Annotated in this window: 103 protein-coding genes (2 of these 103 only partly in view); 54 read left to right on the top strand and 49 right to left on the bottom strand. The window is 63.9% G+C overall.

Annotated elements, in window-relative coordinates:
* From IT549_RS00215 to IT549_RS00225, 3 genes are all read right to left on the bottom strand, one after another.
* A protein-coding gene (locus tag IT549_RS00215; protein WP_292969024.1) for an aldehyde dehydrogenase family protein crosses the window boundary here: on the bottom strand, positions 1-738 show its 5' portion. It extends 756 nt beyond the left edge of the window; only the first 738 of its 1,494 coding nucleotides appear in the window; its start codon is at positions 736-738; its stop codon lies off the left edge, out of view.
* Positions 735-1,688: an NAD(P)-dependent oxidoreductase gene (locus IT549_RS00220; protein WP_292969025.1), complete on the bottom strand. Its 954-nt coding sequence runs from the start codon at positions 1,686-1,688 to the stop codon at positions 735-737. Before IT549_RS00220 ends, IT549_RS00215 begins: the two co-directional genes overlap by 4 nt.
* 97 nt (positions 1,689-1,785) lie before the next feature.
* Positions 1,786-2,541 carry an SDR family oxidoreductase gene (locus IT549_RS00225; RefSeq protein ID WP_292969026.1) on the bottom strand — a complete coding sequence of 252 codons (756 nt, stop codon included), beginning with the start codon at positions 2,539-2,541 and terminating at the stop codon, positions 1,786-1,788.
* Between the two features lie 158 nt (positions 2,542-2,699).
* Here IT549_RS00225 and IT549_RS00230 point away from each other — a divergent pair, with 158 nt between their 5' ends.
* The 9 genes from IT549_RS00230 (at position 2,700) to IT549_RS00270 (ending at position 16,515) form a co-directional block, all read left to right on the top strand.
* Positions 2,700-5,117, top strand: coding sequence for an FAD-dependent oxidoreductase (locus IT549_RS00230; RefSeq protein WP_292969027.1), 2,418 nt, complete (start codon positions 2,700-2,702; stop codon positions 5,115-5,117).
* Between the two features lie 4 nt (positions 5,118-5,121).
* Entirely contained in the window at positions 5,122-7,569 is a 2,448-nt protein-coding gene (locus IT549_RS00235; RefSeq protein WP_292969029.1) for an FAD-dependent oxidoreductase, read from the top strand.
* Positions 7,569-8,648, top strand: a complete 1,080-nt coding sequence (locus tag IT549_RS00240) for an alcohol dehydrogenase family protein (protein ID WP_292969030.1) — start codon at positions 7,569-7,571, stop codon at positions 8,646-8,648. Before IT549_RS00235 ends, IT549_RS00240 begins: the two co-directional genes overlap by 1 nt.
* A 99-nt stretch (positions 8,649-8,747) precedes the next feature.
* Positions 8,748-11,255 carry an FAD-dependent oxidoreductase gene (locus tag IT549_RS00245; protein WP_292969031.1) on the top strand — a complete coding sequence of 836 codons (2,508 nt, stop codon included), beginning with the start codon at positions 8,748-8,750 and terminating at the stop codon, positions 11,253-11,255.
* 4 nt (positions 11,256-11,259) lie between these two features.
* Positions 11,260-11,625, top strand: a complete 366-nt coding sequence (locus IT549_RS00250; RefSeq protein WP_292969032.1) for a cupin domain-containing protein — start codon at positions 11,260-11,262, stop codon at positions 11,623-11,625.
* Positions 11,622-12,875 (top strand): sarcosine oxidase subunit beta family protein, encoded by a 1,254-nt coding sequence (locus IT549_RS00255; RefSeq protein ID WP_292969033.1) that lies wholly within the window; start codon positions 11,622-11,624, stop codon positions 12,873-12,875. The genes IT549_RS00250 and IT549_RS00255 overlap by 4 nt, the downstream gene beginning before the upstream one ends.
* Before the next feature lies 1 nt (position 12,876).
* Entirely contained in the window at positions 12,877-13,149 is a 273-nt protein-coding gene (locus tag IT549_RS00260) for a sarcosine oxidase subunit delta (protein WP_292969034.1), read from the top strand.
* Positions 13,146-16,010: a 2Fe-2S iron-sulfur cluster-binding protein gene (locus IT549_RS00265; RefSeq protein ID WP_292969035.1), complete on the top strand. Its 2,865-nt coding sequence runs from the start codon at positions 13,146-13,148 to the stop codon at positions 16,008-16,010. The genes IT549_RS00260 and IT549_RS00265 overlap by 4 nt, the downstream gene beginning before the upstream one ends.
* Complete coding sequence (locus tag IT549_RS00270) at positions 16,003-16,515, top strand: sarcosine oxidase subunit gamma family protein (RefSeq protein ID WP_292969036.1); 513 nt, start codon at positions 16,003-16,005, stop codon at positions 16,513-16,515. Before IT549_RS00265 ends, IT549_RS00270 begins: the two co-directional genes overlap by 8 nt.
* Here the strand turns inward: IT549_RS00270 and IT549_RS00275 are convergent.
* The 7 genes from IT549_RS00275 to IT549_RS00305 are packed head-to-tail and all read right to left on the bottom strand — an operon-like array spanning position 16,490 to position 25,078.
* Positions 16,490-16,969: a hypothetical protein gene (locus IT549_RS00275; protein ID WP_292969037.1), complete on the bottom strand. Its 480-nt coding sequence runs from the start codon at positions 16,967-16,969 to the stop codon at positions 16,490-16,492. The two genes, IT549_RS00270 and IT549_RS00275, sit on opposite strands and share 26 nt — an antisense overlap.
* Positions 16,962-19,721 (bottom strand): 2Fe-2S iron-sulfur cluster-binding protein, encoded by a 2,760-nt coding sequence (locus IT549_RS00280; protein WP_292969038.1) that lies wholly within the window; start codon positions 19,719-19,721, stop codon positions 16,962-16,964. The genes IT549_RS00275 and IT549_RS00280 overlap by 8 nt, the downstream gene beginning before the upstream one ends.
* Positions 19,718-19,981 (bottom strand): sarcosine oxidase subunit delta, encoded by a 264-nt coding sequence (locus tag IT549_RS00285; protein ID WP_292969040.1) that lies wholly within the window; start codon positions 19,979-19,981, stop codon positions 19,718-19,720. The genes IT549_RS00280 and IT549_RS00285 overlap by 4 nt, the downstream gene beginning before the upstream one ends.
* 15 nt (positions 19,982-19,996) lie before the next feature.
* Positions 19,997-21,253, bottom strand: a complete 1,257-nt coding sequence (locus IT549_RS00290; RefSeq protein WP_292969042.1) for a sarcosine oxidase subunit beta family protein — start codon at positions 21,251-21,253, stop codon at positions 19,997-19,999.
* Positions 21,253-22,377 (bottom strand): FAD-binding oxidoreductase, encoded by a 1,125-nt coding sequence (locus IT549_RS00295; protein ID WP_292969044.1) that lies wholly within the window; start codon positions 22,375-22,377, stop codon positions 21,253-21,255. Before IT549_RS00295 ends, IT549_RS00290 begins: the two co-directional genes overlap by 1 nt.
* Positions 22,374-23,822 (bottom strand): FAD-dependent oxidoreductase, encoded by a 1,449-nt coding sequence (locus IT549_RS00300; protein WP_292969046.1) that lies wholly within the window; start codon positions 23,820-23,822, stop codon positions 22,374-22,376. Before IT549_RS00300 ends, IT549_RS00295 begins: the two co-directional genes overlap by 4 nt.
* On the bottom strand, positions 23,819-25,078 hold the full coding sequence (locus IT549_RS00305) for an aminotransferase class I/II-fold pyridoxal phosphate-dependent enzyme (RefSeq protein ID WP_292969048.1): 1,260 nt from the start codon (positions 25,076-25,078) through the stop codon (positions 23,819-23,821). Before IT549_RS00305 ends, IT549_RS00300 begins: the two co-directional genes overlap by 4 nt.
* Before the next feature lie 173 nt (positions 25,079-25,251).
* Here IT549_RS00305 and IT549_RS00310 point away from each other — a divergent pair, with 173 nt between their 5' ends.
* A complete protein-coding gene (locus IT549_RS00310; RefSeq protein ID WP_292969050.1) occupies positions 25,252-26,139 on the top strand; it encodes a LysR substrate-binding domain-containing protein in 888 nt (295 codons plus the stop codon).
* A gap of 40 nt (positions 26,140-26,179) precedes the next feature.
* Positions 26,180-26,956: a tyrosine-protein phosphatase gene (locus tag IT549_RS00315; protein ID WP_292969051.1), complete on the top strand. Its 777-nt coding sequence runs from the start codon at positions 26,180-26,182 to the stop codon at positions 26,954-26,956.
* Here the strand turns inward: IT549_RS00315 and IT549_RS00320 are convergent.
* Both IT549_RS00320 and IT549_RS00325 read right to left on the bottom strand, forming a co-directional pair.
* Positions 26,953-27,822 (bottom strand): alpha/beta hydrolase, encoded by an 870-nt coding sequence (locus IT549_RS00320; protein WP_292969052.1) that lies wholly within the window; start codon positions 27,820-27,822, stop codon positions 26,953-26,955. The two genes, IT549_RS00315 and IT549_RS00320, sit on opposite strands and share 4 nt — an antisense overlap.
* 19 nt (positions 27,823-27,841) lie before the next feature.
* Complete coding sequence (locus tag IT549_RS00325; RefSeq protein ID WP_292969053.1) at positions 27,842-28,684, bottom strand: hypothetical protein; 843 nt, start codon at positions 28,682-28,684, stop codon at positions 27,842-27,844.
* Here IT549_RS00325 and trxB point away from each other — a divergent pair.
* Entirely contained in the window at positions 28,683-29,636 is a 954-nt protein-coding gene (trxB, locus tag IT549_RS00330) for a thioredoxin-disulfide reductase (protein WP_292969054.1), read from the top strand. The genes IT549_RS00325 and trxB overlap by 2 nt on opposite strands.
* 36 nt (positions 29,637-29,672) lie before the next feature.
* Positions 29,673-31,679, top strand: a complete 2,007-nt coding sequence (locus IT549_RS00335) for an amidohydrolase (RefSeq protein WP_292969055.1) — start codon at positions 29,673-29,675, stop codon at positions 31,677-31,679.
* Here IT549_RS00335 and IT549_RS00340 read toward each other — a convergent pair.
* From IT549_RS00340 to IT549_RS00355, 4 genes are read right to left on the bottom strand one after another with little or no spacing between them, the layout of a single operon-like run.
* Positions 31,676-32,500 carry a hydrolase 1, exosortase A system-associated gene (locus IT549_RS00340; RefSeq protein WP_292969056.1) on the bottom strand — a complete coding sequence of 275 codons (825 nt, stop codon included), beginning with the start codon at positions 32,498-32,500 and terminating at the stop codon, positions 31,676-31,678. The genes IT549_RS00335 and IT549_RS00340 overlap by 4 nt on opposite strands.
* A complete protein-coding gene (locus tag IT549_RS00345; RefSeq protein WP_292969057.1) occupies positions 32,497-33,177 on the bottom strand; it encodes a hypothetical protein in 681 nt (226 codons plus the stop codon). Before IT549_RS00345 ends, IT549_RS00340 begins: the two co-directional genes overlap by 4 nt.
* Complete coding sequence (locus IT549_RS00350; RefSeq protein ID WP_292969058.1) at positions 33,174-33,434, bottom strand: acyl carrier protein; 261 nt, start codon at positions 33,432-33,434, stop codon at positions 33,174-33,176. Before IT549_RS00350 ends, IT549_RS00345 begins: the two co-directional genes overlap by 4 nt.
* Before the next feature lie 13 nt (positions 33,435-33,447).
* Complete coding sequence (locus tag IT549_RS00355) at positions 33,448-34,455, bottom strand: GNAT family N-acetyltransferase (RefSeq protein ID WP_292969059.1); 1,008 nt, start codon at positions 34,453-34,455, stop codon at positions 33,448-33,450.
* A gap of 33 nt (positions 34,456-34,488) precedes the next feature.
* Here IT549_RS00355 and IT549_RS00360 point away from each other — a divergent pair, with 33 nt between their 5' ends.
* The 12 genes from IT549_RS00360 (at position 34,489) to IT549_RS00415 (ending at position 50,313) form a co-directional block, all read left to right on the top strand.
* On the top strand, positions 34,489-36,012 hold the full coding sequence (locus IT549_RS00360) for an acyl-CoA ligase (AMP-forming), exosortase A system-associated (protein ID WP_292969060.1): 1,524 nt from the start codon (positions 34,489-34,491) through the stop codon (positions 36,010-36,012).
* A complete protein-coding gene (locus IT549_RS00365; RefSeq protein ID WP_292969061.1) occupies positions 36,009-37,235 on the top strand; it encodes a pyridoxal-dependent decarboxylase, exosortase A system-associated in 1,227 nt (408 codons plus the stop codon). The genes IT549_RS00360 and IT549_RS00365 overlap by 4 nt, the downstream gene beginning before the upstream one ends.
* Positions 37,236-37,411: 176 nt before the next feature.
* Entirely contained in the window at positions 37,412-38,056 is a 645-nt protein-coding gene (locus IT549_RS00370; RefSeq protein WP_292969063.1) for an XrtA/PEP-CTERM system exopolysaccharide export protein, read from the top strand.
* Between the two features lie 25 nt (positions 38,057-38,081).
* Positions 38,082-39,602, top strand: coding sequence for an XrtA system polysaccharide chain length determinant (locus IT549_RS00375; RefSeq protein WP_292969064.1), 1,521 nt, complete (start codon positions 38,082-38,084; stop codon positions 39,600-39,602).
* A 10-nt stretch (positions 39,603-39,612) separates the two neighbouring features.
* Positions 39,613-40,710 carry a capsular biosynthesis protein gene (locus IT549_RS00380; RefSeq protein ID WP_292969066.1) on the top strand — a complete coding sequence of 366 codons (1,098 nt, stop codon included), beginning with the start codon at positions 39,613-39,615 and terminating at the stop codon, positions 40,708-40,710.
* A gap of 2 nt (positions 40,711-40,712) precedes the next feature.
* A complete protein-coding gene (locus tag IT549_RS00385) occupies positions 40,713-42,461 on the top strand; it encodes a preprotein translocase subunit YajC (RefSeq protein WP_292969067.1) in 1,749 nt (582 codons plus the stop codon).
* 25 nt (positions 42,462-42,486) lie between these two features.
* A complete protein-coding gene (locus IT549_RS00390; RefSeq protein ID WP_292969069.1) occupies positions 42,487-43,662 on the top strand; it encodes an XrtA/PEP-CTERM system-associated ATPase in 1,176 nt (391 codons plus the stop codon).
* Between the two features lie 22 nt (positions 43,663-43,684).
* On the top strand, positions 43,685-44,554 hold the full coding sequence (locus IT549_RS00395) for an XrtA system polysaccharide deacetylase (protein WP_292969071.1): 870 nt from the start codon (positions 43,685-43,687) through the stop codon (positions 44,552-44,554).
* Complete coding sequence (locus IT549_RS00400; RefSeq protein ID WP_292969072.1) at positions 44,551-45,627, top strand: FemAB family XrtA/PEP-CTERM system-associated protein; 1,077 nt, start codon at positions 44,551-44,553, stop codon at positions 45,625-45,627. Before IT549_RS00395 ends, IT549_RS00400 begins: the two co-directional genes overlap by 4 nt.
* Positions 45,627-46,862 (top strand): TIGR03087 family PEP-CTERM/XrtA system glycosyltransferase, encoded by a 1,236-nt coding sequence (locus IT549_RS00405; protein WP_292969073.1) that lies wholly within the window; start codon positions 45,627-45,629, stop codon positions 46,860-46,862. The genes IT549_RS00400 and IT549_RS00405 overlap by 1 nt, the downstream gene beginning before the upstream one ends.
* A 67-nt stretch (positions 46,863-46,929) precedes the next feature.
* Positions 46,930-48,408: an exosortase A gene (xrtA, locus tag IT549_RS00410; RefSeq protein WP_365775902.1), complete on the top strand. Its 1,479-nt coding sequence runs from the start codon at positions 46,930-46,932 to the stop codon at positions 48,406-48,408.
* A 12-nt stretch (positions 48,409-48,420) separates the two neighbouring features.
* Positions 48,421-50,313 carry an XrtA/PEP-CTERM system amidotransferase gene (locus tag IT549_RS00415; protein ID WP_292969075.1) on the top strand — a complete coding sequence of 631 codons (1,893 nt, stop codon included), beginning with the start codon at positions 48,421-48,423 and terminating at the stop codon, positions 50,311-50,313.
* A 377-nt stretch (positions 50,314-50,690) separates the two neighbouring features.
* On the opposite strand, the gene IT549_RS00420 is transcribed toward IT549_RS00415, so the two are convergent.
* Positions 50,691-52,997, bottom strand: a complete 2,307-nt coding sequence (locus tag IT549_RS00420) for an EAL domain-containing protein (RefSeq protein WP_292969077.1) — start codon at positions 52,995-52,997, stop codon at positions 50,691-50,693.
* Positions 52,998-53,332: 335 nt separating this feature from the next.
* On the opposite strand from IT549_RS00420, the gene IT549_RS00425 reads away from it, so the two are divergent.
* Complete coding sequence (locus tag IT549_RS00425) at positions 53,333-55,459, top strand: TonB-dependent receptor (protein ID WP_292969079.1); 2,127 nt, start codon at positions 53,333-53,335, stop codon at positions 55,457-55,459.
* Here the strand turns inward: IT549_RS00425 and zapE are convergent.
* The 7 genes from zapE to IT549_RS00460 form a co-directional block, all read right to left on the bottom strand.
* Positions 55,456-56,577 (bottom strand): cell division protein ZapE, encoded by a 1,122-nt coding sequence (gene zapE, locus IT549_RS00430; RefSeq protein ID WP_292969081.1) that lies wholly within the window; start codon positions 56,575-56,577, stop codon positions 55,456-55,458. The genes IT549_RS00425 and zapE overlap by 4 nt on opposite strands.
* Complete coding sequence (locus IT549_RS00435; RefSeq protein ID WP_292969082.1) at positions 56,574-57,050, bottom strand: PaaI family thioesterase; 477 nt, start codon at positions 57,048-57,050, stop codon at positions 56,574-56,576. The genes zapE and IT549_RS00435 overlap by 4 nt, the downstream gene beginning before the upstream one ends.
* Entirely contained in the window at positions 57,047-57,829 is a 783-nt protein-coding gene (locus IT549_RS00440; protein WP_292969084.1) for a succinate dehydrogenase iron-sulfur subunit, read from the bottom strand. The genes IT549_RS00435 and IT549_RS00440 overlap by 4 nt, the downstream gene beginning before the upstream one ends.
* 90 nt (positions 57,830-57,919) lie before the next feature.
* The gene (locus IT549_RS00445; protein ID WP_292969085.1) at positions 57,920-58,435 is read right to left on the bottom strand and encodes a helix-turn-helix transcriptional regulator; all 516 of its coding nucleotides are present in this window, start codon (positions 58,433-58,435) and stop codon (positions 57,920-57,922) included.
* A gap of 51 nt (positions 58,436-58,486) precedes the next feature.
* Complete coding sequence (locus tag IT549_RS00450; RefSeq protein ID WP_292969087.1) at positions 58,487-58,966, bottom strand: hypothetical protein; 480 nt, start codon at positions 58,964-58,966, stop codon at positions 58,487-58,489.
* A 4-nt stretch (positions 58,967-58,970) separates the two neighbouring features.
* On the bottom strand, positions 58,971-59,489 hold the full coding sequence (locus tag IT549_RS00455; protein ID WP_292969088.1) for a helix-turn-helix transcriptional regulator: 519 nt from the start codon (positions 59,487-59,489) through the stop codon (positions 58,971-58,973).
* 45 nt (positions 59,490-59,534) lie between these two features.
* Positions 59,535-60,419, bottom strand: coding sequence for a haloalkane dehalogenase (locus IT549_RS00460; protein WP_292969090.1), 885 nt, complete (start codon positions 60,417-60,419; stop codon positions 59,535-59,537).
* Between the two features lie 67 nt (positions 60,420-60,486).
* Here IT549_RS00460 and IT549_RS00465 point away from each other — a divergent pair, with 67 nt between their 5' ends.
* The gene (locus IT549_RS00465; RefSeq protein ID WP_292969091.1) at positions 60,487-61,119 is read left to right on the top strand and encodes a class I SAM-dependent methyltransferase; all 633 of its coding nucleotides are present in this window, start codon (positions 60,487-60,489) and stop codon (positions 61,117-61,119) included.
* Here IT549_RS00465 and ubiM read toward each other — a convergent pair.
* From ubiM to tyrS, 6 genes are all read right to left on the bottom strand, one after another.
* Entirely contained in the window at positions 61,116-62,273 is a 1,158-nt protein-coding gene (gene ubiM / locus IT549_RS00470; RefSeq protein ID WP_292969092.1) for a 5-demethoxyubiquinol-8 5-hydroxylase UbiM, read from the bottom strand. The genes IT549_RS00465 and ubiM overlap by 4 nt on opposite strands.
* Positions 62,274-62,328: 55 nt before the next feature.
* On the bottom strand, positions 62,329-63,036 hold the full coding sequence (locus tag IT549_RS00475; protein ID WP_292969093.1) for a dienelactone hydrolase family protein: 708 nt from the start codon (positions 63,034-63,036) through the stop codon (positions 62,329-62,331).
* On the bottom strand, positions 63,033-63,950 hold the full coding sequence (cysK, locus tag IT549_RS00480) for a cysteine synthase A (RefSeq protein WP_292969095.1): 918 nt from the start codon (positions 63,948-63,950) through the stop codon (positions 63,033-63,035). Before cysK ends, IT549_RS00475 begins: the two co-directional genes overlap by 4 nt.
* Positions 63,947-65,212, bottom strand: a complete 1,266-nt coding sequence (locus IT549_RS00485; RefSeq protein ID WP_292969097.1) for an MFS transporter — start codon at positions 65,210-65,212, stop codon at positions 63,947-63,949. Before IT549_RS00485 ends, cysK begins: the two co-directional genes overlap by 4 nt.
* Positions 65,213-65,281: 69 nt before the next feature.
* Positions 65,282-65,620 (bottom strand): PilZ domain-containing protein, encoded by a 339-nt coding sequence (locus IT549_RS00490; protein ID WP_292969099.1) that lies wholly within the window; start codon positions 65,618-65,620, stop codon positions 65,282-65,284.
* A 90-nt stretch (positions 65,621-65,710) separates the two neighbouring features.
* Positions 65,711-66,934, bottom strand: coding sequence for a tyrosine--tRNA ligase (gene tyrS, locus IT549_RS00495; RefSeq protein WP_292969102.1), 1,224 nt, complete (start codon positions 66,932-66,934; stop codon positions 65,711-65,713).
* Between the two features lie 47 nt (positions 66,935-66,981).
* Between tyrS and IT549_RS00500 the strand changes: the two genes are divergently transcribed.
* From IT549_RS00500 to IT549_RS00520, 5 genes are all read left to right on the top strand, one after another.
* Complete coding sequence (locus IT549_RS00500) at positions 66,982-67,536, top strand: DOMON-like domain-containing protein (protein WP_292969104.1); 555 nt, start codon at positions 66,982-66,984, stop codon at positions 67,534-67,536.
* Between the two features lie 2 nt (positions 67,537-67,538).
* Positions 67,539-68,735, top strand: coding sequence for a DUF1343 domain-containing protein (locus IT549_RS00505; RefSeq protein ID WP_292969106.1), 1,197 nt, complete (start codon positions 67,539-67,541; stop codon positions 68,733-68,735).
* A gap of 10 nt (positions 68,736-68,745) precedes the next feature.
* The gene (locus tag IT549_RS00510; RefSeq protein ID WP_292969109.1) at positions 68,746-69,990 is read left to right on the top strand and encodes a Xaa-Pro peptidase family protein; all 1,245 of its coding nucleotides are present in this window, start codon (positions 68,746-68,748) and stop codon (positions 69,988-69,990) included.
* On the top strand, positions 69,991-71,265 hold the full coding sequence (locus IT549_RS00515; protein WP_292969112.1) for an MFS transporter: 1,275 nt from the start codon (positions 69,991-69,993) through the stop codon (positions 71,263-71,265).
* Positions 71,266-71,356: 91 nt separating this feature from the next.
* A complete protein-coding gene (locus tag IT549_RS00520; protein WP_292969261.1) occupies positions 71,357-71,917 on the top strand; it encodes a DUF4189 domain-containing protein in 561 nt (186 codons plus the stop codon).
* Between the two features lie 21 nt (positions 71,918-71,938).
* Here IT549_RS00520 and IT549_RS00525 read toward each other — a convergent pair whose 3' ends face one another.
* From IT549_RS00525 to IT549_RS00540, 4 genes are all read right to left on the bottom strand, one after another.
* Positions 71,939-72,742, bottom strand: a complete 804-nt coding sequence (locus IT549_RS00525; RefSeq protein ID WP_292969115.1) for a lipid II flippase Amj family protein — start codon at positions 72,740-72,742, stop codon at positions 71,939-71,941.
* Between the two features lie 39 nt (positions 72,743-72,781).
* The gene (gene ygiD / locus IT549_RS00530) at positions 72,782-73,585 is read right to left on the bottom strand and encodes a 4,5-DOPA dioxygenase extradiol (protein ID WP_292969118.1); all 804 of its coding nucleotides are present in this window, start codon (positions 73,583-73,585) and stop codon (positions 72,782-72,784) included.
* Between the two features lie 56 nt (positions 73,586-73,641).
* Entirely contained in the window at positions 73,642-74,823 is a 1,182-nt protein-coding gene (locus IT549_RS00535) for a VWA domain-containing protein (RefSeq protein WP_292969120.1), read from the bottom strand.
* 222 nt (positions 74,824-75,045) lie between these two features.
* Positions 75,046-75,891 carry a MoxR family ATPase gene (locus tag IT549_RS00540; RefSeq protein WP_292969122.1) on the bottom strand — a complete coding sequence of 282 codons (846 nt, stop codon included), beginning with the start codon at positions 75,889-75,891 and terminating at the stop codon, positions 75,046-75,048.
* Positions 75,892-76,136: 245 nt separating this feature from the next.
* Between IT549_RS00540 and IT549_RS00545 the strand changes: the two genes are divergently transcribed.
* Positions 76,137-76,811, top strand: coding sequence for a Crp/Fnr family transcriptional regulator (locus IT549_RS00545; RefSeq protein WP_292969124.1), 675 nt, complete (start codon positions 76,137-76,139; stop codon positions 76,809-76,811).
* A 54-nt stretch (positions 76,812-76,865) separates the two neighbouring features.
* Here IT549_RS00545 and IT549_RS00550 read toward each other — a convergent pair whose 3' ends face one another.
* The 4 genes from IT549_RS00550 to IT549_RS00565 form a co-directional block, all read right to left on the bottom strand.
* On the bottom strand, positions 76,866-77,675 hold the full coding sequence (locus tag IT549_RS00550) for a hypothetical protein (protein WP_292969126.1): 810 nt from the start codon (positions 77,673-77,675) through the stop codon (positions 76,866-76,868).
* 139 nt (positions 77,676-77,814) lie between these two features.
* Entirely contained in the window at positions 77,815-79,392 is a 1,578-nt protein-coding gene (locus tag IT549_RS00555; protein ID WP_292969128.1) for a hypothetical protein, read from the bottom strand.
* A 6-nt stretch (positions 79,393-79,398) separates the two neighbouring features.
* Positions 79,399-80,994, bottom strand: coding sequence for a hypothetical protein (locus tag IT549_RS00560; protein ID WP_292969130.1), 1,596 nt, complete (start codon positions 80,992-80,994; stop codon positions 79,399-79,401).
* 10 nt (positions 80,995-81,004) lie between these two features.
* Positions 81,005-82,369, bottom strand: a complete 1,365-nt coding sequence (locus IT549_RS00565) for a DUF4139 domain-containing protein (RefSeq protein ID WP_292969133.1) — start codon at positions 82,367-82,369, stop codon at positions 81,005-81,007.
* Positions 82,370-82,477: 108 nt separating this feature from the next.
* On the opposite strand from IT549_RS00565, the gene IT549_RS00570 reads away from it, so the two are divergent.
* From IT549_RS00570 to IT549_RS00580, 3 genes are read left to right on the top strand one after another with little or no spacing between them, the layout of a single operon-like run.
* Positions 82,478-82,771: a putative quinol monooxygenase gene (locus IT549_RS00570; RefSeq protein ID WP_292969135.1), complete on the top strand. Its 294-nt coding sequence runs from the start codon at positions 82,478-82,480 to the stop codon at positions 82,769-82,771.
* 41 nt (positions 82,772-82,812) lie between these two features.
* Positions 82,813-83,103: a nucleotidyltransferase family protein gene (locus tag IT549_RS00575; protein WP_292969138.1), complete on the top strand. Its 291-nt coding sequence runs from the start codon at positions 82,813-82,815 to the stop codon at positions 83,101-83,103.
* Positions 83,100-83,444, top strand: a complete 345-nt coding sequence (locus IT549_RS00580) for a DUF86 domain-containing protein (protein ID WP_292969140.1) — start codon at positions 83,100-83,102, stop codon at positions 83,442-83,444. The genes IT549_RS00575 and IT549_RS00580 overlap by 4 nt, the downstream gene beginning before the upstream one ends.
* A gap of 18 nt (positions 83,445-83,462) precedes the next feature.
* Here the strand turns inward: IT549_RS00580 and IT549_RS00585 are convergent, their stop codons facing one another.
* The 3 genes from IT549_RS00585 to IT549_RS00595 are packed head-to-tail and all read right to left on the bottom strand — an operon-like array spanning position 83,463 to position 86,918.
* Positions 83,463-83,690 (bottom strand): hypothetical protein, encoded by a 228-nt coding sequence (locus IT549_RS00585; RefSeq protein ID WP_292969142.1) that lies wholly within the window; start codon positions 83,688-83,690, stop codon positions 83,463-83,465.
* A 41-nt stretch (positions 83,691-83,731) separates the two neighbouring features.
* Positions 83,732-85,717 carry a DNA topoisomerase IV subunit B gene (parE, locus tag IT549_RS00590; RefSeq protein ID WP_292969144.1) on the bottom strand — a complete coding sequence of 662 codons (1,986 nt, stop codon included), beginning with the start codon at positions 85,715-85,717 and terminating at the stop codon, positions 83,732-83,734.
* A 49-nt stretch (positions 85,718-85,766) separates the two neighbouring features.
* Positions 85,767-86,918: a penicillin-binding protein activator gene (locus tag IT549_RS00595; protein WP_292969146.1), complete on the bottom strand. Its 1,152-nt coding sequence runs from the start codon at positions 86,916-86,918 to the stop codon at positions 85,767-85,769.
* Positions 86,919-86,957: 39 nt separating this feature from the next.
* Here IT549_RS00595 and rsmI point away from each other — a divergent pair, with 39 nt between their 5' ends.
* Genes rsmI through IT549_RS00615 form a run of 4 tightly spaced genes read left to right on the top strand, consistent with a single transcriptional unit; the run spans position 86,958 to position 89,711 of the window.
* Positions 86,958-87,785, top strand: coding sequence for a 16S rRNA (cytidine(1402)-2'-O)-methyltransferase (gene rsmI, locus IT549_RS00600; RefSeq protein ID WP_292969147.1), 828 nt, complete (start codon positions 86,958-86,960; stop codon positions 87,783-87,785).
* Positions 87,782-88,135, top strand: coding sequence for a YraN family protein (locus IT549_RS00605; protein WP_292969149.1), 354 nt, complete (start codon positions 87,782-87,784; stop codon positions 88,133-88,135). Before rsmI ends, IT549_RS00605 begins: the two co-directional genes overlap by 4 nt.
* Before the next feature lie 19 nt (positions 88,136-88,154).
* On the top strand, positions 88,155-89,111 hold the full coding sequence (gene gshB, locus IT549_RS00610; RefSeq protein ID WP_292969150.1) for a glutathione synthase: 957 nt from the start codon (positions 88,155-88,157) through the stop codon (positions 89,109-89,111).
* Positions 89,112-89,120: 9 nt separating this feature from the next.
* Positions 89,121-89,711: a hypothetical protein gene (locus IT549_RS00615; protein WP_292969152.1), complete on the top strand. Its 591-nt coding sequence runs from the start codon at positions 89,121-89,123 to the stop codon at positions 89,709-89,711.
* Between the two features lie 20 nt (positions 89,712-89,731).
* Here the strand turns inward: IT549_RS00615 and IT549_RS00620 are convergent, their stop codons facing one another.
* Genes IT549_RS00620 through rph form a run of 4 tightly spaced genes read right to left on the bottom strand, consistent with a single transcriptional unit; the run spans position 89,732 to position 93,125 of the window.
* Positions 89,732-90,625, bottom strand: a complete 894-nt coding sequence (locus IT549_RS00620) for a tyrosine recombinase XerC (RefSeq protein ID WP_292969154.1) — start codon at positions 90,623-90,625, stop codon at positions 89,732-89,734.
* Positions 90,622-91,773: a radical SAM family heme chaperone HemW gene (gene hemW / locus IT549_RS00625; protein WP_292969156.1), complete on the bottom strand. Its 1,152-nt coding sequence runs from the start codon at positions 91,771-91,773 to the stop codon at positions 90,622-90,624. Before hemW ends, IT549_RS00620 begins: the two co-directional genes overlap by 4 nt.
* Positions 91,774-91,782: 9 nt before the next feature.
* A complete protein-coding gene (rdgB, locus tag IT549_RS00630) occupies positions 91,783-92,412 on the bottom strand; it encodes an RdgB/HAM1 family non-canonical purine NTP pyrophosphatase (RefSeq protein ID WP_292969158.1) in 630 nt (209 codons plus the stop codon).
* The gene (gene rph, locus IT549_RS00635; protein ID WP_292969161.1) at positions 92,409-93,125 is read right to left on the bottom strand and encodes a ribonuclease PH; all 717 of its coding nucleotides are present in this window, start codon (positions 93,123-93,125) and stop codon (positions 92,409-92,411) included. Before rph ends, rdgB begins: the two co-directional genes overlap by 4 nt.
* A gap of 132 nt (positions 93,126-93,257) precedes the next feature.
* On the opposite strand from rph, the gene hrcA reads away from it, so the two are divergent.
* Positions 93,258-94,301 (top strand): heat-inducible transcriptional repressor HrcA, encoded by a 1,044-nt coding sequence (gene hrcA, locus IT549_RS00640; RefSeq protein WP_292969163.1) that lies wholly within the window; start codon positions 93,258-93,260, stop codon positions 94,299-94,301.
* Positions 94,302-94,319: 18 nt separating this feature from the next.
* Complete coding sequence (grpE, locus tag IT549_RS00645) at positions 94,320-94,892, top strand: nucleotide exchange factor GrpE (protein ID WP_292969165.1); 573 nt, start codon at positions 94,320-94,322, stop codon at positions 94,890-94,892.
* Here the strand turns inward: grpE and IT549_RS00650 are convergent, their stop codons facing one another.
* Both IT549_RS00650 and IT549_RS00655 read right to left on the bottom strand, forming a co-directional pair.
* Positions 94,893-95,321, bottom strand: coding sequence for a vgr related protein (locus IT549_RS00650; RefSeq protein ID WP_292969167.1), 429 nt, complete (start codon positions 95,319-95,321; stop codon positions 94,893-94,895).
* Between the two features lie 56 nt (positions 95,322-95,377).
* Positions 95,378-95,899, bottom strand: coding sequence for a copper chaperone PCu(A)C (locus tag IT549_RS00655; protein WP_292969169.1), 522 nt, complete (start codon positions 95,897-95,899; stop codon positions 95,378-95,380).
* A gap of 175 nt (positions 95,900-96,074) precedes the next feature.
* On the opposite strand from IT549_RS00655, the gene dnaK reads away from it, so the two are divergent.
* Together dnaK and dnaJ are read left to right on the top strand one after the other, a co-directional pair.
* Complete coding sequence (gene dnaK, locus IT549_RS00660) at positions 96,075-97,988, top strand: molecular chaperone DnaK (protein ID WP_292969171.1); 1,914 nt, start codon at positions 96,075-96,077, stop codon at positions 97,986-97,988.
* A gap of 70 nt (positions 97,989-98,058) precedes the next feature.
* Positions 98,059-99,186, top strand: coding sequence for a molecular chaperone DnaJ (dnaJ, locus tag IT549_RS00665; RefSeq protein WP_292969174.1), 1,128 nt, complete (start codon positions 98,059-98,061; stop codon positions 99,184-99,186).
* Between the two features lie 134 nt (positions 99,187-99,320).
* On the opposite strand, the gene IT549_RS00670 is transcribed toward dnaJ, so the two are convergent.
* Positions 99,321-101,651, bottom strand: a complete 2,331-nt coding sequence (locus IT549_RS00670) for a patatin-like protein (RefSeq protein WP_292969177.1) — start codon at positions 101,649-101,651, stop codon at positions 99,321-99,323.
* 107 nt (positions 101,652-101,758) lie between these two features.
* Here IT549_RS00670 and radA point away from each other — a divergent pair, with 107 nt between their 5' ends.
* The 8 genes from radA to IT549_RS00710 all read left to right on the top strand — a co-directional run bounded on the left by radA (position 101,759) and on the right by IT549_RS00710 (position 111,266).
* Positions 101,759-103,126: a DNA repair protein RadA gene (gene radA, locus IT549_RS00675; protein ID WP_292969180.1), complete on the top strand. Its 1,368-nt coding sequence runs from the start codon at positions 101,759-101,761 to the stop codon at positions 103,124-103,126.
* An 11-nt stretch (positions 103,127-103,137) separates the two neighbouring features.
* The gene (locus IT549_RS00680; protein ID WP_292969182.1) at positions 103,138-103,695 is read left to right on the top strand and encodes a CvpA family protein; all 558 of its coding nucleotides are present in this window, start codon (positions 103,138-103,140) and stop codon (positions 103,693-103,695) included.
* A complete protein-coding gene (locus IT549_RS00685) occupies positions 103,692-104,114 on the top strand; it encodes an iron-sulfur cluster assembly scaffold protein (protein ID WP_292969184.1) in 423 nt (140 codons plus the stop codon). Before IT549_RS00680 ends, IT549_RS00685 begins: the two co-directional genes overlap by 4 nt.
* 34 nt (positions 104,115-104,148) lie before the next feature.
* Positions 104,149-105,759 carry an MFS transporter gene (locus IT549_RS00690; protein WP_292969186.1) on the top strand — a complete coding sequence of 537 codons (1,611 nt, stop codon included), beginning with the start codon at positions 104,149-104,151 and terminating at the stop codon, positions 105,757-105,759.
* Positions 105,746-106,786 carry an alanine racemase gene (alr, locus tag IT549_RS00695; protein WP_292969189.1) on the top strand — a complete coding sequence of 347 codons (1,041 nt, stop codon included), beginning with the start codon at positions 105,746-105,748 and terminating at the stop codon, positions 106,784-106,786. The genes IT549_RS00690 and alr overlap by 14 nt, the downstream gene beginning before the upstream one ends.
* A 95-nt stretch (positions 106,787-106,881) precedes the next feature.
* Complete coding sequence (phaR, locus tag IT549_RS00700) at positions 106,882-107,433, top strand: polyhydroxyalkanoate synthesis repressor PhaR (protein ID WP_292969192.1); 552 nt, start codon at positions 106,882-106,884, stop codon at positions 107,431-107,433.
* A gap of 43 nt (positions 107,434-107,476) precedes the next feature.
* Entirely contained in the window at positions 107,477-109,009 is a 1,533-nt protein-coding gene (locus tag IT549_RS00705; RefSeq protein WP_292969195.1) for an aminoacyl--tRNA ligase-related protein, read from the top strand.
* 1 nt (position 109,010) lies between these two features.
* Positions 109,011-111,266 carry a VacB/RNase II family 3'-5' exoribonuclease gene (locus IT549_RS00710; protein ID WP_292969198.1) on the top strand — a complete coding sequence of 752 codons (2,256 nt, stop codon included), beginning with the start codon at positions 109,011-109,013 and terminating at the stop codon, positions 111,264-111,266.
* On the opposite strand, the gene IT549_RS00715 is transcribed toward IT549_RS00710, so the two are convergent.
* Positions 111,267-111,719: a universal stress protein gene (locus IT549_RS00715; RefSeq protein WP_292969201.1), complete on the bottom strand. Its 453-nt coding sequence runs from the start codon at positions 111,717-111,719 to the stop codon at positions 111,267-111,269.
* 126 nt (positions 111,720-111,845) lie between these two features.
* Between IT549_RS00715 and IT549_RS00720 the strand changes: the two genes are divergently transcribed.
* Positions 111,846-113,096, top strand: coding sequence for a pyruvate dehydrogenase complex dihydrolipoamide acetyltransferase (locus IT549_RS00720; RefSeq protein WP_292969205.1), 1,251 nt, complete (start codon positions 111,846-111,848; stop codon positions 113,094-113,096).
* A 1-nt stretch (position 113,097) separates the two neighbouring features.
* Positions 113,098-114,073 carry the 5' portion of a dihydrolipoyl dehydrogenase gene (gene lpdA / locus IT549_RS00725; protein WP_292969208.1) on the top strand. The gene runs 437 nt beyond the window's last position, so the window shows 976 of its 1,413 coding nt (coding positions 1-976); the start codon lies at positions 113,098-113,100; its stop codon lies off the right edge, out of view.

Consider the following 114,073-nt stretch of genomic DNA (forward strand, 5'->3'; position numbering starts at 1 on the left):
CACCGCGGTTGATCCGGTGAAGCTGATCTTGGCGACATCGTTGTGGAGCGCGAGGGCCTTGCCCGCCTCGATCCCGGTGCCGTTCACCACGTTGAACACGCCCGCCGGTCCGCCCGCTTCAAGGAAAAGCTGTGCCGGCCGGATCGAGCTGAGCGGGGCCAGCTCCGATGGCTTGAGCACCACGCAATTGCCCGCTGCCAGCGCCGGGGCGACTTTCCAGGCGGCCATCAGCAGTGGATAGTTCCACGGGCTGATCGCGCCAACCACGCCCAGCGGCTCGCGGCTGATGGTGTGGACAGCATCGTGCGCGCTGATCGTCGAAAGTCCGGCGATTTTGTCGATCGCTTCACCGAAATAGCGGATCGTCACCACCACTTCGGGCAGGTCGATGGTCAGTGCATCGGTGATCGGCTTGCCCATCGACAGGGTTTCGAGCAACGCCAGTTCCTCGGCCTGGGCTTCGACCAGATCGGCCCAGCGGCGCATCACCGCCATCCGTTCGCGCGGGTACATGTGCCGCCAGCGGCCATCTTCCCAGGCAGCCTTCGCGGCCGCTACTGCGCGGTCGATATCCGCAGCCGAGCCGCAGGCCGCTTCAGCAATTGTCGCGCCGGTGGCAGGGTTGATGACCGGATGCGTTGCGCCGTCCAGCGCAGGGACGGCCTTGCCGTCGATGATCAGTCCGGTCTCGACCTGCAGCGCCTTGGCCCGCGCCCGCCAATCGGCCAGCGAAGTCACCGCCGCGGGACCACTTCGTAACCCGGCTCTTCAGGCTCATCATCGACCATCTGGTCGGGGAAGCCGCTGCCCAGCACTTTCAGGCCCAGCGGCTCTTCATAGCGTCGGATGATGTTGGGCGAGAATTCGCGATCACCGTATTGGGTGCGGGCTTCCTTGAACAGCCGCACAATCAGCGGCGACATTTCGACCGGGACGCCGTGCTCCTGCGCGATTTCATCGAACAGGCCGATGTCCTTGCTGACCAGGTCCATGGTGAAGTTGATGTCGCGGCTGCCGTTGAGGATCACCTGGCTTTCGGTTTCGTGGACGAAGCTGTTGCCGCTCGAAATGCGGATCGCCTCATAGGTGGTGTTCATGTCGAGGCCCGCCGCCTTGCAGGTGGTCAGTGCCTCGGCCAGCGCGACCAGGTGCACGGTGCAGAGGTAGTTGGTCATCACCTTGAGCTTTGATGCGGTGCCCAGATCGCCGGTATGAAGGATCCGCCGGCCCATCGATTTCAGCAGCGGGAGGACCTTGTCGAACCCTTCGCGCGGGCCGCCAGCGAAGATCGAGATGTTGCCGGTGTCAGCCCGGTGACAGCCGCCCGAAACCGGGCATTCCATGAACAGCGCGCCCTTTGCGGACACCAGCGCCCCCAGCCGGATCACTTCCTCGTAATCGGTGGTGCTCATTTCCATCCAGACCTGGCCGGGGCGCATGACAGGCAGAAAGCCATCCTCGCCTTCGGCCACGGCGGCGCTGGCTGCCGGGGAGGGCAGGCAGGTGACGATGACGTCGCATTTTTCGCCGATCTCGCGCGGGCTGGCGGCGGAGGAGGCGCCGCGTCCGGTGAATTCGGCCATCAGTGCCGGATCAAGATCGCGCACCGTCACGTCGTGGCCGTTACGGATCAGGCTGCCGGCCAGTTTGCCGCCGACATTGCCAAGCCCGATGAAACCGATCTTCATGCGTGAATTCTCCCCACTTTCGCAGGGTGACTAGGCCGTCTGGCAGACGCCAGAACAACTGAATAATTTGCGCCGAATGGTCGAAATTATTGCCGCTTCAGCGAGTCTTGAGCCGCAGCGCGTCCCAGCTTGAATCGGCGTCCCAGCCGCCATCAACCGGCAGCGCGACACCGTTCACGAACTGCCCGTCGCGGGCCAGGAACAGGATTGCGGCGGCAACATCCTCGGGCCTGGCAAAGCGCGCCATCGGCACCCGGTTCACGATATCGCTATCGGTATAGGCGCCCGATCCCATGTCCTTCACATCCATCTCGGTCTTGATCCAGCCGGGGCAGACTGCATTGACCCGCACCCCGCGTCCGCCCCATTCCGCGGCGAGCGTCCGGGTCAGGCCAATCAGGCCGTGCTTGGAAGTGTTGTAAGCGCTGCGGTGGATCACCCCGCCAAGCCCCGCAACCGAGGCGACGTTGACGATCGCCCCGCTGCCCTTGGCCAGCATCTGCTTGCCCAGTTCGCGGCACAGCAGGAACGGCCCGGCCAGGTTGATCGCCATCATCCGGTTCCACTGCTCCAGCGTGGTTTCCTCGGCAGGCTGGATCATGCTGATCCCGGCATTGTTGACCAGCACGTCAGCCCCGCCGAGAGCGGCGAGATGCGCGGCCAGTTCGCTCACGAACGCTTCGCTGGAAACATCGCCAGACAGCGCGCTGGCGTCCTGCCCGGCGAACTGGTCCAGCACATGATCGAGCGGCTGAACGTCAGTCAGCACCACGCGGTAGCCATTGGCTGCAAACAGCCGCGCGGTGACCAACCCAAGTCCCTGCGCCGCACCCGTGATCACCGCCGTCTGCATGCCAACTTCCCTTTTTGTGTTGCGATTCCCGCATTGCGTAACAGGCCTTGCAGGTCATGGACCCGTAAGTTTTTTGCACCGATCATTCGGAATTGCACATTTGTCGAGCCCGCACCCGGCACCCTAAGCTGGCAGCAATTTTGGGAGAGGCGCATTCGATGCAGGGGCAAGCACGGGTAGTTATCATTGGCGGCGGGATCATGGGGGCAAGCCTGCTCTACCACCTGGCGCAGGAAGGCTGGACCGACATTGTCCTGATCGAGAAGGACGAGCTGACCAGCGGTTCCACCTGGCACGCCGCCGGGCAGTGCCCGAACATCACCGGCAGCTTCAACCTTGCCAAGATGCACGCCTATTCGAACTGGCTCTACCCGCAGCTTGAAGGGCTGACCGGGCAATATGTCAGCTGGCACAAATCCGGCGGAATTCGCTTCGCCAACAACGAGCGCGAGCTGGCCTGGCTGCGCTACATCAAGGGCTTCAGCAAGGTCGTCGGCTTTGACATGGAACTGATCGATCCGGCCGAGATCCGCCGGATCAATCCCTTCGTCACCACAGAAGGCGTGCTGGCCGGTGCTCTTACTACAGATGACGGCCACGCCGACCCTTCGGGCATCTGCAATGCCTTGGCGATCGGCGGCAAGCAGCTGGGCGCGACGATCGTGCGCAAGAACCGGGTCACCGCACTGACCCAGCTGCCCAGCGGCGAATGGGATGTGGAGACCGAGCAAGGCACGATCCGCGCCGGAATGGTGGTCAACGCCGCCGGTTGCTATGCCCGGCAGGTTGCACAGATGGCCGGGATCGACATCCCGGTCACCAATATGGAGCACCATTACCTGGTCACCGATCCGATCCCGGCCTTTCAGGAACGATCGGACGAGATGCCGGTGATGCGCGACAGCTGGATGTCGGGCTATATGCGGCAAGAGCAGAAGAGCGGGCTGATTGGGGTTTACGAGAACGTCAACCTGGCCGAGGCCTGGGCCCCGCGCGGCGGGCATCCCGAATGGCATTCGACCAGCGAACTGTTCCCCGACGATCTGGACCGGATTTCCAAGTGGCTGGAACGCGCGATTGAGCGGATCCCGGTGTTTGGCGAGGTCGGCATCCGCCGCGTGGTCAATGGCGCGATCCCGCATACCCCCGATGGCGGGCCATTGCTGGGCCCCGCGGCCGGCCTCAGCAATTTCTGGCACTGCTGCGGCACCAGCTTCGGGATCGCGCAGGGCGGCGGCGCGGGCAAGTACCTGGCGCAATGGATGGTTCACGGCGATGCCGAGATCAACATGGCCGAATTCGATCCGCGCCGGTACGGCCCCTATGCCGACGAACAGTACAGCCGCGACATGGTGTTCCTTGACTACCGGATGACCTTCACCACCCGCCTGCCGGGCGAGGAAGAGCCCGATGGGCGGCCCAAGAAAGTTAGCCCGCTGTACGACAAGCTCAAGGCCAAAGGCGCGGTCTATGGCGCAACCTATGGCTGGGAACGGCCCAAGTGGTTCAGCCTTGACGGGCGCGAGGAAGAGGGCGGCTATCACCGCACGAACGTGTTTGACGTCGTGGCCGCAGAGTGCCGGGCCGTCGCCGAGGGGGTAGGGGTGCTCGACCTCTCGGGCTTTGCCAAGTACGAGGTGAAAGGCCCTGATGCGGAGAGCTATCTGAACCGGCTGTGCGCCAATCGCATGCCGGTGAAGCAGGGCGGGATCGCGCTGGTCCACATGCTGTCCGAAGGCGGGCGCATCCAGGGCGAAATGACCGTGACGAGGCTGGCCGACGATCACTTCTATTGCCTGTCAGCCGCCGCAGCCGAACAGCGCGACTGGGACTGGCTGGTGCAGCACCGGCTGCCCGGCGAGCAGGTGGAACTGCAAAACACTACGATGGATCGCGGCGTGCTGGTGATGAACGGCCCCAAGAGCCGCGACGTGCTATCGGCCGTGACCGATGCCGATCTTTCGAACGAAGGTTTCCGCTGGCTGAGCGGGCAGGAAATCACGATTGCGGGCCGCCCGGTGCGGGCGCTGCGCGTGTCCTATGCTGGTGAGCTGGGCTGGGAACTGCACCCGGCGATGGACGATCTGGAAGCGGTCTATGACGCGATCTGGGCGGCGGGCGAAGCGCACGGGATTGTCGATTATGGCCTCTACGCATCGAACGCGATGCGAATGGAGAAGGGCTACAAGGCCTGGGGTAGCGAGCTGACCAATGAACTGACCATGATCGAGGCCGACATGCCACGCTTCATCCAGTTCAAGAAGGACGCCTTTACCGGCAGGCAGGCCACGCTCGACGCGCCGGTGCGCTTCAAGATCGTCTACGGCGAAGTCGATGCCGCCAATGTCGATCCGCGCGGGACCGAGCCATGCCTGGTCGGCGATGAGTGCATCGGCCTCGTCACCTCGGGCGGCTATGGCCACCGGGTAGGCAAGAGCCTGTTCTTCGCCTGCGTGCCGGTCGAACATGCCGAGCCCGGTTCGACCTTCGAGATCGAATTGCAGGGCGAGCGCCGCAAGGCCGTTGTGCTGGCCGAGCCGGCCTATGATCCCAGCAATTCCGAGCAGAAGGCCTGAACCGATGAGCGTGGACCTTCCCAAGCGCGCCCGCGTGGTGATCGTTGGCGGCGGGGTGATCGGCACCTCGATTGCCTATCACCTGACCAAGATCGGCTGGCAGGACGTTGTGCTGTGCGAACGCAAGCAGCTGACCTGCGGCACCACCTGGCACGCAGCCGGGCTGGTTGGCCAGCTGCGCACCTCGATCAACATGACCAAGCTCGCCAAGTATACCGGCGAGCTTTACCGCGGGCTGGAGGCCGAGACCGGGCAGGCGACCGGCTATCGCCAATGCGGCTCAATCTCGATGGCGACCAACCACGAGCGGTTCGAAGAACTGAAGCGCAGCGCCTCGATGGCCAAGGTGTTCGACCTGCCAGTCAACGTGGTCACCCCTGATGAGATCAAGGCGATGGCCCCGATCCTTGAGGTAGGCGATCTGGTTGGCGGGATCCATATCCCGTCAGACGGCTATGCCAACGCGGTCGATATCACCCAGGCACTGGCAAAGGGCGCGCGTGCGGGCGGGGCAAGGATCGTCGAGAATTGCAAGGTCACCCGTATTCGCCACGATGGAACACGGATCATCGGGGTCGATACCGAACACGGATCGATCGATGCCGATTATGTGGTACTGGCGGGCGGAATGTGGACCCGAGATCTGGGCGCGAGCATCGGCGTTGCCGTGCCACTGCACGCCTGCGAACATTATTATGTGATGTTCGAAGGCGTGGCCGGGATCGATCCCAGCCTGCCGGTGCTGCGCGATTACGACCACTGCGGATATTACAAGTACGATGCCGGCAAGCTGCTGGTCGGTGCCTTCGAACCCAATGCCCGGCCCTGGGGGATGGAGGGCATCAGCGAGGACTTCTGCTTTGACGAGATCGCCGGCAGCTTCGAACACTTCGAACCGCTGCTGATGGACGCGATGAAGCGCGTGCCCGCGCTGGAGAACGCCGGGATCCAGAAGTTCTTCTGCGGGCCGGAAAGCTTCACTCCCGATGTGCGCTATCACATCGGCGAAGCGCCCGAGCTCAAGGGCTGCTTCGTTGCCGCCGGGCTCAATTCGATCGGGCTGCAATCGGCTGGCGGGGTCGGCAAGGTAATGGCCGAATGGATCCGCGACGGGAAGCCGCCGGCCGACCTGTGGACGGTCGACGTGCGCCGCAACATGCCGTTCCAGATCAACCGCAAGTATCTGGCTGAGCGGGTGAGCGAAAGCCTGGGGCTGCTTTATGCGACCCACTATCCCTTCAAGCAGTACGAAACCGCGCGCGGCGTGCGCAAATCGGTGATCCACGATCGGCTGGCCGCGCAGGGTGCCTGCTTTGGCGAGGCTTTCGGCTGGGAACGCGCCAACTGGTACGGCGAGCCGGGCAGCGCACCGAAGTACGAATACTCCTATGGCCGGCAGAACTGGTTTGAGAACACTGCCGCTGAATGCAAGGCGGTGCGCGAGGCGGTGGGGATCTTCGACCAGTCAAGCTTTGCGAAGTTCCGCCTCGAAGGCCGCGATGCCTGCGCGGTGCTGAACCGGGTCTGCGCCAACGAAGTCGATGTCGAGCCGGGGCGGATGGTCTATACCCAATGGCTCAATGACCACGGCGGGATCGAGGCCGATCTCACCGTCACCCGCTTGGCAAAAGACGCCTACCTGATCGTCGGCGGGGCCGAGACCCAGACCAAGGACTTCGCCTGGCTCAAGAACCATATCCCGGCCGATGCCCATGCGGTGCTGACCGATGTCGGTTCGGGCATGGGTGTGCTTTCGATCATGGGACCCAATTCACGCAGCCTTCTGCAAAGCCTGACGCCCGATGACCTGTCGAACGAACAGTTCCCTTTCGCAACCAGCCGAGAAATCGAGCTGGGCTATGGGATCGTCCGGGCCAGCCGGATCACCTTTGTTGGTGAGCTGGGCTGGGAGCTGTACGTGCCCAGCGAGTTCATGGCCGGGGTCTATGACGCAATTGTCGCGGCGGGCGAGGCGTTCGGGCTAAAGCATTGCGGCTATCATGCACTCAACGCGATGCGGATGGAAAAGGCCTACCGTCACTGGGGCCACGATGTGACCGACGAGGATACCCCGCTGGAGGCCGGCCTGGGCTTTGCGGTCAAGCTCGACAAGCCGGGCGGGTTCATCGGTCAGGAGGCGCTGCTGAGGCAGAAGGCCGAGGGCGTGAGGCAGAAGCTGGTCCAGTTCCTGCTCAGCGATCCCGCGCCGATGCTCTACCACAACGAGCCGATCTGGCAGGGTGACCGGATTGCCGGCTACATCCGCTCGGGCATGTATTGCCACACGCTGGGCGGTGCTGGCGGGCTGGGCTATGTGACCGCGCCTGATGGCGGCGTGGTTGGGCCGATCGGTGAGGACGATTACGAAATCGAAGTTGCGGGGGTACGCTATCCGGCCAGGGCATCGCTCAGGCCGATGTACGATCCCGCCAATGCAAGGATCCGCTGCTGATGACCGATCTGCCCGAAACGATGCGCGCGATGGTGCTCACCGGGTTTGGCGGGTTTGACAGGCTGGAATACCGCGGCGATGTGCCCGTGCCGCAGCCGGGACCGGGCGAGGTACTGGTGCGGGTCGGCGCGGCGGGTGTCAACAACACCGATATCAACACCCGGATCGGGTGGTATTCCAAGACGGTGGAGGGATCGACCAGCGCAGGCGGGGCTGAGGGCTTTGCCGAAGCGCTCGACGACGGCTGGAGCGGCGCGCCGTTCAGCTTTCCGCGGATCCAGGGCGCTGATGCCGCCGGACGGATCGTGGCCGCCGGGCCAGAGGTAGATCCCGCGCGGATCGGCCAGCGGGTGCTGGTGGAACCGGTGTTCCGCGATGCCGCTGGCGGCGTGCGCTATTTCGGTTCGGAATGCGACGGGGCCTTTGCCGAATATGCGCTGGTCCCCGCAGCGCATGCCCATCGAATTGAGACCGCGCTGAGCGATGCCGAACTGGCCGCGTTTCCGTGTTCGTGGTCGGCGGCAGAGAACATGATCAACCGCGCCCGGATTTCACATGGGGAGCGGGTGCTGGTGACCGGCGCGTCGGGTGGGGTGGGATCGGCAGCGGTCCAGCTGGTGCGGCGGCGTGGGGCATTTGTCACCGCGCTGGCCGGCAGTTCCAAGCAGCGCGCGATCTCGGATCTTGGGGCCGACGAGGTGCTCGATCGCCATGCACCGCTCGACAAGGACCAGTTCGACGCGGTGATCGACGTGGTTGGCGGCAGCGGCTTTGGCGGCCTGCTCAATGCGCTGCGACCGGGCGGGCGCTATGCCACCGCCGGGGCGATTGCCGGGCCGATGGTCGAGCTGGATCTGCGAACGCTCTACCTCAAGGACCTGACGCTCTACGGCTGCACCGTACTCGATCCTGAAGTGTTTCCCAACCTGGTCGGCTATATCGAACGCGGTGAGGTAAAACCGCTGGTCTGCGCGACATTCCCGCTTGAACGGATCGAGGCGGCGCAGCGGATTTTCCTGGAAAAGCGCCACGTTGGGAAGATCGTTTTGACTGTCGATTCCGCCGCTTCGGGGGGCTAATCCAAACCATTAGAATGTGCCATAACGCTCGCTAATGTTGTCGCCTGGCCTTGCCGCTGGCATGGGGCGGTTACGGAACACAATGGGCGGAATTCGGCAATGAAATCGACGGCAAGGGTAGTGGTGATCGGCGGCGGCGTGGTGGGGGTAAGCACGCTCTACCACCTCGCGAAGATGGGCTGGAGCGACTGCGTGCTGATCGAGCGCAAGGAGCTGACCAGCGGCAGCACCTGGCACGCGGCGGGTCTGCTGCCGCTGTTCAATCTCAGCTATTCGGTCGGCAAGCTGCACCAGTACTCGGTCGATCTCTATCCCAGCCTTGAGGCTGAGACCGAACTCAACGTCGGCTTCTCCAACGTCACCAACATCCGCCTGGCCCGCACCCAGGACCGGTTCGACGAGTACAAGTACTATGCCGGCGTCGCCAAGACGATCGGGGTTGAAGTCAACTTCCTCACCCCAGAACAGGTCGAGGAAGTCTGGCCGCTGTGCAACGTCGACGGGATCATCGGTGCGATCCAGCATCCCGCCGATGGCTATATCCAGCCCGCCGACCTGACCCAGGCACTCGCCAAGGGCGCGCGTCAGCGTGGCGCGACGATCCAGCGCAACACCACCGTTACCGGGATTACCCAGAAGCCGAACGGCGAATGGGTGGTTCACACCGATCAGGGCGATATCACCTGCGAACACGTGGTTTCGGCCAGCGGCAACTTCGCGCGCCAGACCGGGCGCATGGTCGGGCTCGACATTCCGGTGGTGCCGGTCGAGCACCAGTACATCGTGACCGATCAGCACCCGCTGATCATGGAACGCCGCGCCAAGGGCCTGCCCGAAATGGGCGTGCTGCGTGAAAGCGACAGCTCGTGGTACATGCGCGAGGAAGCCGGCGGCCTGCTGCTGGGTCCCTATGAAATCGGTGCGCCGGCGTGCTACGTCGATGGCCCGGCGGCGAACAGCGAATACGAACTGTTCCCCGACGCGCTTGATCGCTTGATGCCCTATATCGAGACCGCGATCGCCCGCGTTCCGGCCTTTGGCGAAGTGGGCGTCAAGAAGGTTTACAACGGCGCGATTGCCTATACCCCCGATGGCTCGCCGATCGTCGGCCCGGCCTGGGATCGCAAGAACTTCTGGCTCAACGAAGGTCACTCGTTCGGCATCACCGCCGCGGGCGGGGCTGGCTGGCAGCTGGCGCACTGGATTGTCGAGGGCGAACCCAGCATCGACATGATGGGCGTCGATCCGCGCCGCTTCGGTGACTATGCCGGTGAAGGCTACCTGATCGAGAAGAACGAGGAAGCCTACGCCAAGGTCTTCACCGTCCACTATCCGGATGAAGAGCGCGAAGGCGCGCGCCCGCTGCGCCAGACCCCGTGCTATTCGCGGATGAAGGACCTGGGCGCGGTGTTCGGCTCGGTCTTCGGATGGGAACGCCCCAACTGGTTCGCGCCCAAGGGCTATGAACTGAGCGATGCCGACCTCGACCGGCCGGATGTGCTGCTCAACCACAACCATCCCGATGTCGAAGGCCAGCCGATCCGCGAAAAGTGGTCGTTCCGCCGTTCAAACTATTTCGAGCATGTCGGCAACGAATGCCGCCATGTCACCGAAAAGGTCGGCCTGCAGGACATGAGCGCTTTCGCCAAGTGCCGGATCAGCGGCCCGGGCGCCGAAGCCTGGCTTGATGGCCTGCTGACCAATGCCGTGCCCAAGAAGATGGGCCGGGTGACGCTGTCATACCTGCTGACCAAGAACGGCGGGGTGCGGGCCGAATTCACCGTCTACAAGACCGCGCCGCAGGAATACTACCTCGTCTCGGCGGGCGCCTATGAACGCCACGACCAGGACTACCTAAAGAAGGCGCTGCCCACCGACGGTTCGGTCACGTTTGAACGCCTGACCACGTCGATGGGCGTGCTGGTGCTGGCCGGGCCGCGCAGCCGTGATGTGCTGAAGAAGCTGACCCGCGCTGACCTTTCGAACGAGGCATTCCCCTGGCTTACCGGCCAGCGGATCTCCATCGGTGCGGCTCCGGTCGATGCACTGCGGGTCAACTTCATCGGTGAGCTTGGCTGGGAAATCCACCATCCGATCGAGATGCAGAACTACATCTTCGACAAGATCATGGAGGCCGGTGCCGAATTCGACATCAAGCCGTTCGGGATCCGGGCGATGACGCTGATGGCGCTGGAAAAGAGCTACAAGCTGATCCCGCGCGAACTGTCGATCGAATACAATGCCTACGAAAGCGGGCTGGATCGGTTCATCAGCCTGAAGAAGCCGGGCTTCCACGGCAAGGATGCGTTGCTGGCCGGCAAGGACGCCGGTTTGCCGAACCAGCTGGTCACCATGGAAGTGCTGGGTGTGACCGACGCCGATGCGCGCGGCAGCGAGGCGATCTATCAGGGCGACGAACTGGTCGGCCGCGCCACATCGGGCGGCTATGGTTGGCGCGTGGGCAAGAGCCTCGCGCTGGCGATGGTTCGCCCCGATCTGGCCACCCCGGGCACCGAGCTGGAAATCTCGATCCTGGGCAATCGCCACAAGGCGGTGGTGATCCCCGACAGCCCGTTCGATCCTGAAAACAACGCGCTGCGGGCCTGACGCGATGTTCGAGGCCCTTGGCGGGGATGTGCTGAAGGTGCCGGTTACCGGCTCTGCCGTGTTGCGCGGCGGTGGTGACTGGCGCCCCAGCGACACGCCCGGCTTCTGGGTCAAGCCGCTGGTCGAGGACGCCGATGCCGGCGTGCGCACCTGGCTGATGAAGAGCGATCCGGGCGCCAACTCGGCGCTGCACAGCCACGGTGAGATCGAGCAGATCTATGTCCTTGAAGGCCAGTTCAGCGATGCCGAGGCCAGCTATGGCCCCGGCGATTTCATCGTCCGCGCCCCCGGCGCACCGCACCTCACCACCTGCGAAGCGGGTTCGCTTTCGCTGGTGATCTATTCCCCCGATGCAAGGAGCCGGGCATGACCCGCTTTTCCGCGTTCAGCCTGTTCGCCAAGGCGCTGGGCGGACACCAGTCCTGGCCCGAACTGTGGCCCGATGCCCAACCCAAGGCCGAATATGATGCGATCATTGTCGGCGCTGGCGGGCACGGCCTGGGTGCCGCCTATTACCTCGCCAAGAAGTACGGGATCACCAATGTCGCGGTGATCGAAAAGGGCTGGCTGGGCGGCGGCAATACCGGCCGTAACACCACAATCGTGCGCTCGAACTATCTCTACGATGAAAGCGCGCATCTTTATGATCACGCGGTCAAGCTGTGGGACGGTCTCAGCCAGGAGCTGAACTTCAACGTCATGTATTCCAAGCGCGGGGTGATGATGCTCGCGCACAATGTCCACGATGTGCAGAGCTTCCAGCGCCACATCCACGCCAACCGCCTGAACGGTGTCGACAACGAATGGCTGACGCCCGAAGAGGCGAAGGAATACTGTCCGCCGCTCGATCTCAATCCCAATGCGCGCTACCCGATCATGGGCGCTGCGCTGCAACGCCGTGGCGGCACCGCGCGGCACGATAGCGTCGCCTGGGGCTATGCCCGGGCGGCAGCCGCACTGGGTGTCGATATCATCCAGAACTGCGCGGTCACCGGAATCCGCCGCGGGGCCGATGGCGCAATCGAAGGGGTGGAGACCGAACGCGGCTTCATCAAATCGAAGAAGGTCGGCGTTTCGGCGGCCGGCAACACATCGGTTATCATGCAGATGGCAGGCCTTGAATTCCCGCTGGAAAGCTATCCGCTGCAAGCGCTGGTTTCGGAACCGGTCAAGCCGGTGTTCCCCTGCGTGGTGATGTCGAACACCGTCCACGCCTATATCAGCCAGTCCGACAAGGGTGAGCTGGTGATCGGCGCGGGGACCGATCAGTACGTCTCCTATTCGCAGCGCGGCGCGCTCCACATTGTCGAGCATACAGTGGCGGCGATCTGCGAAATCTTTCCGATGTTCCGCCGGATGCGGATGCTGCGCAACTGGGGCGGGATCGTCGATGTCACTCCTGATCGCTCGCCGATCCTGGGCAAGACTCCGGTCAAAGGGCTCTACGTCAATTGCGGGTGGGGCACGGGCGGGTTTAAGGCGACCCCTGGCGCGGGAGACCTCTTGGCCTACACCATGGCCAAGGACGAACCGCACTGGATCAACGCGCCCTACAATCTCGACCGGTTCCGCAACGGCCGGCTGATTGACGAAGCGGCAGCAGCAGCGGTGGCACACTGATATGATCCTGATCCATTGCCCCTATTGCGACGATATCCGGCCCGAGCTGGAATTCGCCTATGCCGGTGAAGCGCATATCGCGCGTCCGGCTGATCCTTCGGCACTGTCCGATGCGGAATGGGAGAAATACCTGTTCATCCGCGCCAATCCGAGGGGCCGTCACAACGAACGCTGGCGCCATGTCCACGGCTGCGGGCGCTTCTTCAACGCGGTGCGCGATACGGTGACCGACAAGTTCGAACTGACCTACAAGGCGGGAGAACCCCGCAAATGAGCGCGCACAGGATTGCCAATGCCTGCCGTCTGAACGGTGCGGCAACGGTCAACTTCACGTTCGATGGCAAGCCTTACCAGGGCAAAGCGGGTGACAGCCTGGCTTCGGCGCTGCTGGCCAACGGCGTGGTGCTGATGGGCCGCAGCTTCAAGTATCACCGCCCGCGCGGGCTGCTGGGGGCCGGGGCGGAAGAGCCCAATGCGCTGGTTTCGGTCGATCGCGGGGGCGGGCGGTTCACGCCGAACCTGCGTGCGACAGCGGTCGAGATCCACGAAGGCCTCGACGCCCGCAGCCAGAACCGCTGGCCTTCGCTTGAGACCGATTTCGGCTCGATCAACGATCGGCTCGGGCGGTTCTTTCCGGCGGGTTTCTACAACAAGACCTTCATGTGGCCGCGCTCGTTCTGGGAAAAGCTCTATGAGCCTTCGATCCGGCGGATGGCGGGGCTGGGCGATGCCCCCAGCGATCCCGATCCCGATGTCTATGATGCGACCTATGCGCACTGCGACGTCCTGATCGTTGGTGCAGGACCGGCCGGGATCGACGCGGCGCTGGCGGCCTCGGCGTCGAAGAAGAAGGTGTTCCTGATCGATGAGCAGGACGAACTGGGCGGCGGCGCGCTGGCCGATCCGGCGCTGTGGGGCTGGCTGGCCGAAAGCCTGAAGGATCTGGCCCGGCTACCCAACGTCACCCTGCTGCCGCGCACCACCGCCTTCGGGTACTATCATGACAATTTCATCGGCGCGGTTGAGCGGCTGACCGATCACTTGCCCGATCCGGGCCATCAGGCGCGCGAAAAGCTGTGGCGGATCCGCGCGGGTGAGGTGGTGCTGGCCCAGGGTGCGATCGAACGCCCGCTGGTATTCGAAGGCAACGATGTGCCCGGCGTGATGCTGGCCGGGGCCGCGCGGACCTATCTCCATCGTTTTGGCGTGGCGGTGGGCAGCAGGGTCGCGCTGATGGCCACGCATGACAGCGGATGGAAAGACCTGTTCGCACTGGCCCGTGCCGGAGTGGGCGTGGCGGTGATCGTCGATCTGCGCGAAAGCGTTGATCCCGCGCTGCTGGCTGAAGCCGCCGAACTGGGCCTGCGGGTTGAACTGGGCAGCGCGGTGATCGGGGTTTCGGGGCGGCTTGCCGTAACCGGGATCGAGATCGCCCGCGCCGATGGTTCCGGGCGGCACAAGCTGGCCTGCGATGCCGTGCTGATGGCCGGGGGCTGGACGCCGTCGGTGCATCTCTGGTCACATTCGCTGGGCAAGCTGGAATGGTCGGAAGAATGGGGCGCCTATCTGCCCGGCAAGGCCAACGAGAACGTCCGCTGCGTCGGCGCCTGCGGCGGTAACTGGAGCTTTGGTTCGGGCGTCCACGTCGGTCAGCTGCCCACGCCGAAGAATCCGGCGCTGCTCAAGGCTTTCGTCGATTTCCAGAACGACGTCACTGCAAAGGATATTGCGCTGGCGATCCGCGAGGGGATGAAGTCGGTCGAGCATATCAAGCGCTATACCACCAACGGGATGGCGACCGATCAGGGCAAGACCAGCAATCTCAACGCGCTGCAATTGGCCTCTTCCGCGCTCGACCGGCCGGTCCAGGCGATCGGGCTGACCACTTTCCGCCCGCCTTATACCCCGCAGACTTTCGGGGCGCTGGCCGGCCATGCCAAGGACGCGCTGTTCCAGCCGACCCGCAAGTCTCCCATCGATTCCTGGGCCGAAGCGCAGGGCGCGGTGTTCGAACCGGTCGCGCAGTGGCGCCGTGCGCGCTACTTCCCCAGGACGGGCGAGGACATGCACGCGGCGGTCAATCGCGAATGCCTGGCGGTGCGTGAAGGCGTGGGGATCTTTGATGCCTCAACCCTGGGCAAGATCGAAGTGGTCGGCCCTGATGCGGCCGAATTCCTCAACCGCATGTACACCAACCCGTGGAAGCAGCTTGAGCCGGGCCGCTGCCGCTATGGACTGCTGCTGCGCGAGGACGGGTTCATCACCGACGATGGCGTTTCGGCTCGGATGGCACCGGACCGGTTCCACCTGACCACCACCACCGGCGGCGCAGCCCGGGTGCTCAACATGATGGAGGATTACCTCCAGACCGAATGGCCCGACCTGAACGTCTGGCTGACCAGCACCACCGAGCAATATGCGGTGATCGCGCTGCAGGGCCCCAAGACCCGCGAAGTGATCGCGCCGCTGGTTGAAGGGATCGATCTTTCGTCTGATGCCTTCCCGCACATGGCGGTGCGCGAAGGCACGATCTGCGGCGTGCCGACCCGACTGTTCCGGGTGAGCTTCACCGGCGAGCTGGGCTTCGAAATCAACGTGCCGGCGGCCTATGGTCTGCACGTCTGGAAGCAGGTGTGGGAAGCGGGGCAGGCGCACGGGATCACGCCTTACGGCACCGAAACCATGCACGTGCTGCGCGCCGAAAAGGGCTTCATCATTGTCGGTCAGGATACCGATGGCACGGTGACGCCTTATGACGCCGGGCTCGATTGGGCGGTGGGCAAGAAGAAGCCCGATTTCGTCGGCAAGCGTTCGCTGGCGCGGCCCGATATCGTGGCCAGCGGGCGCAAGCAGCTGGTCGGTTTGCTCACCGACGATCCGAATGAGGTGCTGATCGAAGGCGCCCAGATCGTTGCCGATCCGAAGCAGGCGATCCCGATGACCATGATCGGCCACGTCACTTCCAGCTACTGGAGCGCGACGCTGGGCCGTTCGATCGCGATGGCGCTGGTTGCGGGCGGGTTTGATCGGATGGGCGAGACGCTCCACATTCCCTCTGCCTCGGGCAAGACCCATACCGCCAAGGTGGTGAAGCCGATGTTCTATGATGCCGAAGGGAGCCGCCTCAATGGCTGACGCCGCTGTCCGCACCGCGCCGGTTCCGGCCGAAGCTGCTGAATTCCCGGGCGTCTCGATTGCACTGGGCGCGCCGCTGGCTCGCTGGTCGCTGCGCGCGCGTGATCCCAAGGCGCTGGCCAAGGCGATCGGGCACAAGGTGCCGGGCACAATCGGCGAAACGCTGGGCGGCATGGCCTGCCTTGGCCCAGACGAATGGCTGCTGCGCCTGCCCGAGGGAGCGAGCATCCCGCTGGGCGAGGGGCTGCCGCTGAGCGTGGTCGATATTTCCGAGCGCGCCGTCACGCTGGTGCTGGACGGCGACCGCGCAATTGATGCGCTGTCGGCCGGCTGCCCGCGCGACCTGTCAAAGTTTCCGGTCGGCTATGCCACCCGCACGATCTTCGAAACGGTCGAGATCGTCCTGATCCGTGAGAGCGAAACGCGCTGGTCGGTCGATGTCTGGCGCAGTTTCGCGCCCTATCTGTGGACGGCGCTGACTACAGCGGCAAGCCACCTGCGCTGATCTGCCAGAAGCGCAGCAGATCATCCGCCAGGCTGGCGGGGACGTAGGCCAGGCAGCTCGCCTCGCTTTCGACCCGCAGCGTGACCGTGACGTGATCGATCAGCACGGTCGCCACGCAGTCGGCAGCGAAGTCCGCACTTTCGGCGTCGAACAGGCTGCCTTCCATCAGCAGGCTGCGCCAGCCGGGGCCTGACAGGCGGATCTGGACCAGACCGCCGCCGACCGGGGTGAGCGAGCCGCCATCGCCCAATGCCTTGGCCAGTGTCGCCATGTCACCGCTTACGAGCCAGCTGGTGGGCGACAGGCGCAGCACATCGCCCTCTGCGCGTCCGGCCGGGGGCAGGGCATGGCCCAGCGCCTTCGCGATCCGCGTGGCCGTGGGTGCGGGATCGCCCCACAGCTCAAGCTGGTGGAGCGCGCCGCGGCCCAGTTCGACAATGCTGACCTCAGTCACGATAGCGCTCTCCGGCGGGATCATAGAAATGCGGCGAGGTGACGCGGACCTTCACCGTCTGGCGGCGGGTGGGGGAGTGGGCATAGATCTCCTCACCGTGGCGGGCCTGCCCGCCCTTGAGATGCGCCAGCGCGATCGACCCACCTTCGAGCACACGCAAGCCCGAGGCCGTTACGTGCCCTTCGGCCTCGGCGCCGACGAAGCGGACCAGCATCGAGCCTTCGGGGATCGCCTTGCCGTCGATCGCTTCCAGCCCGATCAGCTGCTTGCGCTGCTTGTCGGCAAAGTCGGGCCGCGACAGGCATGACTGACCGATCCAGCCGCCGGCCTTGTTGACCATCCTGCCAAGGCCCAGCTCTTCGGCGGTCAGCCGCCCGTCGATATCGGGGCCGACCACCAGGTGGCCCTTTTCGATCCGCAACAGCTCCATCGCCTCGATCCCGTAGAGCGTGCCGCCCGTAGCCAGCACCTCGGCCTCGATCGCCTGCCAGACCGCTTCGGCCTGGCTGGCGTCGAAGTGGACTTCGAAGGCGCGCTCGCCTGAAAAGCTCGCGGCCATCAGCAGCACCGGCGCTCCGGCGATGGTGCTTTCCACCACCGACATATGGCGCGGCGCCTCACTTCGGGTCAGCGCGGCCATGACCTGCGCCGACTTCGGCCCGGCGACCGCGATCGCGGCATAGTGTTCCTGCACGCAGGTGACCGAGACCTTCAGGTCGGCGCAGAGGTGACCCCGCACATAAGACAGCCAGGTCGCCATGCGGCTTGCCCCGCCGGTTGAGCTGGTGAGGAGATAGCGCTGATCACCCAGTCGCCATACGGTGCCATCGTCGAACACCAGCCCGTCCTCACGCGCCATGAAGGTGTAGCGCCCACGCCCCAGCGCCAGCTTGCCCACCGTGGTCTGGCAGACGCGCTCAAGGAATTGCACCGCGTCCGGCCCCTGAACCTCGAACTTGGCGAGCGTCGATACGTCGCACATGCCCACCGCAGTGCGCACTGTCCGTGCTTCGCGCAGCCCCGCCTGGGCGAGCGTTTCGGCGCCCTGCGGATAGGCGCGTGGGCGTTTCCAGTACCCGGCGTTGAGCCAGATCGGGTTCCTGGCGGCGTGCAGGTCATAAAGCGCGGGATGCCGGGTGGGCTGGGCGTGCTCGCCCGTCGCCAGCCCGGCCAGCGCACCCATCGAAACCGGCGTGAAGGGCGGGCGGAAAGTGGTCAGGCCGGCTTCGGGAATGGTGATCCCCTCGCGCCGCGCGATCCGGTCAAGCGCGGCCATGTTGCCGGTCTTGCCCTGATCGGTCGCCATGCCCAGCGTGGTGTAGCGCTTGAGATGCTCGACCGAGCGATAGCCTTCGCGCCAGGCCAGATCGAGATCGGACACGGTCACGTCATTCTGGAAATCGACGAAAGCCGCCTTGGGATTCCCCGCCGCGCCGACCGTCTCTGCCGGCTGCGGCTCGGCGGCGAGGCCCACGGTGCGGACGTTCTGGCGCGTTTCACCCGGAACGAAAGCCTGCGCGGCCTGATCCCAGTCCAGCTTGCCGCCTGCCTGCATGTGGAGGTGCACCACCGGAGTGAACCCGCCAGACATGGCGACCAGATCGCAGGCAAAACTCCGCTCGGCTCCATCGACTGTCGCGACCAGCGCCTTCACCCCGCGCTTGCCGCCCCTGGCCATCACCGGCGCGGCCAGGTTGTGAACCTCGACCCCGCTGCTGTGGCCAGCCGGGGCGGGGCGACTGTCGAGCACCACCACTTCAGCCCCCGCAGCCATGAGCGCCCGTGCGGTCAGGTAACCATCGTCATTGGTGGTTGCGACGACGACGCGCTTGCCCGGCAGCACGCCAAAGCGGGTAACGTAGGTCCGCACCGCCTGGCTCAGCATCACGCCGGGCAGGTCGTTGTTGGCGAAAGTCAGCGGACGCTCGATCGCGCCGGTCGCCAACACTACTTCACCCGCGCGGACATGCCAGTAGCGTTGCGAAAAGCCATTGGCCGGGATCTGGCCTGGTTCGATCAGCTTTTCGGACAGGCAGACGAATTGATCGTCCCACAGCCCGCTGGCGCTGGTGCGGGTCAGCACACGCCCGCCGGACGTTCTGACTGCCGTGGCGATCTCTCCAGCCCAGGTCCGTCCGGGTTTGCCTTCGATCTCGGCCGGATCACGCAGCAGCGATGGGGCCAGTTCGGCGTCCTGTTCAACCAGGAAAACCTTCTTGCCGGCGCGCACCGCATCGCGCGCTGCGATCAGGCCAGCCGGTCCGCTGCCCACCACCAGCACATCGCAGAAGGCGGCGCGCTGGGCGTAATGATCCGGATCGGCCTTGGTCGGAGCAGGGCCAAGCCCGGCGGCGCGGCGGATGAATTGCTCATAGAACAGCCACAGCTTGGGCGGTCCGAAAAAGGTCTTGTAGTAGAAACCAGCGGGCAGCGCCTTCGACACCAGCGAGAGCACGCCGCCCACATCGCTTGACAGGCTGGGCCAGCGGTTCTGGCTGCGCGCGTTCAGCCCTTCATAGACGTAGAGGTCGGTCGCGCGGGTGTTCGGTTCCTCGCGTCCGCCGCTGCCGACGGTTACCAGCGCGTTGGGTTCCTCGATCCCGGCTGACAGGATCCCGCGCGGCCGGTGGTACTTGAAGCTGCGGCCGACCAGCCTGATCCCTTGATCGAGCAGCGCGGCGGCGAGTGTCTGGCCGGGCTTTGCGGTCAGGGCGCGGCCATCGAAGGTGAAATTGATCAGCGGCGCGTTCATGGCAGCGCCTCCGGGCCGATCGGTTTGACCCATTCGATATGATGGCTCACCCGGTCGCGGCGGATCAGCAGCCACATCCCGCAACCATGGGCATGACGCCACAGCTCTTCCTCGGTGCCGCGCAGGTTGGCGCGCGAGAACAGCGCCGCAATTGCAACTGCAGGCTCAGCATCAAGTGGCACGACTGAATCCGCGCTGCGTTCATAAACGAATTCGGCCTGGGCGCGGTTGCCGCAATGGGGGCAGGGGATCTGTTTCATTTTGCTTCCGCCCCCTCAGCGATGGTTCGGGAACGGGCCGGTGCCGTTCTCGTCAACCGGCGTGCCGCGTTCAAACCGGTCAAGGCCGAACGGTTCGACGATCAGGTGGGGGCGCTGGTTCGCCAGCGTGTCGGCGAACAGGTAGCCGGAACCGGGCGTGGCCTTGAACCCGCCATAGCACCAGCCGCCATCGATCCACAGCCCGTCGCGCGGGGTGGGGCCGATGATCGGCGATCCGTCAAAACTCATGTCGGTGACCCCGGCCCAGGTGCGCAGCATCCTGAGGCGCGAGAGCGCCGGGATCAGTGCCAGTCCTTGCTGGATCGCGAGTTCCATCGTCACCGGTTGGCCGCGCTGGGCATAAGAAGGCCAATTGTCCGGATCACCGCCGAACACGATCCCGCCCTTGTCGCTCTGGCTGATGTAGCAGTGCAGGCTCTGGGTCATCACCACGGTGTTGACCATTGGCTTGACGCCTTCGGTGACCATCGCCTGCAACGTCTGGCTTTCGACCGGCAGCTTCAGCCCGGCCATCGCCGCAATGTGGCCCGAGTGCCCGGCCGCGCAGATCGCCACCGTACCGGCATTGATCCGGCCCCGGGTGGTTTCGACCGCGATCACGCGGTTGCCGTCCATCACCATGCCGGTAACTTCGCACTGCTGGATGATGTCCACTCCGTGGCTGTCCGCACCGCGGGCAAAGCCCCAGGCCACAGCATCATGCCGGGCGGTCCCGCCGCGCCACTGGATCATCGCCCCTTCGATCGGGAAGCGCGCCTGGCGCGAAAAATCGAGGCACGGTTCGATCTTCATCACCTGCTCGCGGGTCAGCAGCTCGGCTTCGATCCCCTGTACGGCCATGGCATCGCCCTTTTCAGCGAGGCGGATCATGTCCGCGTCGGAATGGCCCAGGGTCAGCGCGCCGCGCGGGCTGAACATCACGTTGTAGTTGAGATCGTCGGACAGGCCTTCCCACAGCTTGAGGCTGAATTCGTAGAACCGCCCCAGCGGCTCAAGCCGATAGTTGGAACGCACGATCGTGGTGTTGCGGCCAACATTGCCGCTGCCGATGTAGCCCTTTTCCAGCACCGCGACATTGGTGATCCCGTGCACTTTGGCGAGGTAATAGGCGGTGGCCAGGCCATGCCCGCCACCACCGATGATCACCACGTCATAGCTGGGCTTGGGATCGGGATGGCGCCAGGCGGGCTGCCAGTGGCTCTGCCCGTTGAAGGCACCGCGCAGGAGTTGGAGGGCCGAGTACTTGCTCATCAGAGTGGCAACCACCCCTTCTGGGTCTTCCAGCCTTCACCAATCCCGTCGAACCGGCTGAGGGCCAGCTTGTCGATATCGGTAAAGCTGCAGCGGCCTTCCAGTACCAGGTCGCTCACCGCATGGCCGCTGGCGGGGGAAAGGCCGAAACCGACGCCGGACATGGTGCAGAAGGTCACATTGTCCTTGCGGTCGATGACCGGGCGGCCATCGGGGGTCATTTCGATCACTCCGGCCCAGGAGCGAATGACGTTGAGGTGCGCGGCGTTGGGGAACAGTTCGGCCAGCCGCCGGGCAAGGTTGCGGGTGAGGGGGGTAGAGGGCTTCACTTCTGGCCCCAGGTCGCCGAATTCCACCCATTCGTGCGGGCCGCCGCCATAGGCCAGATTGCCGCGCAGGGTTTGGCGGCCATAGAGCCCGTTGCCATCAACGCCGCCTAGCTTCATCATCGGTGCGGGTTCGGTGACGATCATCTCAGCGCGCGCGGCGGCCAGCGGCAGATCGATCCCCAACTGGGCGAGCAGCGTGCCGGTCTGCGGTCCGGCGGCGATCGCCACGGCATCGCATTCATAGGTGGCGGTGGTGCTTTCCACCGCAGTCACCTTGCCGCCTTCGCGGCGGAAGCCAGTGACCGGCGAATGCTGGACAATTCTGCCGCCCAGGTCCTGGATCGCCCAGGCATAGGCCTGCACCGTGCGGTGCGGATTGGCATGCCCACCGAAACGGTAATGGATCCCGCCCAGGCAATTGTCGCCGGCCAGCGGCACCGCCTCGCGAACCTGCTGGGCATCGAGCAGGTCAACCCGGTGGCCCAGCCGGTTGTTCATCTGCGCGATGTAGGTGTACTGCTCAAGCTGGCGCGGGGTTACCGCCATGACGATGCGTTCGGGGCTGAATTCGGTGGGGTAGCCCAGCAGCTCGTCCATCTGCGGCCACAGGCGCTGCTCTTCCTTGAACAGCGGGCTCTGGTAGTGCGAACAGCCCCCGCCATTGCGGCCCGAGGCTTCCCAGCCGACCACACCCTTGTCGAGCACGGTGACCTCGACCCCACTGCGCGCGAGCCACCAGGCGGTGGACAGGCCCGAGGCACCGGCCCCGACCACGACGACTTTTTGCGCGCTCACAGGCTCATGTTCCCGCCCAGCACGCGCCGGTTTTCTTCTTCATAGGGGGTTCCGATATCGGCATAGGGCACCCACTGCGTGGGGATGCCCATCCAGACGTCCCAGCCGGCCCGCATCTCCTCGCTTTCCTCCCAGTCGGCGATCACCTTGAGCGGCAGCGGGCGAACCGGCGCGCGGTGGGTGGCTAGCGGCACTTCGGCAAGCTTGCACTTGGCTTCGGCGGCCAGGATCATCGCCACCTGATCGCGGCAGCGGCGGCCCTGGCACTGGCCCATGCCCGAACGGGTCAGTCGCTTGACCTGGTCCTGATTGGGCGGACCATCGGCCAGCAGGGTGGAGAGCGAGCGCCTTTGCAAGGCTGGCGGACGATCGAGATAGCGTGGCGGCTGCACCCCGGTCAGGTCGGCCAGGGTCATCTCCTCGCACTGGCAGATCACCGTGTCACCGCCGCAGGCTCCGCCCAGTGCTTCCATCCAGGCTTGGCGATAGGCGACATGGTCGAAGCCGGTGTCGGGCAGACCAGCGCAGTTGCCGACTGCGGTGATGTTGCTGTCCGCGACCGGAACCCAGCCGCCACGGTTGGGTGCAAATTGCCGCGCCGCATTGGCGGCATCGTGCAGCTCGAGCATCGGCACCAGTCCGATCGCCATGACAACGCTGTCACAGGCGAGGGTGGTGCCATCCGACAGCACCAGCGCTTCAACCCCACCGAGACCGCCCTTGGCCTCGACCGGCCAGGTGCGGCAGCGGATCGGAATGCCGGCGGCGGTAACCGCCGCGGCATCGGCCTGAGGGGCATCGCGGACCTCAAGGATCGCGGCGACCTCGATCCCCTTGGTTTGCGCGGACAAGGCTGTTTCAAGACCCAACTCGTGCGAACCCACCACAACGATCCGGCGTCCGGCGAAGGCATCGTACAACGACAGCAATTTGCCTAGCGCCGCAGCGCCCATCACCCCGGGCTGGTTCCAACCGGGGAAGGCCATCGGCAGATCGCGCGCACCGGTTGCCAGCACCAGCTGGTCGAACCCGACCAGCCAGGACTTCTCGGCATCGGCCAGTCCCACGACCTGGCTGGGCAGGCTGCCCACCAGTGGCCCGTTGCGATAGACCCCCCAGGCGCAGGTGCCGAGCTGGACTTCCACTCCGGCATCGAACAGCGGCTCAAGATGGTCCATGTTGGCGAAGACGGTTTCGAGCATCCGCTCGCTGTTCTGCATCGCAGCCGTTGCTCGTCCGCCAAAGAACCACGGCACGTCATTGCCCACCTGGTGGCCGGGTACCGGGTTCTCATCGACGAGTAACACCTTGAGGCCTGTCTGGGCACCTTTGAGTGCCGCTTGTGTGCCACTGGTGCCACCGCCGATGACCACCAGATCATAGTGCTGCCCGGGCACCGGGAACTTGCCATCAATGGCGTGGGGATCGGTCCCGCGCGCGCTCATACTGCCTCCAGTGCCTGCGCCAGATCGGCGATTATATCGTCCCGGTGTTCAAGCCCGACTGACAGCCGGATTGTCCCGTCGGTGATCCCCCCGGCCAGCCGCTGCTCGCGCGCCACGGCATAGTGGGTGGTGCTGGCGGAGTGACAGATCAGGGTGTTGGAGCCGCCCAGATTGACCGCCATTTTCAATAGCTTGAGGCTATCGAGCAGGCGAAATGCCTCGGCCTCGCCGCCGTGCAGGTGGAATGAAAAGGTCGATCCGGCGCCCTTGCACTGCCGCTCGAACACGGCGCGCGCCGCAGTGCTTTCGGGTGTGAACCCCAGGTAGGTTACCCCGGCCACCTTGGGATGGGCGCGCAGCCATTCGGCCACCACCTTGGCATTGTCCATCGCCCGCTCGGTCCGCAGGTGTACCGTCTCCAAACTGCGCAGCACCAGCCAGGCGGTGTAGGGATCGAGATGACTGCCCCAGACAAGCCGCTGTAATTTAAGCGGTTCTACCAGATCCCGGCGGCCGCTGATCGCGCCCGCCAGCATGTCCGAATGGCCCGCGCAATACTTGGTCAGCGAAGTGACCACCAGATCCACCCCGTGCTCGATCGGGCGCTGGTGGAACGGACCCAGCAGGGTATTATCGACCATCACGATCGGCCGCCGCCCCTGTGCCGCCTCAACCCGTCCGGCAAGCTTGACCAGCAGGTCAAGGTCAACCAGTGCGGCGGTCGGATTTCCGGGGCTTTCAGCGGCAAGCATCGCCACCGGTCCCCTGGCCATCGCGCGCTCGCAGGCGGCCCACATGTTGGCTTCGTCGCAGCCGTCGGTCCAGGCTTCGGCATGGGCGCCGAAACCGGGCATGATCTCATTGAACAGGCCATCGACGCCCGAATAGAACGGTCGCCCGTGAACCACCCCTTCGCCGGGCTTCAGATAGGCCAGCGCCACTGCGGTATGCGCGGCCATTCCGCTGCAATAGGCCAGCGCCGCTTCGGCCCCGTCGATCGCCGCCAGTCGCGCCTCAAGGATGTCGAGCCCGGGATGGCCAAGCCGCGAATAAATGTGCGCACTGCCGCCGGCTTCGGGACCGTCTCCGTCAAAATAGGCGCGGTGCACATCCTTGGCGACCTGCGCCGAAGGATAGGTAAAAGTCGCGGTCATATAGACCGGCGGCTTTGCTGAACGCGATGCCGTCTCGGGATCGTAGCCCGAGACGATTGCCAATGTTTCGGGGCGAAAACCCGGGCTTGTGTCGTCTGCCATGATGTCGCTTGTTTGCACGCCGCAAACCGGCTGGCCAGCGGCGAAATCGCATAGCGTCATGCCGAAAAGTTGAGCTATTTGACCCGGCAGAGATTTGCGATAATCCGGACTGCAAAGGGAAGGGGACGGGCACCATTTCGGGCAAGAATTCGATCAATCGGCGCTGGCTGCCCTTGAACGCGCTGCGCGCTTTCGAGGCGGTGGGCAAGCATCTTAGCTTCACCGGCGGCGCGGCGGCGCTTTCGGTGTCGCAAAGCGCGATGAGCCGGCATGTCGCAGGGCTTGAGCAGTTGCTGGGCAAGCAGTTGTTCGAGCGGGATTCCGGGCGGCTTTCGCTGACTCCCGCGGGTGAGGAACTGCTAGGCGTGGTCGCCAAGTCGCTCGACCGGATCGAGATCACTCTCAACGCCATCCGCGACGATACCATGCCGGGCCGGGCCCTGCGGCTGCACGTGCCGCCGTCGTTGCTGCAGCAAACCGTGCTGCCGATGCTGGCCGACTTTCACCGCGAATACCCTGACATCCGGATTGATGTATCGAGCTCGCACGTGACCGGATTGCCGCAGGGCGATATCGATATGGCGATAGTCTATGACCGGCCCAATGTCGACGACATGGTCACCGACCTGTTGTGGCAAATTCGGGTTGCACCACTGTGTTCACCCGAGATTGCCCGCAATGCGGAAGGCAAGACGCTTGCCGAGTTCCTGGCCGGTGAGGAACTGCTGCACATGCGCCTGGACAACCAGCCGCGTGAATACCAGTGGGCGGCCTATCTTGCCCCACGCGGGATCAGCCTGCCGCTCAGCCGTGGGCTAACGCTGGACACGGCTATTGCGCTGGCGCGCTATGCGATGTCATCGGGCGGGGTGGTGCTGGGCGATATCGATATGCTTGCCGATGAGATTTCCTCGGGTCAGCTGGTCATGCCATTCGATGACACCAGCGAGGATGGCTATGGCTATTACTTCAAGTTTCACGCCGACGACCTGGCCGATGCCGACATCGCGCTGTTCCGTTCCTGGTTGATCGCCCGCTTCGCCGCAATGCGCCAAAGCTAAATCTTGCGCTTGAGCTGACTTGCTGCCAAGCGCCGGACTGATGGAAAACCGCGTTCTCAAGCTCGATGGCGTTCACAACTTCCGCGATTATGGCGGCTATGCCGGTGCACAGGGCGCGCGGGTGAAGACCGGGCTGCTGTGGCGCTCAGCGCAACACGGCGATGCCAGCGCGTCTGATCTGGAGACTATCCACGCGCTTGGCATAGCGACGGTGATCGACCTGCGCGGACCCAGTGAGTACGAGGCGAAGCCTTGCCTGCGCCATCCTGAATTTTCGGCTCAGGTGTTCCGTTATCCCGAAGAGACCGCGGGGCTGGCGCTGCATACCGAAGCTGCCGACGGGGTGGTGACCGCCGCGGAGGCGCGCGCGGCGATGATGCGGCTCTACGAAGGAATTGCCTTCCGCGAAAACCTGGTGCCGATGCTGCGCTGCTATTTCGAAGTCCTGCGCCGCGCCGAAGGGCCGAGCCTGGTTCATTGTGTCGCTGGCAAGGATCGGACCGGCTTTGCCGTGGCGCTGGCCCAGCATGTCCTGGGTGTCGATCGCGACGCGATCCTGGCCGACTACGTGCTGACCAACCGGGCCGGTAACATCGAGGCCCGGATTGCAGCCGGCGCCGAACAGATTCGCGGCAAATATGGCGCGATCGATGAGGCAACGATCCGTACCCTGATGGGAGTCGAGGAAGACTATCTGGTCACCGCGCTGGCTGCGGTCGAGGCCCGCCATGGCTCGATCGATGCCTACCTGGCCGAGGCCATCGGCCTGGACAACGCTGCGCAGGAAACGCTGCGCAGGCATTACCTGGAAGCCTAGAGGAAGGCCCTCACTTCGGCCATGAACCGGTCGAACTGGTCGTGGTGCAGCCAGTGCCCGGCGTTCTCAAATTCGCTGACCCGCCAGTCCTTGAAGACCATTGCGCGCCCGTCCTTTTCGGGGTTTGAAGCCCACGAATCCGCTCCATAAAGGAACAGGATCGGGCAGGTGATCGCGCTCCACAGCTCTTCCAGACGCTCCTCAGGAGTGTCTTCGAACGGCCAGTTGTTGAGATAGGGATCGAACTTCCAGCTCCAGGTACCGTCTTCGTTGCGACTGGCGCCATGGATCGTGAGGTGGCGGGCCTGCTCGTCGGTCAGGAAGCCGTTTTCCTCTTTCATGCGGGCATAAGCGGCTTCGATCGATTCATAGCGGCGCGGGATCCGACCGGACGATTTGCGGCGCTCGTCGATCCATTTGCGAAAGCGGTTGGCATAGCCTTCGGCTTCCCGCCGGGCGCGAACATCGGGTGATGGGCCAAGCCCTTCGATATTGACCAACTTGCGGACCTTTTCCGGGTACAGACCGGTAAAGCGGGTGGCGATATTGCCGCCCAGCGAATGTGCCACGATCGTCACCTGATCGTGCCCCAGCGTGTGGACCAGCTGGGCAAAGTCATAGACGAAGGCGTTCATTTCATAGTTGCCATCGGGCACCCAGGCGCTGTCGCCGTGGCCGCGCAGATCAGGAGCGATCACGTGCCAGTCCCTGGCCAGTTCCTCGGCCACCCAGTCCCAGCTGCGGCAATGGTCGCGCCCGCCGTGCTGGAGGATCAGCGGCGGTGCCTCCGGATTACCCCAATCGACATAGTGGAGGCGCAGGCGCTGCGAGATGAAGCTGTTGGCGGTCGGTCCGTGCGGTGTCATGCTTGGCGCTTTGCGCGCATCATAAGCCGAATTCAAGGCCGATCCTGAACTGCCCCTTGGTGTCGTCGCGCGCTTTGCCGAGCGTGAAGAGGTAACCTGCGCGCAAGTTGATTGAAGGTTCGATTTCATAGCCAATGATCGGGCCAAGCGCATGGCCGCCGTGCGGCAAAAGGCGATCAAAACTGCCGAACTCGCCAAAGCCTTGCAGCCCTAGCCGCCATTTCGGCAGGACTTGATAATCACCGCTGAACGCATAACCGAGTTCGACACTTTCACCGCTGGCCAGTTCGCGGGTGGCGATCAGGTTGAACCGCAGGTTCATGCGGCCACGGTCATGTTCGAGGATGAAGCGCGCTTCCACAGCGTCGGGCGCGTCAATCCCGATGTCATAGGTGGCATAAAGCGCTGAATCGATTGGGCCCAGTTTGCCCAGCGCGAACAGCACTTCTGCACCGACTGTTTCGACCTTGCGACTTGTTCCGGGTTGGCGTGCAAAGCTGGCCTGTCCGCCGATCCGCACCCGATCGCTCAGTCCATGGGTAATGCCGATCTGCAGCAAGTCCTCGCCCCCTGCCGGCCCGCTGTCCAGACGGTCATAAAACAAGGCGGCATCAATTGATCCGCTTTCAACTGTCGCTCCATCGGCATCGTCGCCGCGCCCGGGCGTTGCGAGGGCTGGACTGGCAGTCAGCACCAGTGAAATGGCAAGGGCAGCAAGGCGCAGCATTGTCTTGCAGCGAATACCGCCTTGCCGATTGCTGGCAATCCCGAGACATCGCCAAACAGGGGAAATTTTGCGGGTCGACTCTGGCCTTGGAGCTCGGTGCTGCCTATCTGCTGCCCGCACTACGGAGGAATTCATGGCAACCCACACCACACGCATGCTGATTATCGGTTCCGGCCCGGCGGGGCTTTCGGCGGCGATCTATGGCGCGCGCGCCGGCATGCAGCCGATCGTGGTGCAGGGCCTGCAGCCCGGTGGGCAGTTAACGATTACGACTGACGTCGAGAACTACCCTGGCTTTCGCGATGTGATCCAGGGGCCCTGGCTGATGCAGGAAATGCAGGCCCAGGCGGAACACGTGGGCACCCGGATGCTGTGGGATACGATCACCGAGGTTGATCTGTCGGGCTCGCCCTTCCGGGCGATCGGGGACAGCGGCGATATCTATGAAGGCGATACGCTGGTGATCGCGACAGGGGCCCAGGCCAAGTGGCTTGGCGTTCCTGGCGAGCAGGAGCTGTCGGGCAAGGGCGTTTCCGCCTGCGCGACCTGCGACGGATTCTTCTATCGCGGCAAGAAGGTAGTGGTGATCGGCGGCGGCAACACTGCGGTCGAGGAAGCACTGTACCTTACCAACCATTCGCAGGATGTGACGCTGATCCACCGCCGGGATTCGCTGCGGGCGGAAAAGATCCTGCAGGATCGGCTGCTGGCGCACCCCAACATCAAGGTGTTGTGGAACAAGGCGGTCGATCACTTCGTGGGGGGCGATACCGGGCTGACCGGTGTGGCGCTGAAAGATACAGTGACCGGCGAAAGCAGTGTCGCGCCGACCGACGGCGCTTTCGTCGCGATTGGCCACGCGCCGTCGACCGAACTGTTCAAGGGCAAGCTTGAAGTTGATGCCGGCGGCTATCTGGTGGTCCAGCCGGGCACGCCCAAGACCGCGATCGCCGGCGTTTTCGCTTGCGGCGACGTGATGGATCACACCTATCGCCAGGCGGTCACCGCTGCCGGGACGGGCTGCATGGCCGCGCTCGACGCAGAGCGGTTCCTGGCCGAAAAGGACTTCCAAGCCGCCAAGGGCTGACCTAGCATCTGGCCTGACCCCGGGGGAGGACAGGCGATGCGAAACTGGCTCAGCAAATTCGGCCTCGCGGGCCTTGCACTGGCGAGCGGGGCGAGTTCTCTGCCTGCTCCAGAGCCGGACCTGGTGATCGTCAATGCCCGGATCTACACATCCGATGCCGGGCATAGCATGGCCTCTGCCATGGCCGTTCGGGGCGGCAAAATTGTCTATGTCGGGTCCAGCGAGCACGCCCGAACCATGGTCGCACCGCGAACCGAACTGCGCGACCTTGGTGGAAAACTGGTGCTGCCGGGGCTGATTGACAGCCACATCCATCCTGAAGGGGTGATCGACTACCCGGCCTGTGACCTGCAGTCCAAGCCGCTTTCGCTGGCGCAGATTTCGCGCGAAGTGAAGGATTGCATCGCGCGCCGCAAGATCGCACCTGGTGAATGGGTGCTGGTCGATCTGTGGAACTTCTCCGAAGGGATGCAAACCGATCCGGCGAACCCCACGATCCGCGCCGCGCTGGATGCGGCCAGCACGCAGCATCCGATCAAACTGTTCGGGCTCGATGGCCATCACTACGGTTTCAACAGCGCGGCGCTGGCCATGGCCGCACCGCGCGGCAAGCCGGTGATCGGCCTCAATGCTGCAACGCTCAAAGGCCCCTTTGCCCGCTATGCGCCTTATGTCGGCGTCGATGGTTCGGGTGAACCTGATGGCTATATCACCGAGTCCGCCGCCAAGCTTTTCCCGGCGCCCAATTCGATCGGCCCCGATCCCGCCAACCTGGGCGATGCCCCGGACCGGATCGGGCAGATGCTGGCTTCGCGCGGGATCACAGCAATCCAGGATGCCGGCGGCGGGCCGACCAATTACCGGATCTTCGATACCTTGCAGGCCAAGGACGCGCTCAACCTGCATGTCCGGTTTGCGCAGCATTTCGATTTCGATGATTTCACTGATGATAGCGGCAAGGTCGATTTCGCGCGCATGGTGGTAACTGCCGCGGCGGTGCGATCGCGCTATGCCGGCAATCCGCTGATCCGGGCCGATGCAGCCAAGCTTTATGCCGATGGGGTCCTGGAAGGAAATCCGCTGGCTTTGCCGCCGACATTGCCGACATCGCCAATGCTCAGGCCATTCCTGCAGCCGATCTTTGCCAAGGATCCACAGGGCAAGCTGGCGGTAAAGGGCTATGTTGATACCGCCAGCGCGCTATGCCGCGATACCCGGGCGCACATGGCGGAACGGATTGTCCAGGCTGGCCCGTTCATTGCCGCCCATGGCTTTCACCCGGCGCAGTGCCGGATATCTTCAGGTACGCTTGAGCACCCGCGAGACCAGTTGCTGGAATTTGCCCGCCAGTTCCATCGTGCCGGTTTCACGCTGCATATCCATGCAATCGGTGACAAGGCGGTGCGGGTGGCGATCGACGCGATCGAGGCGGCGCGGCGATCCGATGGAGTTTCGACCCAGCCCGATGCGATTGCCCATTTGCAGGTCATCGCACCGTCCGATATCGCGCGAATCGGGCGTGACCGGATCTATACGGCCTTCACATTCGCATGGGCCAACGCGCTGAAGGACTACGACCTGACGGTTATGCCGTTCATCGACCGGGTCAACGGCAATTCCGATGCCGCCTTCTACACAGCGCGCAATTACACTTGGCGGCAGAGTTATCCGGCGCAGTCGGTGCTCAGGGCTGGCGGCATATTGGTCGGTGGTTCGGATGCGCCGGTTGAAACCCGCGATCCGCGTCCGTTTTACAACATCCAGTACGCGGTTACCCGTCAGCATCCGGGTCTGCCGCGGTTCAACCCGGCAGAGGCGCTGACGATCTGGCAGGCGCTTGATGCCTATACCATCAACGGAGCAAGGGGGCTGGGGCTGGGCGGACAGATCGGATCGCTGGAAGTAGGCAAGGAGGCGGATTTCATCGTGCTCGACCGTGATGTTCTGGCGCTGGCCGCCGATACGAAGGGTCGGCAGACGATCCGCGACACGCGCGTGCTGGAAACCTGGTTTGCGGGACGAAAAGTCTTCTCCGCCAACTAGCCTTTGGCGCGCAGAGCGCCCAGGATTTGCCCCTGCAACCAGATCCGCGCCTGTGGTTCGGCAAAGCTGTGACCGGCGCCCGGGCATTTGCGCAGCCGAGGATCGGCCTTGTCCCAATGTTCGAGAAAAGCCTGCGCGGTGCGGTCATTTTCGGCGATCAAAATCGTTGCCGGGCCGGTGAAGGCCTTGAGCCCATCGGCCATCGTGGTCGCCAATGAGCTTGGCGGCGGCGCGGGCTTGACCGCATCGGCCAGGCTTTCGGCCATTTGCCGCACCTTGACCTTGCCGGTAAGCAGCCGCAGCAGCGCGCTGGGGCTGGTCAGCCGCTTCAGGTAGTGCCGACGGATTGCCGCCGGGCTCAATTGGGGCTGGGGTTCCGGTTCGGACTGGGCCTCAGGTGCCACCGCTTCCTCGACTTCAGGTTCGAACGTCCACGGGTTGGCCAGGACCAGACCGTCACAGCCCTGACCCTGGGCCAGCATCAGCGCACTGGCGGCGTCGCAGTTGCCGAAAGCAACCACGCGCTGAAGTCTTGGTACCTGTGCACGGAAGGCATCCAACGCCGCGGCGATATCGTCGCCACAATCGGCAAAGCTGGCATTGATCCCCGAGCTGTCGCCTACCCCGCGCCGGTCATAGCGCATGACCGGAAAGCCGGCGGTAGCGATTTTGTCCGCGAGCCCGGCATGGCTGCCGAACGGACCGCTGCGTAATTCGTTGCCGCCAGTCACGATCAGCAACCCGGTGCGTGCCTCGGCCAGATCGACCGTGGCGGCCAGTGTTTCGCCCTGACAAGCGAAGGTGAAATGCCGCCGGTTCATGCGTTCAGTCCTACGGCAACGATGGCCGCAAGTGCGTCGGCCTGGCTGGCATCCTCATCAGGTTCGGCGCGCAGCCACAACGGCCCGCCGCCAACAAGCTCGTGCTCGATCGCGGTGATGCCCGGTTGCTTGCCGGCAACCAGCGTGCCCAGCTGGCGCAGCATCTCGCCCGAAAGTGAAAAGCCCGCCAGTTCGATGCCCAGTTGCAGGCCCTGTTCCATCAGCGCATCGACATTTTCCTCACGGCCAGCCTCGCGGGCGGACAGGATCCGGGCGCGCAGCATGGTCTTGAGCAGACTGGATCCCTTGACCGGGGCATAATGCCAGCCGCCCAGCTTGGCCGGCAGGACCAGGCCGCCGCCGCGGATTGCCAGAACATGGCTAGCCTCAAAGTGCCGGGCTGCTGCCTCCAGCGCCATGCGCCAGTCCTCCGGCTCTATCAGCGCCAGGTCCTGCTCGCTCTCATTGCAGCCGGGCAGATCGGGCAGGAAGCAATCGATTCCCGAACCGTCGAGCCGACGCATCACCTCGACGGTGAAGCGCCGCAGCTTGTGGCCTTCCTCGAACAAAGCCGGGGCGATCAGCACGCGCTTTTCGCGCCCGGCATCGAAAGCCAGCGCGTATTCGCTTGCCGCGGCACCGCCGGGCAGGGGGCAGGGGTAGCTTTCGGCCTTCACGCCTTGTCCCGCTTGCTCCGCGCGAATTTCAGCAGGCTGCCATAGGTTTCGAACAGTTCGCCATCGATCTCGTCCTCGTCGATCACGATATCGAGCCGGTCTTCCATCTCGGTCAGCAATCCGGCGACTGCCATCGAATCGAGTTCGGGCAGTTCGCCGAACAGCCCGGTTTCGGCGGTGAAATCGTCGGCCTGGCCGGGCCTGAGGCCCAGCACGTCGGAAAGGATCGCGCGCAGTTTGCGGTCGGTGGTGTCCATGGTGTCCTTGTCTCTAGCCTTTGCTCCGCGCCCGGCGCAAGGCCGTGCGGATGATCCGCAGCCAGTTGCCGGGCCAGCCGGGGCGATACATTTCAAGTCGATAACGCGGACGGACCTGTTCCATCCAGTCGCGCTTGTAGGCATCATTGCCGGTGCCAAAATCGACCAAGCTGACCTGGTCGCGATCGATCACCTCCTCGAACAGCGCAGCGGAGAGGGTGGTACCCGGCGAAAGCGGCTTCGATGCTTCGGTGTGCGCCAGCTTGTGAATGAAGGCCGTGCCGTGTTCAACAGTCCAGAACTGGGCGGCAACCGCCTGCCCGTCGGCGAAGGCAAGGCCCAGGCGCAGGCGGCCGGCGGCGGCTTCGGCTTCGGCAAAGGCGCGCAGGAAATTCGGGCTGCCTTCCTGGGGCTTCCAGCTTTGCGCATAGATTGCCTCGTAGGCCGCCCAGCTGGCCGGGTTGAACTCGCGCTCGAGCGAGACAGTCACCTTGCCGGCCTTGCGCTTGAGCGTGGTGCGCAGTGGGCCGGGGCGCGAGGTGAGGTAGTCTGCGAAAGATCGATCCTTGACTTCAAGTACATGATTCACATCGCATTGCTCGCGGAACACGACCCACCCAGCTGTGCGAAATGCCTGTTCGAGCAGAGTGGCGTCCCCATGTTCATCAGGCAGCGGAGAAAGCGTGATGCGTGGGGCCTGGCCGGCCAGGTCACGGGCAATGGCCTCAAACAGGCTCGGCCGGTCAGCGTGTTCGCTGGCGAGCGGAGCGACCCGGAATGCGTACCAGTTAGCCAGGGCTTCGATTGCCCGGCCCTTGCGGGTAAGCGGCAGAACTGCGCGGTTTAGGCCGTCGCTGGCTACGGCAATCAGCGGGGTCAGGGCGCAGTGCTGTTCCAGGCCGCGCCACCAGGCGATCCGGTCAAACGGGGCGCGGGCCTGCGGTGCATTAAGCAATGCAGCCAGCGCCGCATCGCCTTGCACTTCGTTAAGATCATCGTGATAGGTAACCACGATTGCCACAGCGAAACCCTTGCCTCCGGAGCGAATAAGTCATTGTCCTGCAACGCCAATCCAGTGGTCCGGCCGATCGATCATCTTGCCGAATGCGGTGCGGACAATGCGCCTGCACTGTTGTTGCGTGGCGGCACCCTTAACCACAAGGACTTAAGGGAACGTGTCGCTCGGTTGGCTGGATGGCTGAAAAGTCAGATTAGTGAACCCGGGGCGCGGGTGGCGAGTTGGGCGGCCAAGGGTGAGCTGACCTGCTTGATGCCGCTAGCCGCAGCGCGTGCAGGGCTGGTTCACGTGCCAATCAACCCGCTGTTAAAGCGCACTCAAGTGGCACACATCGTACACGACAGTGGTACACGGATGTTACTCGGCACCCCATCACGCCTCACCAGCCTTGAGCCTGGCGATTGTCCTGCCGATTGCCTGGTGATGGCTGAGGATGAAGCACTGGCCGCAGCCATGTATAGCCAGCCGCTCGGCCCCTCGGATAGCGATCCCGATGCCTTGGCGGCGATCCTCTATACCAGCGGTTCGACCGGCAAGCCCAAGGGGGTGATGCTGAGCAATGCCAACATGTGGCTGGGCGCTGACAGTGTGGCCGACTACCTTGGCCTGGCTGACGACGACGTGACGCTGGCGGTACTGCCGCTGTCATTTGACTATGGCCAGAACCAGCTGTTCAGCACCTGGTACGCCGGCGGCTGCGTGGTTCCGCTCGATTACCTGACCCCGCGTGACGTGGTGAAGGCGGTCGAACGCCACAGGGTGACTACCCTGGCCGCCGTGCCGCCGCTGTGGGTGCAGTTGACCGAGCTGGACTGGCCGACCGAGGTCGCCGCGAACCTGCGCCGCCTGACCAATTCGGGCGGAGCACTGACGATCGAACTGGTGCGCAAGCTGCGCGGCCTGTTCCCGGCAGCGCGGCTGTTTCCGATGTACGGGCTGACCGAGGCCTTCCGATCGACCTACCTCGATCCCGCGTTGGTTGACAGCCACCCGACATCGATGGGTAAGGCGATCCCCCATGCAGAGATTCTGGTGATCGATGATCACGGTCAGGTTACCGCCGATGATGCCGAGGGCGAGCTGGTCCATTGCGGTCCGCTGGTGGCGCAAGGATATTGGCAGGATCCGGTCCGCACCGCCGAGCGTTTCAAGCCCGCGCCCGCAGCGTCGAGTTACGGCGGCATGGCGGTCTGGTCGGGTGACCGGGTCCGGCGCGACGCCGAAGGTTTGCTATACTTCGTCGGTCGCCGCGATGCGATGATCAAGAGCGCCGGCAACCGGATCAGCCCGCAGGAAATCGAGGAAGCGGCGCTGGCCAGCGGCCTCGTTGCCGAAGCGGTCGCGCTGGGTATCCCTGACGCGCGGCTGGGCCAGGCCGTGCACCTGATCGCCCGGCCGCTTGCCGGAATCTCAGGCTTTGAGGAAGAATTGCCACGTATCCTGTTGCAACAGCTACCCAATTTCATGCAGCCCAAGGTCATTCACTGGCGCGAAGCCATGCCGATTTCGCCCAACGGCAAGATCGACCGGACCGGTCTTTATCAGGAACTGGCGGCATGAAGCCGCTGGGCCCGATCCCGTCCGGTTACGCCATGATCGACGGCGAACTGGCGATTGCGGGGCGTACAGCCAGCGCGCTGGTGGCCGAAGCCGGACGCACGCCGCTGTTCGTCTATTCGGGCGCGCTGATCCGCCGCCGGGTGGGCGAACTCTATGCCGCACTGCCAAACCGCGTGGCACTGCATTACGCCATGAAGGCAAACCCTTACGGGCCGGTTCTTGAGCTGATGTCCGAACTGGTTGACGGGTTCGATGTGGCATCCGCCGGCGAACTTGAACTGGCCCTGTCAGCCGGCGTCGCGGCGGAACGGATTTCGTTCGCCGGCCCGGGCAAGCGAACCGAGGAACTTGAAGCCGCGATCCGCGCCGGAGCAACGCTTAACCTTGAGAGCGAGGGCGAGGCGATCCGTGCGCTCGAGGCCGGCCACCGCCTTGGAATTACTCCGCGTCTGGCGATCCGGGTCAATCCCGATTTCGATCTCAAGGGATCGGGCATGAAGATGGGCGGCGGGGCCAAGCCGTTCGGCGTCGATGCCGAGCGGGTTCCCGCGATGGCGCGCGAAGTGATTGCCAGTGGGGCAGAATGGCGGGGCTTCCACATCTTTGCTGGCAGCCAGGCGCTGAATGCGGAAGCAATCATCGATGCCCAGGTTCAGGCACTGGCACTTGCTGCCGACCTGTCGGAGCAGATCGACGCACCATTGCCGCATTGCAATCTGGGTGGCGGCTTTGGCATTCCCTATTTTCCCGGCGACGAAGCAATGGATCTGGCGGCGGTCGGTGCCGCGCTGGGCGAAGCGCTCGAAGCTGTCCCGCAAGTGCTTAAACACACGCAATTCTGCGTCGAACTGGGGCGTTACCTGGTTGGCGAGGCGGGCGTTTACCTGACCCGGATCGTCGATCGCAAGGTCAGCCATGGCGAGACCTTCCTGGTCGTGGACGGCGGCTTGCATCATCAGTTGGCGGCCACCGGCAATTTCGGCACGGTTGTGCGCCGCAACTATCCCGTTGCGATCGCCAGCCGGTTTGACGAACCCGGCGATGAGGAAGTCAGCGTGGTCGGGTGCCTGTGCACCCCGCTAGATCGTCTGGCTGAAAAAGGCGGTTTCCCGCGTGCGGACGTTGGCGATCTGGTCGCAGTGTTCTGCGCCGGTGCCTATGGCGCCAGCGCCAGCCCGGCGCAGTTCCTTGGACACGGCCCCGCTGCAGAAATGCTGGTTTAACCAGTAACTTGCGCCTCGTCCCAAAACGGGACCGGGTCCGGGTGAACACACAATCTGCACATAGGGCTAACGCAATATTCACCCTTTTTTCCGATAGCGGAGACCGAATAGCCGGGTCTGCGTGTCGGGTAGGGCATGCTCACGCACAGTCGCGGCGCCGTTGAAGGAAATGCCCGATGAAAATCAACCGCTTCTCCTGCCTGCTGGCCAGCAGTGCCGTGATGAGCCTGGCGCTGACTGGATGCGCCGGTTCCGGCAGTGGTCCGCAGCTGCCGCCCGCCTCGTTCGTGGCGATGCAGGAGGGTCCGGGCGAGGATTACATCATCGGCCCGCTTGATGAGCTGACCATCTTCGTCTGGCGCAACCCCGAACTGGGCGCGAAAGTCCAGGTCCGTCCCGATGGACGGATTACTACCCCGCTGATCACCGATATGCCGGCCGTGGGCAAGACGCCCAAGATGCTGGCTGACGACATCACCCTGCAGCTTTCGCAGTTCATTCAGGATCCGCTGGTTTCGGTGATCGTCAACAAGTTCTCTGGCACTTACAGCCAGCAGGTTCGCGTGATCGGTGCCACCGGCAAGCCGGCTTCGCTGCCCTACCGTGCGAACATGACGCTGCTTGACGCGATGATCGCAGTGGGCGGTCTTTCGGAATATGCCGCGGGCAACCGGGCCAAGCTGATCCGCTTTGACAAGGAAAGCGGCAAGCAGAAGGAATTCGCGCTGCGTCTGGGTGATCTGCTGCGCAAGGGCGACAGCAAGGCCAACGTCATGCTGATGCCGGGCGACGTGATCATCATCCCTGAAAGCCAGTTCTGAGGAAAGGACGGGCCGGGGGCACACGATGAGCAACATCTTCGACGAACTGCGCGCAGCGCTATTTTCGGTCTGGCATCGCCGCTGGCTGGCCCTGGGCGTTGCCTGGGGCATCTGCCTGCTGGGCTGGCTGGTCGTGGCCATGGTGCCCAACAGTTATGAATCCAAGGCGCGCATCTTTGTCCAGCTGGACGACATGCTGGCCGACGTGACCGGCGTTCCCAGCAACACCAAGCGTGACATCGAACGGGTCCAGCAAACGCTGACCAGTGCGGTGAACCTTGAAAAGGTGATCCGCGGCACGCCGATGGGCGCCGAAATTTCAAGCCCGAAGGAAATGGAAGCTACGGTGCTTTCGCTGGGCAAGAAGATCAAGGTCGAGAACGACAAGGACAACCTGTTCACGATCACTGCCACCTATGGCAACGGATCGAATTCGGATGCCGCCAATGCCAAGATTGCGCAGGCGATTGTCCAGAAGCTGATCGATCTGTTCCGCGAGGAAAACCTTTCGGGCAACCGGGGGCAGGTCAACCAGTCGCTCGATTTCATGGATCAGCAGCTCGCCGCGCGGCAGAAGGAACTCGACGCGGCCGAGCAGAAGAAGATCGCTTTCGAAGCCCAGAACCCCAGCCTGGCTGGTGGGGCTGGCGCCGGGATCCAGAAGCTTGAATCGATGCGCAGTGAACTGCGCGGGGTGGAAGCCGATCTGGTGGCGGCGCAAAGCGCGCTGGCTGCGATCAATGGCCAGATTGCCGGCACGCCCAGAACGATCGCGGCGGCGGGTCCGGTCGGCGGCGCACGTGGTGCGCTGGCCGATGCCCAGGCCCAGCTCAATTCGCTGCGCGCGCGCGGGCTTACCGAAAACCACCCCGATGTGATTGCCGCCCGCAACCAGGTGAATGGCCTGCGCTCTGCGGCTGCGGCGGAAGGCGGCGGTTCGGTCGGCATGGCCAATCCGGCCTACACCTCGCTCGAATCGATCCGGGCCGAACGCCAGGCCAATGTGCAGTCGCTGCAATCGCGGCAGGCTTCGCTGCGCCAGGAAATCAACACGCTGACCGCGCAGCAGTTCTCGAACCCCGCAGCCGCAGCCGAATATCAGCGCCTGACCCGCGACTATGACGTGCTGAAGGGGCAATACGACAAGCTGGCCCAGGACCGCGAAGAACTGAAGATCCGCGGTTCGGTTGAAACTGAACACAACGCGGTCAAGTTCCAGGTGATCGATCCGCCGACCACGCCGCGTTCGCCGATTGCCCCCAATCGCCCGCTGTTGCTGCTGGGCGTGCTGGTCATGGGGCTGGGTGCAGGGGTGGCAACCGCCTTTGCGGTTAGCCAGCTGCGCTCGACCTTTGCCACGGCCAATGGCCTTGAAAAGGCGCTGGGTCTGCCGGTGCTGGGCGCGGTGAGCCAGGTCCTGACCGATCCGGTGCGTCAGGTCCAGGCCAAGCGCCTGCGGTATTTCTATGGCGCCTGCGCAGCCCTGGGCGGTGTTTTTGCAATCTTGCTGGCGCTTGAAATGGTCCAGCGCGGAATGGTGGCCTGAGGGACAAGTCATGACTGAACAGACGAAGATCCCGGTGCCGCAGGAAGGCGAGGACAAGCCCCAGGGGCCGACCCTGATCGAGCGCGTTGTGCGCAATTACGATCTGGTCAAGCTGGCTCCGGCGCCGATCCCGGCTGATCTGGTGCCGCCGCCGTCAAAGCGCCGCCGCTATCGCCGTGCCGATGAAGTGGTTGAAGAAGCCGAAGTGGCTCCGGTGGTTGAACCGGTGCGCGAGGCTGCTCGGGCTCCCGCTCCGGCGCCTGCCGCTCAGGCCACGGCCCCGGAAGTGGTCGAGCCCGAAGTGATCGCGCCCGTGCCGGCTCCGGTTGTGGCCAAGCCGCCGGTTCCGGCGGTGAAAGCCGTTCAGTTCAAGGGCAAGCGTCTGCCGGTCAATCGCCAGCATTTGCGCGATCAGGGCCTGATCGTGCCCGAAGGCGCGGTGAGCGCGGTGCTGGAAGAATTCCGCATCGTGAAGCGGCAGCTGCTCTACAATGCCGGCCAGCTGGCGCAGCAGGGCATGGGCATGGCCGCTCAGCGGGTGCTGATCTGTTCGCCGCATCCCAGCGAAGGCAAGAGCTTCACCGCCGTCAACCTGGCGCTGGCGATCGCTGCCGAAAAGGAAACCGAAGTGCTGCTGGTCGATGCCGACTTTGCCAAGCCTTCGGTGCTGTCGATGCTGGGCCTGCCCGGCGGGCCGGGGTTGATGGACGCACTGTCCAACCCCGATATCGACGCGGCCGATTGCGTGATCGGCACCGATATTTCGGGTCTGTGGGTGATGCCAGCGGGCAATGCCACGGCATCGGACAGCGAATATCTCAGCAGCTCGCGTACCCGCAGCGTGCTCGACCGCCTGGTCGAAGGCGCGCCGAACCGCTTCGTGATCTTCGATTCGCCGCCCGCACTGATGGCTTCTCCGGCTGCCGAGCTGGCGAAATATGTCGGCCAGGCGGTGCTGGTCGCACGGGCTGATCGCACCGGGCAGGGCGCGCTGGAAGACGCGGTTTCGCTGCTTTCGGGCTGTCCGAACATCCAATTGCTGCTGAACGCAGTTCACTTCAGCCCAAGCGGTCGCCGCTTTGGCTCCTACTATGGTTACGGAGGCTGACCATGAAGTCGCACCTCTTCTTGCAGGTCACTGCACTGGCTGCCGGAATGGTTCTGGCCGTGCCCGGCGTGGCCCATGCGCAATTGTTGCCCTATGCCGACGTATCCGGCTCGGTCGGGGGCAGCGGCGATGATGCCGCAGCCGATGGCGAAAGCGGTGATGACGCCGTTTCGGACGTCGGCGGCTATTCCCCGCGATCGAAGAAGTTCCACGTTACGCCCTATATCGAAGCACAGCAGGTGGTTACCGCCGAGCTTTCGCCGGGCAGTGAGACGCTGACCTACTCGACCCTGGCGGTGGGTGCCGACGCCAATCTCAGCGGCCGCAATTACGACGCCGGCATGGCGATGCGCTATGAGCGCCGCTTTGGCTGGGGCAGCAACAAGGTGCCCGACAGCGATGTGATCAGCGGCATGGCCCGCGCCAGCGTGGGGATCGTGCCCAAGGCGGTGTTTATCGAAGGCGGGGCCATGGCCGCGCGGATGAGCGCGGAAAACAACGGTTCGACCGTTGCCGGTCAGGAATTCGGCGACAGCGCCACGCAGGTCTATGCCGCCTATATCGGCCCTTCGGTGAAGACCCGGGCCGGTGATGTCGAAATCGAAGGCCATTATCGCTTTGGCTACAACAAGGTCACGTCGCCCAATGCGGTGGCGGTTGCACCGGGCCAGAACCCGGTCGACGTTTATGACGAAGGCAAGGTCCACGCGGCGCAGCTGCATGTCGGCACCCGGCCTGGCGAGCCGCTGCCGATCGGGATCGGCGTTGGCGCGGGCTGGATGCGTGAAGACGTCAACAACCTTGACCAGCGGGTCGATGACAAGAACGTGCGCGGCGATGTGATCCTGCCGATCGGCGGCGATCTCGCGCTGGTGGGCGGGGTCGGCTATGAAAAGGTCGAAGTCTCGCACCGCGACGCGGTGAAGGACACCGTGACCGGGCTTCCGGTGCTCGACGCCAGTGGCCGTTATGTCACCGACAAGAGCCAGGCGCGTCAGCTTGCCTATGAAAGCGAAGGGCTGATCTGGGATGCCGGGGTGATGTGGCGGCCCAGCAAGCGCACCGCGCTGGAGGCCCATGTCGGCCGCCGGTATGGTTCGACCACCTATTTCGGCAGCTTCGCCTATGCGCCCAGCGCGCGCAGCAGCCTCAACATTTCGGTCTATGACAGCGTCACCGGCTTTGGCGGGATGCTGAACAAGAGCCTGGCTTCGATGCCGACCAACTTCGAAGGCCTGCACAATCCGCTGACCGGCGGGCTGAGCACCTGCGTTGCGGCGGTTTCGCAGGCCGGCAGCAATTCGGGCACCTGCCTGAACGGCGCACTCGCTTCGGTCCGTTCGTCGGTGTTCCGCGGCCGCGGGGCGATCGCCAGCTTCAATGTTGCCGGCAATACCCTGCAGTACGGGATCGGCGCGGGCTATGACCGGCGCAGGTTCATCTCCGTGCCGGGTACGGTGCTGGCGTCGGCCAATCTCCTGATCGACGAGAACTACTGGGTCGCGGCCTATCTCAACGGCCGGATCGACCGCAATTCCAGCTTTGGCACCAACATCTGGGCCAACTGGTACCAAAGCGGAGACGCCTTGGCTGGCGATACCAGCTCGCTTGGGGCATCGGCTGCTTATTATCGCACGATCGCACGCAACCTCTCCGCCACGCTGGCCGTGGGCGTCAACGGGGTGAACCGCGATCAGCTTGAGGACATCTGGTCGGCATCGGCGTTGGCCGGGGTCCGCTATTCGTTCTGAGCCTGGATTTTTGGGGGTTATCGCAATGTTCAACGACTTCTACGGGCTCACCGGACGGCCGTTCCAGCTTACGCCGGATCCGACCTTCTATTTCGAGAGCCTGACGCACCGCAAGGCGCTGTCCTATTTGTCCTACGGCCTGGCCCAGGGCGAGGGTTTCGTGGTGATCACGGGCGAGGTTGGCGCGGGTAAGTCCACGCTGGTCGCGCACCTGATGGCGACGATCGATCCCGCCCGCCTGACTGCGGCGCAGATCGTCACCAGCAAGCTTGACGGTGAGGAACTGGTGCATGTGGTGGCGCAGGCCTTTGGCCTGATCGTCGATGGCCACGACAAGGCCAGCGCACTCGGCGCGATCGAGGCCTTCCTGCATGACGAGGCCCGCGCGGGCCGCCGCTGCCTGCTGGTGGTCGATGAAAGCCAGAACCTGGCGCTCGAGGCGCTGGAAGAGCTGCGCATGCTCTCCAACTTCCAGCTGGGCGCGCATCCGCTGCTGCAGACGCTGCTGCTGGGCCAGCCTGAATTCCGCGATACGATCCAGGATCACCCGCAGCTTGAACAGCTGCGCCAGCGCGTGATCGCCGCCCACCACCTTGAGGCGATGGAGCTGAGCGAAGTTCAGCCCTATATCGAACATCGCCTGAAATGCGTGGGCTGGACCGGCAATCCCAAGTTCGATCAGCGCGTCTTCACCGAGCTGTACGAAGCTTCGGGCGGGGTGCCGCGCCGGATCAACCAGATCTGCAACCGGCTGATGATGCTGGGTGCGGTCGAGCAGCGCAGCCGGATCGACGGGGCAATGCTCAGCCAGGTGCTCGAAGAGCTGGAGCTTGATGGCACCATGCAGCTCAACAAGCCGTCGCGCGCACAGCCGGTGGCCGCACCGGCTGAACCGGTTGCCGCCGCTGCGGCCCAGCCGCCGGTCGATGCAGTGGCCCTGGCGCAGCTTCAGGCCATGCTGGCCGAACGCGACGCCCAGATCGCCGAACTGCAACAGGCCGTTATCGAACTGGCCAACGAGCAGGAGGCCAGCCCGGCCGCCGCCGCCGATCCGGCGCTGGCCGCCGCGATCAGCGCGCTTGAAGGCAAGGTCGCCGGGTTCGAGGCCAAGATGCTAGAGCAAGAGCGCACGATCCGTCACACCCTGACCATGCTGATCGAGTGGATCGAAGCCGACGACGCCAGCCGCGCTGCGGCCTGAGCCAGGACGCGGAGCGGGTCGCATGTCAGCTCAGATCGTCAACGGTCTCTCGGTCGATGTCGAAGACTGGTTCCAGGTCGGCGCCTTTGAAGGCGTGATCGACCGGCAGAGCTGGGATTCGCTTGGCAGCCGGGTAGAGGACAATTGCCTGGCAATCCTCGACATGTTCGCGCGCGCGGATGTTAAGGCCACCTTCTTCACGCTGGGCTGGGTGGCCCAGCGGCATGGCGCGCTGATGCGCCGGATCGTCGATGCCGGGCATGAGCTGGCCAGCCATGGCTGGGATCACGAACGCGTGTTCCGGTTCGACAAGCAGAGCTTCTCGGACGACCTTGAGCGCAGCCGCAAGGCGCTGGAAGATGCGTCGGGCGTGCGGATCACCGGCTATCGGGCACCCAGCTTCTCGATCGACCAGCGCACCCCCTGGGCCTACATGGCGCTGCACGAACAGGGCTTTGAATACTCCTCATCGGTCGCCCCGATCGTTCACGACCACTACGGCTGGCGCGAAGCACCGCGCTTTGCCTTCAAGCCCTTGCCGTGGAGCGACCTGGTCGAGCTGCCGGTTACCACTGCCCATTTCGCCGGACGCCGTCTAGCGGCTGGGGGCGGGGGCTTTTTCCGGGTTCTGCCCTATGGCTTTTCGCGCTGGGCGATCCGCCAGGTGAACCGCGAGGATCGCCGCCCGGCGGTGTTCTATTTCCACCCGTGGGAAATCGATCCGGACCAGCCGCGCGTTCCCAATGCGTCGATGCGGTCGCGGGTCCGGCACTATACCAACCTGTCGGTAATGGCCGAAAAGCTCGAACAGCTGGTCCGCGAATTCGCCTGGGGCCGGATGGACCTGCTGGCCCATCGCGAGGCTTTGAACGCGGTGGAGCTGGCCGCGTGAATGCCCCGTTCAAGCCAACCCGGCTAGGCCTCAGGCTCGCAAGTGTCTCCGATCCGGATGAATTGCGCCGGATCGAAACCTATGTTGCGGCCCACCCAGATGGCACCGCCTTTCACCGTCCGGCCTGGCTGCTGGGTGCGGCAGCCGGGACCGGCAACCGTGCGCTTGCTCTGCTGGCTGAGCGCGGAGGTGAGATTGCAGGGTATGTTCCCTTGGTCGAGGTCCATTCGCCGCTATTCGGCCGCGTGCTGGCCTCCAGTGGCTTTGGCGTTGGCGGAGGGATGCTGATTAATGACGTCCGCGACGCCGCAGCGATCTTCGCAGCGCTGGAAGAGCTGGCCCTGCGGCGCAACTGCCCGTCGATTGAGCTGCGCGGCGGAGTCTTGCCCGGCCAGCGCAAGGGTTGGACGATCAAGCAGGAATCGCACTGCGGCTTTGTCCGTCCGCTGGCTTCCGATGACGAAGCCGAATTGCTGCAGATCCCGCGCAAGCAGCGCGCCGAAGTGCGCAAGGGTCTGGCCAACGATCTGCAGGTCACAGTCGGCAGCGCGGAAAGCGATCGCAGCGCGCATTATGCGGTCTATGCCGAAAGCGTTCGCAACCTGGGCACGCCGGTGTTTCCGCGTGCGCTGTTCGATGGCGTGATGGACCGCTTTGGCAACGATGCTGATGTGCTGACCGTCTGGCATCAGGGCAAACCGGTTTCTTCGGTGCTTTCGCTTTACCACAAGGGCGATGTCATGCCCTATTGGGGCGGGGGGACCTGGGATGCGCGGCGGCTGCGCGCGAATGACCGGATGTATTACGAACTGATGCTGCATGCGCGCAGGCGCGGCTGTGCGCGGTTCGACTTTGGCCGGTCCAAGACCCATTCGGGTCCCTATGACTTCAAGCGCAATTGGGGGTTCGAGCCAGAGCCGCTGGCCTATGCCCAGTGGACCGCGCCGGACGCTCCGGTGCGCGATGCCGATCCGACCAGCGCCAAACACGCCATGCTGATCGCGGCCTGGAAGCGCCTGCCGCTGCCGCTTGCCAATCTGCTGGGGCCGCATATCGCACGGGGGCTGGGCTGATGGGAGAGATCCTGTTCCTGGCCCACCGGATGCCGTTTCCGCCCAATCGCGGAGACAAGATCCGCTCGCACCACGTGCTGCGGTGCCTGGCCGGGATCGCTCCGGTACATGTCGCGACCTTTGCCGACGATGCCGCCGACCTGGCTGAGGAGGGCGAGCTGGACAAGCTGGCCGCCAGCCATTGCCTGGTGCTGCGCAGCAAGAACCTGGCTCTGGCCGGGGTTGAAGGATTGCTGCGCGGCAAGCCGGTCAGCCTGACTGCCTTTCATCACCCGGCGATTGCGGTCTATGTCCGCAAGGTGCTGGCCGAGCGGCCGATCGACACGATCTATGCGTTCTCGGGCCAGATGGGCCAGTACATCCCTGATGACTTTGCCGGACGGGTGCTGTTCGATTTCGTTGATGTCGATTCGGCCAAGTTCGAAGCCTATGCCCAGTCGGCCCGGGCACCGCGCAAATGGATCGATGCCCGCGAAGCGCGGCTGCTGACGGCGGAAGAGGCCCGGCTTGCCCGGCGCAGTGCGGTCAGCCTGCTGGTTTCGAACGAAGAGGCTGCGCTGTTTCGTGCCAGGCTGAACCCCGAAGATCGGGCGACCTGCGATATCCGGGCCTTGCGTAACGGGATCGACAGCCGGCTGTTTGACCGCAGCCTGATGCGCCCCGCGCCGGCCATGCTGGATCGCGCGGGGCCGCGGATGATCTTCACCGGGCAGATGGACTATGCCCCCAACATCGCAGCGGCTGAGCGCGCGATCGAGCGTATCCTGCCGCTGGTGCGCGAAGCCTTCCCCGATGCCAGCTTTCACGTGGTCGGACGCAATCCACCCGAACAGTTGCTGGCCCGCCATGGCCAGAATGGCGCCTTCGTATGGGGCGGGGTTGAGGATATCCGTGAATGGCTTGCCGCCGCCGACCTGGCGCTCGTTCCGCTGGAACTGGCGCGCGGGATCCAGAACAAGGTGCTTGAAGCGATGTCGATGGGTCTGCCGGTGGTGCTGACCCCGGCTGCGGCAACCGGCATCGGCGGAATTGACGCGCATCACTATGCCGTGGCGGACAGCGATCTGGCCCTGGCTGAGCGCGCCATTGCCCTGCTCAGCGACCATGACCATGGCTGGGCCATGGGACTGGAAGCGCGCCGCTTCGTGGTTGAAGGGATGAGCTGGCAAGCCACCCTGGCGCCGCTGGCTGCGATGCTGGGCCTGGGCGAGGCGGCGGCACGCCATGCCGCCTGAAGCAGCTCTGGCAGCCCCGGCGGCACCGCAATCTGCCATACCGACGCATTGGCGCCGTCCCGCACTGATGCTGGGTCTGGCCTGGCTGGGACTGATTCTGGCTTTCCTGCCCGACTGGCTGACGATGTTCGACAAGTGGTGGAATGTTTCCACCTATAACCACGCCTTGCTGATTCCGGTGATCGTGGGTTGGCTGGTGTGGCAACGCGTGCCGCAACTGGCCGAACTTGAACCCAAACCATGGCGCTGGGGCCTGCCAGTGCTGGCCGGGGCGGTGTTCCTTTGGGTGTTGGGTGCCTTTTCAGGCTTTGACCTGCTCCGTCAGGCCGGTGCCGTGGCCATGCTGCCGGCCAGTGCCTTGCTGCTGCTGGGGCCACGGATTTTCGCCGCATTGCTGTTCCCGCTTTGCTATATGGCCTTCATGGTGCCATTCGGTGACGAACTGGTTCCGCCACTGCAGGCGATCACCGCGGCAATCACGATCTCGCTGGTCCATGTCAGCGGCGTTTCAGCCTCGATCAACGGGGTGTTCATCGACACGCCGGCCGGACTGTTCGAAGTGGCTGAGGCCTGTTCGGGCGTAAAGTTCCTGATCGCGATGATCGCGCTGGGCACCCTGATCGGCAACGTCTGTTTCAAAAGCTGGATGCGCCGCGCGGTATTCTTCGCCTTCTGCCTGGTGGTGCCGATCCTGGCCAATGGGGTGCGTGCCTGGGGGACGATCTTTGCCGCGCAGTATGTCGGGATCGAAAAGGCGGCCGGGATCGACCACCTGATTTATGGCTGGGTATTCTTCGCAGTGGTGATCGTCGCCGTTCTGGCGGCGTCGTGGCGGTTCTTCGATCGGGCGATCGACGATCCGATGATCGACGCCAAAGCCTTGAAGGCGATGCCTCTGCTTGATCGGCTTGAGCGGGCTGGCCTGCCCGAATGGGGCGCGCTGGCTGGCTGCGGAGCTCTGATCGCGGGCGGGATCGCCTGGGCCACTGCCGCAACGGCTTTGGTCGCACCATTGCCGAAGCAGGTTGGCCTGCCCGATGTGCCGGGATGGCAGCGGATCGACTATGCCCCGCAGGCGGCGTGGGAACCGCTGGCCGGCGGCGCCGATCATCGCCTGTTGGGGCGTTATCAGGACGCGGCCGGAAACCAGGTCGATGTATTTTATGCGCTCTATGCCTCGCAGGGCGAAGGCAAGGAGGCCGGCGGATTCGGGCAGGGGGCTCTGACCCCGGAAAGCACCTGGGCCTGGACCGGCAACGGCCCGGCCATGCCGCCGGCCAAGAGCGAGCGACTGCTTTCGGGCGGACGGATCGAACGGCTTGCGCTGACCTATTACCGGAGTGGCGACCTGCTGACCGGCAGCAACATGCGTCTGAAGCTGGCCAACATTGCCGACCGGCTGCTGCTGCGCGAACGCACCACTGCGGTGCTGATCCTGTCGGCTGAGAAGCGGCGGGACTTTGAACCGCAAGCCGAAATATCCGCGTTCCAGGCCGCGATCGGCGAACCGGGACAATGGATAGACCGCATCGCCGAAGCCCGCTAAGGCCCGGTAACCATGTGCGGAATCGCCGGCATCTTTCACCTCAGCACGCCCAAGCCGGTCGATCCGGCGCGGGTTGAACGGATGTGCGATGCACTGGCGCATCGCGGACCCGATGGGGCCGGGGTGTGGACCGCGCCGGGGGTCGGGCTGGGCCACCGCCGCCTGTCAATCATCGATATCGCCGGATCGCCGCAGCCGATGGCCTCCAGCGATCAGGCCGCGATGCTGGTGTTCAACGGTGAGATCTACAACTTTCGCGAACTGCGCGACGAGCTGAAGGGCGCCGGAGCCGAATTCCATACCGATGGCGATAGCGAGGTTATCCTTGCCGCCTGGCAGCGCTGGGGCCCGGCTTGCGTATCGCGATTACACGGGATGTTCGCCTTCGCGATCTATGACCAGCGCGAACGGACGCTGTTCATGGCCCGCGACCGGCTTGGCGTGAAGCCGCTGTTCTATGCCCCGCTCAGCGATGGCAGCCTGGCCTTTGCGTCCGAACTCAAGGGCCTGCTGGCCCATCCGCTGCTGCGGCGCGAAATCGACCCGCTGGCGGTGGAGGACTACCTGACCTGGGGCTATGTCCCCGATCATCGCTCGATCCTGCAAGGCGTCCACAAATTGCCGGCCGGGCACACCCTGCTGCTGCGGCATGATGCGCCGCTGCCGGCGCCCTCCCAGTACTGGGACGTCAGCTTTGCCGAACGGCGCAAGGGCCGCGCCGCAGATCTTGAGGCAGAACTGCTGCACCTACTGCGCCAGGCGGTAACCTCGCGGATGGTTTCGGACGTACCGCTGGGCGCGTTCCTGTCGGGCGGGGTGGACAGTTCCTCGGTCGTCGCGCTGATGGCCGAGGCCAGCCGCGATCCGGTCAAGACCTGCTCGATCGGCTTTGACGTCGCGGCGGCGGATGAAACCTCCTATGCCGAGCAGGTCGCCCGCCGGTTTGCGACCGAGCACCGGGCGCTGCAGGTTTCGCCTGACGATTTCGCGCACCTCGATGCGCTGGTCGGGATGTTTGACGAACCCTTTGCAGACGCGTCGGCCCTGCCGACCTGGCGGGTTTGCCAGCTGGCGCGCGAGACGGTGACCGTCGCCTTGTCGGGCGATGGCGCTGACGAGGCTTTTGCCGGTTACCGGCGGCAGGTGTTTCAACATGGCGAGGATCGCGTCCGCTCCTTGCTGCCGCAGGCGCTGCGCGGACCGGTGTTCGGTGCGCTGGGGGCGATCTATCCCAAGGCGGATTGGGCGCCGCAACCGCTGCGCGCCAAGACCACCTTGCTCTCGCTGGCCGGGACGTCAGAGGCCGGCTATGCCCGCGCAGTCTCGATCCTGCCGCCCGAGCTGCGCCAGACGCTCTATTCGCCCGAGTTTTTGCGGCTGCGCGGTGACTACCGGGCCGAACAGGCGTTCGAGGACATGATGCGCCAGGCCCCGGCTCGTTCCGGGCTGGACCGCGCACAATATGCCGACCTCAAGTTCTGGCTGCCGGGCGATATCCTGACCAAGGTCGATCGCACCAGCATGGCGGTGAGCCTGGAAGCGCGCGAGCCGCTGCTCGACCACCGGCTGATCGAATTCGCCGCCAGTCTGCCTGAAGGGCTGCGGGTACGGCGGGGCGAGGGCAAGTGGCTGCTCAAGAAGACGATGCAGCGCTACCTTCCGCAAGACATCCTCTATCGGCCCAAGCAGGGGTTCGTAACCCCGATATCGCAGTGGTTCCGCGGCCCCCTGGCTGAAACCGCGCGCTCGATCGCTTCAAGCGATGCCCTGGTGCGAACCGGATGGTTCGACGGGCAGCGCCTGGCCAGCATGGCCGATGCGCATATCGCGGGTCGATCGGATCATGGACGGATGCTGTGGCAACTTGTCATGCTCGACAAGTGCCTGGGCCAGATCCTGGGCTGATTCCTGACAGCACAAACGAAAAGGCCCTGGCTTTCGCCAGGGCCTAAACTCGTTTCTGGAGATAGCCTTAGCGGCCCGAGCTGCCGCGCAGCGAATCCCAGAATTCCTTGAAGAAACCGGTCATAATAGCCTCCTGAAAGCCTTGCCGTCAGTAAGGGCTGGCTCTCGACGCTAGGATAATGAATTCTTAACCACTTGCAATAGCGAAAAATTCACCATCAGCTATCCTGGCTATTCAAGAAATTACCTCATTGATTCAGATGGTTGTGCGATTTCTGCTGGAAGTGCTCGGCGTTAACCCGCGAATCTCTGGGAACCGCTGGCAACGAATCGATGGAATTTGATCAGCGCTAGGGGAACGCAACGGCCCCCGTAGATCAAGCCGCGTGTAGGCGGTTGTTCGAATTGAGCAGCGCTTCCAGCGCTTCGATCCGCATTGGCTTGGCCAGGTAATAGCCCTGGGCAATATCGCAATGGATCGCTCGCAACAGTTCAAGCGTTTCGGGATCCTCGATCCCTTCGGCGATCACGCGCCGGCCGAGACCATGCGCCAGTTCGATCGTCGATTCGACCAGCAGCATGTCGCTGGGGTTGGCCACCAGGTTGGCGACAAACCGGCGGTCAATCTTGATTTCCTGGCATGGAACCGACCGCAGGTAGTCGAGCGTTGCGTTCCCGGTGCCATAATCATCGATTGAGAGTTCGATCCCCAGCGCGGCGATTGCTTCCAGGTTTGCCGCAACGATCGTGTGTTCGGCAAACGGCGCGGATTCGGTAACTTCAAGCGTCAGGCTGCTGGCGGGGAAGCCGTATTTGGCCAAGGTCAGCAGGATCTGCTGGGGCAGTTGCGGATTTTCGAGCAGTACCGCCGAGATGTTGACGCTGAGCCGGAAGGTCGGGTTGGCGGCCACCAGGTGTCGGGTCGACTGGATCGACTGCTCAAGCACATAGAAGGTCAGGCGGGTAATACGGTTGTATTCTTCCGCCGCGAGCACGAAGGCTTCGGGCGAAATTGCCCCCCGGGTCGGGTGCAGCCAGCGGACCAGCGCTTCGGCGCCGACGATCCGGTCGGTCTTGAGGTTGAATTGCGGCTGGAACGCCACCCAGATGTCGCCATTGTCGATCGCGGCATCGAGTTCGCTCATCAGCGAGAGTTCCCAGGCGCTTTCATCGTCGTTTTCGCTGTTGTTGAACTGGACCAACTGGTGCTTTGCTGCGGCCTGGTCTGCGGCCAGGAGCGCACGCCCGATCCTGCTTGCAACTGGCCTGGCCAGCACGGTGTCTACCCCGAAGACCACATGGATATCGAGCTTGCGGCCCTGGATAATCAGATGGCTTTCGATCAGTTGGGCAAGACCTGCCAGGTGACCGGCGATCTCGTCGTCGGGCAGCTTGGGACCCAGCCAATAGAGCACGTCTTCGGCCTGATAGAAGGTGGTCTTTTCGCCCGGCAAGGTAAGCCGCCTGGCAAGTTCGGTAATCAGATCGGCTTCAACGGCCTCTGGAAAGCTGGCGCAAACCGCAGCGTAGTTCCGAATTCGCATCGCCACAATCGGGCGACTGGCAGCGGCGGGCTCTTCGCGCAGCGCCGACAGATTAGGCAACAGGGTATTCGCATTCTGTCGGCGGGCTTCCGCTACGTCGCGCAGATTGTTTGCGCGATAGGCAATCACGCCGAACAGGAGGATCGCCGGAACATAGTAGGCATCAACAAGCAGGCTATCCAGGATGAAGGGTACGACCAGTGCCAGCGACAGGCCGAACAGGACTATTTGCATAGCCCGGCGTCTTGAGGATGTTCGCAACAAGGCTATTGAAAGCATGGCAGCGACAAGCAGGATCGGAAGTCCGCCAGCCGAAGTCGGCGATCCTTCACGCAAGGTTTGAGCGCCAATGGCATGCCCATAAACGCCAGCCACCCAACCTTGACCAACAATCTGGGTAAAATCGTTCTCCGTTTGCGCGGTCACCCCAAGCAGAACATCTTTGTTCTTGAAGAAATTTTGCGGGATTTTTCCGTCAATCACATCAGCCAGGCTGATGGTCGGGATGGTCGAAGCCTGGATTGACCAATCCGGTCGGTACCAGTCGTCGAGTTGTGCTGCGCGGCCGGCCATGTCTCCTGAGATGGAGGGAACCGTTTGCCCTTCGATTTTTCCACCATACCCCAGGCGAAGCGTGAGCTGAAAAGGTGATTTAAGATTTGCGAACGAGCGCAACGGCGCTTTCGATCGAAAGGCGTCGATCGGCACCAGCCTTACTTCTTCACCAGACATATTCTGGTAGCTATCTGCGCCGATAAACACACGGCCATAGTGCCGCGTGAGTGCCGACGCGAAGCTTTGGTCACCCTCGGGATCAAGCGGTAGCCGGAATGACTCGTCAAAATACACCCGTTTGGCGCCACCGGCGAAGGCCTTGTCTAAAAGGTCTGCGTTGTGCTGACGGGAATAATAGCTTGTTTTGAAGCGCTGCACCGTCCGATCGTCGATCGCAACGACGACAACAGATTTATCAGCTGGGCGCGCTCTGATCGTGTCACGCAGACCGCGAAAGGCGTCTTCGATCGGCGACGTGAAGTTGGCAATTGCGGCCAGCAGGCAAATCACAAACGGCCACAGGAACAGCCGCAGCCGCGAAACTGGCCCCTTTGTCCTGGTTTTGCGCCGGAATGGCCAGATCATCTCCGGTCCCCCTCGGCGCCAGGATTCGACCGATCAAAGATGCACAAAAACAGCGCGCTACGCCGCCAAGGCGCAACACGTTTAATATCGCATCGGGGAGGGGTCCCGTGGTGCATGCACCTTTCTAACCGGCAATATGGTAATTTTCCGTTATCCCTACCGGCGGGTTGATCAGGTAATCAATCGGCAGACTTTTCGACGAACCGTTCGCCTGGTCCGAGAAAATGCGTTGCTATTTGAGATGTGATATTGTTACGGGCGTCAACAGCAGCTAAGGACCCCGCAAGCCGGGCGGGGGATCGTCTCGCCAACCGCCTATTGATGGAAAGCCTGTGATGAATTGCCCGATCGATCGTTTCCTCGTCTCTGCTGTGGCCCTTGCGGCTGCCAGCCTGGCCCTCCCGGCCCAAGCACAGGACCAGACCGGAGGCGATGAACCCGACTATCACGATCACGGCGATGCCGAGATTGTCGTCACCGGGATGTTGCGAACCAGCCGTCAGGATGCGCTGTCAGGCGTCGCGGTTGTTAGCGGAGAGGAACTGACCGCAGCGATCCGGCCATCGATCGGGGATACGCTGGCGCGCACGCCAGGGGTCAGCGCGACTTCGTTCGGGCCTTCGGCATCGCGCCCGGTCTTGCGCGGCCTGCAGGGTGAACGCGTGCGGGTGCTGTCGAACGGGATCGGCTCGATCGACGTTTCCAACACCTCGGCCGATCACGCCCCGGCAATCAATCCGGCGCTGGCGCAGCGGGTTGAAGTGCTGCGCGGTCCGCAATCGCTGCAATACGGCTCGGCCGCGATTGGCGGTGTGGTGAACGTCATCGACAAGCGGATACCCGAATCGGTTCCGGATGAACCGGTGCATCTCTCTGCGCTTGGCACCTATGGTTCGGCGGCGGACGAACGCAGCGGCGCGGGATCGCTTGAGCTTCCGCTTGGTGACGGATGGGTTGGTCATATCGACGCAAGCTATCTGAAGACGAGCGATCTGCGGATCGGCGGCTTTGCCCTGACGCCTGAATTGCGAGCCGAAGCGCTTGGGTCGAGCCTGCTGCCACCCGATCCCTTGGCGGATCCCGAAATTGACTTTGCTGCCAATGCCGTGCTGGCAGGGCGCCTGCCGAACACTGCGGCCCGCAACTGGTCGGTCGGGGCAGGGCTGGCCTATATCAACGATGGCGGCAACATCGGCGTGGCCTACAGCCACCTCGATTCACTCTATGGAGTGCCGCCGCGGCTCGCCACTGAGCCCGGCGAAGGGCAGGAAGCACCCCGCCTGCACATGCGGCAGGACCGGATTGATGCCCGGGCTGAGCTTGAACTGGGCGAGGGCCTGTTTGACAAGCTGTCGGCGCGATACGCCTTTGGCGACTATTCGCATGCCGAGCTTGAACCGGATGGTGCGATCGGCACCACTTTCCTCAATCAGGGTATGGAAGCCCGGCTCGATATATCGCAGACCGAACGCGGGGGATGGAAGGGCGCCAGCGGTATCCAGTTCATGAACCGCGACTTCAACGTGATTGGCGACGAAGCGTTTCTGCCTCGCAATTTCACCGAACAATTCGGGGTCTTTACCCTGCAGCAGGTCGACAGCGGACCCTGGCTGATCGAGGCGGGTCTGCGATACGAGCACAGCAGTCTGGATTCGCTGCCCGAGGCCAGCCAGCCGCAGTTCTTTTCGGGGCGACGCGCCTTCGATGCCTGGTCGGGGGCATTGGGTGCAGCCTATGATTTCGCGCCGGGCTGGAAATTCGGGCTGAACCTGTCGCGGGTGGAACGCGCGCCGTCGGCCGAGGAACTGTTTGCCAATGGTCCGCACCATGGCACCGAATCCTATGAGCTTGGCGATCCTGCCCTGACCAAGGAGCGGGCGGTGAGCGTTGAAGCGATCCTGCGCGGCCAGCACGACGGTCTGACTCTGGATGTCTCAGCCTACCACAGCTGGTTCGCAAATTTCGTCTATGACGAGCGCACCGGCGCGATTGTGGACGGACTGCCCGTATACCAGATCCGCCAGGGTGATGCCCGGTTGTGGGGTTTCGAAGTACAAGGCAGCCTGGAACTGGCGGAAAGCGGTCTGTGGACCTTCTCGGTCGATGGGCTGGCGGACTATGTGCACGCCAGTATCGACGGAGCGGGGCCGGCACCGCGAATTCCGCCGCTGCGCTTTATGGGCGGACTGCGGGCCAAGTCGGCCAAGTTCGATGCCGGGATCGAGGTGGAGCGCGTAACCGCACAGCGCCGTACCGCCGCGAACGAAACCGAGACACCCGGATACACCATGGTCAACCTTGAGCTGGCCTGGCGTCCCAGCGGCAACGACAGTCCGATCAGCCTGGTGCTCAGCGCCAGCAACCTTTTCGATGTCGAGGCCCGCCGCCACGCTTCGTTCCTGAAGGATTACGCGCCGCTAGCGGGCCGTGATATCCGGCTGACCGTGCGGCTGGAAATCTAGGCTTCGCCGTGGCCGGCAGCCAGGTACTCAGCGCTCTGCATTTCCATCAGGCGTGATACGGTACGTTCGAATTCGAAGGCACCGTCGCCCTTGGTATAAAGCGCTTCGGGTTCGGCGGCTGCGGTGGCGAACAGCTTGACCTTGTTTTCGTAAAGCGCGTCGATCAGGGTGACAAACCGCGCGGCATCGTTGCGGTTTTCCGGTCCCATGCGCGGAATACCGACCACGATGACCGTGTGATAGGTTTGCGCAATTGCCAGATAATCGGCCGCGCCGCGTGCTTCGCTGCACAACCGCTTGAAGCTGAACACTGCCACACCCTTGAGGCTTTTGGGGACATGCAGCATGCGCCCGCCGCCCAGGTCGAGTTCGGCCGAGGGCACATGCTCGCTGTCTTCGGGCGAGAAGTCGGTCAGCCGAAAGAACGCCTCGCGAACCTGCGCGGTGGCGGCATCGCCCAGCGGCGTGTGCCAAGTGTCGATCCCGGCAAGGCGTTCAAGCCGGTAATCATGCGGCCCGTTCAGCGCGATCACGTCAAGCTCCCGCTCGATCAGGGCGATGAACGGCAGGAAGTGTTCGCGGTTGAGCCCGTCCTTGTATAGCTCGCCCGGCGCGCGATTGCTGGTGGTGACGATGGTCAGGCAGCACATTTCGATCAGCCAGGTGAATAGCCGGCTCATGATCATGGCGTCGGCGGAATTGTTGACCACCATTTCGTCGAACGCCAGCACTCGCAGCCCCTCGGCGATCTTCATTGCGACCGGCGGGATCGGATCGCCCGATTCTTTCTTGCGCTCCTCGCGCAGCAGGGAGTGCACTTCCAGCATAAAGGCGTGGAAGTGGACCCGCCGCTTGCCGGGAATCGAAAGGCAGTCATGGAACAGGTCCATGAGCATCGACTTGCCCCGGCCAACCCCGCCCCACAGATAGATCCCGCGCGGCAGCGGCTCGCTGGGAGGCGTGCCGACCAGATAGGAGTACCAACGACGCTTGGCGGGTGGGCGCTCAAGCTCCTGCTGGAGTTGGTCCAGCTTGCTGGCTGCGGCACGCTGTTCGGGATCGGGGCGCAGTTCTCCCGAAGCGACCAGTTGTTCGTACCGCGCCAGAACGGTGGTCATTTGGGTGCAGTAGGCTTGCGGATTGTGCCTGAAAATGCCGCAACCAGATTGCCTTCGCCCTGCTCCACGACGCCGCGCAGGAATACCAGCCGGCGGGTTTCCTTGAGCAGCTCGGTCACGGCGTCACACGGAATGTCAGGCTTGCCTGCGCCGATGAACTGCACCGACAGGTCCAGCGTTACCGCGGTGCCGGCTTCGATGATTCCCAGCTGGCGGGCGCAGGCGAACAGGGCAATGTCGATCAGCGCCATCACCGTGCCGCCGTGGATGTTGTTGCCCAGGTTGGTGTGGCGATGCTCGGGAAACATCCGCAGCCGCGCCTTGCCATCGGGATCGCCGCGGACCAGCAGCTTGGGGAACATCCAGCTGTTGAAGCGGGTGCTGTCTTTCAGCTGCCAGGTAAACCAACCGGGATTTTCCGGATCAGGTTCGCTTCTGAAGCCGCGATCGTCGCCGTTAGCTGTGACGCTCAAACGTGGCGCTCCGCCTGCATCTTCTTGATTTCGGCAATAGCGCGCGCCGGGCTGAGGCCCTTGGGGCAGACGTTGGCGCAGTTCATGATCGTGTGGCAGCGATAGAGCCGGAAGGGATCTTCCAGCTCGTCAAGCCGTTCACCGGTCATTTCGTCGCGGCTGTCGGCCAGCCAACGATAGGCCTGTAGCAGGATCGCCGGGCCCAGGAACTTGTCGCTGTTCCACCAGTAGCTGGGGCAGCTCGTCGAGCAACAGGCGCACAGGATGCACTCATAGAGGCCATCCAGCTTCTCGCGCTGTCCGGGGCTTTGCAGGCGCTCCTTGCCCGAGGGCGTGGTGCTGACGGTTTGGAGCCAGGGGCGGATGCTGGCGTACTGGGCATAGAAGTGCGTGAAATCGGGGACCAGGTCCTTGATCACTTCCATGTGCGGCAGCGGGGTGATCCGCACGTCGCCGGCCAGATCCTCGATTGCGGTGGTGCAGGCCAGGCCATTGCGCCCGTTCATGTTCATCGCGCAGGACCCGCAGATCCCTTCGCGACACGAGCGGCGGAAGGTGAGCGTCGGATCCATTTCCGACTTCATCTTGATCAGCGCGTCGAGCACCATCGGCCCGCAGTTGTCGAGATCGATCTCGAACGTATCGTAGCGCGGGTTTTCACCGCTGTCCGGATCATAGCGATAGACAGTGAACTTCTTGACCCGGCTTGCGCCATTCACGGAATGGGCAGTGCCTTTGCCGCTGATCTTGCTGTTTGCGGGAAGGGTGAAGCTCGCCATGTCGATCCCTGTTTGCTGGCCGGCCGTGCCGGACTTGGCGCTCTCTCTAGCGATTTGGCCCGTCAGGGCAAGGCACGAATGGCATCAAATTCAGCCACCTCCGATTCCCGCCGCCAGGTATTGGGTAACCAGCACCGCAACTGCCAAAGCGGCGGCGAAGATCGCGGCCATGGCGCTGACACGCGCCCAGACCATCGCGCGCGAATCGCTGTTCAGCCAGGTTGCCGGTGAGCGGAAGAAAAAGGCGGAGAGTTGCGACCCATCTCCTCCCCCGGCATCTGAACTGCCGACGGGCGAGATACCCTCCGCGCCGCCGCCGTTAGCCATTGCCGCCGTTCCGGGTAGGTGAATTTTTTGCCATGTCGGCTCGGAATCGGGTTCACCTATAGAAAATTCCTGCCGGTAAAGCCGTGCCAGTTCGCCGCGTGGCAGGCCGCCCAACCGGGCGCGGACGATCTCGATCCGCTGGTTTACGGCGCTTTCGGAAATCCCAAGCAGACCGGCGATTTCCTTGCTGGTGCGATTGTCAGCGACCAGCGCGAGCACGTCGCGCTGCTTGGCGGTCAGCTGGGGTAACGCTTTCGCGGTATTGCCTTGATCTGTCATGCAATCTCGCCTTGCCTGCGGCATCTTAACTGCGGCGAAGCGGATCGACAATCACTTGCGTTGCAATTGATCGCGCCAGGGCGGGCGTTGGTCTGTTCCGGGCGGCCACTTGCGATGGCGCAGCCAGCCCAGCAGAAATGCCAAGGCGGCGACAAAGTGACCTGATTCCACGATCAGCGCCGTAGCGCGGGGCAAGGTGGCAAGTCCGGTCAGGGCCAGCCACTGGGCGCTGGCCGCGACCAGAAATCCCGCCGCCAGCAGTGCCGGATAATGCCGGTTGGCCTTGAGTGCGAGCGGAACGAGCCACGCCAGCGCCAGACTGTCGATCAGGGTATGGGCCAACAAGGCGCCGCCCATCACTGCCCAGGCGGCTAAGTCGAGCAGTGCGATCGATCCCAGGATCAGGATGCCTGCCTTTTCGGGTGGACCCGCGTTGCGCCAGCCGAGCGGAAGGCCAAGCACCAGCAGCAGTGTGATCAATCCGGGCGAATGCCAGCCCAACAGGGCCAATGACAGGTCGGGCGCAGCCACGCGGCTATCCGTTGCTCGCCAGCAATCGCGAAAGTTTGTCGATAAGATCGAGCAGCAACACGCCGAATGCGACCATGCCGAGCGCCAAGCCGACGATCGCGCCCAACCGGACCCAGACCGCGCCAGGACCGTTCCAGATCGAAGGGGGGGTGGAGGGTTGCAACCTGCCGCTTCCTTCGCCGGCTTCTGGCACGGCAAGATCGACGACACCCTCCGCTGAATAGGGTTGCGTGCGATCGTCGCCGGCCTGAAGCTGGATTGGCTTACCTGTAATCGGATTACTGGAAGGAATTGTGATCAACAGGGTCGATTGACGGCGATAGAGTCGGGCAATCTGGGCCCTTGGCAAGCCTCCCAGGCGCTGGCGGATTGTCTCGATCCGTTGGTTGACCGCACTTTCGGAAACGCCCAGTTTTCTGCCAATTTCCTTGCTGGTCAGGCCATCTGAAACATAGGCCAGCACTTCACGCTGCTTGGGGGTCAGCCGGTCGAGAAGCGCGGTCTGTTCAAGGATGTCTGCCATGCAGGGGGAATGATAGCCCGGTGTGGGGCTGGTAACAAATTCATTCTAGCGTCGAGCCGCAACCTCGATGATCGCGGCAACGAATCCCTGCGGATCGTCCTCCTGGATGAAGTGCCCGCCGTGCAATGTGCGGTGCGCCATCTTCTGTGTTCCTGGCACCCGTTCGCGCCAGATCGCATCGCCGCCGCGGGTAATCGGATCGCCATCGGAAAAGCAGCACAGGAATGGTTTGGTCCAGCCTTCAAATACCTGCCAGGCCTTCTTCTGGTCCGGCACGGCCGGATTACCGGCGAAGGGGACCAGCCCCGGATAGACCCGCGCGGCAACCTTGCTGGCGCGGGTCGGGAAGGGGGCATCGTAAGCGGCGATCTCTTGCGGCGAGAGCGCTCGCTTGGTGCCAGACTTGACGATCTTGCCGATCGGGAACAGCGGGCTGTAGCGCGAGAAGGCGCGCCAGATCGCGAAGGCTCGCGGAGGCTCGCCGCCTTCGGGCAGGCCGCCGTTGGACAGCGCGACGCCGTGAAACCGCTCGGGCATTTCGGCGGCCAGCCGCAGTCCGATCAGCGATCCCCAGTCCTGACAGCCCAGCGTCATGCCTTTAAGGTCAAGCGCCTCGATCCATTCGCGCATCCAGCCAACCTGTGCGGCATAGCTGTAGTCGCTCCGGGCCAGCGGCTTGTCGCTCTTGCCGAAGCCGATCAGGTCGGGCGCCACCACGCGAAAGCCTTGGGCAGTCAGCAGCGGGATCATATGCCGGAACAGGTAGCACCAGGTCGGCTCACCATGCAGCAGGAACACCACCTGCCCATCGCGTGGACCTTCATCAAGGTAGTGAACCCGCAGCCCCTGACCTAATTCGAGGTAGTTTGAGGCAAATGGAAAGTCGGGCAACGCCGCGAACCGCTCCTCGGATGTGCGATAAACCTGCATTTCCTGTTTCCCTCCCCCATGAATGTGGCATCATGGCGCGGATTTTGGGCAGGGGGAAGGATCGAAAATGGGCTTTGCACGCTGGTATGATGAACACATCGTTCCCCGGGTGATCCAGTGCGCCTGTTCCTCGCCTGCGATCATGAAGGTGCGCGATCAGGTGGTGCCGCTTGCAGCCGGCAAGGTATTTGAGATTGGCTGCGGAGGCGGAATCAACCAGCAGTTCTATGACACGGCCAAGGTCGCCAGCTTTTCCGGCATGGATCCGTCCGCCAAGGGGCTTGATTATGCCCGCGCTGCTGCAGCCGAGAAGGGCTGGCAGGCCGATATTCGCCAGGGCTTTGGCGAGGCGATCCCGTTCGAGGATGAAAGCTTCGATTGCGTGGTCTGCACCTACACGCTTTGCTCGGTGGGCGATCAGGCACAGACGGTGCGCGAACTGCGCCGGATCCTGAAGCCGGGCGGGCGTATGCTGTTCGCCGAGCATGGCAGCGCGCCGGATGCCGATGTGCGCAAATGGCAGGGACGGATCGAACCGGTCTGGAAGCGCCTTGCTGGCGGTTGCCATCTTACCCGGCCGATCAGCTCTGTGGTGGAACAGGGCGGGTTCACCGTCAGTCCGATCGGCGCGCGTTATGCCCCCAAGACCCCGCGCTGGGCGGGCTGGATGGAATGGGGCGAGGCGGTGAAAGCAGGTTAGGCCGCCGCATCCTGGCTTAACAAGCGCCCCATGATCCTTCTGACCGGAGGCAGAGCGCCCAGCCTCAGCACACCCGCGCGGATCGGGCGGGCGAGCAGTCGATCGTCGGTGTAAAGCTTCACCAGTTGGCGGGTCGCTTCATAGAGCGGCAGCGTGGCCAGACGGTGCTGGCGGGCATAGCGCGACAGCAAGTGTGCCGCGCCCGGGTCCGCAGCCTGACCGACCAGTTGCCCCAGTCGCCAGGCACCGAGCAGCCCGAAGTTGAAGCCGTGTGCGGTAACCGGATGCATGCCGACAGCGGTATCTCCGATCAGGGCGCAGCGCGGACCAGCAAATCGTTCGGCAAAGGTCATCGCCAGTGGGTAGGGCGTCGGCTTGGTCAGCAAGGTCACCTGACCCCAGCGCTGGCCCAAAAATCCGGCCATGCGGTGTTCGAGCGCGGCACCCTCCAGCGCGCAGACTTCACGGGCTTCGTCGTTAGCCAGGGTAACCACCAGACCCGACGTGCCCTCGGCCAACGGTAGCAGGGCGACGGTGCGGCCATGATCGAACCACTCGGTCGAGGTGTGGCGATGCGGCAGGGTGTGGGCGATCCGGCAGACCAGCATGGTGTGGCCAAAGCGTGTGACCGAAGCGTCGATCCCCAGTGCGTCACGCAGTTTCGAAAAGCGCGAATCCGCTGCGATCAGCAAGTCGCCGACCAGTTCGCTGCCATCATCGAGTGTTACCGCAACGCCGGTTTCACCTATGCGGGGTTCTACGACCCGCCTGCCACAGCGCAGTTCGACATTGGGCTGATCCTCGATCGCGGCATAGAGACCGGCGCGGATCACGTGGTTCGAAACCAGGTTGCCCAGGCTATCGCCACGCTCCGGGCCGATCTGCATGGCAAATGGCGAAGCGCCATTGAGCACGCGGGCTTCGCATAAGGGGTGGATCGCGTCGGCCGGAAAGCTTTGCCAGACGCCCATTTCCTTGAGGATCGCCTCTGATCGCCGGGTCAGGGCGATTTCGCGGCCATCGGGTGCCGGGGCTGCCAGGGCAGCTTGTGCTTGCGGTTCGATCACCACCACCCGGTGCGGAGATCCGGCCAGGGCGCAGGCAAAGCTCAGACCGGCGGGGCCGCCGCCGGCTACGATGATGGTTCGACGCATGATCACCTCTATGCCGCTTGATAATTGCTAATCGCTTGCAGCGAATTGGCGCAGATCAATCGGCGGTCAGGATCTCGTCGAAGAAGCTCTGCATTGCGGTCCAGCTTTGCCGGTCGGCGCTGGAATCAAAGGCGATCGGTCCGCCTGCTGGCGGTGGATTGGGATTGGTATAGCCGTGGCGTACGCCGCTATAGCTGTGGAAGTGCCAGTTGGCGCCAACCCGGTCCATTTCTTCCCAGAAGGACAGGACCTGGCTGCGCGGAACCAGACTGTCGGCATCACCGTGGCAAACCAGAATACGCGGCTTGATCGGCGCATTGGCCGGACGGGTTGTATCAAGCAGACCATGGAAACTGACCACGCCCAGCAGGTCAGCTCCGGCCCGGGCCAGGTCAAGTACCGCCATGCCGCCCATGCAGAAGCCGATCGCCAGCCGGGGCAGATCGCGGGATTCTTCCAGCTCGTCGAATACCTCAAGGGCTGTCAGCAACCGGGTGCGAAACCCATCGGTATCGCGGACAAGCTGCTGCGAGAGTACCTGCGATGCGGCAAAATCCGCCACCGGCTCGCCATAGTAGTCAGCGATAAAGGCCAGGTATCCGGCCTGGGCCAGGGCCTGCGCCTTGGCTTCCACTGCCGGGGTCTTGTTCATGATGGTCGGAAAGACTGCGATGGCGGCCCGTGCTGCTCCGACTGGCCGCGCCAGCCAGCCGGTCAGCGCGGTTGCGCCGTCGTGATAGTCGATCCGCTCCAGCGCGGTCATTCGGGCAGGAAGTCCGGCACCGAAAGATAACGCTCGCCGGTGTCGTAGTTGAAGCCCAGCACGCGGCTGCCGGCGGGCAGCTCGGCCAGCTTCTGCTTGATCGCGGCCAAGGTTGCGCCCGAACTGATGCCGACCAGCATACCTTCCTTCGTGGCGCACAGCCGCGCCATTTCCTTGGCATCGGCGGGATCGACCTGGATCGCACCGTCGATCGCCTGGGTGTGGAGGTTGGCGGGAATGAAGCCGGCGCCGATCCCCTGAATCGGGTGCGGGGCGGGCTGCCCGCCCGAGATCACCGGCGACAGTGTCGGCTCAACCGCAAAGGCCTTCATCGCCGGCCACTTGGCCTTGAGCGCTTCGGCGCAGCCGGTCAGGTGACCGCCGGTGCCAACGCCCGTGATCAGCGCATCAAGCGGGGTGTCGGCGAAGTCGGCCAGGATTTCCTGCGCGGTGGTGCGCACGTGTACGGCAATGTTGGCGGGGTTTTCGAACTGCTGGGGCATCCACGCGCCGGGGGTGGATGCGACCAGTTCGTGTGCACGCTCGATCGCGCCCTTCATGCCCTTTTCACGCGGGGTCAGGTCGAAAGTGGCGCCATAGGCCAACATCAGCCGGCGGCGCTCGATCGACATCGATTCGGGCATGACCAGCACCAGTTTGTAGCCCTTGACCGCAGCTGCCATGGCCAGGCCGATCCCGGTGTTGCCGCTGGTCGGCTCGACAATGGTGCCGCCGGGTTTGAGGCTGCCGTCGGTTTCGGCGGCTTCGATCATGGCCAGGCCGATCCGGTCCTTGATCGAACCGCCCGGATTGGCGCGTTCGGCCTTCACCCAGACCTCATGGTCCGGGAACAAGCGCGACAAGCGGATATGCGGGGTGTTGCCGATAGTGGCGAGGATGCTGTCAGCCTTCATGAGACTTCTTCCTTCTGTCGATATTGCGGGGCGAAGGTCTTCGCCCGTTTGAGTTCGGGGAACAGCCAGGTCCAGATTCCGGTTACCACGATCGCCCCGGCACCGCCCAGCGCCACCGCGCCGACCGGCCCCAGTGCTGCGGCAGCCAGACCCGATTGCATTTCGCCCAGCTCGTTCGAGGCCGAGATTGCCAGCCCGCTGATCGAGGAGACGCGTCCGCGCTTGTCGTCAGGCGTGTTGAGCTGGACCAGCGTGTTGCGGATGAACACCGAGATCGCATCGGCCGCGCCCAGCAGCGCCATCATCGCCAGCGAGAGCGGGAAGCTCTTGGAGAGTCCAAAGACCAGCGTGGCGAGGCCATAGACCGCTACGGCCCACAGCATCTTGGTGCCGACGTTTCGCGCAATCGGGCGAAAGCCCAGCCAGGTCGCAACCAGCACCGCACCCAGCGCCGGCGCGGCGCGCAGCAGGCCCAGCCCCTCATCGCCCACGTGCAGCACGTCATAGGCAAAGGCTGGCAACATCGCGGTGGCGCCGCCCAGCAATACCGCGAACAGATCAAGCGTGACGCAGCCCAGCAGGAAGCGTTCGTGCCAGACGAAACGCGCACCTTCGGCCATCAGCTTGAGCGGTTTCTCCTTGGCGGCGGCGGGCGGGGCGCGGTGGTTGATCGCCAGCAGCGCGGTAACCCCAAGGCCCAGCATGATCGCCGAAAATTGGTAAGGCAGGCTCTCGCTCTTTGCCAGCATGAACCCGCCCAGGGCGGGGCCGATCACAGCTGCGCTTTGCCAGGCGACCGAACTGATCGCGATCGCCTTGGGTAGCAGTTCGGGTGGAACCACGTTGGGAGTAATCGCGCTCATCGCGGGGCCAATGAAGACGCGCGCCGCACCATATGCCGCAGCCATCGTCAGCAGCAGTGGCAGGGTCAGGAAGCCATCGGCATTGGCCAGAGCCAGCAATGCTGCGATCACCAGGTCGGCAAGGCAGGCGGCGGCGGCGACGTAGCGGCGGTCCATCCGGTCAGCCAGCACCCCGGCGATCGGGGTCAACAGCATGAAGGGGATGAACTGGACCAGCCCCAGCACGCCGATCAGGAACGAAGCCTCAGCCTCGGACATGCCATACTGGGTGCGGGCCAGCTGATAGGTCTGCGCGCCGATCACCACCACCATCGCCGTGGTTGCGGCGGTGTTGATGAAGCGCGCCAGCCAGATCAGCCGGTAGTCACGGATGTGCAGAGGGTGGGTGGGTGCGCTCACCACACCCGAATGGCAGCGCGCGGCGCGCTTGCCAAGCGGTCAGATACTTTGCGGGGTGATAACGCCGCTTTAGCGGCTGCGCCGCAGGCGCGGGTTGGGCTGCAGCGAATCGATCATGCGCATGAAGTCGTCGAACCGGATGATCCGTTCGAACTGGAACCCGGCTCGGCCTTCGGCAGCCCAGATCAGGTGCGCCTCGATCCGACCCACTTCGGGCAGGCGGATGACGATCCGCTCACCGCGGCTCAGCTCAAGGTCGCCCTCGACCATGAAGCCATGCGCAGAGATGTTGACGATATGCATATGCACGTCGCCCAGGCGGCGGTGTTCGCCGATTACCTTGTGGTCAACCGGGTGACGCGCCGCACGGCGCATGTCGGTGACTGTCAGTTGAGCTCCTGCGCCCATGCCGCTGCTTGCCTCCCGAGATTGTTCACAGCGTCTGCCGTTCTGCCCGGGAAAGACAAAGATTGGGTAAATTGCGGCAAGAAATTGCCGTCAGACCGGCCGAAGTATGCCGTGTTTCTTCTTGCCCGATGACAATCGCTGCTCAATTCCGCCTGCAATATGAAGTGCTTCGTTGGTTACCGCATTGCCATCAAGGCGTGCGCCGCCACCGGCAATTAATCGCTTTGCTTCACCCTTCGAAGCCGCGAATCCGATCGCAACGAGCGCATCGACCACCGAAATCCCTTCCGGAGGCAGCGTCAGGACCGGCAGATTCTCTCCCAGTCCGCCGCCAGCAAAGGTGGCCGCAGCGGTGGATTCGGCAGCCTTTGCGGCCTCCTCACCGCGGCACAGCCGGGTAATCTCGTTGGCCAGGACCACCTTGGCCTGGTTGATCTCGCTGCCTTCAAGCGCTTCGAGCCGGGCAATCTCGTCCAGCGGCAGGTCGGTGAACAGCCGCAGGAACTTGCCGACATCGCGGTCGTCGGCATTGCGCCAATACTGCCAGAAGTCGTAGCTGGGCAGGGCATCCTCGTTGAGCCAGACCGCGCCGGCGGCGGTCTTGCCCATCTTGGCCCCGTCGGCGGTGGTCAGCAGCGGGGTCGTGACCCCGAATACCTCGACACCGTCCATCCGCCGGGCCAGTTCGATCCCGTTGACGATGTTGCCCCACTGGTCGCTGCCGCCCATCTGCAGGCGCACGCCCATGTGCTTTTCCAGATGCCGGAAATCATAGCCCTGAAGGATCATGTAGTTGAATTCGAGGAAGGTCATCGGCTGTTCGCGGTCCAGCCGCAGCTTGACCGAATCGAAAGTCAGCATCCGGTTGACCGTGAAATGGGTGCCCACTTCCTGCAGCAGCTCGATATAGCCGAGCTGGCCAAGCCAGTCGTGGTTGTTGACCATCACCGCGTCGGTCGGCCCGTCGCCGAAAGTGAGGTAGCGTTCGAACACCGTACGGATCGAGGCGATGTTGGCATCGATCGTTGCGTCCGACAGCATCTTGCGGCTCTCGTCGCGGCCGGTCGGATCGCCAATCCGGGTTGTCCCGCCGCCCATCAGCACCACCGGCTTGTGCCCGGCCTGCTGCAAGCGGCGAAGCAGCATGATCTGCACCAGCGATCCGACATGCAGCGATGGCGCCGTGGCATCGAAGCCGATATAGCCGGGCACAACCTGCGCGTTCGCAAGCTTGTCGAGCCCTTCGGCATCGGTCAGCTGATGGATGTAGCCGCGTTCGTCGAGCAGGCGGAGTAGGGTTGAGGTATATGTCATGGCGGCCTTCTGGTTTGCGGAGGCGCGCCTAGCATGGGGAGGGCGGTTTGGAAAAGGTCTTGGGGAAATTCGGCTTCGTCCCCCACCCCGACTTTCAGCATCCTGATCTCATGATTGGCTGCAAGGTATCCACCTCCGGCGCTGAGACGCTGAAATTCGAATATGTCGTGATCGGTGATATCGAGCAGCTAGCGATACCTGGACCAGCACCACGGCAGCGTACCGATGGCCTTTGGCAACATACCTGTATGGAGGCCTTCATCATGGTAGGCGATGGCAGCTATCTCGAGCTAAACTTCTCGCCATCCGGGCAATGGGCAACTTATCGTTTTTCGGACTACCGAGAGGGCATGGCCGAGGCCTCCGACATTGCCCTGAAGCCGCTGGCTATGGGTTGGCAAAAGTCGTCTATGAGGTTCTGGCTGGCGGCGGAAGTTGAGGTTCCTGAGCTTGTCCCGACGAACGAATGCCGATTAGGTCTTGCTGCAGTGATCGAGGAAACGGACGGCAGCAAGAGCTACTGGGCGCTGGCCCATCCGCCGGGCAAACCCGATTTCCACCATCCCGCTTGCTTTGCCGCCACGCTTCCGGCACCGCTCTGACCATGAAATTCGGGATTGATCGCCTGCTGGCTGAGCCAGCCCTACGCAAACCACTGGAAGGCAAACGGGTCGCGTTGGTGGCGCATCCGGCCAGCGTGACCGAGAACCTCGTCCATTCGCTCGATGCGCTGATTGCAGCGGGGGTCAATGTCACCTCTGCCTTCGGGCCGCAGCACGGGCTGAAGGGCGACAAGCAGGACAACATGGTCGAGACCGAGGACGAACTCGATCCGGTCTACAACATCCCAGTGTTCAGCCTCTATGGCGAAGTGCGGCGGCCCAGCGGGCAGATGATGAGCACGGCTGACGTTTTCCTGTTTGACCTGCAGGACCTGGGGTGCCGGATCTATACCTTCGTCACCACCCTGCTTTACCTGCTGCAGGCGGCGCATGGCACCGGCAAGGAAGTCTGGGTGCTGGACCGTCCCAACCCGGCCGGGCGCCCGATCGAGGGGACTTTGCTGGTGCCGGGGCAGGAAAGCTTCGTTGGCGCCGGGCCGATGCCGATGCGCCACGGGCTGACCCTGGGCGAGATGGGACACTGGTTCATCGGCCAATTTGATCTCGACGTTCCCTATCGGGTGATCAAAATGGAGGGCTGGCGGCCCGATGGACCCGGTTTTGGCTGGCCGGAAAGCCGGATCTGGATCAATCCCAGCCCCAACGCGGCGAGCGTCAATATGGGCCGTGCCTACGCCGGAACGGTTATGCTGGAAGGGGCCACGTTGAGCGAAGGACGCGGCACCACCCGTCCGCTTGAAGTGCTGTTTGGCGCGCCCGACGTGAATGCCAAGAAGGTGCTGGGCGAAATGAACCGGCTTGCCCCCGCTTGGCTTGAAGGCTGCGCGCTGCGCGAATGCTGGTTCACGCCGACCTTCCACAAGCATGCCGGGCAGCTCTGCAATGGGCTGATGATCCATGCCGAGGGCAAGTTCTATGATCACCGGGCTTTCCGCCCCTGGCGCTTGCAGGCACTGGCCTTCAAGGCGATCCGGCGGCTTTATCCGGACTACGCGATCTGGCGCGATTTCCCTTACGAGTACGAGTTCGAACGCCTGGCGATCGATGTGATCAACGGCGGCCCGGCCTTGCGTGAATGGGTTGACGATCCCGCCGCGCTGCCGGGTGATCTTGATCGCCTGACTGCGGTCGATGAGGCTGCCTGGTCACAGGATATCCAGTCGCTTTTGCTCTACTAGGGGACTACGGATGGACCGGCGCAGTGCAATGTTGGCGATGGGCGGTACGGCGCTACTGGCCGGGCTGGGCATTCCCGCCATAGCCGCCGACGATGACGGGCTGGTTGACCTGACGAAAGCTGCCAAGCTAATCACCCGCGCAGAACGGATCGGCCGGATCGAGCGACTGCAGGTGCAATTGCGCAAGGCTGGAATCGGTGCAGTTATAATCGAAGCCGGGTCGAGCCTGGATTATTTCACCGGGATCCAGTGGTGGCGCAGCGAAAGGGTTACGGCGGTCGTCATTCCGCGCGATGGCGAGGCTTTGATCGTAACGCCCTATTTCGAAGCGCCATCGATCAACGAGATGCTGGCCGTGCCGGCCCAGATCCGCACCTGGAACGAGCATGACAACCCGTTTGCGGTGATCGCGGACTGGCTGCGCGAGCGCAAGCTGGGAAGCGGAACTATCGGGCTGGAAGAAACCGTGCGCGAATTCATCCACGCCGGTGTGGAATCGGCCTTGCCAGCAGCGATTGTCGTCTCGGCTGCCGATCAGATCCGCGCTGTACGGATGCGCAAGACTGCAGCCGAGATTGCGCTGATGCAGGTCGCCAATACCATCACGCTCAATGCGCTGCGCTATGCGGCCAAGCGCACGCAGGTGGGGATGACCCCGGGCGATATCGTTGCGATGATTGTCGCCGCGACCCGCAAGCAGGGCGGTGATGCCGATGGCGGACTGGTCCTGCTGGGCGAGGCGGCCGCTTATCCGCACGGTTCGCGCCAGCGCCAGGTTGTGCGCGAAGGCGAAGTAGTGCTGATGGACTGCGGGTGTCAGGTGCACGGTTACAGCTCCGACATTTCACGCACGTTTGTGGTTGGGGAGCCCAGCGCCGAACTCCGCCGGGTGTGGGGCATCGTCCGTCAGGGGCAGCAGATCGCGCATGAAACCGCGCAGATCGGCGTGGCCTGCGGTGCGGTCGATGACGCGGTGCGGACTTACTATGAGCGTGAGGGTTTTGGCCCCGGCTATAAGCTGCCCGGCCTGTCTCACCGCACCGGGCATGGGATCGGGATGGACGGGCACGAACCGGTGAACCTGGTCCACCTGGAATCAACGCGGCTGGATGTCGGCATGTGCTTTTCGAACGAGCCCGGGCTCTATCTTCCTGGCAAGTTTGGCGTGCGGCTTGAGGACTGTTTCTATATGACGGCAGATGGACCAAGACTGTTTACCGAACTGGCCCCCGGCATCGACAAGGTGTTCGGTTAGATGAACGATCAGCGCTCGCGGCTTGATCCGTCTGTCCGGCGGATGCTCCTTGTCCTGCTGGTGGTTTATATCTTCAATTTCCTCGACCGGCAGATCGTCAACATCCTGGCCGAACCGATCGGGCGCGATCTGAAGCTCAGCGATACCCAGTTGGGCCTGATGACCGGGCTGGCTTTCGCGCTGTTCTATACTGTTCTGGGCCTGCCGATTGCGCGCTATGCCGATCGTCCGACGACCGATCGCGGGCGGCTGATCGCAGCGGCGCTGACGATCTGGTCCGGTATGACCGCGCTGTGCGGACTGGCGCAGAACTATGTTCAGCTGTTGATGGCGCGGATCGGGGTTGGGGTCGGCGAAGCAGGCTGTACTCCAGCCGCGCATTCGCTGATCGCGGATCGCGTTCCGCCGGATCGGCGACCCGGTGCGATGGCATTCTATGCTCTGGGCATCCCGGTCGGATCGTTGCTGGGGATGATGATCGGGGGCTATCTGGCTGACACCCTGGGGTGGCGCAAGGCTTTCACGCTGGTTGGCTTGCCCGGTATCGTGATGGCAGTAATCGTGCTGTTGCTGGTCAAGGACAAGGGACGCGCCAAGGCTGGACCGGTTTCCACCCAGGGCGGGGTGGGGATGTTTTCGGCATTGGGGCAATTGCTGCGTTCGCCCGCATACCTGTTGCTGCTGGCCGGGGCATCGGCCAGTTCGTTCCTGTCCTATGGCAAGGCAACCTGGACCACGATCTTCTTCCAGCGCAGCTATGGCATGTCGCCGGGCGAGGTGGGCTTCACCTTCGGATTGTGGGGCGGACTGGCCGGAGCCTTGGGCACCTGGCTGGGCGGCTGGCTGGCGGATCGCTATGGCCGGCACGACCGCCGCCATATCGTCACGGCTCCCGCTATAGGAATGGCACTCGCGGTACCGATCGCGATTGCGGCCTATCAATCGACCGACTGGCGGATCTCGCTGTTGCTGCTGATGATCCCTAGTGTGCTCAACTCGCTCTATTACGGGCCGGTCTATTCCTCGGCTCAGGGGTTGGTACCGCTGCACCAGCGCGCCACGTCCAGCGCTTTGCTGCTGTTCGGGCAGAACCTGATCGGTCTGGGATTGGGGCCGTTGTTCTTCGGGATGCTGTCGGACTGGCTAAAGCCCGAATACGGTGCGGATTCGGTGCGTTATGTGCTCTACGGCGCAGCCTTGCTGGGGCTGCTTCCGGCGGCGCTCTACTGGCAGCTTGGCAAACGGCTCAATGCAGAGCTTGACCGGCACGGTTGATCCGTCCCGAGACGCAATTCAGGCGACATTTCGGAACCGGTACGCATTTCAATCTGGTCCCTGCCACTTCAAACCGCGATAATTGCGCGCCGTGCGCCAGGAAACGAATGGCCACATATCGGAGTGGTCTGCATCCATGTATCGAATTGCCTTCCTGGTATCGCTCTTGGCCTTGATTGCAGCCTACAGCTTCAGGGCCGAAGCACAGCATAGTTGCCCGTCTGGGTACTATCCGGTTGGCGGCGGCAATTCAGGCTGGAGCGGCTGCGCATTGATGGGGACGGAGTCCGGTACAAGCCAACAGGACTTCACTCCCGTTCCTTCCGGGCCAGCCTGGGCAACCCGGTGGGGGGCAATTGCAGTCGACAATGTTGCCGGGATCTATGGCGGGGCCGAAGGAAGCGATTCCAAAGGGGGCGCCAAGAAGGCCGCGATCGCCGATTGCAAGAATTACGGCGGAAAGAAGTGCAAGATTTCAATCCTGTACTACAACCAATGTGGTGCACTGGCATCCGGCGACACATATTCGATCACGACTCGCGGCCCGCAACTGGAAGAAACGACGGCTCGTGCAGTGAAGCTGTGCAGCGAGCATACGAAGAACTGCAAACCCTACTATGGCGGTTGCAGCTATCCGCAGCGCGTTCGCTAGCTGCGGATCCGGGCTTTTTGTTCAAACATGATTGGCGATCCAGGCCACCAGTTGCGCCGCGGGCAGGAACAGCACCTGCGCCAGGATCGTGCCGGCCAGGCGGCTGAAACTGATCCAGACGATGGTGCGGCGGAACAAGGCCTCGCTGACCCGGCCTTCAACCGCGTCGTCGGTCATTACCGACAGTTGTGGATCGATCAGCGCGAACAGCAGGATCGTCGCAAAACCGTTGATCACTGCCGAAAGCTGGCTGGCGGTGACGCGGAATTCGGGATTGAGGTAGCCGGCATAGAGCGAGGCGACCACGCCGACGGTGATCAATGCCTGCGCCAGGCAATTGGCCAGCAGCACGCCCCAACTGACCCCCTTGTCCAGCCGGAGGTTCTTGAGCTGCGACAGCGAAGGCGGGTGCATGGCGTCGCGCACCGCCTTGAGCCCGGTCGGGGTGGCAGTTTTCATCACCATCTTCGCGGTTGAGCGATGCTGCTGGAAATAGCCGATGGCCTTTGCGAACAGCCGCTGCCCGGTCGGGACTAGAGCGATGCCCAGCGCCACTGCCAGGCTGGCCGAAAGCAAGATCAGTTGGAAGTCGGCATAGAGCTGCTCGCCGCCGCCATTGGCGATCCGCACTTCAATTCGCTTGGCCAGGAACGGCCCCAGAAAACTGTTCGAGGTGCGGCTGACCAGCACCAGGATGTTGAACAGGGCAAAGCTCATCGCGATGCGGCGGGTTCGCACCCCGGCAATCCGCGCCGAATAGGCCAGCGTGCCGATCAGGTTGATCGCTGCGGTCAGCAGGCAGATGATCAGCAGCTGGCTATCCATTGCCGCCGGACTATGCCGGTATGACCCATCGCGCCAGTGTCAGCCCAGGGTCTTCAACAGTGCCGTATCGCCGATCAGGTAGCTGGTCATGGACATTGCCCCGTCGATGGTATCGCTGAACACGCCAACGGCGTCACCGGGTAGCCGCGCGCCGACAGTGTAGAGCAGCGGCAGGTAGTGCTCGGCGCTGTTGATTGCGAGTGCGGCGGCGCGATCATCGGGCGCGAAGCTGGTGAGCGCCCGGTGATCGCCTTCGCGCACCGCGGCGTTGATCCGCAGCTGGAACTCCAGTGCCCAGTCGGGCTGCGTGCCCATGGTTCGGAAGTATTCGCGCAGGTTGTGGATCACATTGCCGCTTGAGACCAGCAGCACACCTTCATCGCGCAGCGGGGCCAGCTTTGCCGCCACATCGAGATGCTGATCGGGTGACAGCGCCCGATCGAGGCTGAGCTGGATCATCGGCACATCGGCGGCGGGGAACATCGGCCGGACCACGCCCCACGATCCGTGGTCAAAGCCCCAGCTTTCATCGCGCACCACCGGATAGCCGTTGAGCAGCCCGGCCACCCGTTCAACCAACGCCGGAGCGCCGGGGGCAGGGTACTCGATCTGGAACAGCTCGTCCGGAAATCCGCCGAAGTCATGGATCGTGCGCGGATGCTCACCGGCGGTCAGGTGGATCGCCCCTGTGGTCTCCCAGTGGGCCGAGACGCACAGGATTGCGGCAGGGCGGGGCAAGGCCCGGCCCAGCGCCTGCCAGGCGCGGCGCTCGGCATTGTCGGTGATGACGTTCATCGGCGATCCGTGGCCGAGGAACAGGGCAGGGAGGCGTTGGCTGGTCATGCCTGCAAAGTGGACCGATCGGCCCGGCAATCAAGCCAAGCAAATCTTGGTCCCCCTCAATGCTTCTTGCGGGTCAGCTCGCGCATGGCGTTGTCGAGCCCTTCGAGCGTCAGCGGGTACATGTTGCCGCCGACCAGTTCCTTGATGATCTTGGTCGATTGCGAATAGGACCACTGCTTTTCGGGCACCGGATTGATCCACACCGTGGCGGGATAGACATGCGCCAGCCGCTGCATCCAGACCGTGCCGGATTCCTCGTTGAAATGCTCGACCGAACCGCCCGGATGGGTGATTTCATAGGGGCTCATCGCGGCATCGCCAACGAACACCACCTTGTAGTCGTGACCGTACTTGTGGAGGATGTCCCAGGTGTTGGTCCGCTCGCTCCAGCGGCGCTTGTTGTCCTTCCACACGCCTTCGTAGAGGCAGTTGTGGAAATAGAAGAACTCCAGGTTCTTGAACTCGGCCGTGGCGGCGCTGAACAGTTCCTCAACCAGCTTGATGAACGGGTCCATCGATCCGCCGACGTCAAGGAACAGCAGTACCTTGACCGCATTCTTGCGCTCGGCGCGCATCCGGATGTCGAGCCAGCCCTGCCGCGCGGTGCCTTCGATCGTGCCTTCAAGGTCCAGCTCTTCCGCTGCGCCTTCGCGGGCGAAACGGCGCAGCCGGCGCAGCGCGATCTTGATGTTGCGGGTGCCCAGCTCGCGCGTGTTATCGAGGTTCTGGAACTCGCGCTTTTCCCACACCTTCAGCGCGCGCTTGTGCTTGCTCTCGCCGCCGATCCGCACGCCTTCGGGGTTATAGCCCGAATTGCCGTAGGGCGATGTGCCGCCGGTGCCGACCCACTTGTTGCCGCCTTCGTGGCGCTTCTGCTGTTCCTCGAGCCGCTGCTTGAGCGTCTCCATGATCTCTTCCCAGGAACCGAGTTTCTCGATCGCGGCCATTTCCTCGGGCGTGAGAAACTTTTCGGCAACGGCTTTCAGCCAGTCCTCGGGGATATCGACGGGGTTCTGGCCATAGTTGGTCAGCAGACCCTTGAAGACCTTGTTGAACACCTGGTCGAACCGGTCGAGCAGGCCTTCGTCCTTCACAAAGGTTGCGCGGGAAAGATAGTAGAACGCCTCGGGCGTCTGCTCGATCACTTCCTTGTCGAGCGCTTCCAGCAGCACCAGATGCTCCTTGAAACTGGCCGGGATCCCGGCGGCGCGCAATTCATCGACGAAGTTGAAGAACATGGGACTGATCCTCAGCCGCACACCTGGATACACACCCGATGCGGTGCGAAATGTCGCCGCTGGGTATGCACAGGTATCTGTAAAACAGAGCGAAAATGTGCTGCATGGCTGCGGTACATGTAAATTTCCGATCTGGCTCTCAGGACTTGGCGTTTGTCATTCGGTTCATTGAACTAGCAGAAGGCCAGTCAGTAGGAAAACCGAAGGGCGAAAGTGCCGTTATCAGTTCTGCCGCCGCGCCATGAAGGCCAGGCGTTCGAACAGCATGACGTCCTGCTCATTCTTGAGCAGCGCGCCGTGGAGCGGCGGGATCGCCTTGCTGGGGTCCTTCGATTGCAGCACGTCAAGCGGCATGTCTTCGTTCAAGAGCAGCTTGAGCCAGTCGAGCAGTTCCGAAGTAGAGGGCTTCTTTTTCAGCCCCGGCACGTCGCGCACTTCGTAGAACACGTCCATTGCCTTGGAGACGAGGGTTTTCTGGATACCCGGGAAGTGGACATCGATAATCGCCTGCATCGTCTCGCGATCGGGGAATTTGATGTAGTGGAAGAAGCAGCGGCGCAGGAAGGCGTCGGGCAGCTCCTTCTCGTTGTTCGAGGTGATCACCACGATCGGGCGTTCCTTGGCCTCGATCCGCTCGCGCGTTTCGTAAACGTCGAAGCTCATCCGATCGAGTTCCTGCAGCAGGTCGTTCGGAAACTCGATGTCGGCCTTGTCGATTTCGTCGATCAGCAGGACCGGCAGCTGGGGCGAGGTAAAGGCTTCCCACAGCTTGCCCTTCTTGATGTAGTTCGAAATGTCGTGGACGCGTTCATCGCCCAGCTGGCCGTCGCGCAGGCGGGCCACGGCGTCGTACTCATAAAGCCCCTGCTGTGCCTTGGTGGTGCTCTTGACGTTCCATTCGATCAGCGGGGCGCCGGTTGCCTTGGCAATTTCGTGCGCCAGCACGGTCTTGCCGGTGCCGGGTTCACCCTTGACCAGCAAGGGACGGCGCAACAGCACCGCAGCGTTGACGGCGACCTTGAGGTCTTCGGTGGCGACGTAATTGGCGGTGCCTTCAAACCGGGCCATGAGAACTCCCTGTGCGTTTCTTAATCGTGCGGTTAAGATCGATAAGAGCGCACAGGCGGCTTTGCAAGCGCCTAAAATGATACGGGCGTCCAGCCTAGACCGAACGCCCGCATCCCCCCTCCAAAGTCCCCATGCGGCAATTCTGCTGCTCGGAGCGACCCAAAGGACCTTGTTCGCTGGCCGTGCTAATCAAGGCTGCCGCGAAGGAATATAAACTTTTTGGGATTTCGTGCTAAGCCGCGCGAATGGTAGCCCTGGCCGGTGAAGTCCTGCTCGATCTGATCAGCCCGCCCGCGCGGAGCTGGCTGGCGCAGATTGCCCAGCGGCGCAGCTATGGCCATGGTGAGCTGATCCACAATCGCGGCGATCTGGCGGCTGCAATGGGGATCGTCGTCAAGGGGCAGATCCGGCTTGTGCGGCTGCAAGCGGACGGTTCACACACCTTCGTCAGCATGATCCGGGCCGGCCAGCATTTTGGCGATGTGGTCATGCTGGGCCAGCGTCGCCGCTCGCACGACGCGATTGCCGAAGGCGAGGTTGAGATAGACCTCTACGATGCCGATGCCTTTGAACTGGTTCAGAACAATCTTGAAATCGTCCGTGCGCTCTACCGGATTACCGCCCTGCGTTTGAGCGGATCAATGGCGATGAGCGATGACCTGCGCAGCCTGCCACGCGACGTTCACCTGGCCAAGATCCTGCTCGCCTTGTGGCAACGCGAAGGCGGGCAGACGACGTTCGATTGCACTCAGGAAGACCTGGCGAGCATGCTGGGCACGTCGGTCATGTCGCTGTCCAAGCATCTTAAAGTGCTGAAGCAGGCTGGGCTGGTCGAAACCGGTTACCGGCAATTGCGGATTGTCGATCCAGAAGTGCTGCGTGCCTGGTTGCGGGGGCAGAGCAAGCGGTCGAAGCTCTGACAAATCCCCCGCGCCGGCAGGAGGGGAGTGGGGCCGGCGCGGGGGAGGGGAGCATCAGTCCTGCCGGACCGGCTCCACGGGAGACTTGCGCCGGCGCAAGGCGCGCCAGGCCAGAACGGCCAAGGCGGCAATGCCTACCCAGGGCAAGGCAATGCCCAGCATCAGCATCACGAACGAAAGTGCGGACTGGGCGCTGGACCAGCTGGCGCTGGCGGCCTTGCCAAAGGTGCCGCTGCCGCCAATCAGGCCCTCGCTGGCATAGGCGAAGCTGACCGGGGTTGAGGCAATCGAGGCCTCCTTGGCGCGGCGATCCTGGGCGTTGCCACGCAGTTGTTCACGCAGGCCCGCGATCTGCTGTTGCAGCTCAACCCGTTCGCTCTTGGTCAGGCCGGGTCCAGCCAGGCGTGCTTCGATCCGCTTGATTTCGGCCTCGACGCCGGCGCTGTCCTGCTGCGACAGCTTGATCGCGTCGCCAGCGTTCTCGCCGTTGACCCGCGCGGAATCGAGCTTGCCTTCGGCCTTTTCGACCGCGGCGATCCCATCGGCGGCGAAGGCCTGGGCAATATCGGGGGCGAGCAGGAAATCGAGCCGGGCCTCAACCTCGCCTTCGCGGGGCTGTTCATAGGCCATGCCGGTCACCCGGCAGCGATCGGCGCCCAGCCGCGCGCAAGCGGCTGCATGTTCACGCTGGATCCCGGTGATCGCCTTGGCGGGGAGGGTGAAACTGTAATCGAACTGGAAGGCGACGCCAGGGGCGATCGAGCGATCGATTCCCGGACCGGCGGCATCCTGTGCCGCGGCTTCTGCGGCGGGCGGAGCACCTGCAGATTCTTCGCTTTTCTTCTCACCACAAGCGGTGAGCAAAAGGGTTGAAGCAAGGGCAGTGAGGGCAAGGGAAGGAACACGCATTACGAACTCTCCCAATTATCTACTGAATCAGTAGAGTCATATGCCTATCAAATGAGTAGAGTTTTGCAAGCGGCACTTCAACGCGATGTGGATATCACTCGAGAACGACGGAAAAGCTGAACTTCGCCGTGCCATTGGCAGGGACGCTCAGGCGCCAGATGCGGCGGCCGTTCTGCTCGGTCAGCGGCAAGCTGGTGGTACGGATGAGGTTTGGCGGGCCGCTCGGCCAGGCTTCGAACACTGCGGTCTTGCTGCCAGCGTTGCGGACTTCGATCTCGTAGCTGCGGATGACTTCCTTGCCATCTTCGCGCTCGTTTATCAGGCGTTGCCGCCAAGAGAGGTCCGTGTTTTCAGGCCCTTGCAGGCTGATTTCCTCATTGATTGCATGATCGCGGCCGCCGGCCTCATCGATCACCATCGTCAGGCCGAACTGGTCCTGCTCAATCAGGTATTGCCCCCCGGGGATCGGCAGGCCCAGGCCGTGCGCCTTGTCGTTGCGAATGCGCAGGTACAGAACCGGATTGCTCCAGCCGCTGTCATCCTCGTAGGTGGAGAGGTCTGCTTTGGCAGTAAAGACCCGATCATATTTCACGCCGGTCAGGTCAATCAACCGCACCTGCTTCATCTGCTGGGCCGCGACCGTGCTGGGGATCGGCACCCGATAGAGTTTGAGATCGCCGAGCTGTTCAAGCTCGGCGGAGTTGATGGCGGTAATGGGTGACGGCGAAGTCAGATTGTACTGACGAATCCGTTCGGCGGTTACCACAATATCGCCATTGGCCCGGGCATAGCCGGTGAAGCGGTATGGCCTGACCAGCTGGTAGGGACGGTCGGGTTTCAGCGGGATGTCGCTGGTGGTCTGCATGGCCCAGCAGTTGGCGACAACCTTGTCATCCTTGCCGGCCAAACGCTCGTATTCCTCGCGATTGAGTTGGCCGGCGACGACGTGAACCTGGGCGTTCTCCAATGACGAGGCATTGCCGTTGGCCAGCGTGATCCAGCCACCAAAATCGATCGTTTCGCCATCCTCGTTGACGTGCAACGTATAGTTTGCGCCCCAGTCGAACCGTTCGGCGACATAGGTCAGCGTGACGGTGGTCTCGATCGGACGCGATGAGCGGGTGAGCACCGAAAGCGTTGGCTTGGACGGTACGCCCGAAAGGCTGGCATCGTAACGAAACGTCTCGGCGAAGCCCGAGCAGCGCAGCGTTTCGAAACTTTGGCCGGTCTTGAAGACAACGCCTTCCGGGCTGGCCGAAACGATCTCGGCAGCGGTCCGCCTTGGCTTGCCGGTGGCTGGATCGGTGCGGGACAGGGTCAGTTTGCGGCCACGGGCTGCGCGCAGCAGCGCCGAGGGGGAGAGCAGGTCGGCATCCTGGTTCTTTTCGATCACTCCGCCGGGCAGACCGGTGATGATTGCGCTTTCGGGGATGATTCCGTCGATCACCCCTTCGAAGCGCAGCCGATGCTTGCCCGCTGGAATGGTAACCCGGCGCGTTTCGGTGATTACGGCGAAACCGCCGAGGCTTTGCAGTTCGATCGAACCTGAATCGCGATCGGGATCACGATAGATCGTGACGTCCAGTTTGACCGGATCGCTGGCCTTGAACTCGTCGGCAAAGGTCGGCGTGGCGAGCGCTGCGATTATCAGGAAGGCCAGGCACCGCCGCATGTCCGATCAATCCGACCGGGCCGTGTACTGGATCACCATTTCGCCTTCGCCCGGCAGTTCGAATTCGAACAGCGGGCGACCGTTGCGGGTGCCGGCCGGTATGCTGGGTGCCACCAGCTTGCGCCCGTTGAGGTCAAGTCGGAGTTCGAACGGCACCGCCTGTGCGCCCGCATTTTTCACCGTCACCTGGTACAGCGCCGACTTGCCGGAGACTGAGATCAGCTTGCTTTCCACCGTGATGTCCGGAGCCTGGCCGAGCAGGAGCTCGATCTTCTCGTCTTCGGCCGTGTCGCTCAGGCTGGGTTCGCCAACCAGCATGGCCCGGCCAAACTGTTGCTGCCCGATCAGGAACGAGCCTGCCGGCAGCGGCAGGCCGAGATTATGTGCCTTGTCATTGACAGTCCGGATCAGCGCTATGGCATTCAGGTTGGCCGTGCCGCCCCACGGCGCCTGATACAGCATCGCGGTGTAGATCCGTTCATAGGGCACGCCCGATTGTTCGACCAGCCGGGTTTGCTTCATCTGCTGCGCGGCAACCGTGGTGCGCTGCGGCACACGGTAGAGCTTGAGGTCGCCCAGCTGCTCGGGCGGCGGGGGCGGGGCAGGGGGCGGCGGAGGTGGCGGCGGGGCTGCCATCACCATCATCGCAGGAGGCGGAATTCCAGCGTTGCGTCCGCGAAAACCCTTCTCCTCGGAGACCGCATCGGCGTAGGTCTCATAGTCCTCGCCCAGCCAGGGCTGGACCAGTTCATAGGGCCGTTCCGGCTTGCGCGGCACATCGTGGGTGCGCTGCTGCGGCCAGCACCTGGCGATCGCTTGCGGCTGCTGGTTGACGAATTTCGCAACGTAGGCGCGGTTGAGCCCGCCCGCGACAATCTGGGTGCGGGCGTTGCTCAGGCTGACCGAATTGCCATTGGCCAGGGTGATCCAGCCGCCCAGCTCCATGGTCTTGCCATCGGGATTGAGCTGCGCGGTGTAATTGGCGCTCCAGTCAAACCCCTCGGCGATATAGGTCAGGGTGACCATTGCAGTCACCGCGCGAGCGCTGCTGGTCAGCACCGACAGCGTCGGGCGCGCCGCGAGTCCCTCGGCATTCACGTCATAGCGGAACGTCTCCGCCAGGCCTGAACAACGCAGCGCTTCGGTTCCGGCGGCGGTCTTGAACATCACCCCCTGGTCGCTGGCCGAAATGATCTCGCCCGAAACCAGCACCGGCTTGCCGGTCGCCGGATCGGTGCGCTTGAGCGACAGCACCTTGCCGCGCGCCGCACGCAGCAGTGCGGCGGGGGAGAGCAGGGCCGAATCCTGGTTCTTCTCGATCACGCCGCCCGGCAGCCCGGCCACGATCGCGCTGGCCGGGATGATCCCGTCCACCACCCCTTCGAAGCGCAGGCGGTGCTTGCCCGCGGGGATCGTGACCCGCCGGGTTTCGTTGATTACCGCAAAGCCGCCGAGCGAACCGAGCTGGATCGACCCGCCGTTGCGCCACGGCGCGCGGTAGATCGTCACCGATACGTCGATCGGATCGCTGGCCGCAACGTCGCGCGCGGCAGCGGGCAACGCCACGATCAGGGACAGCAGCATGGCGATCAGCCAGCGCATGGGTCTGCCCTCAGTACTTCGAATCGAACGTGGCCGTGACCACCGTCTTGCCGTTGGCGGGGACGGTAACCGCCCAGACAACGCTATCGGCATCGCGGCGTGTGCTCTTCTGGCTTTCCTCGGCCACCTTGGTATCGCCCCACAGGCCCGACTGGATCATGTTCACCGTCACCGGTTTGGGCAGGGCATTGGTCAGGGTATAGCGCATCTGGGTCTTCCAGCGGCGATCGTTGACCTTGGTGCGGGCCTCGACAACCGGTTGGACCTTCACGTCGAAAGCATCGCCGGTGCTGATCGCCAGCTTGGAACCCATCGGCGTGTGGCCGATCCCGCGTTCGCCGATGAACTGGGCCTGGCCGCGCGAATCCTTGATGTAGAACCGCACAATCCCGGCCGGCAGCTGGTCGCCCAGTCCGCCGTTGGCCGAATTGGTGAAGCTGTACATCGTCGCGGCGCTGAGCGGGGTTTCGCTCGTCTGCAGCCAGCCAAAGCGGATCTCATAGCCGTGCTGCGCGGGGGCGCCGTGAACGTCGAGGAAACTGACCTGCTTGGTCTGCAGGTTGGCGATTGTGGTGCGTTCGGCCAGCGGGTAAAGATAATAATCCCCCAGCCGTTCGCGCGTGCCGCTTTCGGTTCCGGCCTCGACCATGCCGGGATTGCCGCGGCGCCCGCCATAGCCCTGGTTGAGCATCCGCGGGCTACCCGCAACGAGCACCGCCCGGGCATTGTCATAGGTTGTGCCCGAATTGTTGGTCAGCGTGACCCAGCCCTGGACGTCGATCGTGCTCTTGCCCTCGTCGTACAGCGCGACATAGTCTGCCCGCCAGCCGAGGCCCGGGGTAAGATAGCGCAGCGCTGCCTCACGCGTGCCGGCCTTGCCCTGCAGCGTGATTGATAGCGTGGGATCGGCGCGCATGTTGGGCGGTACCTTGTCAAAGATCACCCGCACCGGCAGGCCATCATCGCGCAGCACCTCGATCCGGTTGCCGATCTGCAGCACCACGCCGCCATTGGCCGCCAGCACCACCGCCTGCTCACGCGATTCAGCGCCGGTCGCCGGGTTGGTGCGGACCAGCGTGATCGTCTGGCCGACCGCGTTTTCCATGATCTTGGCGGGGGACAACAGATCGTAGTCGAAGTTCTGCTCGATGATCGCCATGTCGCTGGCGACCAGGCTGGCGGTTTCGGCGCGGATCTGGGCCGAGACGTTCTTGAATTCCACCTTCTGCCGGTCACCGGTGAAGGTGATCGGGCGGGTATCCTGAACCAGCGCCTGGTTGTCGGCATAGATCGTGATGTCGATCCCCGGTTCGGCTGCAGCGGCGGTAGCAAGCGTTACCAGCGAAGCGGCGAGCAGCATCGATTTACGCGGCATGTCTGTGATCCCCTCTTGCGTTACGTGTAACACTGTAACATCGGTTTCTGTCAGCGCAATGAACGAAAATGCACTAAGGCAGTTTTGCCAACAGATCAGGACAAGTCCATGATAATCATTACCGGATCGATCCAAGTACGCCCGGAACACCGCGAAGAAGCCCTGGCGCTGGGGATCGAACATTCGCGGCGATCACGCAGCGAACCGGGCTGCCTTGCGCACAATTGCCACATCGATGCCGAAGATCCGCTGCGGATCGTCTTTCTCGAAAAGTGGGCGGATATGGCCGCGGTAAAGACGCACTTCGCGGTTCCGGCCTCGGGCGATTTCGTGCGTCGGCTGAGCGCGATGGGCGATGCTCCGCCGGTGATGCGGCTTTTTGCAGCGGAGGAGGTGAAGTGATAGATGTTGCGATATGTATGGTCAGGTCATAGAATATTGGAATGTCCTACCTCGCGCGAATAGAGCAGCATCGCGATGCCATCGCCGAGCTTGTCAAGAAGCGCGGGGCAGCCAACCCGCGCCTGTTTGGGTCTGCTCTGCAAGAACGTGAAGGTCCGGATAGTGATATCGACATTCTGGTCGATGCCTTGCCGGGCGCGACACTGTTCGATCTCGGCGCTTTGCAGGTTGAGCTTGAGGAATTGCTGGGTGTGCCCGTCGACCTGCTCACACCGGGCGACATTTCGCCGGATTTCAGAGGCCGGGTTCTAAGGCAAGCCCAGCCATTATGAGCGTACCGTCTGCAGAGCAATTGCTGCAACATATGCGCGATGCGATTTCGCAGACCCTGACGTACATCGAAGGGTACGCAAAGGAAGACTTCCTGGAAGACAAGCGGACCCAGCAAGCTGTCATTCTGAATCTGATCATCCTGGGCGAAGCTGCCACGAAGTTGATGGATAGCTACCCTGACCAGACCGCCGCCCGACCTGAAATTGAATGGCGTTCAATGCGCGGCATGCGCAATCGAATCGCGCACGGGTACTACGATATCGATCTGGATGTGGTTTGGGAGACGGTGAGCGTCGCGTTGCCGGAACTATCGAAGCTTTTAGATAATTCCGGCAATTGAGCGCTTTGCAGGCGTGAACTAGCCCTCCAATGCCTGCCAAATGAGGCTGGCAGCTGTGATCACAATCAACGCCCATGTCGCGCGAGTGTAACGCTCAGCCGCAATTGCACCGCGAAGCGTCGCATCCGCAGCTTGTTTTTGAGCTAAGCAGACGCGCCTCTGCATTTCAAATTTGATGATCTCGTGATTTGGGCTGCCCGGTAACGGGCCGCCTCCAAGGACATCGGCTAGCTGCTCATCAGTCATTTGAGGCCCTCGGCGTAGTCAGTCATGCTAACTTCCCCAAATCAAGCATCAATCAGATCCCGGTCCACATCGCCGGCGCGGTTCTGGATGAACATGAAGCGTTGGGCCGGGTCACGGCCCATCAGCTTGTCGACCAGTTCCTTTACCGCCGCGCGGCCTTCGTATTCGGGGGGCAGGGTGATGCGCAGCAATGAGCGGCTTTGCGGGTTCATGGTGGTTTCGCGCAGCTGCTGCGGGTTCATTTCGCCCAGGCCCTTGAAGCGGCCGACCTCCACCTTCTTGCCCTTGAACAGCGTGGCTTCCAGCTCGGCGCGGTGCGCGTCGTCGCGGGCATAGGCGCTCTCCTTGCCGGCGGTGAGCCGGTAGAGCGGCGGCTGGGCGAGGTAGAGGTGGCCGCGGCGGACCACTTCGGGCATTTCCTGGAAGAAGAAGGTCATCAGCAGGGTGGCGATGTGCGCGCCGTCAACGTCGGCGTCGGTCATGATGATGATCCGGTCGTACCGCAGGTTGTCCGGGTTGCAGTCCTTGCGGGTACCGCAGCCCAGCGCCAGGCCAAGGTCGGCCACTTCCTGGTTGGCGCGGATCTTGTCAGCCGTGGCACTGGCGACGTTGAGGATCTTGCCGCGGATCGGCAGAATCGCCTGGGTCTTGCGGTCGCGCGCCTGCTTGGCGCTGCCGCCGGCGCTGTCACCTTCGACGATGAACAGCTCGGTCTCGCCATCGCCTTCGCCCGAACAGTCGGTCAGCTTGCCGGGCAGGCGCAGCTTGCGGGCGTTGGTGGCGGTCTTGCGCTTGACCTCACGCTCGGCCTTGCGGCGCAGGCGATCGTCCATCCGCTCCATCACCGCGCCCAGCAGCGCCTTGCCGCGCTCCATGTTGTCGGCCAGGAAATGGTCAAAATGGTCGCGCACGGCGTTTTCGACCAGGCGGGCGGCTTCGGGGCTGGTCAGGCGGTCCTTGGTCTGGCTCTGGAACTGGGGATCGCGGATGAAGACCGAAAGCATCATCTCGCTGCCGGTGACCATGTCTTCGGGCGCGATGTCCTTGGCCTTCTTCTGGCCGACCAGTTCCCCGAATGCGCGGATCCCCTTGGTCAGGGCAGCGCGCAGCCCGGCTTCATGGGTGCCGCCATCGGGAGTGGGGATGGTGTTGCAGTAATAGGAATAGGACCCGTCCGACCAAAGCGGCCAGGCGATTGCCCATTCGACCCGGCCCTGTTCCTCACCCGGAAAGTCCTGGGTGCCGGAGAAGAACTGGGTGGTGACGCATTCGCGTGTGCCGATCTGTTCCTTGAGGTGGTCGGCCAGCCCGCCGGGGAACTGGAATACGGCTTCGGCAGGAACCTCCTCACTGGCGAGTGAGGGCGCGCATTTCCAGCGGATTTCCACCCCGGCGAACAGGTAGGCCTTGGACCGCACCAGGCGGAACAAACGCTGCGGCTTGAACCGGGCATCCTCACCGAAGATCTCCGCATCGGGCACGAAAGTTACGCTGGTTCCGCGCCGGTTGGGCGTGCCGCCCAGCCGTTGCAGCGGCCCCAGCGGCAATCCGCGTGAGAACTCCTGTGCGTAGAGTTCCTTGTTGCGGGCCACCTCGATCCGGGTCAGCGTGGACAGCGCGTTGACCACGCTGACGCCGACGCCGTGCAGACCGCCCGAGGTGGCATAGGCCTTGCCCGAGAACTTGCCGCCCGAGTGCAGCGTGGTCAGGATCACTTCCAGCGCCGACTTGCCGGGGTACTTGGGATGCTCATCCACCGGGATGCCGCGCCCGTTATCGGTGATGGTCAGGCGGTTGCCTTCTTCCAGCGTCACCTCGATCCGGTTGGCGTGGCCGGCAACGGCTTCGTCCATCGCATTGTCGAGCACTTCGGCGGCGAGGTGGTGAAAGGCGCGTTCATCGGTGCCGCCAATATACATGCCGGGGCGGCGACGGACGGGCTCAAGACCCTCCAGCACTTCGATTGCGCTGCCGTCATAGGCTTCGCCCGTGCTGGCGGGCAACTTGTCAAACAGGTCATCGGACATGGGAACGCCTATAGAACGCGGGGATTCCGCGGCGCAAGCGTCTGCGGGCTTAATCCACGAACTTGTCCGGCGCCGGGCTGACGATTGTGAAGCCGTTGGCCCGCGCCTCGCGCACTTCCAGCGCGCGCTCGCCAATCCCGCCTGCGCTGAAGCGGAACGGGCCGTCGAGCCCCAGGAAGCCGTCGCGATCGGCCAGCCGGGCAACCGGGAAGGGCGTGCCCAGCCGCCATTCGCGGGTTATCCGCACCGCCAGCAGCACGCTGTCATAGCCGGCGGTCGCCATGCGGTAGGGCGCGGTGCCGAAGCGCGCCTTGTAACTTTCGGCAAAGCGGGCAAAGCGCGCGTCGGACATGGCCGCGAACCAGGCCCCGCGCAGCGCCGGGGTCTTGCTGACCACCAGTTCGCCGCTCCACAGGTCGGTTCCCAGGATTCGCGGACTGGCGGCACCCGCGCTCTTGAGCTGGGGCGCGGCCATCGCGGCATACTTGCCCGAATCCGCAATCAGCACCGCATCATAGCCGCCCTTGGCCTTGAGCCGGGTGGCGGCGCTGACGATCGAGCGGTTCGCCCGGTCATAGGTCTGGGTGCTGACCAGCGTGCCGCCGACCGCGCGCACGGCAGCGGTATAGGCGGCAGTGGCGCGGGTGCCATACACGCCCTTGGGGGCCAGCAGAGCGAACCGGTTAACGCCGTGGGCATGGGCGTGGCGCACCACCCGGTCGATCGAATTGTCGCTGGTGGTGCCCAGCACGAATACGTCACGCGCCGCCACACTGGTATCGCCGGTGTAGGTGATCAGCGGCACCTTGGCGGCGCGGGCGATCGCGGCCACGGTTGGTACATCGTCGGCCAGCAGCGGCCCCAGGATCAGCCGGTTGCCATCCTGCATCGCCTTGCTGGCGGCGGCAGCCGGGCCATCGGCGGTATCATAGGTGGTGATGCGGATCGTTTTGGCATTGGTATCGAGCAGAGCCATTGTCGTCGCATTGGCGATCGACTGGCCCATCGCCGCGTCGGGGCCGCTCAGCGGAACAAGCAGGGCGATCCGCTGGCGCTGCTGGTCGCTGGGCAGCGAGTCGGTTGGCCCGGGAGCCGGCGGGGGCGGGGGTTCGACCCCCTTGGGAATGACCTTGCACCCGGCGAGCAGCGCCACAGTGCCAAGCGTGATCAGCTTGCGCCGATCGATCTGCCAATCAATCATCCCTTGTCGCTCCACCCTGGCCGGTCCATTGATGCGCATATGGAACAACCGCTTGAACCGGGACTGTATATTGTCGCCACGCCGATTGGCAATCTGGGCGACGTCTCGCAGCGCGCCGTTGCGGTACTCGGCGGCGTGGCTGCGGTGGCCTGTGAGGATACGCGGGTGACCGGCAAGCTGCTGCAGCACCTGGGGATCAAGGCCCGGCTGATCCGCTATGACGATCACGCCAGCGAGGCCACGCGCGAACACCTGCTGGGATTGGCTGCTGCCGGACCGATCGCACTGGTCAGCGATGCCGGGACGCCGCTGATCTCCGATCCGGGCTATCGCCTGGTCCGCGCCGCGCGCGACCGCGGGATCACGGTAATCTCAATTCCCGGACCCAGCGCGGCAGTGGTGGCGCTGACCCTGGCTGGCCTGCCCAGCGACCGGTTCCTGTTCGCCGGGTTCCTGCCCAACAAGGACAAGGCCCGGCGCGAAGTGCTGGAGGAACTGGGCGGGGTAAAGGCGACGCTGGTGTTCTATGAGACGGCCCCGCGCCTGGCCGATGCCCTGGCCGCAATCGCTACCACGCTGCCCGGCCGCGAGGTCGCGGTGGCGCGGGAACTGACCAAGCGGTTCGAGGAGTGCCGCAGCGGCTCGCCCGCCGAACTGATCGCGCACTATGCCGCGCACCCCCCCAAAGGCGAGATCGTGCTGCTGATCGGTCCGCCGGGTGAGGTGGAGGCCTCCGCCGAGAATGCGGATGCGCTGCTCAGGGCCGCGCTCGCCACCATGAAGCCCAGCCAGGCCGCTGCCGAAGTGGCGCGCGCCACCGGGCTCGATCGCAAGGCGCTCTATGCCCGGGCGATGGAACTGAAGTGACCAGCCGGGCCGAGCGCGAGGCGCAGGGGCGGCGGGGCGAGAGCCTGGCTGCCTGGTACTTGCGGCTGAAGGGCTGGCGGATCCTGGCCCAGCGGGTGAAGACCCCGCGCGGCGAGATCGACCTGATCGCGCGGCGCGGCGGGGTAGTGGCCTTTGTCGAGGTCAAGTGGCGGGCCCGCGCGGACGAGCTTGACCAGGCGGTCGATCCCTGGCGGCTACGCCGGGTAGCGGCGGCGGCCGAAGCGGTGGGGCATCGCTATGCCAGGGCGCACGATCTGCAACGGATCGACGTGCTGCTGCTTGCGCCCGGGCGCTTCCCGCGCCACATGGCCAATGCCCTGATGCTTTGAGCGGAGTAGCGAGACAACCATGAGCCTGCGCGTTGCTGTCCAGATGGACCCGATCGAAGCGATCAACATCAATGGCGATTCCAGCTTTGCGCTGATGCTCGCCGCGCAGGCGCGCGGGCACTCGGTCTATCACTACGATGTGAAGTCGCTGGCTTATGATTCCGGTCGGCTGACCGCCTGGGCTGCGCCAACCACCGTGCAGCGGGTCGAGGGCGCGCATTTCAGCATGGATGCGCATCGCACGATCGATCTGGTCACGGATGTGGATGTGGTGCTGATGCGGCAGGACCCGCCGTTCGACCTCAGCTACATCACCGCCACCCACCTGCTTGAGCGGCTTGCGGGGCAGACGCTGGTGGTCAACGATCCCGCCTCGGTCCGCAATGCTCCCGAGAAGGTCTATGTGCTGGACTTCGCGCACTTCATGCCGCCCACGCTGATCGCGCGCCGGATCGAGGATGTCCGCGCCTTCCATGCCCGCCACCCTGGCGACCTGGTGATGAAGCCGCTGCACGGCAACGGCGGCAAGGCGGTGGTGCGGATCCCCGCTGATGGATCGAACCTGGGGGCCTTGATCGAACTGTTCGACCAGGCCTGGGTCGAACCGCACATGTTCCAGCCCTTCCTTCCCGAGATCAGCGAGGGCGACAAGCGGATCGTGCTGGTCGATGGCGAAGTGGCCGGCGCGATCAACCGCCGACCGGGTGCGGGCGAGTTCCGCTCGAACCTCGCCGCCGGAGGCTATGCCGAACCCACCACGCTCAACGCCCGCGAGGAAGAGATCTGCGCCGCACTTGGCCCGGCGCTCAAGGAGCGGGGACTGGTGTTCGTTGGGATCGACGTGATCGGCGGCAAATGGCTGACCGAGATCAACGTGACTTCGCCTACCGGCATCCAGGCGATCGACCGCTTCAACGGCACCGATACCCCGGGCCTGATCTGGGATGCGATCGAGCGGCGGGTGGCGATGCGGTGAGGGCTGGCAATGGAAATCAAAGGCAACGAAGACACAGCAAGGATCGAAGTCAGTCTGGATCAGGTTGAGTCTTCGCATCTCTTGAGCTTTCTGTTTCACGCGAAATTTGGTGATGACGTCCGGCTTGAAATTGTCGAGAGTCCCTCGATGCGAACCTTGCTGGAAGGCTTGCTGACGGCTCGGCGCAAGCTGGGATTCGACGATCAGAATAGCGAGCAGGCACGGACAATTGTCGAAGACGGCGGTCTCCAAGCACCGGCATCGTTCCATACAATTGAGAATGACTTGAAGCGCCTCTTGCGCAAGGAAGATGTCTCTGCGGAACTCGCCGAAGAGTTATTTCCTTTCGTGTTGCAGGCGAGCCTCAAAAAGGATCGCTTTATTCGTCCCGGCACCAGAGTCGAAATCTCACAAGATGGAAGGCCTGCGCCTCGCTCGGAAGCGCAGTTCGGGATCGTCCTGCGGTGCTGGCAATCTCACATTGGCTCGCCATTCCGGTGCCTGGTCGCAATCCTTGAAGACTATGAGGCAGGATCAGTTGGGGATCCGGGCAATGTACCCAGTCTGCAGGAGTTTCCTGCTGCGCTGCTTCTGGCTTGATTGGGAAGTCTTATGACTACTCAACGCTCCCTCGGATGCGCATTCCGGTACACATCCAGCAGCACAGCTGCATCGACCTTGGTGTAGATCTGCGTCGAACCCAGGCTGGCATGGCCCAGCAATTCTTGCAGGCTGCGCAGGTCGGCGCCCGCACCCAGCAGGTGGGTCGCGAAGGAGTGGCGCAGGGCGTGCGGAGTGGCGCTGGGGTGCAGGCCTAGTGCTATCCGGGCCCGCGCCATCGCCTTCTGGACCATTCCTTGTGAAAGCGGCCCGCCCTTGGCGCCACGAAACAGCGTTGTGGTCCTGTCGATCGGCCAGGGGCACTTGGCGAGGTAGTCTTCCACGCCCTCCCGAACGATCGGCAGCAAAGGCACCACGCGCTGCTTGTTGCCCTTGCCGGTGACCGTCAGCACTTCGCCCAGCGGCAGCGCTGCGCCGGTCAGCGACAGCGCTTCGGCAATCCGCATTCCCGCGCCATAGAGCAGCAGCAGAACCGCCCGATCGCGCGCACCGATCCAGGGTTCGCTGGCGTCCTCCTCGATCGTCACCGCCAGGTTCACTGCCTCGTCGGGGGTGACCGGTCGCGGGATCCCCTTCTTGACGCGCGGCCCGCGCATGCGCGGCGGGGCCGCATCAGGCAGGCCGGCCTGTTCGCGGGCAAAGCGGATGAACGCCTTGAGCGCCGACAGTTCACGCGCCGCACTGGCGTTGCTGAGGCCGTCGGCGCGCCGCCGGGCCAGTTGCCCGCGCAAGGCCGCCGCATCGAGCCGGGCGAGGGTAGTCCAATCCTCAGCCGGCACGGCATCGAGCAAGCGCGCGGCAGTCGCGATATAGGCCCGCACCGTATGCGGACTGCGACGGCGGCTTTGCGTCAGGTGGGCATGCCAGGCCTCGAGCAAGTCGGCCCGGGTCATGCGCTGACCAGCGCTTCGGGCACCAGTTCACCCAGCAGGGCATCGAGCAGCGGCATGCCCGCCTCGCTCACGCCGATCCGGGTGCCGGATTGCCAGGTCAGCCCCTGGCCGATGTAGAACTCCAGCTTGGCCAGATCGCACAGCTCTTCCCGGCCAAGGCCAAACCGCGCTGCCAGTGCATCAAGATCGACCCCTTCGCCCAGCCGCAGTCCCATCAGCATCGCCTCGCTGGCCTGCTCGCGGACTGAGAGCAGGCGCGCTTCGGCAATGCCTTCACCGCGCTCGGCCACGGCGGCCAGCCAGTTTTCGGGCTTCTTGTGGCGCACTGTCGCGACACCCCCGCGCCGGCCGTGCGCACCGGGGCCGATCCCGCAATAGTCCTGATAGCGCCAGTAGGTCAGGTTATGCCGGCTCTCCTGGCCCGGGCGGGCGTGGTTGCTGATTTCATAGGCCGGCAGCCCGGCCGCAGCGGTCGTTTCGCGGGTGAGGGCGAACAGGTCAGCCGCAGCATCATCTTCCAGCGGCTCGAACGCGCCCTGGCGGACCATGGTGGCAAAGCGCGTGCCCGGTTCGATCGTCAGCTGATAGAGCGAGAGGTGGCCGGTGCCGAACCCCAGCGCGCGGGTCAGTTCCTGTTCCCAGTCCCGCGCCGTCTGGCCGGGCCGGGCATAGATCAGATCGAACGAGACGCGCCCAAACTGCTGCTGCGCCACTTCCAGCGCTGCCAGGCCTTCGCGGGCGTCATGCAGGCGTCCCAGAAAGCGCAGGGTCTCATCATCCAGCGCCTGCAAGCCCAGCGAGGCGCGGTTGATCCCGGCCCGGGCCAGATCGGCATAGTTTGCTGCCTCGACCGAAGAGGGATTGCCCTCCAGCGTGATCTCGATCCCCTCGGCAAAGCCCCACAGCGCCTGGGCCTCGGTCAGCAGCCGCTCGACCAGCGCCGGGGGCATCAGGCTGGGCGTTCCCCCGCCAAAGAACACGCCTTTCAGCGGTTCGCCGCCAGCCAAAGCGGCTTCGTGGCGCATATCGGTCAGCAAGGCGGCTTCCCACGCAGCGTGATCCACGCTTTCGCGGACATGGCTGTTGAAGTCGCAATAGGGGCACTTTGCGAGGCAGAACGGCCAGTGGATATAGAGTGCGCGGGCCATGGCCGCCTGTTACCCGCCAAATTGCTCCGCGACCAGCTTGGCAAAGGCGTCTGCGCGGTGGCTGATCGCGTGTTTTTCAGCGGGATCGTGTTCAGCAAAGGTGCGGCTGTCACCCAGCGGTACGAACACCGGGTCATAGCCGAAACCCATTGTCCCGCGCGGCGGCCAGGTCAGGGTGCCATTGGCGCGGCCCTCGTAAACCGCGCTGTCTCCATCGGGCCAGGCAATCGCCAGCACGCAGGCGAAGTGGCACGAACGATCGGTATCGGGGCCTTGTTCGGCCAGCAGCCCCTCAACCTTGCCCATCGCCATGTACCAGTCGCGCCCCGGTGCGCCTTCAAACCACTGCCGTTCGGCCCAGTCGGCGGTATAGACGCCGGGCCGGCCGCCAAGCGCATCGACGCAGAGGCCAGAATCGTCGGCCAGTGCCGGGAGTCCCGATCCTTCCGCCGCCGCCCGCGCCTTGATCAGGGCGTTTTCGACAAAGGTTTTCCCGGTCTCCGCAGGTTCCGGCAGGCCGAGCGACCCGGCGGAGATGCAGTTGAGCCCATAGGGTGCCAGCAAGGCCCCGATTTCCTTCAGCTTGCCCGCATTGTGCGTGGCAATCACCAGGGTTTCGGAGCCGAGTTTGCGGGTCACTTGGCTACCGCTTCGCCCTGCGCCGCGAAAATCCGGTCGCAGCCGATCCGGGCGAGGCGGAGCAGGCGCAGCAGCGCCTCTTCGTCATAGGTCGCGCCTTCGGCGGTGGCCTGGACCTCGGCGATCTGGCCGCCTTCGATCAGCACGAAGTTGGCGTCGGCATCGGCCGAGCTGTCTTCGTCGTAATCAAGGTCAAGCACCGGGTTGCCCTTGAAGATCCCGCAGCTGACCGCGGCGACCTTGCGGGTCAGCGGATCTTCGCTGATCGCGCCTTGTGCCATCAGCTTGTCCACCGCGATCCGCAGCGCCACCCATGCGCCCGAGATTGCCGCGGTGCGGGTGCCGCCGTCAGCCTGGATCACATCGCAATCGAGCGTGATCTGGCGTTCGCCCAGCTTCTTCAGATCGCAAACCGCACGCAAGGACCGGCCGATCAGCCGCTGGATTTCCTGCGTGCGCCCACTCTGCTTGCCCTTGGCCGCCTCGCGGCTGCCCCGGGTATGGGTGGCGCGCGGCAGCATCGAATATTCGGCGGTCACCCAGCCTTCGCCCTTGCCGCGCAGCCACGGCGGCAGGCGCTCTTCGACCGAAGCGGTGCAGATCACCTTGGTGTGGCCAAAGCTGACCAGCACCGACCCTTCGGCGTGCTTGGTATAGTGCGGTTCGAAACTGATAACGCGCATCTCGTCGGGCGCGCGGCCGGAAGGTCGCATGGGAAACTCCATCTCTACCCAAGACCGTTCGCCCTGAGCCTGTCGAAGGGCCGTCCTTACTTGCTCCGGCGCAGAAAGAAAGAGCGGTGCTTCGACAAGCTCAGCACGAACGGGTATTGGAGGCGGTGAATCATGACCAGACTCCCGATCACCGAACTCAATGCCCGTGCGCGCGAGATCTTTCGCCTGGTCGTGGAAGGCTATCTGGGCACGGGGCAGGCCGTGGGGTCCAAGACCCTGGCCGGGGCAGCGGGGCTGAACCTCTCGCCGGCCTCGATCCGGTCGGTGCTGCACGAACTGGAGGGGCTGGGGCTGCTGGCCGCGCCGCATACCAGCGCGGGGCGTTTGCCGACCGAGCAGGGGCTGCGACTGTTCGTTGACGGGATGATGCAGGTGGCCGAGCCGACTGCGGAAGAGCGCGCGGCGATCGAGAGCCGGCTGAGCCAGCCGGGTCCGATCGAGGCCGCCTTGACCGCGACCAGTGCCCTGCTGTCCGAACTGTCGGCCGCCGCCGGGGTGGTGATGGTGCCGCGCCGCGAGCCGCGCCTGGCGCAATTGCAACTGGTTGCAATCGGGCCGGATCAGGCATTGGCGGTGCTGGTGGGCAGCGACGGATCGATCGAGAACCGGGTGGTTCCGGTGCCGCCGGGGCTGCCGCCGGGCGCGCTGGAGCAGGCGTCGAACTATATCTCGGCGCATTTGGGCGGGCGGACCCTGGCCGAAGCGGTCAAGGCGATCCGTGCCGAGATATCCGGCGGGCGCAGCGCGCTTGATGCGGCAAGCCGCGATCTGGTCGAGCGCGGGCTGGCGGTGTGGAGCGAGGATGCCGCGCGACGCCCGGTTCTGATCGTGCGGGGGGCTTCAAACCTGCTCGACGAGACTGCGATGAGCGACCTGGAGCGGGTGCGCCAGTTGCTCGACGATCTGGAAAACAAGCAGTCGGTGGCCGACCTCTTGTCTGCCGCGCGCGAGGCAGAGGCGACGCGGATTTTCATCGGTGCGGAGAACCGGCTGTTCGCGCTGTCGGGCTCTTCGGTAATCGCGTCGCCCTATCGCGACCGGGATGGCCGGGTGGTTGGCGTGGTGGGAGTTATCGGCCCGACCCGGTTGAATTATGCGCGGCTAGTCCCCATGGTGGATTTCACAGCCCAATCGCTGGGCAAATTGATCGGATAAGACAGGTTTTTGACGAAGATGAGCGATGACAAGAAGCCGCAGGCAGACCCGGCGGTAGCCGCTGAACTGGCCGGCGTCCCCGAAGACATGATCGATCTTGAGCAGGCCAGCGATGCGCTGGACGATGCCCTGGCCAATCTCAGAAACGATCTGGAAGCCGCACGGCAGGATATCCTTTACGCCAAGGCCGAAACGCAGAACGTGCGCCGCCGCCTGGAAAAGGACGTGGCCGATGCGCGCGCCTATGCCGCGACCGGCTTTGCCCGCGACATGCTGAGCGTGGCCGACAACCTGGCCCGCGCGCTGGATGCCATTCCCCAGGAACTGCGCGAGGATGACAAGACCAAGGCGCTGGTCACCGGGATCGAGGCGACCGCGCGCGAGCTTGACAAGGTCTTCAGCCTCAACGGCATCAGCCGCATCGCCGCGACCGGTCTGCCGCTCGATCCGAACCAGCACCAGGCCATGCTTGAAGTGCCCAGCAATGATGCCGAACCCGGTACCGTGCTGCAGGAACTGCAGGCCGGCTACATGATCAAGGACCGCCTGCTGCGGCCGGCGATGGTGGCGGTGGCGAAGAAGCCGGATTGATCAGCCAAACGGCAGCAGGGCTTCCAGCTCTGCCAGATCCGGGTTCCCAGGCACTTTCCACCCCTGACGCAGCATGAAGGCATGCGCGACAATTTCGGCTTGCTGCTCGATCCCATAGGCGGTCAGCGGCTTGCCGGGCTTGAGCCGGTAGCCATAGCGGCGCTGGAAAGCGCCCACCAGCGGCAGGTACCACGCGCCGCGGGTCTGGGCCTGCCAGACGTGGGTCATCTCATGGATGAAGTGCGCCTGCAGCCCGGGCGCGGCCAGGCTGAAATCGGTGCAGTAGCTGCCTGACTCGGGATGGAAGTGCAGGTGCCCCATCGGCGCCATGGTGACCTTGCGGGGGTGGAACCACCACCACTTGCTGCGGCGGATCGTCACCCGCGCGGTGTCGATCGCCTCGCCAAAGACCGAACGCACCAATGCCACCTCGCCGACGGTCAGCGACCGCTCACCGCCGACAGGGCAGGTGGGGGCAGGGCTGCTCAGTGCGCGCTCTCGCCTTCGTGCTTCATGCCGCCCATCGCGGCATCGCCCATCGCTTCGATCTTCGCCGGGACCGAGGTCTTGTCACCATCGGTGAAAGTCAGGGTGAATTCGGTTTCGCCACCAGGTGCCAGATCAGTGCCCAGTTCGAAGGCCATGATGTGCAGCTTGCCAGGTTCGAACATGACCGAGGTTCCCGGGGCGATATCGACCCGTTCAACCGCCTTCATCGTATCGCCTTCGGTGGTGTGCATTTCGGTACGCGCAGCGCCCTTGATCGCGACTGCCGCGATCGAGACCGGGTCCTTGCTCTGGTTATCGACCACCAGATAGGCCCCAGCCGGGTTGCCCGAAACGGCCGGCAGCACCAGCCGTGCGGACGAAACCTTGACGCCCGGCTTCGCCTCGATCGCGCCGCTGGCGGCGGCTTCGGGCTTGTCGGGGGTTTCCTTGCAGGCGGCGACAGAAAGCAGCGCGGTGGCAGCAAACAGGGGCAGGGCGATACGGCGGGCGATGGTCACGCGGAATAGTCCTTTCAGAGCGCACGAAAATTCGTCCCCCTGCTAGTCGCCCGCTGCCCTTGTGCCAAGCAAAACCGCACCTATATGCCCCCTTGAAAGAGCCGCCGAAGGGCCTTGCTGCGATTGCGGGAGGCGAAATACGCGGTGTCATTGAATAGCCAAGGATGGGGTTCAAATGGGTAAAGTAATCGGTATCGACCTGGGCACGACCAACAGCTGCGTCGCCGTGATGGACGGTGGCAAGCCCAAGGTCATCGAGAATTCGGAAGGCGCGCGCACCACGCCTTCGATCGTCGCCTTCACCAAGGATGGCGAACGCCTGATCGGTCAGCCGGCCAAGCGCCAGGCTGTGACCAATGGTGACAACACGATTTTCGCGGTGAAGCGCCTGATCGGCCGCCGCTTTGACGATCCGGTGACCAAGAAGGACACCGAACTGGTTCCCTACACCATCGTCAAGGGCAAGAACGGCGATGCCTGGGTGCGCGCCGGCGGCGAAGACTATTCGCCCAGCCAGATTTCCGCCTTCACCCTGCAGAAGATGAAGGAAACCGCCGAAGCCTATCTGGGCGAAACGGTGACCCAGGCGGTGATCACCGTCCCGGCCTACTTCAACGATGCCCAGCGCCAGGCGACCAAGGACGCCGGCCAGATCGCGGGCCTTGAAGTGCTGCGCATCATCAACGAACCGACCGCCGCCGCGCTTGCCTATGGGCTTGAGAAGAACGACGGCAAGACCATCGCGGTCTATGACCTTGGTGGCGGCACCTTTGACGTCTCGATCCTTGAGATTGGCGATGGCGTGTTCGAGGTGAAGAGCACCAACGGCGATACCTTCCTGGGCGGTGAAGACTTTGACTCCAAGCTGGTCGAATGGCTGGCGGACAAGTTCAAGGCCAAGGAAAACATGGACCTGAAGACCGACAAGCTCGCGCTTCAGCGTCTCAAGGAAGCCGCCGAAAAGGCCAAGATCGAACTGTCGAGCACGGCTTCGACCGAAATCAACCTGCCGTTCATCACGGCCCGCATGGAAGGTGGCAGCACCACCCCGCTGCACCTGGTTGAAACCGTCACCCGCGCCGATCTGGAAAAGATGGTCGCTGAACTGATCGAACGCACCAAGGAACCGATGAAGAAGGCGCTGGCCGATGCCGGCCTCAAGCCTGCGGACATCGATGACGTGGTGCTGGTCGGCGGGATGACCCGCATGCCGCGCGTGCGCGAAGTGGTGAAGGAATTCTTCGGCAAGGAACCGCACACCGGCGTCAATCCGGATGAAGTCGTCGCGATGGGCGCGGCGATCCAGGCCGGCGTGCTGCAGGGCGACGTCAAGGACGTGCTGCTGCTCGACGTGACCCCGCTGTCGCTGGGGATCGAAACGCTGGGCGGCGTGTTCACCCGGATGATCGATCGCAACACCACGATCCCGACCAAGAAGGCCCAGACCTATTCGACTGCCGAGGACAACCAGCAGGCGGTGACCATCCGCGTGTTCCAGGGTGAACGTGAAATGGCGGCCGACAACAAGCTGCTGGGCCAGTTCGATCTGACCGACATTCCGCCCGCACGGCGCGGCGTGCCGCAGATCGAGGTGACCTTCGACATCGACGCCAACGGCATCGTCAACGTCAGTGCCAAGGACAAGGGCACCGGCAAGGAACAGCAGATCAAGATCCAGGCCTCGGGCGGGCTTTCGGATTCGGACATCGACCAGATGGTCAAGGACGCCGAGAAGTTCGCTGAAGAAGACAAGAAGCGGCGGGCTGCGGCGGAAGCCAAGAACAACGCCGATAGTCTGGTCCACGCCACCGAACAGCAGCTGGCCGAACATGGTGACAAGCTGGACGCCGATCTCAAGTCTGAAATCGAGGCTGCGATTGCCGAGACCAAGACTGCGATCGAAAGCGGCGACGCCGACGAAATGACCGCCAAGACCCAGGCCCTGACCGACAAGGCCATGAAGATGGGCCAGGTGATCTACGAAAAGGAACAGGCTGCGGCCGCGTCGCCGGGGGCGGAAGCTCCGGCTGAAGGCGCCGAGGAAGTTGTCGACGCCGAATTCTCGGAAGTTGACGAGAACAAGGGCTGACACAGGCAATGAAACGGGCCCGGCGCTGTGCTGACAGGTGCGGCGGCGGGCTCGCTTTCGAGGTGGGGCAATGTCCGTAGAAGCCGACTATTACGAACTGCTCGAGATCGAGCGCACCGCCGACGATGCGACGATCAAGTCGTCGTACCGCAAGCTGGCGATGAAGTGGCATCCCGACAAGAACCCCGGCGACAGCGCCGCCGAGGAACGCTTCAAGTCAATCAGCGAGGCCTATGACTGCCTAAAGGACCCGCAGAAGCGCGCGGCCTATGACCGGTTCGGCCACGAAGCCTTCAAGCAGGGCATGTCGGGCGGCAGCGGTCCGGGTGGACCCGGCGGCGGTGGCTTTTCCGACCTTGGCGACATTTTCGAGACGATCTTCGGCCAGGCCTTTGGCGGCGGCGGTCGTCAGCAGGCGCGGCGCGGAGCAGACCTGCGCTATGATCTTGAAATCGACCTTGACGATGCCTTCCACGGCAAGCAGACCGAGATCGAGATCGAAGTTTCGACCAAATGCGAACCCTGCAGCGGATCGGGCGCGGAGCCCGGCACCGGCACACGGCGCTGCAACCTGTGCGGCGGCCACGGCCAGGTCCGTGCTCAGCAGGGCTTCTTCATGGTCGAGCGAACCTGCCCGACCTGCCACGGCCGCGGTGAAGTAATCGAAAAGCCCTGCCGCTCGTGCCGGGGCGAAGGCCGCGTGGACACGCCGCAAAAGCTGGAAGTCAACATCCCCCCGGGTGTCGATACCGGCACCCGGATCCGCCTGGCCGGCAAGGGCGAGGCCGGACCCAACGGTGCGCCAGCGGGCGATCTTTACATCTTCATCCACACCCGCCGTCACAAGGTGTTCGAACGCGAGGGGACCGACCTGATCACCCGCGTGCCGATCGCCTTCACCACTGCGGCGCTGGGTGGGGACATCGAAATTCCCGGGCTCGACGGCAGCAGGATCGACATCGCGATCCCCGCCGGGATCCAGTCGGGCAAGCAGCTGCGCAAGCGCGGCGCCGGGATGCCGGTGCTGCAGGGCCGCGGCCGCGGCGATCTGGTGATCGAGATCATGGTCGAAACCCCGACCAAGCTGACCGCGCGCCAGAAGGAACTGCTGCGCGAACTGCAGGAAACCGAAACCGGCGAGGAAACGCCGCAGTCGAAGGGGTTTTTTGACCGGATCAAGGAAGCATTCGGGGGATAACTCCTCGGCCTTTCCAAAGGCGCCGTCACCCCGGGCTCGACCCGGGGTCCCGCTAGCCTCTGCAACGATGCGGTAACACGGAAACCTGGCAAGGACAGCGGGACCCCGGATCAAGTCCGGGGTGACGCGATGGTTCAACCGCGTGCCAACTCAGTGCCTTCCACCTCTGTCCTGATGCCTGGCACCAGGCCCGGATCGGCCTTCAAGCGCTCTTCCTCCTCATCCAGCACTGCCAGGAACGCCTCTTTCTTGAACCGCGCCAGTTCGGCGGGATCGAGCATCATGCCCTTTGGCAGGGCGGAGGCGACCAGATCGATCATCCGCTCGGCCCCGTGCAGGCGGCCCCACAGATAGTCGTTCTCACGGTAGGCGCGGCTGAAGAAGGCGCCGAAGTTGTAGAATTCGGTCCCGCGCAGCATCGCGCTGGCGCCGCCCTTACGGATCGAGCTGCAATCATCGGGACTGATCCGGTCAACCTTGGCAGGCTCGAACTCGGTCGATCCCTCGCCGCGCAGCAGTGGCAGCGTGACGGTGTCATAGAACGGGAAGCCCAGATAGGTCAGCAGCACCCGCCGCTTGAGCTCGCGGGGCATGCCTTCCAGCGCTTCGACCAGCAAGGCATCAACCACCAGATCGGTCGCGGGTAGCTGGCGGCGGCGGGCGATGGCATCAAGCACCGCGCCCGGATCGCTGTCGAGCTGGCGCGCGACCGTGCCGAAATCGCCGCCCAGCGAGCCTTGCGCTTCGCGATCGAAATAGAGCGCCAGCGCGCGGTAGACCGCGCTGCGGGCGTTCTCACGCGCGTCGGGATTGGCGGCGTCAAGGTCTTCCCAGTCTTCGGTCAGCCGCCGGGCGAGCAGACGCAGGCGGCGGATCCGGAAGCCCAGATCGTGATCACGGAAGAAATCGATCGCCTGTTCGTTCGCGCCGCCCTGCATCGCGGTAATGTGGTCGAGCCCGTGCGTCGCCAGCCAGGCGGCCAGCCGGTCTGCCACCGGATCGGCATGGCCCAGCAGCAGATCGGGCGCGGCGCTTTCGATCGTCTGGCCCAGTTCGTGAAGGATCTGCGCGAACTTGACCTGACCATAGGCCTGAAAGGCAAAGCCGGCCTGTTCGGCTGCGGCCTGCTGGGCCTTGCCCCGCCAGGCGATCAGCCGCCTGACGCTCGGCTTGTCCAGGAACAGCGTTCGCCCGAACAGCTTCTCGACCTTGGCCTCAACCTCGGGCCGCAGGGCATCGACGATCGCCTTGAGCCCGGCCAGCTGGCGCGAGGAGGCCGCGATCTGTTCCAGGTTGTCGCGCACCGGCTGTTCGCGCGGGATCGACGAGAGCGAGCCGAAGATCACCGAGAAGAACCCTGGCGCTTCCAGGCTTTCATGGCGCTGCCCGCCAACCTCGTCGGGGTGCGGATCGATATAGACGAAGCGGCGGTCAACCTCGCGCTGGGCCGGGCGATCGCGCAGCACGCGCATCGCCTCGGCAAAGGGCGCGTTGACCAGCACCGAACCATCGATAAGCGCGACATTCTCGGCATCGCCGTGATGGCTGTGTTCGGGCATGATCCGCTCGACAAAGGCGGTGCGGCTGTTCCAGCTTTCGCTGCGTTCGGCCACCAGCCGGTCGATTTCGGACAGTTGCAGCGCCGGAAAAGCGCCGGGGAAGCTGGCGGTGGCCCGCGCGGCAAAGGTCAGTTCGGGGCAGGGGGCCAGCGCCTGCCCGCCATCGGCCGGGGTCAACGCGCGGAACCCGATCGACAGGCGGTGCTCGCTCTCCTCGATCAGCGGCGGGCTGTTGAGCTGCAGCACCTGCGGATGGCCGCGGAAATCGGTTGCAGTCACGAACAGGTCGATCGGGTGGCGTGGGGGCAGCAGCGGCTTGTCCGCCCCGCCGGCCTTCATCGCATCAAGCGCTTCGGCAAGCAGCCGCGAAAAGCCCAGTCCGCCGAACGGCGGTTCAAACCAGCGCGAGCGGATCAGGCGCGACAGCTTGGCCCGCACCTCGCTGCGGGTTTCGGGGGCGACGCTGGCCGAGATCACGTTGCCGGGGCGCTTGAGCAGCCAATAGACCAGCGGCATCGCCCAGAACTTGGCCATGCGCGACCACGGCCGGGCATCGGGATCGATGAGCACATCGACATCGGCGCGTTCCAGCCACAGCTCGGTCAGGGGCTCAAGGCTTTGCCCCGAATGGATCGCCTGGGCCAGGAACACCCCGTTGATCCCCCCGGCGCTGGCCCCGGCGACGATATCGGTCAGCACTTTCAGCCGCAGGTTGAAATGCCACTCGATCCGCTCCAGCAGTCGGCGATAGACCGCTTCGCTGCCGGTCTCGATCGTCTCGTCGCTGTGATGAATCCGGCTTGCCCGGGCGAGCTTCCACAGCTCCTTGGTGACCCCGTGCATATAGACAGCCAGGCTCACCCCGCCATAGCAGACCAGCGCAATCCTGAGTTCCTTCTGCCGCATCGTGTTTGGATCATGGCAGATTATGGTTACGCCCGCCATCGCGCTCGATCAGGGAAATTGCGCAAAGTGCGCTTGCGTTCCGCTTTCGTTCCAACTATCGCTGAGCTATGGCCAAGCCCAAACGCCGCTATATCTGCGCAGCATGTGGCAGCGTAACCCATCGCTGGCAGGGGCAGTGCGCCGATTGCGGGGAATGGAACACGCTGGCCGAGGAAGCGCCGACAACGGTCTTTTCGGCCAAGCATGATCTGTCTTCTGGCGGGCGGGCGATCCAGTTTGAAGCGCTCGATGCGCCGGGTGAGAAACTCAGCAGGCGCAGCACGGGGCTGGCGGAGTTCGACCGCGCGCTGGGCGGCGGGCTGGTGCCGGGATCGGCGGTGCTGATGGGCGGCGATCCGGGGATCGGGAAAAGCACGCTGCTGCTCCAGGCCGCCGCCGCGATTGCGCGCAGCGGAGCCGATGCGGTCTATATCAGCGGTGAGGAAGCCGCCGGGCAGGTACGGATGCGGGCTGAGCGGCTTGGCCTGGCCGATGCGCCGATCCTGCTCGCTGCGGCCACCTCGGTCCGTGATATCCTGACCACGTTGGCCGGGATGGCGCCGCCCAAGCTGTTGGTGATCGATTCGATCCAGACCATGCATTCCGACCAGATCGAAGGCGCGCCCGGCACGGTCAGCCAGGTCCGTGCCTCGGCGTTTGAGCTGATCCGCTATGCCAAGGAAAATGGCACCGCACTGGTGCTGGTCGGGCATGTCACCAAGGATGGCAGCATCGCGGGGCCGCGCGTGCTGGAACACATGGTCGATGTGGTGATGAGCTTTGAGGGAGAGCGCAGCCACCAGTACCGGATCCTGCGCTGTATCAAGAACCGCTTTGGCCCGGTCGATGAGATCGGCGTTTTCGCGATGGAAGGGGCAGGTCTGGCCGAGGTTGGCAATCCCTCGATGCTGTTCCTCTCTGGCCGTGAGCAGCCTGTGGCGGGCAGCGCGGTGTTCCCGGCGATCGAGGGAACGCGCCCGGTGCTGGTCGAGGTTCAGGCGCTGATCGTGCGTCTGGCCAGCGGAGCCACCCCGCGCCGCGCGGTGGTGGGCTGGGACAGCGGCCGGCTCGCCATGCTGCTTGCAGTACTGGAGGCGCGCTGCGGGCTGAGCTTTTCCTCGGCCGAAGTCTATCTCAACGTCGCCGGGGGATACCGTCTGGCTGATCCGGCGGCGGACCTGGCCGTGGCTGCGGCATTGGTCTCGGCATTGGCGGACAAGCCGCTGCCGGCCGATGCCGTGTGGTTCGGCGAAGTGTCGCTGGCGGGAGAGATTCGCCCGGTCGCGCACGGGGGCATTCGTCTGCGCGAAGCGGCCAAACTGGGTTTCGGCAGGGCCTTCGGCCCCGCTGACCTGCCCGCAAAACAGGACGGAACGCGATTCACTCCCTTGGCGCTGCTGCCAAATCTCGTTGACCGGATCATGAGCGGGGCATAGTTTCCCGCGCCATGACAGGTTTTGATATCGCAGTTCTGGTTCTCGTCGGCATGGGAGCCATCACCGGCTTCATGCGCGGCTTCATTCAGGAGGTCTTTGCGCTTGCGGCCTGGGTGCTCGCGCTGGTTGCGATCCACAACCTGCACACCCCGCTCAGCGAAGCCCTGGTGCCGCATGTCGGAACCGAAAGCGGCGCTTCGGTGCTGGCCTTCGCGCTGCTGCTGCTGGTGCCCTATGCGATCGTCAAGCTGCTGTCGGACCGGCTCGGTTCGGCCAGCCGCAATTCGGTGCTTGGCCCGATTGACCGGGTGATCGGGTTCGGCTTTGGCGCGGTCAAGGGCATGGTGATCACGGTGATGGCTTTTTCCGTGCTGGTGCTGGGTTATGATACGATCTGGGGCGCGGGCGGACGTCCGCAATGGATCACCTCGGCGCGCAGCTATCCCTTCATCAACGCCAGCAGTGAAGCGCTGGTTCAGATGATTGGCGAGCGCCGCCGCGAAGCCGCCGCTGCTGCCGGCAAGGAAACGATCAAGGACGCCGCGATCAAGTCGCTGACCGGCAAGTGAGTTCCGCCACCGCGTTGTACACGCCGCAAGTGCTGGCGCTCGCCACCTCGCTGGCGCGCTATCCGCTGGGCGATGGGCTGCCGCTTTCCGGCAGCGCGCGATCACCCACCTGTGGCAGTACGATCGAACTGGGTCTGCACTGCGATACGGATGGCCAGATCGACCGGATCGGGCTGAGGGCACATGCTTGCGCGATTGGCCAAGCGGCCGCCGCGATCTTCGTCGAAGCGGCAAAGGGCAAAGACGACTCAAAGATCCGCCAAGCCTACGATGCGCTGGAAGCCTGGCTGGCGGGAGGCGATCTGCCCGACTGGCCGGGGATCGATGCCATCGCCGCCGCGCGTGACTTTCCGGCGCGCCACGGCGCAATCCTGCTGGCCTGGCGCGCGGCGCTTGTCGCACTGGAAGGCGCTCGCTAGGGAAGCGGCAAGAGTTAATGGGGGAGTGCAGCATATGACCGAGCCGGCCCGGCATCCGGAAGTCCAGCCCAGCGCATCGGAAATGCGGCTGGTGATCGCGGCCTCGTCGGCGGGTACCGTTTTCGAATGGTACGATTTCTTCATCTACGGCACTCTTGGGGCAATCCTTTCGAAGACGTTCTTCCCCACCGGCAATGCCACGCTGGAAATGCTGCTGTTCTGGTTGGTCTTCGCGGTCGGCTTTGGCTTCCGCCCGCTGGGCGCGATCCTGTTCGGCTATCTGGGCGACAAGCTGGGCCGCAAATACACCTTCCTGGTCACGGTAACCCTGATGGGCATAGCCACGGCCGGTGTCGGCCTGATCCCTTCGGCGGCCAGCATTGGCCTGTGGGCACCGGCCATCGTGATCCTGCTGCGGATTCTGCAAGGGCTTGCGCTGGGCGGCGAATATGGCGGTGCGGCCATCTACGTTGCCGAACATTCGCCGTTCGAACGGCGGGGCTATTTCACCAGCTACATTCAGGCTTCGGTGGTTGGCGGGTTCGTGCTCAGCCTGATTGTGGTGCTTGGCTGCAAGGCGGCGATGAGCGCTGAAACCTGGGCTGACTGGGGCTGGCGGGTGCCCTTCCTGCTATCGATCCTGTTGCTCGCGATTTCGCTGTGGATGCGCTTCAAGCTATCGGAAAGCCCGGTATTCCAGGCGATGAAGGAAGAGGGCGAACTGGCCGGCAATCCTTTCGTTGAAAGCTTCACCTATCCCGGCAACAAGAAGCGGATCTTCGTTGCCCTGTTCGGGATCGCCGCCGGACTGACCACGATCTGGTACACGGCGATGTTCTCTGGCCTGAGCTTCATCAAGACGACCATGCGGATCGAGGATACCACCGCTGAAATCCTGGTGGGGATCGCGGCCTTCCTGGGCATGGGCTTCTACCTCTATTTCGGGCACCTGTCTGACCGGATCGGGCGCAAGAAGCCGATCGTGATCGGCTATGCGCTGACCCTGCTGCTGCTGTTCCCGACCTATTGGTTCATGGGCAGCACCATGGCAGAACAGACCAGCCGGATCGTGCTGGCCGGACCCGATTGCAGCTACAGCGCCTTTGCGCCCAAGCAGACCACGGCCTGCGGCAAGCTGATGGGCGATCTGACCGGGGCCGGCATCGGCTATGATCTGAGCGATGCGCCGCGGCCCTATCTTGAGATTGATGGCAAGTCGGTCAATCTGACCGCGCTTGACTGGAACGATGCCAAGGCCCGCAAGGCCCAGATCGAAGAGCGCAGCGGGATCAAGCTGTTCAGTGCGGAAAAGGTCAAGCCAAGCCTGGGGCAATCTCTGGCGATCATTGCCGCGCTGCTGGTTCTGATGGCCCTGTCGGGCGCAACCTATGGTCCGGTCGCGGCGCTGCTGGCAGAGATGTTCCCGGCCAAGGTCCGCTATTCCTCGATGTCGTTTCCCTATCACATCGGCACCGGTTATTTCGGCGGTTTTCTGCCCTTCATCGCGGCCCTGATCGTGGCCAAGACCGGCAATCCCTATTCCGGATTGTGGTACACCTGGGTGGTGGTGCTGATTGCCTTCCTGGTCGGGGCCTGGGGACTGAAAGGCGGATTGCCGCGCGAATTTTCCGATGACCATTCCTGAAGCATCACTCAGGCTTGAGCTTGATAGCGCAGCCCTGATCGCAAACTGGCGCGCGCTCGATCGACTTTCTGGCACGGCCCAAGCCGGTGCCGCGGTCAAGGCCGATGCCTATGGTCTGGGCGCGCGGCGGGTCGCCAAGGCGCTGTGGCAGGCGGGCTGCCGGGACTATTTCGTCGCGCACTGGTCCGAAGCGGCAAGCCTGCTTGATGTGATCCCGGCCGAAGCCATTGCGGTGCTGCACGGCCCGCTGTGCCCGGCCGATGCAGAATTCGCGCGCGAGGCTGGGCTGCGTCCGGTGATCAATTCGCTGCACCAGGCGCGGATCTGGCAGGAAGCCGGAGGCGGGGCCTGCGATCTGATGGTCGATACCGGGATCAACCGCCTGGGCCTGCCGATGGCCGAACTGGACGATCCGGTGATCGCCGGCTTGCAGGTCGATGTGCTGCTGTCGCATCTCGCCTCAGCCGAGGAACCGGTGCCGCAGAATGAGGTCCAGCGGCTGCGCTGGAACGAGGCGCGCGGGCTGGTGACGCATCGCCGTGCCAGCCTGGCCAACAGCGCCGGGATCGCGCTGGGTGAGGGCTATCACGGTGATCTGACCCGCCCCGGGATCGGGCTCTATGGCGGCACGCCCTGCGCCGCGCTGGATGGACAGATCGCGCAGGTTGCCCGGCCCGAAGCGCAAGTGATCCAGACCCGCGAGCTGCAAAGCGGCGACAGCGTGGGCTATAACGCGACTTTCACCGCGCAGGCGGCGATGCGGGTGGGCGTGGTCAGCCTGGGCTATGCCGATGGCTATCTGCGCTGCTGGTCGGGCCGGGGCATGATGCTGGCTGATGGCCAGCGCCTGCCGGTGCTGGGCCGGGTCTCGATGGACATGACCGTGATCGACCTTTCCGCCGCGCCGCAGGTGGGCGAGGGTGACTGGGTCCGGCTCGACTATGATCTGCCGGAGGCGGCCGCGATCAGCGGGCTGTCCCAATATGAACTGCTCACCTCTCTGGGGCGGCGGTTTCCAAGGCTTTGACGCGCTTTTGCTGCGCAGCATGGATATGTTGCATCGCACCTATTGCAGGTGCTAACGTCGAGCCAAGGAGACGGCTCTCCTGCGGGGTTTAGGACATGGGCGAGGCCAAGGGCGAAACGGTCATCATCAAGAAGTACGCCAACCGGCGGCTCTACAACACCAAGAGCTCAAGCTACATCACGCTTGACCATCTGGCCAAGATGACCCGCGAAGGCGTCGACTTCAAAGTCGTCGATGCCAAGAGCGGCGCCGATATTACCCATCAGATCCTGACCCAGATCATCATGGAAGAAGAAACCGTGCGCGGCGAGCAGATGCTGCCGGTCAACTTCCTGCGCCAGCTGATCAGCATGTACGGCAATTCGATGCAGGGACTGGTCCCGCACTACCTCGAAGCCAGCATGGAACAGTTCCGCGCGAACCAGAGCAAGCTGCGCGAGGCTTTCGAATCGAGCCTGGCGGGCAATCCGCTCGCCAAGCTGGCACAGCAGAACCTGGCGATGTTCAAGGCCGCCGCTTCGGCCTTCGTACCGGGTCTGGCCGATGACAAGCCCGCTGCCGCCGCCAAGGGTGACGACGATGAACTGGCCGCGCTGCGCAAGCAGATGGCCGAGATGCAGGCCAAGCTCGACAAGCTGGGGAAATAGCCGCGCTTGCCCGCAGGGGCGCTAGCGGCTATCGCGCCGCGCCATGAAGCACGCACTTTCCGTAACCCGCCAAGAAGACTTCGCCGCCTGGTATCAGGAGGTCATCGCAGAGGCCGAAATGGCCGAAGAAAGCGGTGTCCGCGGCTGCATGGTGATCAAGCCGTGGGGCTATGGCATCTGGGAACGGATCCAGAAGCTGATGGACGCCCGGATCAAGGCCGCCGGGGTCGATAACTGCTATTTCCCGCTGTTCATCCCCTTGAGCTATTTCGCCAAGGAAGCCGAACACGTTGATGGTTTTGCCAAGGAAATGGCGGTCGTCACCCACCACCGGCTTATCCAGGACGGCAAGGGCGGGCTGGTGCCCGATCCCGAAGCCAAGCTGGAAGAACCGCTGATCGTGCGTCCGACTTCGGAAACCGTGATCGGTCAGGCGATGGCGCGCTGGGTGCAGTCATGGCGTGATCTGCCCTTGCTCACCAACCAGTGGGCCAACGTGGTGCGCTGGGAAATGCGCACCCGGATGTTCCTGCGCACCAGCGAATTCCTCTGGCAGGAAGGCCACACCGCGCACGCGACCCGCGACGATGCGATGGAAGAAACGCTGCGCGCGCTCGAAATGTACCGGGCCTGCGCCGAGGATGACCTGGCCATGCCGGTCTTCGCCGGTGAAAAGCCCGAGAACGAACGCTTCCCCGGCGCGGTCGCGACCTATTCGATCGAAGCCATGATGCAGGATGGCAAGGCGCTGCAGGCCGGGACCAGCCACTACCTGGGCACCGGCTTTGCCGAGGCTGCCGGAATCCGGTATCAGGACAAGGAAGGCCAGCAGGTGCTGTGCCACACCACCAGCTGGGGTGTTTCGACCCGCCTGATCGGCGGCGTGATCATGACCCACGGCGATGACGACGGGCTGCGCGTGCCGCCCGCAATCGCCCCGCATCAGGTGGTGATCCTGCCGATGCTGCGCGATGACGATGGTGATGAGGCGCTGCTGACCTATTGCGAAGACCTGCGCAAGGCACTCGCCGCGCAGACCGCGCTGGGCGAACCGATCCGCGTGCTGCTCGACAAGCGTGCCGGCAAGGCGACCCAGAAGCGCTGGGGATGGGTCAAGAAGGGCGTGCCGCTGATCCTCGAGATCGGCGGGCGCGATGCGGCCGGCGGGCAGGTTTCAGTCGTCCGCCGCGACCGGCTTTACCGTGAGGATGGCAAGGTCAATTTCATCGGCCAGGGCAAGGACGAGTTCCTCGGCCACGCCGCGGCAGAGCTGGAAGACGTGCAGCGCGCGCTGTTCGCCGAGGCCCGCGATCGCCGCGATGCGCAGATCCACCGTGGGGTCACTGACCTTGCCGGGCTTGAAGCCTATTTTGCCGATAGCAACCGCTACCCCGGCTGGGTTGAACTGGCCTGGTCACGCCCGACCGGCGAAGCGCTGGACGGCGTGGTGCAACAGCTCAAGGCGCTCAAGCTGACGATCCGCAACACGCCGCAAGGCGGAGAACCGGTCTCGGGCACGTGCCCCTTCACCGGTGATCCTGCGGTTGAGCGGATCTTTGTGGCGCGGGCTTACTGACTTGGCCAAGGGCCCAAAACCCCAGCCCGGTCTCCCCAGCCGCCAGCAGATCCTGGACTTTATCGCAGGCAGCGCCGAACCGGCCGGCAAGCGCGAGATTGCGCGCGCCTTTGGCCTGAAGGGACAGGAAAAGATCGCGCTCAAGGCCTTGCTCAAGGACATGGCCGAGGAAGGCCTGATCGACGGCAACCGCACCGCTTTCCACCGCATGGGCGGGGTCCCCAAGGTGACCGTGCTGCGGGTGGTGGAGATTGACGAGGGCGAGGCGATTGCCGTGCCCGATGCCTGGTCGCCCGATGATGGCACGGTCCCGCCGCGGCTGCGGCTGCGCGAAAGGGGCAAAGGTTCTGCGCTGCGCAATGGTGACCGGGTCCTGGCCCGGACCGAAGAGACCGCCACCGGCTGGATCGCCCACCCGATGAAGAAGCTGCCGGCGCATGCCGACCAGTTGATGGGTGTGGTCGAGATCGACAAGAGCGGGAAGGGGTGGCTGGCCCCGATCGACAAGCGCGAACGCCATTCGCAGGTCATCGCCGATCTGGGCGGGGCCGAGCAGGGGCAGCTGGTGCTGGCCGAGCCGGTCGGCCGCTCGCCGCGTTCCGGGGTCAAGGTCACCGCGGTGCTGGGCGATCCCTTGGCGCCCAAGGCGTTCAGCCTGATCGCGATCCACAAGCACGGCATTCCCTTCGCTTTCGCGCCTGAGGCGGTTGAAGAGGCCCAATTGGCGGCCAAGCTGCCGCTCAGCTCCGATGCCCGCGAAGATCTGCGCCATCTGCCGATCGTTGCGATCGATCCGGTCGATGCCCGCGATCACGACGATGCGATCTGGGCCGAGCCCGACGGGCAGGGCGGTTTCCGCGCGCTGGTGGCGATTGCCGATGTCAGTTTCTACGTGCGGCCGGGCGGGGCGATCGACCGCGACGCCCGCAAGCGCGGCAATTCGGTCTATTTCCCCGATCGGGTCGTGCCGATGCTGCCCGAAGTGCTCAGCGCCGATGTCTGCTCGCTGAAGGCCGGCAATGACCGCGCGGCCATGGCCTGCCATCTGGAGATCAGCGCCGAGGGCAAGTTGACGTCATGGCGTTTCAGCCGGGCAATTGTGCGGATTCATGAAGTTATCGCCTATGAAGAGGCGCAGCGAAGGATCGACGTCAGCGAGGCTGGAGATAACCTGGTGCACCTCTGGGCCGCCTGGCGCGCGCTGGAACTGGCACGCAAGGCCCGCGATCCGCTGGAACTGGACCTGCCCGAACGCCGGGTGCTGCTGGACGAAAACGGCAAGATCAGGGAAATCGCGCTGCGCGAACGGCTTGATGCACACCGCGTGGTCGAAGATTTCATGATCGCGGCCAATGTCGCCGCGGCCAAGGCACTGGAAGCCAAGGTGGCGCCGGTGGTGTACCGCCTGCACGAGCCGCCCAGCCGCGAAAAGCTGGTCGCGCTCAAGGATTACCTCGCCACCTTCGACAAGAAGCTTTCGCTGGGGCAGGTGATCACCCCGGGTCTGTTCAACCGGATGCTCAAGGACATTTCCGATGAGTCTGAAAAGGCTCTGATTATGGAAGCTGTTCTGCGCAGCCAGACCCAGGCCTATTACGGCCCGCGCAACATGGGGCACTTCGGATTGTCGCTGGGCAGCTATGCCCACTTCACCTCGCCGATCCGGCGCTATTCCGACCTGCTGGTCCATCGTGCACTGGTCGATGCCTATGGGCTGGAGCAACCACGGCCTCCGGCGGACCTGCCGCCTGCGACCGGCCTGGCCGATCGTGATCGGGCCGACCTGACCCGGGTGTCCGAAGCGATCAGCGATGCCGAACGCCGGGCGATGGCGGCCGAGCGCGAGACGATCGACCGCTATGTCGCGGCCTGGCTCGCCTCGCGGGTGGGCGAGGTGTTCGAATGCCGGGTGACCGGCGTGCAGCGCTTTGGCCTGTTCGCCACGATTGTCGGGCTGGGCGGTGACGGTCTGGTCCCGGTATCGGTGCTGGGCGACGAGCGGTTCTTCCACAACGAGAAAAGCCAGGTGCTCGAAGGCGAGCACACCGGCACGCGTTTCGCCATGGGCGACCGGCTGAGATTGCGCCTGGCCGAGGCCAATCCGCTGACCGGCGCGCTCAAGTTCGAACCGGAAGACAGTTCAGGCGGAAGAATCGAACCGCGCGGCAAGCCGTTGCCATTGAAGAAAAAAGGCAAGCACATGGTCGGCAAGCGCGGCCGTCCGGGCAATGTCCGCCACCAATCCCGAAAGCGCTGATCAGCCGAGCCGGTTGAGCGCCGCCTCGTCGAGCCCGCCGGGGATCACATAGACCGGGCAGGGCAGCTGCCCGGCGATCGAGGCAAAGTGCGAAACCAGCGGTCCCGGCCCGCCATTGTTGGCCGCGCCCAGGACCAGCGCTGACACCTCGGGATGCTCGCCCAGGTATTCGCGCACCACGCTGATCCCTTCGCCCTGCCTGACCGCGATGATCGGCGGCTTGCTGGCATCGCCCATCAGCGATCCGGCGGCGGAGGTTACCAGCGCTTCGGCGCGGGCGCGGGCCTCTTCCTCGATGGTTGCCTGAATCCCGCCGAATGCAACGAATTGCTGGCGCGGAACCACGGCCAGCAGGTGTACCTGGCCACCGGTTCGCTCAGCCCGGCGCGCGGCAAAGCGCAGTGCCACACCGGCCTCCTCGGTCTCGTCCATGATCACCAGATAGACGCGCATGCCAGCTTCCCCTTGGGGCGTGATATCCGATACAAACCTATTCAGCGCAAGCGTCTTGCCGTACCGCGCAATTTTGGCCAGAGACGTAGCGTCACACCGCCTTGCAACAGGGACCAGCCGTAAATCATGTCGATCGCCATCAAGATGCCCGCGCTTTCGCCAACCATGGAGGAAGGCACCCTGGCCAAATGGCTGGTCAAGGTGGGCGACAAGGTTTCCTCTGGCGATATCATGGCCGAAATCGAGACCGACAAGGCGACGATGGAATTCGAAGCGGTTGACGAAGGCACGATCGTTTCGATCGATGTGGCCGAAGGCAGCGAAGGCGTGAAAGTCGGCACGGTGATCGCCACTCTGGCCGGCGAGGACGAGGCAGCTACGCCTGCGCCGAAGGCTGAAGCGAAGCCGGCTGCCGCTGCGCCTGCGTCGGTTGCCCCCGTTCCGGCGCCTGCCCCCGCTCCAGTGATCGCAGCGGCGCCAGCGCCCAAGGGTGAACGCGTGATCGCATCGCCGCTGGCCAAGCGCATTGCCGAGCAGAAGGGCGTGGACCTCAAGGGTCTGCAGGGCAGTGGCCCCGGTGGACGGATCGTGAAGGCCGATGTGGAGGGCGCGCAGCCGGTTGCCGGTACTGGGCCCGTGGCTGCTGCGCCGGCACCAATCCCGACCGCGCCGGTGCCCGATTTCGGCATTCCGTTCGAAGCCGAAAAGCTCAACAATGTCCGCAAGACAATCGCGCGCCGCCTGACTGAGGCCAAGCAGACCATTCCGCATATCTACCTGACCGTCGATGTGCGGCTTGATGCCCTGCTCAAGCTGCGCGGTGAACTTAACAAGGCACTTGAGGCGGATGGCGTAAAGCTTTCGGTCAACGATCTTTTGATCAAGGCCTTGGCCAAGGCGTTGATCCGGGTGCCCAAGTGCAATGTCAGCTTTGCCGGCGATGAACTGCGCAAGTACAGCCGCGCCGACATTTCGGTGGCGGTGGCCGCGCCCAGCGGGCTGATCACCCCGATCGTGGTCGATGCCGCGGCCAAGGGCGTCGCCCAGATCTCGACCGAGATGAAGGCGCTGGCCGACAAGGCCCGCGAAGGCAAGCTGATGCCGCACGAGTACCAGGGCGGCACCGCCAGCCTTTCGAACCTTGGCATGTTCGGGATCAAGCAGTTCGACGCGGTGATCAACCCGCCGCAGGCAATGATCCTGGCGGTCGGTGCGGGCGAGCAGCGGCCCTATGTGGTCGATGGCGCGCTGTCAGTCGCCACCGTGATGAGCGCCACCGGCAGCTTTGATCACCGCGCGATCGACGGCGCCGACGGGGCGGCGCTGATGCAGGCGTTCAAGGATCTGGTCGAGAACCCGCTGGGATTGGTGGCGTAACATGGCTGAGCAATACGACGTCATCGTCCTCGGTTCGGGCCCCGGTGGCTATGTCGCGGCGATCCGCGCGGCGCAGCTGGGGCTGAAGACCGCGATTGTTGAGCGTGAGAACCTGGGCGGGATCTGCCTCAACTGGGGCTGCATCCCCACCAAGGCGCTGCTGCGCTCGGCCGAAGTGCTGCACACCATGCAGCATGCCGCCAGCTATGGCCTGGCCGCCGACAACATCCGGGCCGATCTCGATGCGGTGGTCAAGCGCAGCCGCGGCGTGGCCAAGCAGCTCAATCAGGGCGTTACGCACCTGATGAAGAAGAACAAGATCGCGGTGCACATGGGGGTGGGCACGCTCAAGGGCGGCGGCAAGCTGGACGTGCAGGGCGAGAAGGGGAGCGAAACCCTGTCGGCCAAGCATATCATCGTCGCGACCGGCGCCCGGGCGCGCGACCTGCCGTTTGCACCGGCGGACGGCAAGCGGGTCTGGACCTATCGCCACGCGATGACGCCCAGCGAAATGCCCAGCAAGCTGCTGGTGATCGGTTCGGGTGCGATCGGGATCGAATTTGCCAGCTTCTACAACGATATGGGCGCCGAAGTTACCGTTGTTGAGATGATGGACCGGATCGTTCCGGTCGAAGATGCTGACGTTTCAACCTTCCTTGAAAGGGCGCTCAAGAAGCAGGGCATGACGATCATGACCGGCGCCGGGGTTGAAGCGCTGGCGGTGAGCGGCAAGGGCGTCAAGGCCAAGCTCAAGGGCAAGGATGGCAAGGTCAGCGAGGCTGAGTACAGCCATGTGATCGTGGCGATCGGAATTGTGCCAAATACCGAGAATATCGGCCTGGAAGCGCTTGGGATCACAGCCGAACGCGGGATCATCGCGGTCGATGGCCTGGGCCGCACCAATGTTCCGGGGGTCTGGGCGATCGGTGACGTCACGCCGGGGCCCTGGCTGGCGCACAAGGCCAGCCACGAAGGCG

The sequence above is a fragment of the Novosphingobium sp. genome (assembly GCF_020852455.1).
In the GTDB taxonomy this organism is placed as follows: Bacteria; Pseudomonadota; Alphaproteobacteria; order Sphingomonadales; family Sphingomonadaceae; genus Novosphingobium.

Bases quoted from the DNA above. Each gene is read 5' to 3' on its own strand.
- IT549_RS00220 (WP_292969025.1), bottom strand. From the start codon at position 1,688: ATGAAGATCGGTTTCATCGGGCTTGGCAATGTCGGCGGCAAACTGGCC.
- IT549_RS00225 (WP_292969026.1), bottom strand. From the start codon at position 2,541: ATGCAGACGGCGGTGATCACGGGTGCGGCGCAGGGACTTGGGTTGGTC.
- IT549_RS00230 (WP_292969027.1), top strand. From the start codon at position 2,700: ATGCAGGGGCAAGCACGGGTAGTTATCATTGGCGGCGGGATCATGGGG.
- IT549_RS00235 (WP_292969029.1), top strand. From the start codon at position 5,122: ATGAGCGTGGACCTTCCCAAGCGCGCCCGCGTGGTGATCGTTGGCGGC.
- IT549_RS00240 (WP_292969030.1), top strand. From the start codon at position 7,569: ATGACCGATCTGCCCGAAACGATGCGCGCGATGGTGCTCACCGGGTTT.
- IT549_RS00245 (WP_292969031.1), top strand. From the start codon at position 8,748: ATGAAATCGACGGCAAGGGTAGTGGTGATCGGCGGCGGCGTGGTGGGG.
- IT549_RS00250 (WP_292969032.1), top strand. From the start codon at position 11,260: ATGTTCGAGGCCCTTGGCGGGGATGTGCTGAAGGTGCCGGTTACCGGC.
- IT549_RS00255 (WP_292969033.1), top strand. From the start codon at position 11,622: ATGACCCGCTTTTCCGCGTTCAGCCTGTTCGCCAAGGCGCTGGGCGGA.
- IT549_RS00260 (WP_292969034.1), top strand. From the start codon at position 12,877: ATGATCCTGATCCATTGCCCCTATTGCGACGATATCCGGCCCGAGCTG.
- IT549_RS00265 (WP_292969035.1), top strand. From the start codon at position 13,146: ATGAGCGCGCACAGGATTGCCAATGCCTGCCGTCTGAACGGTGCGGCA.
- IT549_RS00270 (WP_292969036.1), top strand. From the start codon at position 16,003: ATGGCTGACGCCGCTGTCCGCACCGCGCCGGTTCCGGCCGAAGCTGCT.
- IT549_RS00280 (WP_292969038.1), bottom strand. From the start codon at position 19,721: ATGAACGCGCCGCTGATCAATTTCACCTTCGATGGCCGCGCCCTGACC.
- IT549_RS00285 (WP_292969040.1), bottom strand. From the start codon at position 19,981: ATGAAACAGATCCCCTGCCCCCATTGCGGCAACCGCGCCCAGGCCGAA.
- IT549_RS00290 (WP_292969042.1), bottom strand. From the start codon at position 21,253: ATGAGCAAGTACTCGGCCCTCCAACTCCTGCGCGGTGCCTTCAACGGG.
- IT549_RS00300 (WP_292969046.1), bottom strand. From the start codon at position 23,822: ATGAGCGCGCGCGGGACCGATCCCCACGCCATTGATGGCAAGTTCCCG.
- IT549_RS00305 (WP_292969048.1), bottom strand. From the start codon at position 25,078: ATGGCAGACGACACAAGCCCGGGTTTTCGCCCCGAAACATTGGCAATC.
- IT549_RS00315 (WP_292969051.1), top strand. From the start codon at position 26,180: ATGGAAAACCGCGTTCTCAAGCTCGATGGCGTTCACAACTTCCGCGAT.
- IT549_RS00320 (WP_292969052.1), bottom strand. From the start codon at position 27,822: ATGACACCGCACGGACCGACCGCCAACAGCTTCATCTCGCAGCGCCTG.
- trxB (WP_292969054.1), top strand. From the start codon at position 28,683: ATGGCAACCCACACCACACGCATGCTGATTATCGGTTCCGGCCCGGCG.
- IT549_RS00325 (WP_292969053.1), bottom strand. From the start codon at position 28,684: ATGAATTCCTCCGTAGTGCGGGCAGCAGATAGGCAGCACCGAGCTCCA.
- IT549_RS00335 (WP_292969055.1), top strand. From the start codon at position 29,673: ATGCGAAACTGGCTCAGCAAATTCGGCCTCGCGGGCCTTGCACTGGCG.
- IT549_RS00340 (WP_292969056.1), bottom strand. From the start codon at position 32,500: ATGAACCGGCGGCATTTCACCTTCGCTTGTCAGGGCGAAACACTGGCC.
- IT549_RS00350 (WP_292969058.1), bottom strand. From the start codon at position 33,434: ATGGACACCACCGACCGCAAACTGCGCGCGATCCTTTCCGACGTGCTG.
- IT549_RS00365 (WP_292969061.1), top strand. From the start codon at position 36,009: ATGAAGCCGCTGGGCCCGATCCCGTCCGGTTACGCCATGATCGACGGC.
- IT549_RS00370 (WP_292969063.1), top strand. From the start codon at position 37,412: ATGAAAATCAACCGCTTCTCCTGCCTGCTGGCCAGCAGTGCCGTGATG.
- IT549_RS00375 (WP_292969064.1), top strand. From the start codon at position 38,082: ATGAGCAACATCTTCGACGAACTGCGCGCAGCGCTATTTTCGGTCTGG.
- IT549_RS00380 (WP_292969066.1), top strand. From the start codon at position 39,613: ATGACTGAACAGACGAAGATCCCGGTGCCGCAGGAAGGCGAGGACAAG.
- IT549_RS00385 (WP_292969067.1), top strand. From the start codon at position 40,713: ATGAAGTCGCACCTCTTCTTGCAGGTCACTGCACTGGCTGCCGGAATG.
- IT549_RS00390 (WP_292969069.1), top strand. From the start codon at position 42,487: ATGTTCAACGACTTCTACGGGCTCACCGGACGGCCGTTCCAGCTTACG.
- IT549_RS00395 (WP_292969071.1), top strand. From the start codon at position 43,685: ATGTCAGCTCAGATCGTCAACGGTCTCTCGGTCGATGTCGAAGACTGG.
- IT549_RS00405 (WP_292969073.1), top strand. From the start codon at position 45,627: ATGGGAGAGATCCTGTTCCTGGCCCACCGGATGCCGTTTCCGCCCAAT.
- xrtA (WP_365775902.1), top strand. From the start codon at position 46,930: ATGCTGGGTCTGGCCTGGCTGGGACTGATTCTGGCTTTCCTGCCCGAC.
- IT549_RS00415 (WP_292969075.1), top strand. From the start codon at position 48,421: ATGTGCGGAATCGCCGGCATCTTTCACCTCAGCACGCCCAAGCCGGTC.
- IT549_RS00420 (WP_292969077.1), bottom strand. From the start codon at position 52,997: ATGATCTGGCCATTCCGGCGCAAAACCAGGACAAAGGGGCCAGTTTCG.
- IT549_RS00425 (WP_292969079.1), top strand. From the start codon at position 53,333: ATGAATTGCCCGATCGATCGTTTCCTCGTCTCTGCTGTGGCCCTTGCG.
- zapE (WP_292969081.1), bottom strand. From the start codon at position 56,577: ATGACCACCGTTCTGGCGCGGTACGAACAACTGGTCGCTTCGGGAGAA.
- IT549_RS00440 (WP_292969084.1), bottom strand. From the start codon at position 57,829: ATGGCGAGCTTCACCCTTCCCGCAAACAGCAAGATCAGCGGCAAAGGC.
- IT549_RS00445 (WP_292969085.1), bottom strand. From the start codon at position 58,435: ATGACAGATCAAGGCAATACCGCGAAAGCGTTACCCCAGCTGACCGCC.
- IT549_RS00455 (WP_292969088.1), bottom strand. From the start codon at position 59,489: ATGGCAGACATCCTTGAACAGACCGCGCTTCTCGACCGGCTGACCCCC.
- IT549_RS00460 (WP_292969090.1), bottom strand. From the start codon at position 60,419: ATGCAGGTTTATCGCACATCCGAGGAGCGGTTCGCGGCGTTGCCCGAC.
- IT549_RS00465 (WP_292969091.1), top strand. From the start codon at position 60,487: ATGGGCTTTGCACGCTGGTATGATGAACACATCGTTCCCCGGGTGATC.
- ubiM (WP_292969092.1), bottom strand. From the start codon at position 62,273: ATGCGTCGAACCATCATCGTAGCCGGCGGCGGCCCCGCCGGTCTGAGC.
- IT549_RS00475 (WP_292969093.1), bottom strand. From the start codon at position 63,036: ATGACCGCGCTGGAGCGGATCGACTATCACGACGGCGCAACCGCGCTG.
- cysK (WP_292969095.1), bottom strand. From the start codon at position 63,950: ATGAAGGCTGACAGCATCCTCGCCACTATCGGCAACACCCCGCATATC.
- IT549_RS00490 (WP_292969099.1), bottom strand. From the start codon at position 65,620: ATGGGCGCAGGAGCTCAACTGACAGTCACCGACATGCGCCGTGCGGCG.
- tyrS (WP_292969102.1), bottom strand. From the start codon at position 66,934: ATGACATATACCTCAACCCTACTCCGCCTGCTCGACGAACGCGGCTAC.
- IT549_RS00505 (WP_292969106.1), top strand. From the start codon at position 67,539: ATGAAATTCGGGATTGATCGCCTGCTGGCTGAGCCAGCCCTACGCAAA.
- IT549_RS00510 (WP_292969109.1), top strand. From the start codon at position 68,746: ATGGACCGGCGCAGTGCAATGTTGGCGATGGGCGGTACGGCGCTACTG.
- IT549_RS00515 (WP_292969112.1), top strand. From the start codon at position 69,991: ATGAACGATCAGCGCTCGCGGCTTGATCCGTCTGTCCGGCGGATGCTC.
- IT549_RS00525 (WP_292969115.1), bottom strand. From the start codon at position 72,742: ATGGATAGCCAGCTGCTGATCATCTGCCTGCTGACCGCAGCGATCAAC.
- ygiD (WP_292969118.1), bottom strand. From the start codon at position 73,585: ATGACCAGCCAACGCCTCCCTGCCCTGTTCCTCGGCCACGGATCGCCG.
- IT549_RS00535 (WP_292969120.1), bottom strand. From the start codon at position 74,823: ATGTTCTTCAACTTCGTCGATGAATTGCGCGCCGCCGGGATCCCGGCC.
- IT549_RS00540 (WP_292969122.1), bottom strand. From the start codon at position 75,891: ATGGCCCGGTTTGAAGGCACCGCCAATTACGTCGCCACCGAAGACCTC.
- IT549_RS00545 (WP_292969124.1), top strand. From the start codon at position 76,137: ATGGTAGCCCTGGCCGGTGAAGTCCTGCTCGATCTGATCAGCCCGCCC.
- IT549_RS00555 (WP_292969128.1), bottom strand. From the start codon at position 79,392: ATGCGGCGGTGCCTGGCCTTCCTGATAATCGCAGCGCTCGCCACGCCG.
- IT549_RS00560 (WP_292969130.1), bottom strand. From the start codon at position 80,994: ATGCGCTGGCTGATCGCCATGCTGCTGTCCCTGATCGTGGCGTTGCCC.
- IT549_RS00565 (WP_292969133.1), bottom strand. From the start codon at position 82,369: ATGCCGCGTAAATCGATGCTGCTCGCCGCTTCGCTGGTAACGCTTGCT.
- IT549_RS00570 (WP_292969135.1), top strand. From the start codon at position 82,478: ATGATAATCATTACCGGATCGATCCAAGTACGCCCGGAACACCGCGAA.
- IT549_RS00575 (WP_292969138.1), top strand. From the start codon at position 82,813: ATGTCCTACCTCGCGCGAATAGAGCAGCATCGCGATGCCATCGCCGAG.
- IT549_RS00580 (WP_292969140.1), top strand. From the start codon at position 83,100: ATGAGCGTACCGTCTGCAGAGCAATTGCTGCAACATATGCGCGATGCG.
- IT549_RS00585 (WP_292969142.1), bottom strand. From the start codon at position 83,690: ATGACTGATGAGCAGCTAGCCGATGTCCTTGGAGGCGGCCCGTTACCG.
- parE (WP_292969144.1), bottom strand. From the start codon at position 85,717: ATGTCCGATGACCTGTTTGACAAGTTGCCCGCCAGCACGGGCGAAGCC.
- IT549_RS00595 (WP_292969146.1), bottom strand. From the start codon at position 86,918: ATGATTGATTGGCAGATCGATCGGCGCAAGCTGATCACGCTTGGCACT.
- rsmI (WP_292969147.1), top strand. From the start codon at position 86,958: ATGGAACAACCGCTTGAACCGGGACTGTATATTGTCGCCACGCCGATT.
- gshB (WP_292969150.1), top strand. From the start codon at position 88,155: ATGAGCCTGCGCGTTGCTGTCCAGATGGACCCGATCGAAGCGATCAAC.
- IT549_RS00615 (WP_292969152.1), top strand. From the start codon at position 89,121: ATGGAAATCAAAGGCAACGAAGACACAGCAAGGATCGAAGTCAGTCTG.
- IT549_RS00620 (WP_292969154.1), bottom strand. From the start codon at position 90,625: ATGACCCGGGCCGACTTGCTCGAGGCCTGGCATGCCCACCTGACGCAA.
- hemW (WP_292969156.1), bottom strand. From the start codon at position 91,773: ATGGCCCGCGCACTCTATATCCACTGGCCGTTCTGCCTCGCAAAGTGC.
- rph (WP_292969161.1), bottom strand. From the start codon at position 93,125: ATGCGACCTTCCGGCCGCGCGCCCGACGAGATGCGCGTTATCAGTTTC.
- hrcA (WP_292969163.1), top strand. From the start codon at position 93,258: ATGACCAGACTCCCGATCACCGAACTCAATGCCCGTGCGCGCGAGATC.
- grpE (WP_292969165.1), top strand. From the start codon at position 94,320: ATGAGCGATGACAAGAAGCCGCAGGCAGACCCGGCGGTAGCCGCTGAA.
- dnaK (WP_292969171.1), top strand. From the start codon at position 96,075: ATGGGTAAAGTAATCGGTATCGACCTGGGCACGACCAACAGCTGCGTC.
- dnaJ (WP_292969174.1), top strand. From the start codon at position 98,059: ATGTCCGTAGAAGCCGACTATTACGAACTGCTCGAGATCGAGCGCACC.
- IT549_RS00670 (WP_292969177.1), bottom strand. From the start codon at position 101,651: ATGCGGCAGAAGGAACTCAGGATTGCGCTGGTCTGCTATGGCGGGGTG.
- radA (WP_292969180.1), top strand. From the start codon at position 101,759: ATGGCCAAGCCCAAACGCCGCTATATCTGCGCAGCATGTGGCAGCGTA.
- IT549_RS00680 (WP_292969182.1), top strand. From the start codon at position 103,138: ATGACAGGTTTTGATATCGCAGTTCTGGTTCTCGTCGGCATGGGAGCC.
- IT549_RS00690 (WP_292969186.1), top strand. From the start codon at position 104,149: ATGACCGAGCCGGCCCGGCATCCGGAAGTCCAGCCCAGCGCATCGGAA.
- alr (WP_292969189.1), top strand. From the start codon at position 105,746: ATGACCATTCCTGAAGCATCACTCAGGCTTGAGCTTGATAGCGCAGCC.
- phaR (WP_292969192.1), top strand. From the start codon at position 106,882: ATGGGCGAGGCCAAGGGCGAAACGGTCATCATCAAGAAGTACGCCAAC.
- IT549_RS00705 (WP_292969195.1), top strand. From the start codon at position 107,477: ATGAAGCACGCACTTTCCGTAACCCGCCAAGAAGACTTCGCCGCCTGG.
- IT549_RS00715 (WP_292969201.1), bottom strand. From the start codon at position 111,719: ATGCGCGTCTATCTGGTGATCATGGACGAGACCGAGGAGGCCGGTGTG.
- IT549_RS00720 (WP_292969205.1), top strand. From the start codon at position 111,846: ATGTCGATCGCCATCAAGATGCCCGCGCTTTCGCCAACCATGGAGGAA.